Annotated in this window: 115 protein-coding genes, 1 tRNA gene and 3 pseudogenes (1 of these 119 running past the window's edge); 71 read left to right on the top strand and 48 right to left on the bottom strand. The window is 41.3% G+C overall.

Translation table 11 applies throughout. The features are described 5' to 3' along the window. Window positions 1-2,677, bottom strand: partial view of a GAF domain-containing protein gene (locus IQ230_RS04690; protein WP_228054585.1) — the 5' portion only. The gene continues 47 nt to the left of window position 1, outside the view; only the first 2,677 of its 2,724 coding nucleotides appear in the window; the start codon lies at window positions 2,675-2,677; its stop codon lies beyond the left edge, outside the window. A gap of 562 nt (window positions 2,678-3,239) precedes the next feature. Between IQ230_RS04690 and IQ230_RS04685 the strand changes: the two genes are divergently transcribed. From IQ230_RS04685 to IQ230_RS04670, 4 genes are all read left to right on the top strand, one after another. Next, window positions 3,240-4,349, top strand: a complete 1,110-nt coding sequence (locus IQ230_RS04685; protein WP_193930900.1) for an aromatic ring-hydroxylating dioxygenase subunit alpha — start codon at window positions 3,240-3,242, stop codon at window positions 4,347-4,349. Between the two features lie 143 nt (window positions 4,350-4,492). Further along, window positions 4,493-5,773 (top strand): aminotransferase class I/II-fold pyridoxal phosphate-dependent enzyme, encoded by a 1,281-nt coding sequence (locus tag IQ230_RS04680; protein WP_193930899.1) that lies wholly within the window; start codon window positions 4,493-4,495, stop codon window positions 5,771-5,773. A 42-nt stretch (window positions 5,774-5,815) separates the two neighbouring features. Next, window positions 5,816-6,964 carry a hypothetical protein gene (locus IQ230_RS04675; protein ID WP_193930898.1) on the top strand — a complete coding sequence of 383 codons (1,149 nt, stop codon included), beginning with the start codon at window positions 5,816-5,818 and terminating at the stop codon, window positions 6,962-6,964. Next, the gene (locus IQ230_RS04670) at window positions 6,961-7,932 is read left to right on the top strand and encodes an NAD-dependent epimerase/dehydratase family protein (RefSeq protein WP_193930897.1); all 972 of its coding nucleotides are present in this window, start codon (window positions 6,961-6,963) and stop codon (window positions 7,930-7,932) included. Before IQ230_RS04675 ends, IQ230_RS04670 begins: the two co-directional genes overlap by 4 nt. A gap of 48 nt (window positions 7,933-7,980) precedes the next feature. Here the strand turns inward: IQ230_RS04670 and IQ230_RS04665 are convergent, their stop codons facing one another. Next, a complete protein-coding gene (locus IQ230_RS04665; RefSeq protein ID WP_193930896.1) occupies window positions 7,981-8,265 on the bottom strand; it encodes a DUF427 domain-containing protein in 285 nt (94 codons plus the stop codon). Between the two features lie 78 nt (window positions 8,266-8,343). On the opposite strand from IQ230_RS04665, the gene recQ reads away from it, so the two are divergent. Then, entirely contained in the window at window positions 8,344-10,482 is a 2,139-nt protein-coding gene (gene recQ, locus IQ230_RS04660) for a DNA helicase RecQ (RefSeq protein WP_193930895.1), read from the top strand. Between the two features lie 12 nt (window positions 10,483-10,494). Here recQ and IQ230_RS04655 read toward each other — a convergent pair whose 3' ends face one another. Beyond that, entirely contained in the window at window positions 10,495-10,668 is a 174-nt protein-coding gene (locus tag IQ230_RS04655) for a hypothetical protein (protein WP_193930894.1), read from the bottom strand. Window positions 10,669-11,223: 555 nt separating this feature from the next. On the opposite strand from IQ230_RS04655, the gene IQ230_RS04650 reads away from it, so the two are divergent. The 12 genes from IQ230_RS04650 (at window position 11,224) to IQ230_RS04595 (ending at window position 21,280) form a co-directional block, all read left to right on the top strand. Beyond that, complete coding sequence (locus IQ230_RS04650) at window positions 11,224-13,113, top strand: AMP-dependent synthetase/ligase (RefSeq protein ID WP_228054593.1); 1,890 nt, start codon at window positions 11,224-11,226, stop codon at window positions 13,111-13,113. A 38-nt stretch (window positions 13,114-13,151) separates the two neighbouring features. Further along, window positions 13,152-13,601, top strand: a complete 450-nt coding sequence (locus IQ230_RS04645) for a YlqD family protein (RefSeq protein ID WP_099702849.1) — start codon at window positions 13,152-13,154, stop codon at window positions 13,599-13,601. 189 nt (window positions 13,602-13,790) lie between these two features. Then, a complete protein-coding gene (locus IQ230_RS04640) occupies window positions 13,791-15,095 on the top strand; it encodes a dihydrolipoamide acetyltransferase family protein (RefSeq protein WP_193930892.1) in 1,305 nt (434 codons plus the stop codon). 386 nt (window positions 15,096-15,481) lie between these two features. Beyond that, complete coding sequence (locus tag IQ230_RS04635; RefSeq protein ID WP_193930891.1) at window positions 15,482-17,170, top strand: GspE/PulE family protein; 1,689 nt, start codon at window positions 15,482-15,484, stop codon at window positions 17,168-17,170. A gap of 259 nt (window positions 17,171-17,429) precedes the next feature. Then, window positions 17,430-18,434, top strand: a complete 1,005-nt coding sequence (locus IQ230_RS04630; protein WP_193930890.1) for a zinc-dependent alcohol dehydrogenase family protein — start codon at window positions 17,430-17,432, stop codon at window positions 18,432-18,434. A gap of 167 nt (window positions 18,435-18,601) precedes the next feature. Further along, window positions 18,602-18,931, top strand: coding sequence for a DUF6883 domain-containing protein (locus IQ230_RS04625; RefSeq protein ID WP_193930889.1), 330 nt, complete (start codon window positions 18,602-18,604; stop codon window positions 18,929-18,931). A gap of 1 nt (window position 18,932) precedes the next feature. Further along, window positions 18,933-19,181: a DUF4926 domain-containing protein gene (locus IQ230_RS04620; RefSeq protein WP_193930888.1), complete on the top strand. Its 249-nt coding sequence runs from the start codon at window positions 18,933-18,935 to the stop codon at window positions 19,179-19,181. 205 nt (window positions 19,182-19,386) lie between these two features. Beyond that, window positions 19,387-19,815 carry a DUF6713 family protein gene (locus IQ230_RS04615; protein ID WP_193930887.1) on the top strand — a complete coding sequence of 143 codons (429 nt, stop codon included), beginning with the start codon at window positions 19,387-19,389 and terminating at the stop codon, window positions 19,813-19,815. Between the two features lie 36 nt (window positions 19,816-19,851). Then, window positions 19,852-20,016, top strand: coding sequence for a DUF6887 family protein (locus IQ230_RS04610; RefSeq protein WP_228054584.1), 165 nt, complete (start codon window positions 19,852-19,854; stop codon window positions 20,014-20,016). Window positions 20,017-20,174: 158 nt separating this feature from the next. Next, window positions 20,175-20,573 (top strand): cytidine deaminase family protein, encoded by a 399-nt coding sequence (locus IQ230_RS04605; protein WP_228054583.1) that lies wholly within the window; start codon window positions 20,175-20,177, stop codon window positions 20,571-20,573. A gap of 193 nt (window positions 20,574-20,766) precedes the next feature. Beyond that, window positions 20,767-21,039, top strand: coding sequence for a BrnT family toxin (locus IQ230_RS04600; protein ID WP_193930886.1), 273 nt, complete (start codon window positions 20,767-20,769; stop codon window positions 21,037-21,039). Continuing rightward, window positions 21,026-21,280 carry a hypothetical protein gene (locus tag IQ230_RS04595; protein ID WP_193930885.1) on the top strand — a complete coding sequence of 85 codons (255 nt, stop codon included), beginning with the start codon at window positions 21,026-21,028 and terminating at the stop codon, window positions 21,278-21,280. The genes IQ230_RS04600 and IQ230_RS04595 overlap by 14 nt, the downstream gene beginning before the upstream one ends. A 142-nt stretch (window positions 21,281-21,422) precedes the next feature. Here the strand turns inward: IQ230_RS04595 and ilvN are convergent, their stop codons facing one another. After that, window positions 21,423-21,944: an acetolactate synthase small subunit gene (ilvN, locus tag IQ230_RS04590; protein WP_099702841.1), complete on the bottom strand. Its 522-nt coding sequence runs from the start codon at window positions 21,942-21,944 to the stop codon at window positions 21,423-21,425. A 266-nt stretch (window positions 21,945-22,210) separates the two neighbouring features. On the opposite strand from ilvN, the gene IQ230_RS04585 reads away from it, so the two are divergent. Then, the gene (locus IQ230_RS04585) at window positions 22,211-22,972 is read left to right on the top strand and encodes a lycopene cyclase domain-containing protein (RefSeq protein ID WP_193930884.1); all 762 of its coding nucleotides are present in this window, start codon (window positions 22,211-22,213) and stop codon (window positions 22,970-22,972) included. On the opposite strand, the gene IQ230_RS04580 is transcribed toward IQ230_RS04585, so the two are convergent. Further along, window positions 22,969-23,901 (bottom strand): isopenicillin N synthase family dioxygenase, encoded by a 933-nt coding sequence (locus IQ230_RS04580; protein ID WP_193930883.1) that lies wholly within the window; start codon window positions 23,899-23,901, stop codon window positions 22,969-22,971. The genes IQ230_RS04585 and IQ230_RS04580 overlap by 4 nt on opposite strands. 261 nt (window positions 23,902-24,162) lie before the next feature. Continuing rightward, window positions 24,163-24,891, bottom strand: coding sequence for a DUF3891 family protein (locus tag IQ230_RS04575; RefSeq protein ID WP_193930882.1), 729 nt, complete (start codon window positions 24,889-24,891; stop codon window positions 24,163-24,165). Window positions 24,892-25,035: 144 nt separating this feature from the next. Here IQ230_RS04575 and IQ230_RS04570 point away from each other — a divergent pair, with 144 nt between their 5' ends. The 3 genes from IQ230_RS04570 (at window position 25,036) to IQ230_RS04560 (ending at window position 27,266) form a co-directional block, all read left to right on the top strand. Next, complete coding sequence (locus tag IQ230_RS04570) at window positions 25,036-26,043, top strand: CobW family GTP-binding protein (RefSeq protein ID WP_193930881.1); 1,008 nt, start codon at window positions 25,036-25,038, stop codon at window positions 26,041-26,043. 219 nt (window positions 26,044-26,262) lie between these two features. After that, window positions 26,263-26,769: a GNAT family N-acetyltransferase gene (locus tag IQ230_RS04565; RefSeq protein ID WP_193930880.1), complete on the top strand. Its 507-nt coding sequence runs from the start codon at window positions 26,263-26,265 to the stop codon at window positions 26,767-26,769. Beyond that, complete coding sequence (locus IQ230_RS04560; protein ID WP_193930879.1) at window positions 26,766-27,266, top strand: GNAT family N-acetyltransferase; 501 nt, start codon at window positions 26,766-26,768, stop codon at window positions 27,264-27,266. The genes IQ230_RS04565 and IQ230_RS04560 overlap by 4 nt, the downstream gene beginning before the upstream one ends. On the opposite strand, the gene IQ230_RS04555 is transcribed toward IQ230_RS04560, so the two are convergent. Both IQ230_RS04555 and IQ230_RS04550 read right to left on the bottom strand, forming a co-directional pair. Then, window positions 27,254-28,624: an AtzE family amidohydrolase gene (locus IQ230_RS04555; RefSeq protein ID WP_193930878.1), complete on the bottom strand. Its 1,371-nt coding sequence runs from the start codon at window positions 28,622-28,624 to the stop codon at window positions 27,254-27,256. The two genes, IQ230_RS04560 and IQ230_RS04555, sit on opposite strands and share 13 nt — an antisense overlap. Next, on the bottom strand, window positions 28,621-28,803 hold the full coding sequence (locus tag IQ230_RS04550; protein ID WP_193930877.1) for a DUF4089 domain-containing protein: 183 nt from the start codon (window positions 28,801-28,803) through the stop codon (window positions 28,621-28,623). Before IQ230_RS04550 ends, IQ230_RS04555 begins: the two co-directional genes overlap by 4 nt. A 153-nt stretch (window positions 28,804-28,956) precedes the next feature. Here IQ230_RS04550 and IQ230_RS04545 point away from each other — a divergent pair, with 153 nt between their 5' ends. The 4 genes from IQ230_RS04545 (at window position 28,957) to IQ230_RS04530 (ending at window position 32,386) form a co-directional block, all read left to right on the top strand. Then, a complete protein-coding gene (locus tag IQ230_RS04545) occupies window positions 28,957-29,865 on the top strand; it encodes a DMT family transporter (RefSeq protein ID WP_228054582.1) in 909 nt (302 codons plus the stop codon). Further along, the gene (locus IQ230_RS04540) at window positions 29,862-30,350 is read left to right on the top strand and encodes a GNAT family N-acetyltransferase (RefSeq protein ID WP_193930876.1); all 489 of its coding nucleotides are present in this window, start codon (window positions 29,862-29,864) and stop codon (window positions 30,348-30,350) included. The genes IQ230_RS04545 and IQ230_RS04540 overlap by 4 nt, the downstream gene beginning before the upstream one ends. 6 nt (window positions 30,351-30,356) lie before the next feature. Then, window positions 30,357-31,409, top strand: a complete 1,053-nt coding sequence (gene ada / locus IQ230_RS04535; RefSeq protein WP_193930875.1) for a bifunctional DNA-binding transcriptional regulator/O6-methylguanine-DNA methyltransferase Ada — start codon at window positions 30,357-30,359, stop codon at window positions 31,407-31,409. Between the two features lie 95 nt (window positions 31,410-31,504). Next, on the top strand, window positions 31,505-32,386 hold the full coding sequence (locus IQ230_RS04530; protein ID WP_193930874.1) for a DUF5895 domain-containing protein: 882 nt from the start codon (window positions 31,505-31,507) through the stop codon (window positions 32,384-32,386). A gap of 49 nt (window positions 32,387-32,435) precedes the next feature. On the opposite strand, the gene mltA is transcribed toward IQ230_RS04530, so the two are convergent. The 3 genes from mltA to IQ230_RS04515 all read right to left on the bottom strand — a co-directional run bounded on the left by mltA (window position 32,436) and on the right by IQ230_RS04515 (window position 34,860). Further along, window positions 32,436-33,629: a murein transglycosylase A gene (mltA, locus tag IQ230_RS04525; protein WP_193930918.1), complete on the bottom strand. Its 1,194-nt coding sequence runs from the start codon at window positions 33,627-33,629 to the stop codon at window positions 32,436-32,438. 14 nt (window positions 33,630-33,643) lie between these two features. Then, window positions 33,644-33,895, bottom strand: a complete 252-nt coding sequence (locus IQ230_RS04520; RefSeq protein ID WP_193930873.1) for a hypothetical protein — start codon at window positions 33,893-33,895, stop codon at window positions 33,644-33,646. Window positions 33,896-34,089: 194 nt separating this feature from the next. Continuing rightward, window positions 34,090-34,860: a hypothetical protein gene (locus IQ230_RS04515; RefSeq protein ID WP_193930872.1), complete on the bottom strand. Its 771-nt coding sequence runs from the start codon at window positions 34,858-34,860 to the stop codon at window positions 34,090-34,092. A 662-nt stretch (window positions 34,861-35,522) separates the two neighbouring features. Between IQ230_RS04515 and IQ230_RS04510 the strand changes: the two genes are divergently transcribed. The 6 genes from IQ230_RS04510 (at window position 35,523) to IQ230_RS04490 (ending at window position 41,490) form a co-directional block, all read left to right on the top strand. After that, window positions 35,523-36,302, top strand: coding sequence for an ABC transporter permease (locus IQ230_RS04510; RefSeq protein ID WP_193930871.1), 780 nt, complete (start codon window positions 35,523-35,525; stop codon window positions 36,300-36,302). A 244-nt stretch (window positions 36,303-36,546) separates the two neighbouring features. Continuing rightward, the gene (locus tag IQ230_RS04505; protein ID WP_193930870.1) at window positions 36,547-40,554 is read left to right on the top strand and encodes an NACHT domain-containing protein; all 4,008 of its coding nucleotides are present in this window, start codon (window positions 36,547-36,549) and stop codon (window positions 40,552-40,554) included. Window positions 40,555-40,592: 38 nt separating this feature from the next. Further along, entirely contained in the window at window positions 40,593-40,835 is a 243-nt protein-coding gene (locus IQ230_RS04500; protein ID WP_193930869.1) for a hypothetical protein, read from the top strand. After that, on the top strand, window positions 40,835-40,966 hold the full coding sequence (locus IQ230_RS27295) for a PIN domain-containing protein (RefSeq protein WP_265576192.1): 132 nt from the start codon (window positions 40,835-40,837) through the stop codon (window positions 40,964-40,966). The genes IQ230_RS04500 and IQ230_RS27295 overlap by 1 nt, the downstream gene beginning before the upstream one ends. 88 nt (window positions 40,967-41,054) lie before the next feature. Then, a complete protein-coding gene (locus IQ230_RS27290) occupies window positions 41,055-41,246 on the top strand; it encodes a PIN domain-containing protein (protein ID WP_265576191.1) in 192 nt (63 codons plus the stop codon). Between the two features lie 28 nt (window positions 41,247-41,274). Continuing rightward, a complete protein-coding gene (locus tag IQ230_RS04490) occupies window positions 41,275-41,490 on the top strand; it encodes an ACT domain-containing protein (RefSeq protein ID WP_265576190.1) in 216 nt (71 codons plus the stop codon). A gap of 111 nt (window positions 41,491-41,601) precedes the next feature. On the opposite strand, the gene rfbB is transcribed toward IQ230_RS04490, so the two are convergent. From rfbB to IQ230_RS04470, 4 genes are all read right to left on the bottom strand, one after another. Continuing rightward, window positions 41,602-42,699 carry a dTDP-glucose 4,6-dehydratase gene (gene rfbB, locus IQ230_RS04485; protein WP_193930868.1) on the bottom strand — a complete coding sequence of 366 codons (1,098 nt, stop codon included), beginning with the start codon at window positions 42,697-42,699 and terminating at the stop codon, window positions 41,602-41,604. A gap of 45 nt (window positions 42,700-42,744) precedes the next feature. Continuing rightward, entirely contained in the window at window positions 42,745-43,716 is a 972-nt protein-coding gene (gene rfaE1 / locus IQ230_RS04480; RefSeq protein WP_228054580.1) for a D-glycero-beta-D-manno-heptose-7-phosphate kinase, read from the bottom strand. Window positions 43,717-43,921: 205 nt separating this feature from the next. Continuing rightward, a complete protein-coding gene (locus tag IQ230_RS04475; protein ID WP_193930866.1) occupies window positions 43,922-45,460 on the bottom strand; it encodes a hypothetical protein in 1,539 nt (512 codons plus the stop codon). A 282-nt stretch (window positions 45,461-45,742) separates the two neighbouring features. Next, the gene (locus tag IQ230_RS04470) at window positions 45,743-46,474 is read right to left on the bottom strand and encodes a precorrin-2 C(20)-methyltransferase (RefSeq protein WP_193930865.1); all 732 of its coding nucleotides are present in this window, start codon (window positions 46,472-46,474) and stop codon (window positions 45,743-45,745) included. A gap of 84 nt (window positions 46,475-46,558) precedes the next feature. Between IQ230_RS04470 and IQ230_RS04465 the strand changes: the two genes are divergently transcribed. Continuing rightward, window positions 46,559-47,254 carry an esterase/lipase family protein gene (locus tag IQ230_RS04465; RefSeq protein ID WP_193930864.1) on the top strand — a complete coding sequence of 232 codons (696 nt, stop codon included), beginning with the start codon at window positions 46,559-46,561 and terminating at the stop codon, window positions 47,252-47,254. Between the two features lie 103 nt (window positions 47,255-47,357). Beyond that, on the top strand, window positions 47,358-48,026 hold the full coding sequence (locus IQ230_RS04460; RefSeq protein ID WP_193930863.1) for a cytochrome b N-terminal domain-containing protein: 669 nt from the start codon (window positions 47,358-47,360) through the stop codon (window positions 48,024-48,026). Window positions 48,027-48,353: 327 nt separating this feature from the next. Here the strand turns inward: IQ230_RS04460 and IQ230_RS04455 are convergent, their stop codons facing one another. Continuing rightward, on the bottom strand, window positions 48,354-48,578 hold the full coding sequence (locus IQ230_RS04455) for a hypothetical protein (RefSeq protein ID WP_193930862.1): 225 nt from the start codon (window positions 48,576-48,578) through the stop codon (window positions 48,354-48,356). Between the two features lie 277 nt (window positions 48,579-48,855). On the opposite strand from IQ230_RS04455, the gene IQ230_RS04450 reads away from it, so the two are divergent. From IQ230_RS04450 to IQ230_RS04435, 5 genes are all read left to right on the top strand, one after another. After that, entirely contained in the window at window positions 48,856-52,584 is a 3,729-nt protein-coding gene (locus IQ230_RS04450; protein WP_193930861.1) for a two-partner secretion domain-containing protein, read from the top strand. Between the two features lie 377 nt (window positions 52,585-52,961). After that, window positions 52,962-53,237, top strand: coding sequence for a hypothetical protein (locus IQ230_RS04445; RefSeq protein WP_193930860.1), 276 nt, complete (start codon window positions 52,962-52,964; stop codon window positions 53,235-53,237). A 189-nt stretch (window positions 53,238-53,426) separates the two neighbouring features. Further along, window positions 53,427-53,936 (top strand): cysteine peptidase family C39 domain-containing protein, encoded by a 510-nt coding sequence (locus IQ230_RS26400; protein ID WP_228054579.1) that lies wholly within the window; start codon window positions 53,427-53,429, stop codon window positions 53,934-53,936. Further along, window positions 53,827-55,578, top strand: coding sequence for a peptidase domain-containing ABC transporter (locus IQ230_RS04440; RefSeq protein WP_322742280.1), 1,752 nt, complete (start codon window positions 53,827-53,829; stop codon window positions 55,576-55,578). Before IQ230_RS26400 ends, IQ230_RS04440 begins: the two co-directional genes overlap by 110 nt. Before the next feature lie 69 nt (window positions 55,579-55,647). Then, window positions 55,648-56,943: an HlyD family secretion protein gene (locus tag IQ230_RS04435; RefSeq protein WP_193930859.1), complete on the top strand. Its 1,296-nt coding sequence runs from the start codon at window positions 55,648-55,650 to the stop codon at window positions 56,941-56,943. Window positions 56,944-56,962: 19 nt separating this feature from the next. Here the strand turns inward: IQ230_RS04435 and IQ230_RS04430 are convergent, their stop codons facing one another. Continuing rightward, window positions 56,963-58,855: a cation:proton antiporter gene (locus tag IQ230_RS04430; protein ID WP_193930858.1), complete on the bottom strand. Its 1,893-nt coding sequence runs from the start codon at window positions 58,853-58,855 to the stop codon at window positions 56,963-56,965. Between the two features lie 773 nt (window positions 58,856-59,628). Here IQ230_RS04430 and IQ230_RS04425 point away from each other — a divergent pair. After that, window positions 59,629-60,396 (top strand): FRG domain-containing protein, encoded by a 768-nt coding sequence (locus IQ230_RS04425; protein WP_193930857.1) that lies wholly within the window; start codon window positions 59,629-59,631, stop codon window positions 60,394-60,396. 280 nt (window positions 60,397-60,676) lie between these two features. Here IQ230_RS04425 and IQ230_RS26395 read toward each other — a convergent pair whose 3' ends face one another. The 8 genes from IQ230_RS26395 to IQ230_RS04390 form a co-directional block, all read right to left on the bottom strand. After that, on the bottom strand, window positions 60,677-60,871 hold the full coding sequence (locus IQ230_RS26395; protein ID WP_228054578.1) for a hypothetical protein: 195 nt from the start codon (window positions 60,869-60,871) through the stop codon (window positions 60,677-60,679). After that, the gene (locus tag IQ230_RS27285) at window positions 60,849-60,974 is read right to left on the bottom strand and encodes a hypothetical protein (protein WP_265576189.1); all 126 of its coding nucleotides are present in this window, start codon (window positions 60,972-60,974) and stop codon (window positions 60,849-60,851) included. Before IQ230_RS27285 ends, IQ230_RS26395 begins: the two co-directional genes overlap by 23 nt. Window positions 60,975-61,132: 158 nt before the next feature. Further along, window positions 61,133-61,882: an SDR family NAD(P)-dependent oxidoreductase gene (locus IQ230_RS04415; protein ID WP_193930856.1), complete on the bottom strand. Its 750-nt coding sequence runs from the start codon at window positions 61,880-61,882 to the stop codon at window positions 61,133-61,135. A gap of 72 nt (window positions 61,883-61,954) precedes the next feature. Further along, entirely contained in the window at window positions 61,955-62,665 is a 711-nt protein-coding gene (locus IQ230_RS04410) for an SDR family oxidoreductase (RefSeq protein WP_193930855.1), read from the bottom strand. A gap of 49 nt (window positions 62,666-62,714) precedes the next feature. Then, window positions 62,715-63,596: a hypothetical protein gene (locus tag IQ230_RS04405; RefSeq protein ID WP_193930854.1), complete on the bottom strand. Its 882-nt coding sequence runs from the start codon at window positions 63,594-63,596 to the stop codon at window positions 62,715-62,717. Window positions 63,597-63,688: 92 nt separating this feature from the next. Continuing rightward, window positions 63,689-64,633 (bottom strand): SMP-30/gluconolactonase/LRE family protein, encoded by a 945-nt coding sequence (locus tag IQ230_RS04400; protein WP_193930853.1) that lies wholly within the window; start codon window positions 64,631-64,633, stop codon window positions 63,689-63,691. A gap of 36 nt (window positions 64,634-64,669) precedes the next feature. Continuing rightward, window positions 64,670-65,611, bottom strand: coding sequence for an NADP-dependent oxidoreductase (locus IQ230_RS04395; protein ID WP_228054577.1), 942 nt, complete (start codon window positions 65,609-65,611; stop codon window positions 64,670-64,672). 102 nt (window positions 65,612-65,713) lie between these two features. Beyond that, window positions 65,714-66,757 (bottom strand): S1C family serine protease, encoded by a 1,044-nt coding sequence (locus tag IQ230_RS04390; RefSeq protein ID WP_193930852.1) that lies wholly within the window; start codon window positions 66,755-66,757, stop codon window positions 65,714-65,716. A 47-nt stretch (window positions 66,758-66,804) separates the two neighbouring features. Here IQ230_RS04390 and IQ230_RS27280 point away from each other — a divergent pair, with 47 nt between their 5' ends. Together IQ230_RS27280 and IQ230_RS04385 are read left to right on the top strand one after the other, a co-directional pair. Further along, the gene (locus tag IQ230_RS27280; RefSeq protein ID WP_265576188.1) at window positions 66,805-66,939 is read left to right on the top strand and encodes a hypothetical protein; all 135 of its coding nucleotides are present in this window, start codon (window positions 66,805-66,807) and stop codon (window positions 66,937-66,939) included. A 175-nt stretch (window positions 66,940-67,114) separates the two neighbouring features. Beyond that, window positions 67,115-67,483, top strand: a complete 369-nt coding sequence (locus IQ230_RS04385; RefSeq protein ID WP_193930851.1) for a winged helix-turn-helix transcriptional regulator — start codon at window positions 67,115-67,117, stop codon at window positions 67,481-67,483. On the opposite strand, the gene IQ230_RS27275 is transcribed toward IQ230_RS04385, so the two are convergent. The 5 genes and pseudogenes from IQ230_RS27275 to IQ230_RS04375 form a co-directional block, all read right to left on the bottom strand. Next, window positions 67,480-67,608 (bottom strand): hypothetical protein, encoded by a 129-nt coding sequence (locus tag IQ230_RS27275; protein WP_265576187.1) that lies wholly within the window; start codon window positions 67,606-67,608, stop codon window positions 67,480-67,482. The genes IQ230_RS04385 and IQ230_RS27275 overlap by 4 nt on opposite strands. Window positions 67,609-67,613: 5 nt before the next feature. Next, window positions 67,614-67,859 carry a hypothetical protein gene (locus IQ230_RS04380; protein WP_193930850.1) on the bottom strand — a complete coding sequence of 82 codons (246 nt, stop codon included), beginning with the start codon at window positions 67,857-67,859 and terminating at the stop codon, window positions 67,614-67,616. Window positions 67,860-67,988: 129 nt separating this feature from the next. Continuing rightward, on the bottom strand, window positions 67,989-68,123 hold the full coding sequence (locus IQ230_RS27270) for a hypothetical protein (RefSeq protein ID WP_265576186.1): 135 nt from the start codon (window positions 68,121-68,123) through the stop codon (window positions 67,989-67,991). Window positions 68,124-68,173: 50 nt separating this feature from the next. Then, window positions 68,174-68,335, bottom strand: a pseudogene (locus IQ230_RS26390) (ClpX C4-type zinc finger protein); the annotation flags it as partial. A gap of 36 nt (window positions 68,336-68,371) precedes the next feature. Next, window positions 68,372-68,944: pseudogene (locus IQ230_RS04375) on the bottom strand (RNA polymerase sigma factor); the annotation flags it as partial. A 276-nt stretch (window positions 68,945-69,220) separates the two neighbouring features. Between IQ230_RS04375 and IQ230_RS04370 the strand changes: the two are divergent. The 3 genes from IQ230_RS04370 to IQ230_RS04360 all read left to right on the top strand — a co-directional run bounded on the left by IQ230_RS04370 (window position 69,221) and on the right by IQ230_RS04360 (window position 71,638). Next, window positions 69,221-70,138: a helix-turn-helix domain-containing protein gene (locus IQ230_RS04370; RefSeq protein WP_193930848.1), complete on the top strand. Its 918-nt coding sequence runs from the start codon at window positions 69,221-69,223 to the stop codon at window positions 70,136-70,138. A 93-nt stretch (window positions 70,139-70,231) separates the two neighbouring features. After that, the gene (locus tag IQ230_RS04365; protein WP_228054576.1) at window positions 70,232-70,942 is read left to right on the top strand and encodes a dienelactone hydrolase family protein; all 711 of its coding nucleotides are present in this window, start codon (window positions 70,232-70,234) and stop codon (window positions 70,940-70,942) included. Between the two features lie 264 nt (window positions 70,943-71,206). After that, window positions 71,207-71,638, top strand: a complete 432-nt coding sequence (locus IQ230_RS04360; protein ID WP_193930847.1) for a DUF29 domain-containing protein — start codon at window positions 71,207-71,209, stop codon at window positions 71,636-71,638. 37 nt (window positions 71,639-71,675) lie between these two features. Here IQ230_RS04360 and IQ230_RS04355 read toward each other — a convergent pair whose 3' ends face one another. Continuing rightward, complete coding sequence (locus IQ230_RS04355) at window positions 71,676-72,614, bottom strand: AraC family transcriptional regulator (protein WP_193930846.1); 939 nt, start codon at window positions 72,612-72,614, stop codon at window positions 71,676-71,678. A 103-nt stretch (window positions 72,615-72,717) separates the two neighbouring features. Between IQ230_RS04355 and IQ230_RS04350 the strand changes: the two genes are divergently transcribed. Then, window positions 72,718-73,599, top strand: coding sequence for an NmrA family NAD(P)-binding protein (locus tag IQ230_RS04350; RefSeq protein ID WP_193930845.1), 882 nt, complete (start codon window positions 72,718-72,720; stop codon window positions 73,597-73,599). A gap of 213 nt (window positions 73,600-73,812) precedes the next feature. Here the strand turns inward: IQ230_RS04350 and IQ230_RS04345 are convergent, their stop codons facing one another. Next, window positions 73,813-74,127 carry a hypothetical protein gene (locus IQ230_RS04345; RefSeq protein WP_228054575.1) on the bottom strand — a complete coding sequence of 105 codons (315 nt, stop codon included), beginning with the start codon at window positions 74,125-74,127 and terminating at the stop codon, window positions 73,813-73,815. Between the two features lie 94 nt (window positions 74,128-74,221). Between IQ230_RS04345 and IQ230_RS04340 the strand changes: the two genes are divergently transcribed. From IQ230_RS04340 to IQ230_RS27845, 9 genes are all read left to right on the top strand, one after another. After that, window positions 74,222-74,578, top strand: a complete 357-nt coding sequence (locus tag IQ230_RS04340; RefSeq protein ID WP_193930843.1) for a MerR family transcriptional regulator — start codon at window positions 74,222-74,224, stop codon at window positions 74,576-74,578. 545 nt (window positions 74,579-75,123) lie between these two features. Then, complete coding sequence (locus tag IQ230_RS04335; RefSeq protein ID WP_193930842.1) at window positions 75,124-76,035, top strand: alpha/beta fold hydrolase; 912 nt, start codon at window positions 75,124-75,126, stop codon at window positions 76,033-76,035. A gap of 114 nt (window positions 76,036-76,149) precedes the next feature. After that, window positions 76,150-77,823 carry an alpha/beta hydrolase gene (locus IQ230_RS04330; protein ID WP_228054574.1) on the top strand — a complete coding sequence of 558 codons (1,674 nt, stop codon included), beginning with the start codon at window positions 76,150-76,152 and terminating at the stop codon, window positions 77,821-77,823. Window positions 77,824-78,394: 571 nt separating this feature from the next. After that, window positions 78,395-78,868 carry a tetratricopeptide repeat protein gene (locus tag IQ230_RS04325; protein ID WP_193930841.1) on the top strand — a complete coding sequence of 158 codons (474 nt, stop codon included), beginning with the start codon at window positions 78,395-78,397 and terminating at the stop codon, window positions 78,866-78,868. Between the two features lie 19 nt (window positions 78,869-78,887). Beyond that, on the top strand, window positions 78,888-79,943 hold the full coding sequence (locus IQ230_RS04320) for an ABC transporter substrate-binding protein (RefSeq protein ID WP_193930840.1): 1,056 nt from the start codon (window positions 78,888-78,890) through the stop codon (window positions 79,941-79,943). Window positions 79,944-80,028: 85 nt separating this feature from the next. Beyond that, on the top strand, window positions 80,029-80,823 hold the full coding sequence (locus IQ230_RS04315) for an ABC transporter ATP-binding protein (protein ID WP_193930839.1): 795 nt from the start codon (window positions 80,029-80,031) through the stop codon (window positions 80,821-80,823). After that, the gene (locus IQ230_RS04310; RefSeq protein WP_193930838.1) at window positions 80,795-81,631 is read left to right on the top strand and encodes an ABC transporter permease; all 837 of its coding nucleotides are present in this window, start codon (window positions 80,795-80,797) and stop codon (window positions 81,629-81,631) included. Before IQ230_RS04315 ends, IQ230_RS04310 begins: the two co-directional genes overlap by 29 nt. 41 nt (window positions 81,632-81,672) lie before the next feature. Further along, a complete protein-coding gene (locus tag IQ230_RS04305) occupies window positions 81,673-83,028 on the top strand; it encodes an FAD-binding oxidoreductase (RefSeq protein ID WP_193930837.1) in 1,356 nt (451 codons plus the stop codon). 8 nt (window positions 83,029-83,036) lie between these two features. Next, window positions 83,037-83,381, top strand: coding sequence for a Ycf66 family protein (locus IQ230_RS27845; RefSeq protein ID WP_193930836.1), 345 nt, complete (start codon window positions 83,037-83,039; stop codon window positions 83,379-83,381). Window positions 83,382-83,584: 203 nt separating this feature from the next. Here the strand turns inward: IQ230_RS27845 and IQ230_RS04295 are convergent, their stop codons facing one another. Next, complete coding sequence (locus tag IQ230_RS04295; RefSeq protein WP_193930835.1) at window positions 83,585-84,385, bottom strand: class I SAM-dependent methyltransferase; 801 nt, start codon at window positions 84,383-84,385, stop codon at window positions 83,585-83,587. Window positions 84,386-84,508: 123 nt separating this feature from the next. On the opposite strand from IQ230_RS04295, the gene IQ230_RS04290 reads away from it, so the two are divergent. Genes IQ230_RS04290 through IQ230_RS04280 form a run of 3 tightly spaced genes read left to right on the top strand, consistent with a single transcriptional unit; the run spans window position 84,509 to window position 86,398 of the window. Beyond that, a complete protein-coding gene (locus IQ230_RS04290) occupies window positions 84,509-85,030 on the top strand; it encodes a 2'-5' RNA ligase family protein (RefSeq protein WP_193930834.1) in 522 nt (173 codons plus the stop codon). 9 nt (window positions 85,031-85,039) lie between these two features. Beyond that, a complete protein-coding gene (locus tag IQ230_RS04285) occupies window positions 85,040-85,867 on the top strand; it encodes a creatininase family protein (RefSeq protein WP_228054573.1) in 828 nt (275 codons plus the stop codon). Window positions 85,868-85,900: 33 nt separating this feature from the next. After that, window positions 85,901-86,398: a 2TM domain-containing protein gene (locus IQ230_RS04280; protein ID WP_193930833.1), complete on the top strand. Its 498-nt coding sequence runs from the start codon at window positions 85,901-85,903 to the stop codon at window positions 86,396-86,398. A gap of 7 nt (window positions 86,399-86,405) precedes the next feature. Here IQ230_RS04280 and IQ230_RS04275 read toward each other — a convergent pair whose 3' ends face one another. The 3 genes from IQ230_RS04275 to IQ230_RS04265 form a co-directional block, all read right to left on the bottom strand. Beyond that, a complete protein-coding gene (locus IQ230_RS04275) occupies window positions 86,406-86,723 on the bottom strand; it encodes a salt stress protein, Slr1339 family (protein WP_193930832.1) in 318 nt (105 codons plus the stop codon). A 5-nt stretch (window positions 86,724-86,728) separates the two neighbouring features. After that, the gene (locus IQ230_RS04270) at window positions 86,729-87,334 is read right to left on the bottom strand and encodes a vWA domain-containing protein (RefSeq protein ID WP_193930912.1); all 606 of its coding nucleotides are present in this window, start codon (window positions 87,332-87,334) and stop codon (window positions 86,729-86,731) included. A gap of 128 nt (window positions 87,335-87,462) precedes the next feature. Next, entirely contained in the window at window positions 87,463-87,612 is a 150-nt protein-coding gene (locus tag IQ230_RS04265; RefSeq protein ID WP_193930831.1) for a hypothetical protein, read from the bottom strand. A 309-nt stretch (window positions 87,613-87,921) separates the two neighbouring features. On the opposite strand from IQ230_RS04265, the gene glsA reads away from it, so the two are divergent. The 3 genes from glsA to IQ230_RS04250 all read left to right on the top strand — a co-directional run bounded on the left by glsA (window position 87,922) and on the right by IQ230_RS04250 (window position 90,536). Continuing rightward, window positions 87,922-88,929, top strand: coding sequence for a glutaminase A (gene glsA / locus IQ230_RS04260; RefSeq protein ID WP_193930830.1), 1,008 nt, complete (start codon window positions 87,922-87,924; stop codon window positions 88,927-88,929). Between the two features lie 384 nt (window positions 88,930-89,313). Beyond that, window positions 89,314-89,943: a ParA family protein gene (locus tag IQ230_RS04255; protein WP_099700654.1), complete on the top strand. Its 630-nt coding sequence runs from the start codon at window positions 89,314-89,316 to the stop codon at window positions 89,941-89,943. Further along, a complete protein-coding gene (locus IQ230_RS04250; protein WP_193930829.1) occupies window positions 89,943-90,536 on the top strand; it encodes a hypothetical protein in 594 nt (197 codons plus the stop codon). The genes IQ230_RS04255 and IQ230_RS04250 overlap by 1 nt, the downstream gene beginning before the upstream one ends. A gap of 120 nt (window positions 90,537-90,656) precedes the next feature. Here the strand turns inward: IQ230_RS04250 and IQ230_RS04245 are convergent, their stop codons facing one another. The 4 genes from IQ230_RS04245 to IQ230_RS04230 all read right to left on the bottom strand — a co-directional run bounded on the left by IQ230_RS04245 (window position 90,657) and on the right by IQ230_RS04230 (window position 94,685). Next, the gene (locus IQ230_RS04245; RefSeq protein ID WP_193930828.1) at window positions 90,657-91,046 is read right to left on the bottom strand and encodes a DoxX family protein; all 390 of its coding nucleotides are present in this window, start codon (window positions 91,044-91,046) and stop codon (window positions 90,657-90,659) included. Between the two features lie 30 nt (window positions 91,047-91,076). After that, entirely contained in the window at window positions 91,077-92,384 is a 1,308-nt protein-coding gene (locus IQ230_RS04240; RefSeq protein WP_193930827.1) for an NAD(P)/FAD-dependent oxidoreductase, read from the bottom strand. A gap of 217 nt (window positions 92,385-92,601) precedes the next feature. Then, a complete protein-coding gene (locus IQ230_RS04235) occupies window positions 92,602-93,147 on the bottom strand; it encodes a P-loop NTPase family protein (RefSeq protein WP_193930826.1) in 546 nt (181 codons plus the stop codon). A gap of 119 nt (window positions 93,148-93,266) precedes the next feature. Next, the gene (locus tag IQ230_RS04230) at window positions 93,267-94,685 is read right to left on the bottom strand and encodes an amidohydrolase (protein ID WP_193930825.1); all 1,419 of its coding nucleotides are present in this window, start codon (window positions 94,683-94,685) and stop codon (window positions 93,267-93,269) included. A 255-nt stretch (window positions 94,686-94,940) separates the two neighbouring features. Between IQ230_RS04230 and IQ230_RS04225 the strand changes: the two genes are divergently transcribed. The 7 genes from IQ230_RS04225 to IQ230_RS04195 all read left to right on the top strand — a co-directional run bounded on the left by IQ230_RS04225 (window position 94,941) and on the right by IQ230_RS04195 (window position 102,643). After that, the gene (locus tag IQ230_RS04225) at window positions 94,941-95,717 is read left to right on the top strand and encodes a cysteine hydrolase family protein (protein ID WP_193930824.1); all 777 of its coding nucleotides are present in this window, start codon (window positions 94,941-94,943) and stop codon (window positions 95,715-95,717) included. Between the two features lie 3 nt (window positions 95,718-95,720). Continuing rightward, window positions 95,721-96,176 carry a cupin domain-containing protein gene (locus IQ230_RS04220; protein ID WP_193930823.1) on the top strand — a complete coding sequence of 152 codons (456 nt, stop codon included), beginning with the start codon at window positions 95,721-95,723 and terminating at the stop codon, window positions 96,174-96,176. Continuing rightward, the gene (locus tag IQ230_RS04215; RefSeq protein ID WP_193930822.1) at window positions 96,170-97,810 is read left to right on the top strand and encodes a CocE/NonD family hydrolase; all 1,641 of its coding nucleotides are present in this window, start codon (window positions 96,170-96,172) and stop codon (window positions 97,808-97,810) included. The genes IQ230_RS04220 and IQ230_RS04215 overlap by 7 nt, the downstream gene beginning before the upstream one ends. A gap of 251 nt (window positions 97,811-98,061) precedes the next feature. Beyond that, on the top strand, window positions 98,062-98,415 hold the full coding sequence (locus IQ230_RS04210) for a DUF952 domain-containing protein (RefSeq protein ID WP_193930821.1): 354 nt from the start codon (window positions 98,062-98,064) through the stop codon (window positions 98,413-98,415). A 152-nt stretch (window positions 98,416-98,567) separates the two neighbouring features. After that, window positions 98,568-99,245: an HAD family hydrolase gene (locus IQ230_RS04205; protein ID WP_193930820.1), complete on the top strand. Its 678-nt coding sequence runs from the start codon at window positions 98,568-98,570 to the stop codon at window positions 99,243-99,245. 272 nt (window positions 99,246-99,517) lie between these two features. Then, window positions 99,518-100,954 carry a sodium/glutamate symporter gene (locus IQ230_RS04200; protein ID WP_193930819.1) on the top strand — a complete coding sequence of 479 codons (1,437 nt, stop codon included), beginning with the start codon at window positions 99,518-99,520 and terminating at the stop codon, window positions 100,952-100,954. Window positions 100,955-101,101: 147 nt separating this feature from the next. After that, window positions 101,102-102,643, top strand: a complete 1,542-nt coding sequence (locus IQ230_RS04195) for an AbgT family transporter (protein WP_228054571.1) — start codon at window positions 101,102-101,104, stop codon at window positions 102,641-102,643. A gap of 134 nt (window positions 102,644-102,777) precedes the next feature. On the opposite strand, the gene IQ230_RS04190 is transcribed toward IQ230_RS04195, so the two are convergent. After that, complete coding sequence (locus tag IQ230_RS04190; protein WP_193930818.1) at window positions 102,778-104,541, bottom strand: endo-1,4-beta-xylanase; 1,764 nt, start codon at window positions 104,539-104,541, stop codon at window positions 102,778-102,780. Window positions 104,542-104,776: 235 nt separating this feature from the next. Here IQ230_RS04190 and IQ230_RS04185 point away from each other — a divergent pair, with 235 nt between their 5' ends. From IQ230_RS04185 to IQ230_RS04175, 3 genes are all read left to right on the top strand, one after another. Next, window positions 104,777-105,508 (top strand): hypothetical protein, encoded by a 732-nt coding sequence (locus IQ230_RS04185; RefSeq protein WP_193930817.1) that lies wholly within the window; start codon window positions 104,777-104,779, stop codon window positions 105,506-105,508. A gap of 238 nt (window positions 105,509-105,746) precedes the next feature. Then, entirely contained in the window at window positions 105,747-106,757 is a 1,011-nt protein-coding gene (locus IQ230_RS04180; RefSeq protein ID WP_193930816.1) for a YihY/virulence factor BrkB family protein, read from the top strand. 29 nt (window positions 106,758-106,786) lie between these two features. Then, entirely contained in the window at window positions 106,787-107,668 is an 882-nt protein-coding gene (locus tag IQ230_RS04175; RefSeq protein WP_193930815.1) for an ion channel, read from the top strand. Between the two features lie 107 nt (window positions 107,669-107,775). Here the strand turns inward: IQ230_RS04175 and IQ230_RS04170 are convergent, their stop codons facing one another. The 7 genes from IQ230_RS04170 to IQ230_RS04140 form a co-directional block, all read right to left on the bottom strand. Then, window positions 107,776-108,978, bottom strand: a complete 1,203-nt coding sequence (locus tag IQ230_RS04170; RefSeq protein ID WP_228054570.1) for a PucR family transcriptional regulator — start codon at window positions 108,976-108,978, stop codon at window positions 107,776-107,778. 130 nt (window positions 108,979-109,108) lie between these two features. Further along, window positions 109,109-110,665 (bottom strand): metallophosphoesterase, encoded by a 1,557-nt coding sequence (locus tag IQ230_RS04165; RefSeq protein WP_193930814.1) that lies wholly within the window; start codon window positions 110,663-110,665, stop codon window positions 109,109-109,111. A 277-nt stretch (window positions 110,666-110,942) separates the two neighbouring features. Next, on the bottom strand, window positions 110,943-112,562 hold the full coding sequence (locus tag IQ230_RS04160; RefSeq protein ID WP_228054569.1) for a YegS/Rv2252/BmrU family lipid kinase: 1,620 nt from the start codon (window positions 112,560-112,562) through the stop codon (window positions 110,943-110,945). A 401-nt stretch (window positions 112,563-112,963) separates the two neighbouring features. After that, window positions 112,964-113,035 (bottom strand) — tRNA-Asn (locus tag IQ230_RS04155). Between the two features lie 139 nt (window positions 113,036-113,174). Then, window positions 113,175-113,774, bottom strand: a complete 600-nt coding sequence (locus IQ230_RS04150; protein ID WP_193930813.1) for an NYN domain-containing protein — start codon at window positions 113,772-113,774, stop codon at window positions 113,175-113,177. A gap of 158 nt (window positions 113,775-113,932) precedes the next feature. After that, complete coding sequence (locus IQ230_RS04145; RefSeq protein ID WP_193930812.1) at window positions 113,933-114,604, bottom strand: energy-coupling factor ABC transporter ATP-binding protein; 672 nt, start codon at window positions 114,602-114,604, stop codon at window positions 113,933-113,935. Between the two features lie 20 nt (window positions 114,605-114,624). Further along, a complete protein-coding gene (locus tag IQ230_RS04140; RefSeq protein WP_193930811.1) occupies window positions 114,625-114,891 on the bottom strand; it encodes a hypothetical protein in 267 nt (88 codons plus the stop codon). A 325-nt stretch (window positions 114,892-115,216) separates the two neighbouring features. Between IQ230_RS04140 and IQ230_RS04135 the strand changes: the two are divergent. Next, window positions 115,217-115,343 (top strand): annotated as a pseudogene (locus IQ230_RS04135) (photosystem II D2 protein (photosystem q(a) protein)); the annotation flags it as partial.

The following is a 115,343-nucleotide window of genomic DNA, read 5'->3' as shown; positions in this document are numbered from 1 at the left end:
CGGGCTTAGCAAGGTGTTTTTGAAAGCCAGCTGCAAGGATTTGTTGATGGTTCGTTTCACCAGCATACGCAGTAAGTGCGATCGCTGCAATCTCACTACCTTCTGCTTGAGGAAGCGATCGCAGTGTCCGAATTAATGTATAACCATCCATTTCGGGCATTCCAATATCACTTAAGAGAATATCAGTTTGGTTCTGCGTAAATATCTCAATAGCTTCTGTAGCAGAAGCAACAGCGCACACGGTAGCTCCATACTCTTCAAGGACAAATACAATCAAATCACGAGTGTCTTCTTCATCATCAACAACGAGTACCTTAATTCCTTGAAGCGTTGGAATATGTTCATCGCTTGTCTGCTGCTCGCAGCTTGGCGTTGCGACAGAACCCAAAGGAAGTATTACTTTAAAGATTGCCCCTTGTCCTGCCCCTTGACTTTCTGCCTGGACTGTGCCACCGTGTAGCTCTACCAAGTAACGCACGATTGCTAGTCCTAGTCCTAAACCGCCAAAAGATCTTGTTGTTGTGCTATCTGCTTGGCGAAAATAATCAAATACAAAAGGTAAGAACTCAGGATCAATGCCTCTACCAGTATCACTGACGCAAATTCGAGCAAAACTTTGATTTTGATCTCGTAAAGAGTTTTGAATTAAATATTCGGCATCTGACTCAGAATTCAAATCTGAGAACACACCGTCCAACTTAACCTCTACTCGTCCACCTACAGGCGTAAACTTCACAGCATTTGAAAGCAGATTCCAAACAACTTGCTGCAAGCGATTCGCATCTCCCCATACTTGGATCAATTCAAAATCTGTTATTAGCTCAATTGCTTTAGCTTCTGCTGCTAGGCGTACTGTTTCAATCGCAGCTGTAATTACAGTAGCAAGGTCTACAGAAGTGATATTTAAGCTAAGTTTACCACGGAGAATCCGCGATACATCGAGTAAGTCTTCGATCAGTTGTGACTGTAACTTTGCGTTGCGTTCAATGGTTTCCAATGCATAGTGAGTTTTTGTGGCGTCAAAATTATGTGTTAACAGTAGCTTTGACCAACCTAAGATTGGATTAAGTGGCGATCGCAATTCGTGAGAAAGTACCGCAAGAAATTCATCTTTGAGCCGATTTGCCGTTTCCGCTTGGGTACGTGCTTGTTGTTCAGCTGCGTATAACCTAGCATTTTCAACAGCTACCGACGCCATCTGAGCTAACTGCACAATAATTGCTTCATCTTCTTCAGTAAACTCGCCAATATACTTATCAGACAACTGAATTAAGCCAATGTTATGTCCATCGCGTCCAGTTAGTGGTGCTGCTAGCCAACCTCGCATCGGCGGATGTTCCGCCGCGTGTATTCCAAATCCTTGCCAGCGAGGATGTACTTCTAGTTCAGCTTGCGTCATTCGCATGGGACAATTTATATGACAAACACACGCATAAATTCCTGAGCCATCCGGTTTCTGATTATAACTGCGCCATTGTGCGTACTTTTGAGAAAGCGAAACAGTATTAATTGCCTGTGCCCAGTTTTGATTCACAGTCATGCTTGTAACCGACTGATGCGTGCCGATAATGCTACGTGCCTGTTCTGTAATCACTTGTAGCACTTCTTCCACCGAAAGTGCTGAGTTAATTGCAAGTGCTGCCTCAGTTAATCCATGTAACTGTCTGGCATAGTGTCGTTCGCGGTTGAGTAGGTGGGTGCGCTCTAATTCTGCGGTTGCGCGTGTTGCAAAGATAGTCAAAAGCGGTTGTGCTAAATAAATGTTTTCTAGCGGTTTGCAAGCCATAATTCCCAGCAATCCTAGCACTCTGCCAGCAGAATCTAACAGCGGAGTCGCAAAATAGCTGTCAACCTTCATCTGTGCTAGTAAATAATTATCAGGAAACTCTGCTTGAATATTACGTGGATAGCAGCAGGGCTTTTTGAGTTGAATGACGTGTTGGCAAGGTGTATTGAGCAAAGAATACTCAATATTGTCGGTAATTTCATTTTGAGCGTAGATAGCGATCGTCCTGATTGTCTGTTTCTCCTCTTGCTCGACTAATTCACCAACAAATGCATACTCTACTCCTAATGCTTGAGTTAAATGTTTAACTAGTGAAGTAAAAAATGCTTCCCCTGTTGCAGCCGAAACTCCCTCAGTCACTTCTAACAAGGCAGTATCCATTTGAGAGACTTTATGGGCAGCAAAGCGCAACTCTAATTCATCAACAACAATCGCAGCTAGGTCAGCAAGGGTTGCTTGCTGTTGCAGATTAAAATCGTGACGTGGCTTGTTGTCAACTAAACAGATTGTGCCTAAATTAAAGCCATCATTAGTTATAAGCGGAGCACCTGCATAAAAGCGAATTCCTGATTCGCATAAGGCAAAATCTTTGCAAGCAAATCGCGGATCTTCTCTAGTGTCTGGAACTACAAAAACTTCATTAGATAAGACAGCGATACTACAAATCGTATCTTGGCGAGAAATCTGCTGTGAATCAAAGCCATAGGAAGATTTAAACCAAGCACGAAACTCATCTACAAAGGAAACTAAGGCAACAGGTACATTGAACAATCGTGCTGCCAAGGCTGTGATGCGATCAAATGATTCTTCTGGGGGCGTATCAAGGATCTTGTAGCGACGTAGTGCTTCTATGCGCTCTGATTCATTATGCGGTAGGGGAGCAGATGTCAAAATACCTCCAGAAGACGCACCTAAGCAGAAAGTGGCTTACCTAATACAAAACTTGGTTTTTGTACCACTAGACTTTATTACTGTGATGATATTAACTTACTGCTCCAGTGTTCGTAAATACTCAGCCTGACGTGCTTTCAAGCACTTTAGCTATTTCTTGCGTGTCCAGTAAATATGCTTAAAACACCTTGCACAAAACTGACTTTGCAATAAGATGAGTCAAATTGATAGGCATCAGTATCAACCAACTGATCAATTCCTTCACATCACTAAATTTTCATGCACCTTGTGATGTCTCTCGCACTCCTGCTAGGTAAAAACTCAAATTTTTTTATGACCTGGTATAAGTAAGTTGCCACATTTGCTCATTATCTGGAATCAAGACTGCGATCGCGTTTTGTATTTCATTGAAATCTTAACAATCAATCGAATCTTTAGAAGTCACGCCTTATGAATAAGTTGAGTTGTTTTTCCAGCAATGTTGTAAATAATCCAAAACTGATTGACTTTCAGTCAGCGAGAGGCTAAATATTGTCACATACACAGCCAACAGCACTCGTCTATGGAACTGGCGACAACACTCACAAGCCACACTGTGCAAAATGCTGTCCGTGAGGTAGGAATTAACCCGAATCACTGGTATGCGGTAGGTTGGGCAAATCAACTCAAGCCTGGAGAAATTATATCTGTCGTCATCTGGCAGCAGGCGATCGCCATTTACCGCGATATCAACGGTCAACTGCATGCACTAGAAGATTTTTGTCCGCACAAAGGCATTGCTTTACACAAAGGTAAAGTCCACGGCTGTAACCTTGCTTGCGCTTACCACGGCTGGGAATTTGATGGTGAAGGAAGTTGTGTAAAAATTCCTTACTTACCAGAAAAACAAAAGTTACCGCGTGCAATCGTTCGCAGTTATCCCATTCAAGAAAAATATAATTTAATTTGGATTTTTCCTGGGGAACCAAAGCTGGCTGCATCTTGTCAAATTCCCCATATTCCAGAGTTTTCCGAAAATGAGTGGTTAGTAGTCCCAATTTCTGCTCATTTTCAAGCACATTTTTCTATCTGCAACGAAAACACGATGGATGTGTTTCATGGATTTTTGCATCAGGGATTACAAGGCTGGTTCGATCCAGTTTTAATTAGTCTTAAAGAAACTGAAACTTCCGTTCGCGCTGAATACAACGTTTCCTACAAAGGACACATGGCAAAGTTTCTTGGTTTAAGCGATCGCGCCGATACTGTAACTACGTTGCCCATTACAGTAGAGTATCGCTATCCACACTATGCCACTTCACTCCAAGGAGTCTCTTCTTTGTACTTGATGCGCTTACCGATAGATCGCAATGAAAGTCGCTCATTTGCTCTATTCTTTTTCAAAGTCCGCCTCCCACAATGGGTACTAGACCCTGTCAAACCATTACTAATACCTCTACTTCAGCGCTTTGTATTATCTAAGTTTCTGGCGCAAGACATTGAAATGATCGAAAGCGAGCAACGTAACTATCTCGTGAATCCTCAACGCAGATATGTAGAAATTAATCCAGCAATTATTGCTATTCAACGACTAATTATCCGGCAATATGAACAATTTATGCAAAAATCTATACAATCGTCCCTACAACGTCAGGAGAAAGAATCAATTACCAATCTTACTAACGGTTCTTAACAATTTATTCATAAAAACTATTATTTTTTGTCCTATGCTACGGTTTTTTAAACCTGGATAGCGTTAACTACCTAACCAAAGGCAATATTTTCTTAACTCAAACAGGATAAGCTATCTGGGATAAAGGTGAGGGGAGTAGATTAGTGCAAGTTATTAAAGAATACGTTCAGCGGTGGTACGAAAGCGGACTCGATCCCGACGAGTACATTTGTCATCATAAGCAAGGTAATCTTGTTGAGATTTCTGATGCAGACACAGGTGAGAGACAAACAGTTCTTACTTTCTGTACAAATGACGTTTTAGGACTCGTACAATGCGAGGCGGTTAAACAAGCTGCGATTGATGCAATCCTTCAGTATGGCACATCAAATAGTTCTACATCAGTTTTAAGTGGGCGCATCACGTTACATCAACAGTTAGAAGAAGAAATATCTGCATTCAAGCATTTACCGCATACACAGTTATTTCTTAATGCGTGGATGGCAATGCAAGCAATGATGGATGCATTTTGTCACCTCGCAATTCCAGTACCAGGATTTCAAAACACCCGTGAAACGCTAATTCTCACCGATGTGCTGAATCATGGCTGTATTGTTTCTGCCGTTGTCAATGCAGGGACTCGTTCAGGGAAAGTGTTTAGTCACAGCCCGCAAGTGCGCGTCAAAGCTTACCGTCATTGCGATATGGAGGACTTGCGGCGTAAGTTACAGCGCTATGCTCGACCAGGCGATCGCATTCTAGTCGTCTCTGATGCAGTATTCTCAATGGATGGCGATATTGCCCCACTACCTGATATGCTCAACGTGCTCCACCACTATGAAGGGAGTGTCCTATTAATGGATGAAGCTCATGCTAGCGGTGCATTAGGAGCTACAGGACGTGGGATTTATGAGCATTTTGGTATTTTACCCTCGCAGGCAATTGAACGCGGCGTAGTCCCACTAATTATGACGACTTTCTCTAAATTTGCTGCCTCAGCAGGAGCCGCAATTAGCACTCATGTTGCTGAGTTAAAACCACTCCTGAACGTGTCGCCAACGTCAATTGGCACAATTTCACTCTCACCACCCTTAACAGCTGCAGCATTAGAAAGTCTTCGCCAAGTACGCCAACGCCCTGAATTGGTGCAGAAACTGCAAGACAATACGCAATATTTGCGATCGCGTCTTACAGAGCATGATTTTGTGGCGCTCGGTGAAACAAATGTTGTTCCTGTTATCTTACAATCTGAAATCAATCCGAAAATCTTTGCTCGGCAATTGATGCATAACTATGGGCTATGGGTATCTCCAATCTGGTTTATTGCTAAACCCCGTTTGCGAATCACTGTCAATGCTTTGCATTCGCGTGAGGAGATGGATCGCTTAGTTGCAGGTATGGTAGCTACCAGAGATCTATTCTATAAACCAACGCTCAGTGCTTAATATTTTTGGCTGTTGACCTGCTCATTGCTAGGTGAAATCAAAGTGCTTACAAAATCAATAAATTTTCAGGTTCGTGCTGTAACAACTCCAGAAGATAGAGAAACCTTTTTGGATGTGCCAGCAAAGATATATGCCAACAATCGGTATTGGATACCACCAATTCGCAGTAGTATTGCGAAGGAATTTACTTCCGATTATCCTTTCTCTCAGTATGGAAAACTGCAACAGTTTGTTGCCCTATCCCAAGACACAGAAAACCCTCAACCTTTAGGTAGAATTGTCGCCGCAGTCAATCAGCGCTTGATTGAACGCGAAGGTGAAAGTATTGGGTTAATTGGTTATTTTGAATGCGTTCCAGATTTTGAAGTGGCTCAGGCACTACTAACATCAGCAAGTGAGTGGTTGCGGGAGCAAGGTATGACAAGAGTTAGAGGACCTATTGATTTATCGACGCATAACCGTTGCTTCTTTTTAGTCGATGGCTTCGACTCGCCACCTTTAGTGATGATGCCATATAATCCGCCATACTACCCAGAGTTTATTGAACGTGATGGATGGCACAAAGCAAAAGATGCATACGCATATGATTTTCCCTTAGATAAACCTTTGCCTAAAGAGTTTGAAAAAGCGCATCGCGTTGCTTGTAAGTCCGGTGTTAATTTTCGTCCGCTTAGAACCAAGGGAGAAGGTTTTGAGAAAGATGCGATCGCCATCTATCACATATTCACTCGTGCGTTTGCGCATAGCTGGAGTTCTACACCCCGCAGCGAAGCCGAATTCCTGGAAGAAGCCAAAGAGTTACAAAGCATTGTCGATCCTGATGTGTTCCCAATCGCAGAATATAACGGCGAGATGATCGGCTTTTTCATGGGTTTACCTGATTACAACATTCCCTTGAAGCACGTCAACGGTAAATTAAACTGGTTGGGCATTCTTAAGTTCCTGTGGTATCGTCGTCAAATTGATCAAGGGCGAGTGATTACAATTTGCTCGCTGCCAGAGTATCGTTTGAAAATGGTACCTTTGGCTTTAATTTATTTGGGAATGCAAGGAGGAATTCAAAAAGGAAAACCTTATAAACGTGCGGAATTATCTTGGGTGTACGAAGACAACTACCCATCGCGTAAACTGATTGAAGCTGCAGGTGGCAAAATATATAAAACGTATCGTATTTACGAAAAAGCCCTATGAAGGCACTTGTCACAGGAAGCAATGGCTTTACTGGTTCTCACTTAGTTCAAGCTTTAGAACAACGTGGCGCACAAGTTGTGGGTTTAGTACGTAAGTCAAGTAACTTATCCCGTTTAGCCGATTCTAAGTTGCAACTAGTCTACGGTGACATTACTGATCGCACAGCTTTGCAAAGTGCAATGCAAGGTGTTGATACGGTATTTCATACTGCTGCCTATGTTGAACTAGGGTTAGTTGATGACAACAAAATGCAGCGCGTTAATGTTGAAGGAACCCGCGCAGTGATGGAAGTTGCCCAAGCATCAGGGGTACCAAAAATTGTTTATTGCAGTACGATTGGTATTTTTGGCGATACCAAAGGTGAAGCGATTGATGAGACATTTCAACGCCGACAAACTGATTTTTCCTCCGCATACGATCGCACAAAATACGAAGCACAGCAAATAGTCGATAAATTTGCCTCTCAAGGTCTTTCTGTAGTTAGCATTTTACCATCAGGAATTTTTGGTGCAGACGATCCGCATTTTGGTCCAGTGTTGCAGCAATTTCTCAAAGGTCGCTTAAAGCTATGGGCAGGAGGCGATCGCATTACAGGAATTGTTCATGTTGATGACTTAGTTGATGCGATGCTGCTAGCTGCTGAAAAAGGTATTCCAGGAGAACACTATATTATTTCGGCTGGAGAACTTTCTACGCGGGAAATGTTTGAGTTTCTGAGTCAACAAACCGGAATATCTGTTCCTAAAGAAGCACCAAAATCTGTTGTTCAGCTAGCAGGAAATATTCTCGATCCCATCGGGCGTGTATTAAAATGGCAACCACCTTTAAGTCGCGAACGCGTTCACTACATTTACGATCGCTGTGTCCGTGTTGATGCAACCAAAGCCCGTCAACAATTAGGTTGGCAACCGCGTTCAGTTGAAGAAACTTTATCAGAAATTGTGAAAACACTCCAACAATCACAATAGAATGCAGTCTTAATGGGCAGGCAAGATACCTACCCCACAGCTTAGATACTAAGATTCGACTTTAACGCCGCGCCAAAAGGCAATATAGCCTTCGATGTTCTTTGCTTTCTCCTTGGCATCAGGATAATACCACGCAGCATCTTTATTGACTTGTCCATCAACTTCAATGCTGTAGTAACTTGCTAAACCTTTCCAAGGACAACTTGTGTGAGTAGAAGAGTCTTTAAAATATTCTTTGTTGATGCTGTCAGGCGGAAAATAGTGATTGCCTTCAACAACTTCAGTGCGATCGCTTTTGGCTAAAACAGCCCCATTCCAGATTGCTTTCGGCATATGATTCTTTGATTAAGAGATGGATCTAACCATTATTATGCGGCGAAAATACAAATAGCAGCCTTGACTACATTTACTATGCCTCAATTGTCATCTTTAGAAAGTGCGTTAAAACATTATTTCGGCTACGACAGCTTTCGCCCAGGACAACAACATATCGTAGAACAAGCGCTGCAAAATCGAGATTTACTTGTTGTCATGCCTACTGGTGGGGGTAAATCGCTGTGTTTTCAGCTACCAGCACTTTTAAAAAAAGGTTTAACTGTCGTTGTGTCTCCCTTAATTGCTTTGATGCAAGATCAGGTACAAGCACTGCAAGATAACGGTATTGGCGCAACGTTCATCAATAGCAGCTTGAGTGGATATCAAGTGCGATCGCGCGAACAAGCAATTCTCAGTGGTAAAGTGAAACTGCTCTACATCGCACCCGAACGCTTACTCAGTGAAAAGTTTCTCCCACTACTTAATTTAATTCATCACCAAATTGGCATTTCAGCATTTGCAATTGATGAAGCGCATTGTGTTTCTGAATGGGGACACGACTTTCGCCCAGAATATCGACAACTCAAACAACTGCGCCAACGCTTTTCTGGCGTACCTACCATAGCACTTACAGCCACAGCAACAGATCGCGTACGCCAAGATATCATTCAACAGTTGGGTTTAATTCAACCTAGTATTCATCTTGCCAGCTTCAACCGCCAAAATCTGTTCTACGAAGTTCAGCCGAAGCAAAAACAAAGCTATCAGCAATTACTACAACTGATTCGTCAACAATCCGGTTCAGGAATTATCTACTGTTTGAGTCGTCGTCGAGTAGATGAAATTGCCTTCAAACTCAAAAACGATGGTATTCCAGCTTTACCTTATCATGCTGGTTTGAGCGATCGCGATCGCACTGATCATCAAACGAGATTTATTCGCGATGACGTGCAAGTCATGGTTGCAACGATCGCTTTTGGCATGGGTATCAATAAACCTGATGTACGGTTTGTGATTCACTACGACTTACCACGCAACTTAGAAAGCTATTATCAAGAATCAGGACGTGCAGGACGTGATGGAGAATCTGCAAAGTGTACGCTGTTTCTTAACTATGGTGATATTAAGACAATTGAGTATCTCATCTCGCAAAAACCCGATCCTCAAGAACAGCGAATTGCCAAACAACAACTGCGTCAAGTCATTGATTATGCCGAAGGAACAGATTGCCGTCGCACAATTCAACTAGCCTATTTTGGAGAAAGATTTACAGGAGGGTGCAACAACTGCGATAACTGCTGTTACCCCAAACCAACGCAAGATTGGACAATTGAAGCCATGAAGTTTCTTTCTTGTGTTGCGCGGTGCAAAGAAAGATTTGGCATGAGTTACATTATCGATGTCTTGCGCGGAGCCAAAAATCAAAAGATTCTCCAAAACGGACACCAAAATCTTTCTACCTACGGTATTGGCAAAGATCGCAGCGTTGATGATTGGCGAATGTTAGGGCGATCGCTTCTCCATCAAGGTTTGCTTGCACAAACTAGCGATGGCTATTCTGTTTTAAAGCTAAATGCTTTTAGTTGGGAAGTTATGCGACGACAACGTTCTGTGTTTGTTGCAATGACTGCTACTACACCTGCATCCACTACCGAATCTCAAGATACTTCTGCAGTCGCAGAAATAGAGTTGCTATTTCAACGGTTACGCAACTTACGCAAACAGTTAGCAGACGAACAATCTGTTCCTCCTTATGTCATTTTTGCCGATTCTACACTTAAACTCATGGCAACGCAGCAGCCAAAAACATTAACTGAATTTGCTCAGCTTTCTGGCGTGGGTAGTCATAAACTTGCCCGTTATGGTGCTGAGTTTTTAGCCGAAATTCAAGCTTATTGCCAAGAATCGCCAGTACAGAAAGAGGTATCTAATACCTTACCTACAGAAACTGAACGACTGACTTTGCAGTTACATCAACAGGGATTAAGCATTGAAGAAATTGCCCAACAACGCAACTTACGTCGTACGACAATCGTGCGTCATCTTGCTGACTTATTAGAGAAAAATCAACCTGTAGATTTAAATTGCTTGGTTCCCTTGCCTCATCAAGAGAAAATTCGGCAAGCTTTGCAGATTCTTGGAGATAAACCCCTTAGTCAAATTCGCGACTACTTAGGAGGAGAATATCTTTATGATGAGATTCGCCTTGTGCGCAGTGTTTGGCGCAGAGAATAATCTGAAATCCAGTTAAGAAAAGCTATGTACTTTCACTGTTACAGCTTGTGCAGTACAAATCTCCGTTGGAGGTGTTTCGCGATCGCGCTTAGCTTTGGGAGTCTGTGCTGCTGAAAGCAACCTAGGTAAAGCAATGCATACTGCGGTATTCAACACTGTAAGTAATGCACAATCGATAAAATTCATGCCTTGATACCTCGTTGCAAATGTAAAGATTAAGCGTTGCGCACTAACGGTTTTCTTATTTCTTTAGTTTGCAGCAAAAAGTAAACAACAGATGATATCGCTACTTTTGAATTTCTTTTAGTTGATATAAGCTAACCTGAATTTAAGTTTTGTAAATAATTGGACTCTTGGGAAGCTAGTTTTGCGATCGCATTGTGAATTCCAAATCAAAATAACAAGTAGTTAAAACTTCACTTTTATTTATATTTAGCAATAAAAAGTACATAGCAATAGTAATTAGTTGATATATCAATCAGATAAATCATGCTTGTCATTTTCAATTTTTAAGAAGTACTATGTATTTCATTTACTAACGTATTTTGCAATTTATGCAAGGCGATCGCAATTTTTTTCGATTACTTAAGCATCTTGTAATCTCTTTACAATTTGTGTAAATTATGGCGATAGCAGAGTAATTTGTAAAAGTAGCAGATTGATCTGGCGATTGAGGATACGTTAATGAACCGCCCTGCATCGAATATGTCTTACAATTTTACGGAACAAGAACGCTATTGCTTGAAGCGTTTAATAGATTACTCTTCGGTACAATCTTTGCCAGAAATCTGGCAATTAGCACAACAGCGATTTGGCAACACAGTTGCACTGCAAGATCCTCACGCTGTGCCAGAGACTGTTATTACATATACGCAGTTGTATCAACAAATTCAGCAGTTTGCAGCAGCTTTACAAGCTTTACAAGTTGGAGAGGGACAAAACGGCGTACCTCCTCGCATCGCTTTAATTGCTGATAATAGCCCACGTTGGTTTATTGCCGATCAAGGAATTATTGCATCAGGAGCGGCAAACGTTGTCCGGAGTTCTCAAGCCGAGCGGCAGGAATTATTATTTATTTTAGAAAATAGTGGCAGTATCGCCTTAGTTGTCGAAAATCAGCAGACACTACAAAAACTCCGTGCTGATTTAGCTACTCTCCCAATTTCAGTTATCGTTTTACTCTCAGATGAAGCCCCAGAAGCTGATGCATCGTTAAAAGTGCTGAACTTTCCGCAATTTATGTCATTGGGTGAAAATCAACCGTTACAGCCAGTGCAACAAAATCGGGAAACGTTGGCAACACTGATGTACACTTCTGGCACGACAGGTAAACCCAAGGGTGTCATGCTTACACATGGTAACTTGTTGCATCAAGTTGAAACCCTAGGAGCTATTGTGCAGCCACAAGCGGGCGATCGCGTCCTCAGCATTTTACCAACCTGGCACGTCTACGAACGCACTGGCGAATATTTCTTGCTTTCTCAAGGATGCACTCAAATCTATACCAATATCCGTCAAGTTAAAAAAGACATTCGCGAATTCAAGCCAAATTACATGGTTGGCGTACCCCGACTATGGGAATCAATTTATGAAGGAGTCAAAAAACAGTTTCGCGAACAACCAGCTAACAAGCAGCGATTAATTGACTTTTTCCTCAGTAAGAGTCAGCAGTTTGTCGAAGCTCGTAGAATTGTCCATGGGTTAAGCTTAAATTCTTTAAATCCTAGTATGTCAGAACGTCTCAGTGCTTCTGTGCAAGCAACTGCATTGTCTCCAATTCATTCTTTGGGTGAGAAGATAGTTTATCAGAAAGTTCGTGAAGCAACCGGCGGACAACTCAAGCAAGTCATCAGTGGTGGCGGTTCCTTAGCAATGCACCTCGAAAACTTTTTTGAAATTATTGGTGTTGAAGTGCTAGTAGGGTACGGATTGACAGAAACCTCCCCTGTGACAAATGCGCGTCGCCAATGGCGGAACTTACGAGGCGCATCAGGACAACCATTACCAGGGACACAAGTGCGTATTGTCGATCCGGAAACTCGTCAACCTCTACCCCAAGGAGAACGAGGGTTAGTGATGGTGCGGGGACCTCAAATTATGCAAGGTTATTATCAAAATCCCGAAGCCACAGCGAAAGCAATTGATTCCGAAGGCTGGTTTGATACAGGCGATCTCGGTTGGGTAACGCCAGAGGATGATTTAGTGATTACAGGAAGAGCCAAAGATACCATAGTGTTGACGAATGGCGAGAATATTGAACCACAACCGATTGAAGATGCGTGTTTGCGATCGCCTTATATCGATCAAATCATGCTCGTTGGACAAGATCAAAAATCTCTCGGTGCTTTAATTGTTCCTAATCTCGAAGCTTTACAACAATGGGCTGCTAGTCAGAATATCGATACAGAACTTGACTTAAATAGTAAAACAATCCAGAACTTATTCCGCCAAGAACTGAATCGGGAAGTCAAAAATCGCCCAGGTTATCGCCCAGATGACCGAATTGGTTCATTTGAGTTGATTTCGGAACCATTTTCAATGGAAAATGGCATGATGACCCAAAGCTTCAAAATCAAACGTCCGGTTGTGACAGAACATTATCGCGATATCATTAACAAGATGTTTGCCTAATTTTACTTTAAATATATAATCGCGATCGCCAAAATCCTATGGATGCATCCAAACCACAGTTACTCCTAAAACGCGCCGTTAATGTTAAAGCTGTTGTGACTCCCCGCTGGAAAGAAGAAGTACAGCAACAACTGCAAGCCCAAATCAATACTGTAGACACCCAGTTGCAACAGTTGGAAATGCAGGGACAGCGGGCGATCGCAGAAATTCAAAAGCAGAGTTTACAGCCTCCTGGTCCTCAAACACTGCAACAAATTGAAAATATTCAGTTGCAAGTGAATCAGCAAAAAAGCGAACTCCTTGAACAGAAAAATCAAAGCTTGCAAAATCTGCAACAAGTGCAGCTACTCGAACTTGAACAGGAAGTCAACCAATTTCAAATTGAAGGCATTTTTAGCACCACAATCGGCGACAACCTAATTGGCAAATTGCAAGTAGAAATCTTACTCCGTGATGGAGTTGTCCAAGAAATTCGCGGTGATATTTAATGAGGGAGTAGGAGTGAGGGGTGAGCAGTGAGGAAGTGTGGGAGTGTTGTAGAGTTGGCGAGTTGGCGAGATTAAGAGATTTAATTGCTATTTTTCCCTACTACCCTCCTACCCTCCTACCCTCTGACCTCCGACCTCCGACCTCTAATTTAAACTAATCTTTACTTTCTCTTCTCAGGATCTCGCTTCATGATTCACGAAATATTTATGCCCGCGCTTAGCTCGACTATGACTGAAGGGAAAATAGTCTCTTGGGTCAAATCGCCTGGTGACAAAGTGGAAAAAGGCGAAACAGTGGTGATTGTCGAATCTGACAAAGCTGATATGGATGTCGAGTCATTCTATGAGGGTTATGTTGCAACAATTTTAGTAGAATCAGGAGATACTGCTCCTGTAGGTTCGGCGATCGCACTTTTAGCTGAAACCGAAGCCGAAATTGAAACAGTTAAACAACAAGCTCAATCTGGCGCTACGACACCAACTAAAACTGAGGCGACAACTTCTCCAGGACAAGTCGCAGATGTTACCACCACTGTTGCAACTGCTGATGACACTGCTGGATCTTCCCAAAACGGTGCTGAACATCGTGCTGGACGAGTGATGGTATCTCCACGGGCGCGGAAACTCGCTAAGGAACTCAAAGTCGATGTGAGTCACCTGCAAGGTAGTGGTCCTCATGGTCGAATTGTGGCACAAGACATCGAAGCAGCAGCAGGTACACAACCGACATCACCTCAAACTAAGGCTCCTGTAGCACCAACACCAACAGTTAAAAGTGCGCCTGCGCCGACTCCAGCCCCAGCCCCAGTAGCTACCGCTGCATCTGGTCAAGTTGTACCTTTGAATACGCTGCAAAATGCTGTGGTGCGGAACATGGTAGCGAGTTTACAAGTACCTACTTTCCACGTAGGCTATACGATGACTACCAATGAGCTAGACAAGCTGTACAAACAGATCAAGTCTAAGGGCGTCACGATGACTGCACTTTTAGCAAAAGCTGTTGCAGTTACTTTGCAAAAACATCCTCTGGTAAATGCCAGCTACTCAGAGCAAGGTATTCAATATCGTAGTGCGATTAATATTGCTGTTGCTGTTGCTATGGATGATGGAGGATTAATCACGCCAGTACTGCAAAATGCCGATCAAATTGATATCTATTCGTTATCCCGTCATTGGAAATCACTGGTTGATCGCGCTCGTCTAAAACAATTACAACCTGAAGAATACAATAGCGGTACTTTTACGCTGTCTAATTTAGGAATGTTTGGTGTAGATCGCTTTGATGCAATTTTGCCCCCTGGTCAAGGTGCGATTCTCGCAGTTGGTGCTGCACGATCGCAAGTAGTTGCAATCGATGGTATGTTCGGTGTTCGGCAACAGATGCAAGTCAATATAACCTGCGACCACCGGATTATCTACGGTACTCATGCTGCTGCCTTTTTACAAGATTTAGCTAAATTGATTGAGACAAATCCGCAATCTCTCACAATGTAAACTTTATTCAATTGTTACTAAAAGGTTTGGGGTTACTATAGCTCCAAATCTTTTTATTTTAGGGAGTTTTTTCAGGCGATCGCTGTATTCTTACTGCAATAGTGTCAAGTGTAAAACTGCGATTCTTAAAAAGTATTTTTAAAGGCAACTCCCTGTAAATTCACCGAGAATATCTATTAGTTTTCCAAAGCTGGTTATAGGCTATCAGTGAAACTTCGCTTGGACTTTTGAGCAAACAGCGCTAGATTTATTGTGGATTTTCGCTTGATTCATGAAAGTTAGAATATGGGCAAGTAAAATGCCTAATCTAGTTTTTAGTGACTCTATTTGCCTCTTTTAAACTTAGTTTAAACATTTACAAAGTATCTATATTTATACATATAAAAATGCAGACTTTACCTAGTATTACTTCAACTTGGCAAAGATTAAAGAATCAAGAAATTACTTGCGACGAAGCACTGAAACTCTTGGTAGATGAACAAGGAAATATCAACTATGAACTACTAGATAAAGATGTTAGCTATAGGTTCTTACGTCACTTTCCTGATAAAACTTCGTTACCACCAACTATTCCGTTATTGCTATGGCGGGGTTGTTATTATCTTGGTAGTCCAGTCAATATTACTACTGATGCGATCGCGCTAATTACAAAACGTACAGGTAGCGAAATTAAAATTATTCCAATTTCTGACAAAAGCTATCGTACCTGGTTTCATACCCAAAATCTGAATAATAATCGCATCAATGCCTCACCATTAGTTAACCCTCTTACCGGCGAGCAAGAACAGGAAAATATCTCAGAGACGACACAGATTAATTTATCGCGGGCAGCTGACCAAATTGAACGACTCAAAACATTACTTTCGGGTGCGTTACGCAACCGTGCTAGTGACATCCATCTCGAACCAACTGCCGAAGGATTGCGCGTGCGCTACCGCATTGATGGCGTACTGCGTGATATTACAACGCTACCACCAGAACAGAGTCGTCGCGTGATTGTTGCTTTGAAAGTGATGTCTAATATGGATATTTCTGAAAGCCGCCGCCCTCAAGATGGACGGATCGAGGAGAAATATTCGACAGCAAATGCTGCTGATATGGGTATGGATATGCGCGTAAGTACGCTTCCTTGTGTCAACGGCGAAAAGGCTGTAATTCGTTTACTACCGCGTGAAAACCCATTTTCTGATATTGATAACTTAGGCTTTGCTCCAGAAACCTTATCGCTCTACAAAAACTGGTTGCAACAGCCCCAGGGAATGATTATTCTCACTGGTCCCACAGGTTCAGGCAAAACAAGTACGCTGTATACAAGTTTGCAAAGTGTCGCAAAAGAAAACGTCAATGTGGTGACAGTAGAAGATCCGGTAGAGTACGTCTTACCTCGGATTACGCAAACTCAAGTTAATGAAGCTGCAGGAATGACATTTGCGGCTGGTTTACGGGCGATTTTGCGGCAAGACCCAGATATTATCATGGTAGGAGAAATCCGCGACCATGAAACCGCAGAAACTGCAGTCCGTGCAGCACTAACAGGTCACTTGGTATTTACGACACTGCATACTAATGATGCGATCGGTGTCATTCCGCGTTTAAAAGATATTGGACCTGATCCTGCGCTACTTAGTGATGCTTTATTAGGAATTGTGGCACAACGCTTAGTCCGGCGAGTGTGTCCGCATTGTGGTGAACCTTATACTCCAACCGAAGCTGATTTACGTGTTTTGGGCATTGATTTGAGCCAAGCGAATGCAACACAATGGCGCAAGGGTAAAGGCTGTAGTGCTTGTTTTAATTCAGGATACTTAGGACGAGAAGCGATTGTCGAGTTACTAGATATCGATGATGTTGTGCGAGAAATTATCTACGAGGGAACAATTACTCAGCTACGTCATTATCTTCAGGAAACCAGCTTTGCTTCTTTCCGCACGGCTGCGATCGCTAAAGTCACCAGTGGTTTAACTACTATAGAAGAAGTGTTACGAGTCATCCCGCGCACGGCTTTGCACTCTAAGTCCTTAGAGAGGGACTGGACAAAGGTTAAACGCTTAAGTACTGTGGAGACAAGACATTAGACCTCCTGGATGAATCACAGATGCCCTACGACTCCCTTCGGGGCTATCCAAGCAAAGTCCACCTCCGTGGACTTTGTTGATTTAGCTGCGAATTCATTTGCAACTCTCTTCACGCAGGATATCTATTAAATAAGATCAGCACATGTGTTTACCTCTGTGCAACTTCATCAATCATGAACTTTGAATTTAAAGTAGAGTTAACTCAAAACGTGCTAAGGCACCGCTACGCTAACAAAACTCAAAACTCAAAACTCTAAAGATGAAAGCTGTCTTAATGACTGCACCAGGAAATCCAGAGGTTCTGCAACTACAGGAAGTCTCAACTCCTAGCATTGAAAATGACACAGAAATTCTTGTACGCATCCAAGCTGCAGGTATTAACCCCATTGATACAAAATTACGGCGGCGGGGTACATTTTATCCCGATCAAATGCCAGCAATTTTAGGCTGTGATGGTGCGGGAATCGTCGAAGCCGTTGGCTCTCGTGTCCAGCGGTTTCATGTCGGGGATGAAGTTTATTTTTGTCAGGGTGGACTTGGTGGTAAGCAAGGGAACTACGCGCAGTGGGTGGTAGTCGATGAACGTTTTGTCGCCCCTAAACCAAGTTCGCTGTCTTTTGTTGCTGCGGCGGCTGCACCTTTAGTTTTAATTACTGCTTGGGAAGCTTTATGCGATCGCGGACGACTTCAGCCAGGGCAAAAAGTTCTAATTCACGCTGGGGCTGGTGGTGTCGGTCATGTAGCAATTCAATTGGCTAAATTGCATGGTGCTACTGTTTGCACAACTGTAAGTTCGCATGAAAAAGCCGCACTGGTACATCAACTGGGTGCTGATCTTGCAATCAATTATAAAGAACAAGATTTTGTGCAAGCCGCGCTCGATTGGACAGGTGGAGAAGGCGTAGATTTGGCTTTTGATACAGTTGGTGGCGAAACTTTTGCGAAGACTTTCGCAGCGGTGCGCGTGTACGGAGATCTTGTGACAATCCTAGAACCAGATGCTCAAACTAATTGGAAAGTTGCTAGAAATCGCAATCTCCGCATTAGCTATGAATTAATGCTCACTCCTATGCTACAGGGGCTAGTTGAAGCGCAGCAACATCAAGCGGAGATCCTAAATCAGTGTCGGCAATGGTTTGATGAAGGAAAGCTCAAAATTCACCTCAACAAAATTTTTCTGCTAGAACAGGCAGCAACAGCACATCAAGTCCTCGAAGCTGGATCGACAATGGGTAAAATTGTCTTAGTCAGTGGTAGCGAGTGACGATAAGAAGCAGGCAAGGTATCTCATCTACCTAAATTATCAGTATTTCATGGGGTGATTAGTAGCGTAGTAGTTGGCGAACCGTCGGTGAAGCAATACTATGGGTACAACCCTGGCTTTTGTGTTGGCTCGACATCACGACATCAAAACGGTATAGAGATTTTGGTGTGAGAATTCCTGAAGATGCAATCATTCCAGAGGATAAAATAACCCGTTACCTACTTGTCCACAAAACTAGGAGTGACAAGTCAAAATTTTTGGCGCAGGCTGGGTTTACGCAGGATAACCCAAAAGCATTGAGAGAAGCAATTCAGTCACTTGTAGCAACAGGAGAGACTATTGAAGATAGAAGCAATGAGTATGGAACCTTCTATCAAGTTTCAGGGCAATTAACTGGTGTCAACGGTATTACTTTAGCAGTTGTGACAATTTGGCTACAACGACAGATTGATGGAAAGTTTCAGTTCGTGACACTCAAACCTCGCAAGGAGACTTAATATGACATTAGAGCTATATCAAGAAGTCACCTTAACTCGTGACTTACCAGAATATGAGCTAAAAGCGGGAGATATTGCAACGCTAATTGACTTTGTGCCGCATCCGAGTGGTGGCGAAGAGGGTTGTGTACTAGAAGTCTTCAATGCGGTTGGCGAATCTCTGACAGTGATTGTTGTACCAATTTCTACTGTGAGTTCCCTAAGTGCTGATGAAATTTTAACAGTACGCTCTTTAGCAAAAGCAAGTTGAGATTCACCTCGGTGATGAAGTTCGTAGTTGTAGTCAATGACCACGGGTTAACCCTGCGATGGAGCCAACCGAACTGAAGTTATCGGTAAGAACCAAAGCCAATCTACAGTGGCTCAACTTCGCTGTTGGGCTGCATTACCTGCGAGGTAATTGCTAGCTGTAAGTGCTTAACTCTAGATTAGATTCGTTGCTTTTATAAAACAGTATGTTACCCCAAGGTTCAACACCGACCAAAACTATACTTTCTTGGCTTTACCTTGTAAATGCGACCATCCTCATTACGCACCAGATTGACGCTGCATATTGGCATGAGTGGGATCTGTTCGGGATGCCAGGAGGAATTCAACTAAACTTGCTGCTGAACATTCCACTAGTTATGCTCATCCTATTCGGTCAGCAATGTCTAACTCAAGGTCGCGCTGCTGGTTTTGTTTTCTCTTGGTTGCTTGTGGCTGGGGGAATAATTACTGTCAGTATTCACTCATATTTCCTTTTACAAGGTGACGATGCCTTCCGGCTAACCGTTTCACTCGGATTACTTGCCACTACATTTTTTCTTTCAATAGCGCAAGCGATCGCGCTATTCATATTACATGGCACTCTCAATCAAGATACTGCCCAACAACGCTGTTGAAGCTAACTGAATCAAGCCAACTGGAGGGTATGAGCCATGACAAAAGCCGATTTTGACGCAATGAATCTTGACGAGTTACGTCGATACGTGTTGGCTCATCGAGAAGACGTAAATGCCTTTTATGTCTATGTTGATCGCTCAAAAGCTTCAGGGCGCACATCGCCATCAATCCAAGCGATCCAGGTTGGAAGGATGCTTTAGAACAAAAGATTCAGCAAGCAACCTCTGGTGAAGCAGAGTCGAACTAGTCGTGCAAGCAGCTGCACGTTGGGTTACGTACCCAAACGTGGATGGTGTTTGATTGCAACTGCTGATTTCTAGGGTTAGGAGACCTTAAGATTATTCAGTAGGGAAATGCTTTGAGATTTCAGCGATCGGTGATGATGCACCAAGAACTAATCAAGAAAGCCAAAACTGTACTTGGAGAATTTCAACTTGCCAAACAAGGGTTCTCAGCAGGAACTGTAAGTTGCGCATTAATGACAAACGCAGGCACTATTTATACAGGTATATGTTTAGATTTAGCGTGTGGTATTGGGTTTTGCGCTGAACATGCAGCGATCGCCGAGATGCTCAAAGCCCGTGAAACCGTGATTGATTACATTGTGGCAGTGAATTTAAAAAAAATCCTGATGCCATGTGGAAGGTGCAGGGAGTTAATGGTGCAGGTAAGTAAAGAGAATCTAAAGACACGAGTGATAGTTGATGACACAAGCTACAGAGTGCTAAGCGATTTATTGCCTCATCACTGGATGTAGCGCAGTCTAATACTAGCCTGCAAATTCTTTAGATATAAGATTGCTGCTTGTTGCTCACTTTGCTCAAAGAGATCAGAAATATGGATTTATAGCTACTGGACTGGATAAAGTTGGCATTGTTGGGTTATATTTCACAGTTCTGTATCTAACCCATTGGGTCTAGAGCTAACGAAGGCAGTGATACAATAACCCTATGCAGTTTGAGTGGGACAACAGCAAGGCAGCCAGCAATCTATCAAAGCATGGAGTCTCGTTTGAGGAAGCAAAAACTGTTTTTGACGATCCTCTCTACATTGACTTTTACGATCCAGACCATTCTGAAGTTGAGGAGCGTTACCTCATCGTTGGGCTATCAAGTCGAGAGCGATTGTTGATTGTGTCGTATACCGAAAGAAAAAATTCAATTTGTCTCATCAGCGCTAGAGAAGTGACACGAACTGAGCAAGAAGCCTATGAGGAGGGATAAGTCAGAGATGGAAGATGATCTACGAACAGAGTATGACTTGAAAAGCTTACGAGTGAGAAAGTTAGGCCCTGGAAGGAAAGGTTTTGGTGGAGTAACTGTGCGGTTAGAACCTGATGTTGCAGAGATATTTCCTTGTGCTGATGCAGTTAATGAGGCGTTACGATTTTTGATCAGAGTGACGCGAGACAACCAAGTTGCTTCCACAGCACAAGTTAACAATTCAAATGCAGCGGACGATTGAGATTTATTGACGCTAAGTTCAAGGTTACTTACCGTCGCTGATGGGATCTGTTGGAGGGGATGAATCAGCAATTTCATAAGATGAGAAAGTTATTTACCACCGCTCAACCGTGTCACTAGTCAGTTTGATCGCAATATTAATGCTAAACTTTTGCTGCTTCTAAAGATTTAAGTAATTCTGTGTTCACTCCAGATTCACGAGTTAAAGCAATTTTGCCAGTCCGAGCCACTTCGCGCAAACCAAACTTCTGCAACACCTGGACGATCGCCACCATTTTACCAGGATCGCCGACGACTTCTAGTGTGAGTGAGTCTTCAGCAACATCGACAACGCGGGCGCGAAAAATCTGGGCTAACTCGACAATTTCTGAGCGTGTAGAACTTGTGGCGTTGACTTTTAGCAGCATGAGTTCGCGCTCGACACACGGAGTTTCCGTAATATCCTGTACTTTGAGGACATTAATGAGCTTGTAGAGTTGTTTAGTAAGCTGCTCAATTACTCGGTCATCACCTGGGACAACCATTGTAATTCGCGAAATGCCATTTTGCTCGGCAGGACCAACTGCGAGGCTTTCGATATTAAAGCCGCGACGCGCAAATAAACCAGCAATGCGGGTCAAAACTCCCGCTTCATCTTCGACTAAAACAGATAAGGTGTGTTTCATTGTTGCCAAAAAGGCGGTAACTTCCCAAAGAGCGATCGCTTGTCTTTATTAAACTAATGATCTTAGACCATATATTTTATCGAATTTTGAACTTTTTAAACGCAAGGAAATATAGATTTATGTCAGCTTTTATTCATTAATCCTTTTGCTGCGGCAAGCACAAGTGTATTGACAACACCAGAGATAGTGACAGCCCAACTCAATCAATGGTACATACTATTTGATTAGCAAGCGCTGCTTGCATATTACTCAATTACGCCAAAGTTATGAGCTATTTTGTATTTCATTTGTTATTTGTACTTCCTCCGATTCTTTTTCTCGCATGGAAGCAGCCGCAACCACTTGCAGGTGTCGGCGGGCGTAGGGCATGGTTAGGATTACCTTTAATTGCCATTGTCGCCTTTGTTTATACAACACCTTGGGATAACTATTTAGTTTGGCGGAAAGTGTGGAACTATGGCAGTGATCGCGTTTTAGGAACAATCGGCTATGTGCCAATTGAAGAATATTTATTTTTCATTCTGCAATGTATTCTGACAGGACTTTGGCTTTACTGGCTGCTAGCACGTTACAAAGAGCCAATTCAAGAAAATACTTCTTCATTTTTGCGAGTGCTGTTACTTGTAGTTGGAGTATCACTAAGTGTCACTGGATTTTTGATGCTACGATCGCCCTCGACGGTATATTTAGGACTCATTCTTGCATGGTCTGCACCTGTATTAACACTGCAATGGGTCATAGGTGCAGCAACACTTCAAGCAATGCAGCGCATCTGGTTCATTGCTACTGTTGTTCCGACATTGTATTTATGGGTAATTGACCGAATTGCAATTGGTAACGGTATTTGGCAAATTTCTGAAATGTATACGACAGGGCTTGACTTGTTTGGATTGCCAATCGAAGAGGCAACTTTCTTTCTTGTCACTAATTTAATGGTGGTGCAGGGGTTACTATTATTGCTGTTGTTAAAACTGCCAAAAAATCTTGCAGCGATCGCGTCTATTGATTCTCCTCAAGCGCATACCTAATAAGTTGCTTGCAGGCGACTGAGTAAATGTTCTCCAGCAGAAATTGGTGGATAAATTGCTGGATTTTCTAAACTACAACTAGGAAGACAAGCAATCTCCGCATCATAGTTTGGATGACAGAAAAAGGCAACAGAGTAACGCGATCGCATTATTCGTTCATCTACTGGAATCTTGACTCGATGCTTGGTAGAACAGAAAACATGATTTGTCCACCGCTGCATCAAATCTCCTGTATTGACAACAACTGTACCAGGAATGGCTGGTGCCAAAATCCATTCACCATCTTTGGTTTGGACTTCTAATCCTTCGACTTGATCTTGAAATAAAAGTGTAATACTACCATAGTCAGAATGCGCCCCAGCACGAACTTGTCCTGGTTTTAGGAGTTGTGATATCGGTGGATAATGCAGTAGTCGCAATGTATGATTTTGCTGATTGTGCTTTATGACAAAAAAGTCTTCTGGTACTTGTAGGGCGATCGCAAATGCTTGCAAAACTTCCTCTACAACTTTGCTACAAGTATCCCAAAAAGCAAGTACTTCTGTTTGAAAATCTTCTTGGTTAGGAAGCCACTTGTTAACTATCATATTTGGAACAGTATCATGACTACTGACTTCTTTACCGACATTGAATGCCTCTTTGAGATCTCCAGGTTTATCAGGATCGAGGCGTTCTCTTTCAACTCCGACATAACCGCGATTACTAACCTCATCACTCCAAGCTAACTGCTGCTTGACTTCTAAAGGGAGATTGAAAAAAGACTGCGATTGAGCAAATAAAGCTGCAATTTGCTGCGGGGATATCCCTGGATTTTTGAGGTACATAAATCCAATTTCATGACAAGCCTGATAAATCTGTTGTGCTACAGCTTGTCGTGTTGCTGAATCGCCTTCGGTGAATGGCTGAAAATCAATAATTGGAATTTGCATTTTTATAGTTAATCGTGAATTGTTGAGCTATCAACTATCAACAGCCTCTAAGTTACGCTTATTTTCAATCACTTACTGATCATGAGCAGTATCGGATTGTACTCTTAGTACTTCAAGTCAAAGCGATAAGATGCTAAAAAAAATAGCAAGAGAAAGTAATTTACTTATGTTGGTTCCTCTTGCTATCTACTATTTTGATATAAAAATACAGTTAAATTGATACCTTCTGCTCGAAGATATGAGTAAGGCGTAGGAAACTTATTACGACTTGACAAATGTCCACTCGATGATTCGACGCGGCGCAGATTTTAACGCTTTAACCAAGCTAGCATTGTCATCAAACTTGACTTGATCGAGATCGGAGGCTTCTACATTAACTGTAAAACGCTTATCCTCAAAGCACCACGGCATTACTGTCACAAAGCCGTCATCTAGCTGCATGATATCGTAACGCTGTCCATCATGTGCTTTACTGATTTCTAATGCGCGATTATCGGCGGGAAGTTCTCTTTGACAAAGGATCAATGATAAGCGATCGCACCACTGCATAAATGCATACGCATCATCTGCATCTTGTTTAGAGATACCTAATTCTTTACACCAATGCTGTTGGTTTTTTAGCTGCTCATCTAAGAAGCTAGCAGCCTCATCTGATTCTGAACGCTTACCTTCTTGCAAGCGACTCATATGCATTGAATTAAGCAATGCAACCCAACGCCCGCGATACAATGCTCTTTCTAAGTGCTTGCGTAATTCATCATACGATGTTTCCGGATCGAGTGTAAAGTCCATGGGTGCGCCTGCTGGAGTGAGATTCTTTTCTTCCCACTCTTTTTCTAAGTCATCGTGGTGAGAAATTGCTGCGATCGTCTCGTATAGTCTGATAGGAGCGTTTTTTCTTTGCCATTGTCCGCCAATTTGGGCTGCAAGTAACGCATGAGCGCGGTGATAGATAATTTCCCAGCCATGACGGGTAGGATTAACAATCATACATTTCCAATACACACAACAGTTCTCATTTCTAGCATTAACTACCGCATTAAGGACACTAGCCCACAGGCGATATTCTTCTCAAACAACTCTCACCGGTTAAAATGATAATCATTATTAAAACCAGATTACAGGAGGAAGCCTATGACAGGTTTAATGACACAAACAACTGAATCTAACTTAAATGTTCCTAAGCGGGGAATGCCAGTGACAATTATTACTGGTTTTTTAGGAAGTGGTAAAACAACTTTGTTAAATCAAATTTTAACGAATAAAAAGGATTTGAAAGTTGCTGTTTTAGTTAATGAATTTGGTGATATCAATATTGACAGTCAACTTTTGGTGTTACTAGATGAAGACATGGTGGAACTCAGTAATGGTTGTATTTGTTGCACAATTAATGATGGATTAGTTGATGCTGTTTATCGAGTTTTAGAGCGCGAAAATTGCATTGATTATTTAGTGATTGAGACTACAGGCATTGCCGATCCTTTACCAATTATTCTCACATTTGTTGGTACAGAACTGCGCGAGTTAACGAATCTAGATTCAATCCTCACATTAGTAGATGCTGAAGCCTTTACTCCAGAACACTTTAATAGTGAAGCTGCACTCAAGCAAATCTACTATGGTGATATGATTTTGCTTAATAAAGTTGATCTTGTGTCTTCTCAGAAGTTAGAAGAAGTACAAGCTTACATCCGAAACATTAAAGCAGGAGCAAGAATTATTCCAACTCAATATGGGCAAGTACCTTTACCACTAATTCTCGGTATAGGAATGACACCAATTGAGACATTTACTCACGATGCACATCAAGAACATCACCATCATCACCACGACCACGATCATCACTCACATCATCTTGAAAACGATGGTTTTGTTTCATTATCATTCGAGAGCGCTCGTCCTTTCAATGTCCATAAGTTTGAGCAATTTCTAACTCAAAAAATGCCTCAAAATGTCTTCCGTGCCAAAGGTATTTTGTGGTTCAGTGATAGCGATTTACGACATATTTTCCAACTAAGTGGTGCTCGCTACGATTTGAATGCAGAACAATGGTCAAGTTCTCCAAAAAACCAGTTAGTATTTATCGGGCGTCATTTAGATACTGCCGAGGTTCAGCAACAGCTTAATGAATGTTTGGTGTAATTTGTTCTAGAAGGCTAATAAAGAAATGGCACATGAGAAAAGTTGATGCTGTATTGAATCAATCTGTGTGCTTTTTCATATTCTCGCCCCCTAAATCCACGCCACTTGCTACAACGGAGGACACCTCCGCAAAGCAGTGGCTCCCCACTTATGGGGGAATTTTTAATATAATTAAAAGCATAAATACTTATTTTATTTTTAGGGTTGGTATACAAATTAATGAGCCTTAAAATTATTCAAGTGCAAACTGAGGAGGATAAAAAATATATTTATAGATTACTCGAAGAGAATTTAACTGCAACTCATTTACTCGTTCAACGTGAATTTAGTCTCACTTTTGATGTAGATGTTTTGTTACAGCAGGACATTATAAAAATGCCTCAGTTCACTTCACCAACAGGACGACTCCTGTTAGCATATGACGGTAATTTTATCGGGTGTGCTGGATTACGGAAAATTGGTGAGGAGGTAGGCGAAATCAAAAGAATGTACGTTCGTCCAGAGTATCGTATAAAAGGAGTTGGTAGGGCTTTAGTACAAGCTATTATTAGTGAAGCGCAACAGATAGGTTACTCAAAGTTGTGTTTGGATTGCGCACCTTTTGCTAAAGCAGCACAAGCACTTTATCACTCAGTTGGTTTTCAGATTATTCAGCCATATCCTGAAAGTGAAATTCCCGAAGAATACCACTCAAACTGGATATTTATGGAGATAATTATCAAGTGATTCGTTGTGAAAATTTACTAGATGCTTCAGCAATTTATAATGTTCACACTCAAGCTTTTGAACGTGAAAATGAGGCGCAATTAGTTAAGAATATTCGTCATTCAGATCGTTATATTCCGCAGTTATCTCTTGTTGCAGAAGTTAATAATACTGTAGTTGGTCACATTTTATTTAGCTATATTGACCTTGTAGGAGAAGAAACTTTACGGGTACTGAGTTTAGCACCTTTAGCTGTTGTTCCTAAATTTCAAAGACAAGGAATTGGTAGCGCACTTGTGCAAGCAGGTTTAGAAACTGCGGATACTATGGGAGAAGCGTTAGTTATTGTTTTAGGACATCCTCAGTTTTACCTGCGTTTTGGTTTTCAACCATCAGTTAATTATGGCATTGAGTTACCGTTTCCAGTACCAGAAGATGTTTTTATGGTGAAACTGCTGACAAATTATCAGGGATTCAAAGGAAAAGTTGTCTATCCACCTGCTTTTCAAGAAGTATGAGTGGAAATGATGCCTTTTGTTTCTAACACATTTGCCACACGTAAAATCAGTGCTTCATTGTAGGGTGCAGCGATTAATTGTACACCTAAAGGTAATGACCCAGGACGATAAATTGGAACGGATAAAACAGGTAAACCAATAAAAGATAGGGGTTGGGTGAAGAGTCCTAAATGCGGACGGATGAGAATTTCTTTTCCATCTAAAATCATTGTTTTCTGCCCGATTAAAGGTGCAAAACATGGTGTTGTCGGCGCAAGAATAATGTCTACACTTTGGAAAATTTCACGAACACGATCGCGAAACCAACGACGAAACCTTTGCGCTTGAATGTACCAGTGACTTGGAATTAACGCCCCAGCCAAAAAGCGATCGCGAGTTGCAAAATCGAAATCTTGAGGACGCGATCGCAACTTCTCCATATGCAGATTTGCCCCTTCACAGGAGGTAATAATAAACGCAGCGGCACGGGCGCGATGTGCTTCAGGGATTGTAATATAGTTAGTCACATCCAAAGCTTGGGCAACTTGTTGAACTGCTGCGATTGCTTCAGGTTCAGCGCCTTTCGTAAAGTAATCTCCGGCGATCGCAATGCGTAAATTCTCAATACCGCTATTGAGTTGCGATAGACAGAGTTCAGGCAATCGCTGCGTACATACAGGATCGCGATCGTCATATCCTTGCAAAACATCAAACACCGTGGCAATATCGCGCACTGAACGTGCAAACGATCCAACATGATCTAAACTGCTAGAAAATAATGCAACTCCTGCCCGTGATAATCTGCCATACGTAGGTTTTAAGCCGAATATGCCACAAAATGCCGCAGGCACGCGAATTGAACCATTTGTATCTGTACCAAGCGTGAAGGGTATTAAATTCGCCGCTACTGCTGCTGCGGAACCACCAGAGGAACCACCTGCTACTCGATTGAAATCATGAGGATTGTGCGTCGCCCCATAATGTGCGTTTTCAGTGACAAAGCCATAGGCGTACTCATCCATATTTAAAGTACCCACTAAGACTGCACCTGCTTGTTTTAATTTAGCGACAGCAGTAGCATCTTGAGAAGCTGGTGGATTTTCAGCATTAATTTTTGCGCCTGCAAGTGTAGTGATTCCAGCAACGTCGTATAAATTTTTGACAGCGAAGGGAACTCCAGCAAGCGAACCAGGGTTATTTCCTGATGCGATCGCATCATCAATTTGCTGCGCATCCTGCAAAGCCGAGTCATCGGTAATCGCAGTAAAACAGTTTAGTTCTTGGCGTTCTGCAATACGTTTGAGTGCAGTTTGGGCAACTTCGACTGCACTTAGTCTACCTTCTTGGATAGCAGCAGCGATTGAGACAGCATCATTCATGGTTCAAAGGTGGGTGAAGCTTCTATTTCTGGTAGTAGAAATTCATTAACAAGTTGTGCGATCGCTTGTATTTTCTCAAAGTTGGCAATCACACTTTCTCGATATTCAGGATTGATTTCTAAGTCGAGGATCAAAGCTGTGCAATCAACGTACTGTGCAACATCAAATGTTTTTTCCATACTACACAATCCTAATTTACTGATGGTGGCTGCGGGAGAGATATCGTTTCCAGTTAAATTTGGCTTTTAATCATAAGCGAATTTAATCGCAAGTATCGGATAGAGGTTCGCTCAAACAAAAGCTTATGCTGCGATCGCATAGACAAAAAATGAATGACTACAGTGATTAAACCAAATATGAGAGCAAAAGAATGGTTGCTCCTTGTTGTACTTTCTATTTTGTGGGGTAGCTCCTTTTTTTTCATTAAAATAATTCTGCAAGAGTTGCAACCACTATCAATAGTTTTCGCCCGTGTTGGCTTAGCCGCGATCGCATTGACGATTGTTGTTTATATAAAAGGACAACGAATACCAGCATCGCCGCGAATTTGGGGTGCATTTTTAGTGATGGGTGCGCTAAATAACCTTATTCCCTTTACTTTGATTGTTTGGGGACAGACACATATCAACAGCAGTTTAGCAGCTATTCTCAATGCTACAACTCCAGTATTTACAGTAGTGCTAGCACACTTTACCCACGATCAACGCTTGACATTAAACCGCCTATTAGGAGTTCTACTAGGGCTATGTGGCGCGATCGTATTAATTGGTTCAGAAGTGTTGCAGGAGTTAAACCTACACAGTTTAGGGCAATTTGCCATCCTCGGCGCTGCCATTTCCTATAGCTTTGCAGGAATCTATGGACGACGATTTAGAAAATTATCACCTGTCGTTACTGCCGCAGGAATGCTTATGAGCACAACAATCATGATGTTACCATTAGCACTTCTCAGGGATTGGTCTTTTAGACTCAGTATTGTTACTTGGAGTGCTTTGTTAGGATTAGCGCTATTTAGTACTGCGATCGCCTATCTGATTTATTTTTATCTCTTAGCTGCTGTCGGTGCAACGAATCTTTTGCTAGTTACCTTTTTGATTCCTATCAGTGCGCTGCTACTAGGTGTATTTATCTTAAATGAACAACTGACGTGGAATGCGATCGCAGGTATGGCATTAATTTTTGTTGGGATTGTAGCAATTGATGGCAGACTGTTGACAAAAATCAGCAAGCGTAAGTCGTGAACCAATTCAACGTCATTCAAGCTAATTCTACTCATATTGAACTCGTTGCACCCTTGTTTAATAGCTACCGTCAGTTCTATGGACAAACAGCCGACTTAATCCAGGTGCGTAATTTCTTATACGAACGATTAGTGAACGAGGATTCTGTAGTTTTCATCGCTGTTACTCAATATAATCCTTTTGAGTGTTTAGGTTTTACTCAACTGTATCCTTCATTTTCATCAGTCGCGATGCAACGCACTTGGATACTCAACGATCTCTTTGTGCTGTCAAACTTCAGAAATCAAGGTGTAGGTATAGCACTATTAAATGCAGCGAAAGACTTCGCAATACGCACTAAGGTAAAGCGGCTGACGCTTGCAACCGCAATTGACAACTATCCAGCGCAAAAATTGTATGAAAAAGCAGGTTACATAAAAGATAAGGCATTTTATCACTATCAGTTAGATATCTCAATTCCAGGTAGTAATGAGTTTCACTCGTAGCCAATCATGATGAAATCAGCATTAGATTCTTTGGAAGAAATCTGGCAAGTAATTTTAAGTCGAGACTCGCAGTTTGATGGCAAAATTTTCTACGGCGTACACTCGACAAAGATCTATTGTCGTCCTAGCTGCCCTAGTCGTAAACCACACCGCAACCGAGTGACATTCTTCCAATCTGCGCAAGCCGCTGAAGCACAAGGGTTTCGTCCTTGTAAACGATGTCAACCACAAAAAGTACTCGCGCCTACCATTGACAAAATCTTGTCAGCCTGTCGTTATATTGACGCACAAAGCGATCGCATTCCTACACTGACAGAACTAAGTATTCAAGTAGCAATGAGTCCTACTCACTTCCAACGAGTATTTAAGCAAATTATTGGTGTCACTCCCTTTGACTACGCAAACGCCCAGCGGATAGAACGATTGAAACAACATCTCCAGCAAGGTACAGAAATTACTGATGCGCTTTATGAAGTGGGCTATGGTTCAAGTAGTCGCCTTTATGAAAAAGCACCAGAACAACTCGGAATGTCTCCTGCTACGTACAAGCGACACGGAAGAGGTGAAGAAATTCGCTATACAAGCGCGAACTCACCACTAGGTTATCTGACAATTGCTGCTACTCAGCGGGGGATATGTAGCATAAAACTTGGAGAAGATCCTGCAAAATTAGAAAACGAACTTCAAAATGAGTTTCGCCATGCATTGCTGTATCGCGCAGATGATATGCAAGAATGGATTCAGGCTTTGATAGACTATCTTAGTGGTAAATTCCCTTTATCAGAACTTCCCTACGATGTAAAAGCTACTGTATTTCAACTTCAAGTTTGGCAGGCGCTGAAGCAAATTCCTCTTGGTACTACGGTGAGTTACAGTGATATTGCTTGCTCAATTGGGCAGCCAACCGCAGTGCGTGCAGTAGCACGTGCGTGTGCAACCAACCCTGTTGCTCTCATTATTCCGTGTCATCGCGTGTTGCCCAAAGCTGGTGGCTTAGGAGGGTATCGCTGGGGTATATCTCGTAAACAAGCACTTTTGGAAATAGAACAACAGCTTTGAAAAATAACCGTATTTTTGCGGTACTCATTGTTGCTGAACCTGGGAAAACTAAACGACAAGCAACTTCTTGTCAACCTTATTTATAAAATACTGTCATGGTTTCAGCTGTAACACATACTCCCAGTTTTGATTTTGACGATGACAAGTTCAAAGCACCTGTTTCTGAGGTACTACCTTGGTGCCAGATGATTAACCCGCAATGGAGTGAAAATGGAATTAAGCCGTATGGGTTAGCAATTACTCAGGAAAACGCGAATCTTGTAGGATTTACACCCGATGAAAATTGGCAGCAGGTAGAATACACTTTTGGTTCGGGCGAAATCGTCCAGTTAGTTATTACAACTACTCCCCGCATCTTAGTACTACATCGAGGACCTGTTTATATCAAAGACCGCACGACAAACACTACTTTAGGTCGTTTAGTCGATCATTACGATGCCTTTACTAGTGAGAAACTAAAATATAAAACGTTTACACGTTATCTCGTTTTCTTAGTAGGAAAAAATCAAAAACTTCTGCATCATTCTCCTTTACGCTTAACATTGAGTGGTGCTGCTGGGGCAAGTTTTAGTACAGCTTTTCGTACCTCAAAAAATAGTCAGGTTACAAGTGGGTTTACCTTAGACTTAGAGAAAGCTTATGCTGCTTTTCGTCAGCAACCTTTCACAGCTAAAAGCAGACTGTTTCACGCTCATGGTGTTTTTTGCCCAACTATTACCTCTGAAGAAAGAGGAATAGCACCTAATAAAGCTTTGGTGGCTGTAACAGTAGATTACGAGCATCCTACAGCAGAAAATTTAGCAAACTACTTGATTCCGATAAATTCAGAAGAATCTACCATTATCTGTCAAACATTTGAAACTTACCAAGATTTTGTTAAAGAACCAAAGTTAGAAGTTGCTACTATACCCGAAATTGAGGAAACAAGCGATCTTGAGCGCTTTGATGAATATGACTTTGATGCTGCACCGTACTAGGTAAAAGGCAGGGGGACAGGCAAGATGCCCTCCCCCACTTCACTTGAGTTTATTTCAGTAATAAATAATACAGATGTCCGCGATTGCCAGTTACTCCAGCGCGATCGCCTGCAAGTTTACCAGTTCCCATGAAGTAATCTACTCGTCCTGGTCCTTTAATTGCCCCACCTGTATCTTGATCTAGAACATAGCGGCTAACAAGGCGATAATCCATACTGCCTGTAAAATCGTTAGAAAACGGTAGTTGAGTGTGAATCAGTGCTAACGCACCAGGAGGCATGAGTGACTTGTCTGTTGCAATTGAGCGATCGGCAGTGACGGGTACTCCTAAAGAACCAACGGCTGGCGCACCTCCAGTTTCTCGAAAGAATACAAAACCACGATTGCGTGGTAAATAATTGTTAAGTTCTGCTGGGTATTGTGTAAAGTAGTCGATCATGATGGGCAGCGTTAAACCCGCTAAAGGTAACTTGCCGTCTTTGGCTAGTTCTTTACCAATACTGGTGTAGGGGTAGTCTGTCTTGCCTGCAAAACCAATAGAAATCATTTGTCCATCAGCTAATTGCAGTCGGGCTGAACCTTGAATTTGTGCCAAGAATGCTTCTAGGCGATCGCGCAGCCAAACAATCTCTAAGCCCTTAAGTCTACTTTTGTCTCCTAACAAGCCGTCTTTGCCTTCTAGTTCTTGGCGAGTTGGATGGGGTTTGCGCCAAGATTTGAAATTCGTTGGTAGCCGATACAAAGGATAACGAAATTCGGCAGTAGGAACGCGGCTAGCTTGGTAGATCGGTTCATAGTAAGCAGTATAAAGAACATCCCCTTTGCCGTCTCGCCCTGTAGATTGGTAAAATACAAACTCGCGAGATACCGCAGCTTGTAGTTCTGCGGGTGAATTCGATCTCACAACTAATTGACGAAAACGCTCTAAGCTACGCTGTACGCGATCGCGTGTAATTCCTGTTCCGCGATATCGTCGATACGCAGCTGTTGCTGCTGGTGTTTTGATATAACGCAAACTATGATCGATTGATGTTAGTAATGCGTGTTTATCTCCTGGTTGACCGCTTTGACCCCAAATTTGCTCGTCAAATCCTAATGACTCTGCTTGGCAACAATCAGCATTTTGCTTTTGCAGGCTTTGTGTATCATAAATTGCTCGTAATGGTACGCGAGCAACAGCTGGTAATGTCGTCAATATAGCAGCTGCTAAACCTAGGGTCATCAAAGCAGTTTTGTTTCTCATCATTCACTCCGTCACTAAAATCTTTCCACACTAGAGCTAAAAATCGGCTCCACCCGAATCGCTGAAATCCTAGATGGACGAATAACTAGGTACTCTCCCTGAATATTTTTGATAGGTACGCTGATAAAGTCATTTGAAGCGGCTTTAGGCATCAGTTCGCTGCTATACCACTTCTGAAACTCTTGGATTGTGGGAAATCGTACTTCTTCTTTGTGTCCGCCTTCGATTAGGAGATGTACTACATACTCATTGGGAGTTCTAGGCATAATAGATCAAATTCATTTATAAATGCATCGCACTCATTTCTAACTGACTCAACACGAAATTGAGAAGAGGCTAGCTAGAAAACTAGGGGTGAGCGATCAGTGGCTAGTTACCAGTAGCTAGTGACTAGTGAAGAAGTTCATATGTCGTTTTTCTCCTCAGCTTCCCCTACTTTTTTTACACCCAACGACCCAAGTTAAGAAAACAGGTTGAATCGCTGGAGTTGAGTTTCAATGACTTGAGGCAGTATTTTATCAAGTTCTTTGCTGTTTTTGAATTGTAGAAGTTGATAATTTGGCAAATCGAAAGAAGATTGTCCTGATAAATCTGGGCGCTGCATCTGGGCAAGAACAATTTGCTCAGTCCGCTTACTTTGAATGGCATAGCCAATTTCAACACAAACATTGGGACTAGGAATTAGCTGAGCCTTTTCTTTACTTTCAATACTTGTAATTGGTGTACTATCAGCAATAAATAACAAGCTTTTACGAATTTTTCGCATTGCTGTAGTATTTAAACGCACAGAACTATCACTATGACGCTGTGATTCAATTAAAGATAATTCAATACGCGATCGCTTATTTAACGCTGCGATCGCGTGATGTAGTGCTTCTCTTAAAACTTCACTAGAAGCTGCATACTCTGTTTGATGACAAAAGAAAATTGTTGGTTCTAATGAAGCAATAACTGTTTGCTTAGTGAAGTATATCTCATGGCTACTTAAATCAATATTGGCGATTGTATAACCACCACTGCCCTCAATGTAGAATTCAACGTTATCTCCCTGCAAGTATCGCTGAAACCATTCTGTTTGTTTAACTTGTTCGCGATCTTCTAAAAAGTCTGCTCTTAGCGCGGATTTTAATAAGCTATTTTTACTGAGACGCAGATCGTGAGGTCGTTTCTCTAATTCTTCAAGTGGCTCATATTCTTGAATATACCAAGCTTTTAAAGCAATAATCGCCATATTGTGCGGTGTTTATACTATGGTATTGATTTATTAACTTTAAAAATTTTACTCTAAAACAAAACAACACCCAAACTTCTACTAACTAAGGCACTCCCTCTTCTTTCTCTATCTTCCCAGGGTTATATCTAGAACTCAATCCACACATGAAAACACTCTAGATATATTGCCCCCATTTACCAGTTGAGGAAATATTAGTATTCGACTTGGGCGTTGTTTTGTGTTTGACGAGACAGATGAAAGTTTAACAGCGCTTTTACCTCTTAACTAACTTGTGTTTTACCTATGCTGTCGTATCTGCCAGGGAAGCTTTTCAGCTTCAATTACTAAGTTAATTCCTTATTTTCTAATATGCAAGAGTTTGCAATTAAACTTTACTCGATATCAAGTTTTAATATAGCAAGTTAGTAGATTTGTAAAGGGTTTTCAATACACTTACGAATCAAGCTAGAAAGACTGAAAATAAACACCAATTTAGGATTGTTGACTGGTCATTTTGACCTGAGAACTATAGTGGCAATCTAGAAACAGAGTCGTGCTTCCACAATAGGTCTTTAATTCTGGAGAGAACTTGAGGCGAAGAGTAAGATTTGAGCAACTAGAGGATATAACAGTAAAAAGAGATTTTCCCCAAAGATTCATTACACTTAACACTTACGAGTATGAGTTTCGGTCGCATCTTAGTGATAGCAACAAATGTGTTTCGCGAAGTAGTACGCGATCGCATTCTATATATCATCGGCTTGTATGCTCTTCTTTTGGCTGTAGCAATTTGGTTTTTGCCACAACTTGCTGCAACGACAGAAGCCAAAATCTTCCTAGATCTTGGCTTAGCAGCGATGAGTTTGCTGGGCTTGATTGTTGCGATTTTTATTGGCACTGGGCTAATCAATAAAGAAATTGAAAAGCGGACTGTATTAGTTTTAATCTCCAAACCAATAAGCCGAGGGGAATTCATTGCAGGTAAACACTTGGGATTGTCAGCAGTTTTAGGTGTCTTGATTGCGGCGATGACAGCACTTTATCTTGGATTTCTGCAACTAGGGAATATTCCGTATCCGTTGGGTAGTATTATTCTTGCTGTGCTGTTTTTGTGCTTGCAATTGTCGTTAATTACAGCAGTAGCGATCGTATTTGGAGTATTCACAAGTTCTGTACTTGCAACTCTTTTAAGCTTTGGCGTTTATTTAATGGGTAACTTTACCCAAGATTTAGTCACTTTAGGTCGTCTGAGCGAAAGTGCTAACGTTCAACGCATGACTGAGGCTTTGTATTTATTTTTACCTAACCTATCACGCCTAGATTTAAAGAACCTAGCTGTTTATGGTGCTGATGCCTTACCGAATCCACTCGCACTCATAATGAGTGCAGGTTATGGTTTGTTGTATACAGGGTTGTTGTTAGCGATCGCCATTTTAATTTTCTCGCGCCGCCAATTCTAAGTCGTTCTGAGAGAGCTAAACACTTTAAACTTTGATATTTACCTCCCTTACTCCTCATTACTATTGTTAGTCTGCTTAAGCATCAGTTGGGGCTGCAACTTGAATAGTATCTGTTGGAATGCAAAATCCGGTGGAAGCGATCCGGTCAAGCTATCACTTGAGTCACAAGGTAAGGTATAAAGACTTTTGGACTTTTGAATGAAGTTATCCTTGAAAAAGAGTTTTGCCTTCATAGCTATTTAACATGTCGGAGCAGGTATATAGCTGGAAACGTTTCTGGTGCCCTCGGTCAGGCAGTATTAACCTAGCCGATGGTGGCTATCTGTACAATCCAGACGCAGAATGGGGTAAGGCATATAACCCGAATTTAATAACTTTGGAGGCGATCGCCAATGTTCCGTGTCTGGTTTTATTAGGGGAACCAGGTATCGGGAAGTCTCAGGAATTAGAAAACCTAAAAATTCTTACAGAAAAAAAGATTTGCGATCCTAGGCAAGTTTTACCACTTAATCTCCGATCCTGTACAAATCTAAAAGATGATTTATTTAAAGACGAAACCTTTACTGACTGGTTAGAGGATACTTATCATCTCTATCTATTCCTGGATAGTCTTGATGAAGGAATTTTGAGCATTCCGACTCTAGCGGCAGGCTTAATTGATGAGCTTAAGAAACAGAAATATCACAACCACATTAATCGCCTTCACTTACGTTTAGCGTGTCGGACATTCGTATTTCCAGCAATTCTAGAAGAAGGACTGAAAGGTATTTGGCAAAAAGATTACGTTGAAATTTATGAACTAGCTCCACTTCGTCGTGTAGACGTTATAGAAGCTGCGAAAGCTGAGGGATTTTCACCTGATGATTTTCTAAAGGAAATTGGACAAAAGGATGTTGTACCCCTAGCAATAAAACCAATCACTCTGAGATTTCTGCTAAATACTTACCGCCGTCATAATGGTCAATTTCCTTCAAACCAGAAAATTTATGAACTCTATCTTGAGGGATGTCAGCTTCTGTGTCAGGAAGTTAGTGAAAGTCGTCAAGCTTCAAACCGAAAAGGCAATCTTGATGCTGATCAACGTCTAATTGTTGCGGCTCGAATTGCAGCGATCGCAGTCTTTGCTAACCGCTTTGCAGTATGGACTGGGATTAATCAGGGGAACGTACCTACTGAAGATGTCCTTGTTCAAACATTATGTCTTGGTTATGAAAATGCCAATGGAAGAGAATTTGAGATTACTAGGGTAGCGATTGAGGAAGTTTTAGATACTGGGTTGTTCTCGTCCCGTGGACTGCATCGAATGGGATGGGCACATCAAACCTATGCTGAATTTTTGGCTGCCTGGTACTTGGTGCAACACGAAATACCTCTAGCGCAGATAACAAAATTAATCTTTTCATCTGAAGATCCAGATCACAAGCTAATTCCTCAGCTTCATGAAACTGCTGCATGGCTAGCTAGCATAAGAACAGATGTTCTTCAAGAATTCATCAAAACTGATCCAGATGTTCTTTTGCGAAGTGATGTACCGACTGATGCGAATGTCAGGTCATCAATTGTAGATAATTTGTTAACACAGTACGAAGAGGAAAAACTATTTGATTGGGATAGAAATAACTATCGCAACTACGCGAAGCTAAAGCATCCTGGGTTGGCTGATCAATTGCGCCTTTATATCTGTGATTCCAGCAAGCAAATTGATGCGAGAGATCTAGCGATCGACATTGCCGAAGTTTGCGAAGTCTGCGATCTTCAGGCAGAATTAGTAAATCTTGCTCTTGATTCATCACAACCAGTTTATTTGAGAGTAAGCGCAGCCAAGGCTCTTTGCTTAATTGGCGATACAGTCACACTATTGAAACTGAAACCTTTGGGTACTGAGCAACTTCCAGAAGATGAAGACGATCGGCTTAAGGGATATGCACTTCAGGCACTTTGGTCAGAGCATCTGACAGCAGAAGAATTATTTCAAGCTCTGACTCTGCCTAAGAAGAGGAATTTTTTCGGGGAGTATCGGATGTTCCTCAACTATAAGATAGTCCCACAACTTCAGCCACATGATTTGGTAATTGCCCTCAATTGGCTTGAAAAGCAGGGTGCTAGAGGTTTTGGACATCCATTTAAAGAACTTGGAGATGCCATTCTCGTAAAAGCATGGGAAAGTTTTGACTTGCCTAGAGTAGCAGAAAGTTTCACTAAAGTAGCTCTAGTACAGTGGAGAGAGGATCAGACAATCATTACTGATGATAATAAGCTACAAGAGCAATTTGCTTTATCGCTTTTGAACAACAGTAAAAGACGACATACTTTAATTGAGCAAGCAGTTTTAATTATTTTAGAAACAGAAGAAGCTCCAGATCTTCTCTTAAGCGAAAATGTTCTGGTTTCAGAAGATATTTTTTGGATGCTTGAAAGGCTCGAAAGTTCTAATTGTGAGAAGACACAGAAAATTTGGGTACAACTAATTCAACGGAGTTTTAATCGTCAAGATGTAAAGCATATAGATGCAATTCTCATAGCTACTCAAAGCAATAAAATTTTGCAGGAAGTTTTTGCAGCTTACTTTGCACCAATCGAACTCAATTCAACTCAAGCTGACAAACTGAGATCTGATTATCTCAGAATGCAAGAAATGCAGTATCGCAGGCAAAATCCTCCCTTGCTAGAGCCACCGCCTAAAGAAAGAGTGCTAAGACTTTTAGAAAAGTTAGAAGCTGGAGATTTATCTGCTTGGTCGCAGCTTAATATGGAAATGACTCGCAAGCCTGAAAGTAAATACGATGACAATGAGTTTAAATTAGATTTAACTAAACTTCCTGGCTGGCAAGAGGCTGAGGAACCCACTCGAAGAAGAATTATTGAGAGTGCTAAGAAGTATGTTCAATACCAAGACGATATAAATTATGACTGGATAGGAACAAATACTTTTAATCGACCAGCATTAGCAGGTTGTAGAGCTTTTCAATTACTTTTGAAACAAAACTCAGACTTCTTAGAGCATCTCTCGCCTGAAATATGGAAAAAATGGGCACCTGTCATTATTGCTTCTCCAAGCAGTAATCCAAATGAAGACTTCTATTTGGAAACAGTTAAACGTACCTATTTAAACGCTCCACATGAGTCCATTCATACACTGTTAAAACTAATTGATAAAGAAAATCAGGAGCATGACCATATATCTGTGATTGATCGCTTTGATAAGTGTTGGAATGAATGGCTAAAATTAGCCTTACTAGAAAAGGCTAAAGACCCTAAACTTAAGCCCAAATGCCTTGGGGAGATACTCGAAAAGCTTCTCAAGCAAGGATTCACTGAAGCTAGAAATTTTGCAAAGTCCTTAATTTCTTTCGCATTACCATCAGCTGAGAACGAGCGTGAAAAAGTTCTAATTGCTGCTAGAGTGCTGGTTGAGAATTCAGATCCATGTAGTTGGTCATTTATCTGGTTATTGATTCAGCAAGATTCATCATTTGGGCGTGAAGTCCTCGAATTAGCTGCTTGCCATCATTTACATGAGATTCAGCTAAATCTGACTGAAATACAACTAGCTGATTTATACCTTTGGCTGGTTCGTCAATATCCTTACGATGAAGATCCTGACCACAGTAATATTTCAACGGCTAGAGATGATATGGCTAGGCTGAGAGACAATGTTTTGACACAACTAAAAGAACGAGGAACACTTCAGGCATGTACTGAAATTCAACGTCTTATTCCAGAATTACCAAACATCGCTTGGCTTAGAAAAACGTTGATTAATGCCCAAATAAATATGCGCCGTAAAACCTGGCAACCACTTCAACCAGCGCAGATATTTCAACTTGTAAGCAGTCAGAAAAACAATCAAAGTACACACATTCAAACAGAAACTCTGATTATGCAAGGATCGAATAACCCAAATCTCAACTTTGGTGGATCTGTAGGTGCAGTCAATGTCAACAGCACAGTACATGGAGATCAAATCGGTACACAACACAATTATGCTTCAGAGCAAAATTTGAGAGAAGCTTTTGATGAGATTCAGCAAATTTTCAATCGTCTTATTCAAACTTATCCGACTTCAACCGAACCCGAGCAGCAAATTGTTGTGGCAGAAGCAGTGAAGGAGGTGAAGCAAAACCCAACTTTGATGACGCGAGTGAAAGTTGGAGGTCAGGCATTTATTTTTGAAGCACTTCAAAAAGCTTCAGATCAGTGGTGGGTTAGCCCCTTTGTGAAAGCAATCGAAGCCGCAATTAAGGGACAGTAAAAAATTATATCTAATACAACAATCAATGGAGAAAAAATATGCAAATTACGATTGACTTACCCCCAGACCTTGAACAAGACTTGATCCGTCAAGCAGTACAATCGAATGTTCCGCTTCAAACCTTGATTGTACAAGCGTTACGTCGGATGATTCAAACGCCGCCTAATTCCACTTCCCAAGGGTCAGAGGTTATCTTATCCTATGAAGGAATTCCCGATTTTCCTGCTTTCGAGTCCTACCGCGATGAACTTCTTCCGCCTCGTGAACCGGAACTTTTCTGATGCGATATCTACTCGATACGTGCGTCATCAGCGACTTCATCAAGGGTGAAACTGGCACTCAATTTAGGCTCAAGCAAACTCCACCGATTGAGATTGCCGTTTCTGCAATTACAGTTATGGAGTTACGCTAGGTTTGGCACTCAATTCGCAACGTGCCAGAAAGTTGAACCAACAATTGCCAGCTTTTTATTTTCAGTGACAATTCTCCCTTTCAGTACTATGGAAGCTGAACAAGCGGCTCGAATTCGTGCTACTCTCAAATCTCAAGGACAACCGATTGGTGCTTACGATGTCTTGATCGCGGCTACTGCACTTCAACATAACCTGCTTGTGATTACGGCAAACCAACGAGAATTTGATCGAGTTTCTGGTTTACAGAGCGAGAATTGGCGACAGTCCTATCTCAGGTGAAACGAATTTAGCTGTTTTACTAAAGTCAATGAATCCTATTCTGCGTGATGAAGAATACGTTTTTTGCAGTGTGGATCGTCAGGATAATAGTTGTTTGAAACTTGACCCGATTTGTATATTTCATGAAGATGAAGGACTAACACTGATTGTCAGGCACGATCGCACAGATGCTGCTGAGATTTCCTATTTGTCTTTTCGGATGGTGACATTATCTATTCATTCCAGTTTCAATCAGATGCCTTGAAGTCGCGGCTACTTATGCACAGTGTACTTTCGTACAATAGAACAAAATTTTTAGCAGTAAATCCACGGATGTGGACTTTGTTTGTATGGCAGCCAATTTATTCGCCATGATCTAAGAAAGATAAACTTTGTTGTAGTACTCCTGATATTGTTTAGAGAGTAGAGACTTCCACCAACTGCGGTGCATAAGATACCATTTCACTGTATGGCGCAATCCCTCTGTAACTGTGACAGCAGGTGTCCAGCCGAGTTGAGTAGCAATTTTACTAGCATCAATTGCGTAACGGCGATCGTGTCCTGGCCGATCTTGCACAAAAGTAATCAGTTCTTGTGATGGACGTATTGGCAAATCTACTGCTAGTTCGTCCATAAGTTGACATAGCATTTGTACCAAGTCAATATTTTTTACCTCGTTGTTGCCACCAATGTTGTAAGTTTCTCCTGGTAAACCTTGATGAATCACAAGATCCAACGCAGTACAGTGATCGCCTACGTAAAGCCAATCTCGAATATTCTGTCCATCACCATAAACAGGTAGTTGCTTACCAAGTAAGCAATTGATACACATCAAAGGAATTAATTTCTCTGGAAACTGATAAGGACCGTAGTTATTTGAGCAATTTGTAATAATTGTTGGTAATTTATAGGTGTGATAATAGGCACGTACTAAGTGGTCGCTGCCAGCTTTAGAGGCAGAATAAGGACTATTTGGAGCATAAGGTGTACTTTCTGTAAAGGGCTGATCGTCAGTGTTGAGACTGCCATAAACTTCATCTGTAGAAACGTGCAGAAAACGAAAGTGCTCTGGTTGTTCCTTCGCTCGCCAGTGTTGTAAAAATGCCTCTAGTAGGGTAAAAGTCCCGATGACGTTTGTTTGAACAAAAGCAGCAGGTCCTAAAATTGAGCGATCTACATGAGATTCAGCCGCAAAATGAGCAATAGTATCAATCGCTTCGGTTTGTAAGATCTGATCTACAAGAGAGCGATCGCAAATATCCCCTTGAATAAACTGAAAATTTTCTTTTCCTTCCCAATGAGCTAAATTGCTGCGATTTCCTGCATAAGTCAATGCATCTAAAACAATGACTCGATCCTCAGGATAATTTGTACACCAATGATGCACAAAATTTGCGCCAATAAATCCTGCTCCCCCAGTTACTAATAATGTTCGCCTTGGAACTGAAAAGTTTAGCTGATCTACACTACTCACAAAATATTCTTTCCTTGTGTTGTGTTCTCTTGAACCAAATCAGTATCACTCCTCTAGCAGCGCTTGTAAAGCAGTTTTCATCTCTAATGCAGTTGTTGTTGTTGTGCCAAATTGTCTTACGACAATACTTGCTGCCAAGTTTCCTAATATAGCTGCTTCCCAAAACGAAGCGCCAGAGGCTAAACCAAGAGTGAGTGCTGCTACTACAGTATCTCCCGCACCAGTGACATCAAATACCTCTGTACGGTTAAAAGCAGGAATATGCGTCACCACACCATCCCGCCTAAACAAACTCATACCTTGCTCTCCTCGCGTAATTAAAACATGCGTTGCTTGGGTTAGTGCTAAGAGATCTTTTCCAGCTTGGGCTAGCGTTGTAGCATCATCAATTTGATATCCAACTGCTAATTCTGCTTCTGGTAAGTTTGGTGTAAATATAGTTGCTTTTTGATACTGGGCGAGTTGGGTTTGAGAATCGACGATTGTACGCGGATGTGCCAAAGCTGCATTAATCACAGGCTGAGTCAGAACACCATCTCCATAATCCGAACAAACGACAGCATCAACACTATCAATTTGCGAATAAATATATGCTGCTAACTGTTGTTGTAAATCAGTGTCAGGTAGCTGTTCTGATTTGCGATCTACTCGGACAATTTGCTGCGTTACAGATTGCCGCGAATGTCCAGAAATTCGAGTTTTTGTGACAGTAGGGCGATGGGGATCAAAGAAAACACCTTGAGTATCGATCCCAGCTACAACTAGAAGTTCATGCAGCGATCGCCCTTGCTCGTCTTTACCTAAAAGTCCGACAGCTTTTACGTGTGCCCCCAACTTCGCTAAATTATAAACTGCGTTTGCCCCACCTCCTGGCACTTGTTTTGTCGATTCATGTCGCAAAATTAGTACTGGCGCTTCCCGCGAAATGCGCTCTACTTGTCCAGTAAGAAACTCATCTAAGGTTAAATCTCCTACAACTAGAACCCGCGTTCGGCTAAAGCAATCGATCAAAAACATTAAGCGCTCAGCACACGCTTGTAGCTGAACCTTAAAAGCATCAACCATAGTGAAAGCAATTGTCAGACATAATAAATCTGAGTTTCATTGTCTCGCAGACACAAAACCGATGGCGACTGATTTCTCGCCAATGTGCGATCGCCACTTCTATCTATGTTAAAAGCACAACCATCACTGATTGCTTTTCTTTACTATTTAGCAGCTACTACGCATCAGATTGTTCTGGTTGTGATTCGGGTTGTTGCGGATCTGAGTTTTCTGGTGGTTGAGCACAATTAGCGGTATCGTACTGATACTGCAAATGAAACTGTTGATTAACAGCACTTGCACTCTTAGGAAACTCGTATTCTTGAATGTATTCTTTTGCTGCTTGTTCAACACCTGCAGCCCCTTGTCGCGAGAGAAAGTCGGGTCCAGAAACAATTCTTCCCTCAGGATTGACAACAACTCCTAAAACTGCGACTCCTTCTAATCCTCGTTGACAAGATTTGATGGTTTTGTATATGGGGGCTTTTGTGACAACATTCGAGTGGTTCTGTTGTACAGTATTTTGGCGTTCAGCCCAGGCTTGCAATTGCGCATCTCTATTGGTAGTTGCTGATTGGTTGGAACCGGAGGAACCAGCATTGGTGTTTTGCTCATTACGTAGTGTGGCGACAAGTTGTTGTCGTCTTGCCTGTTCTGCTGTGCTGTCTGACTGGGCTGCCGTATCATTGTTGCGAGCATTTTGCTCATTACGTAGTGCGGCGACAAGTTGTTGTTGTCTTGTTTGTTCTGCAGTATGAGGTTCTGCTAGTTGTGGTGCTGGGTTAACAGGAGTTGCTGTAGCACGCTCTTCTCTAATTCTCTGCTGCAGTGCTAATAGTTCCTGCTTACCACGCTCTGGTAACTGTTGTGCTCTAGAACCTGATTCTACCGGTTCTGCTGGAGCAGCAGCAACTTGTTGTTGTGGTGCACTTTGAGGTTGTGGTTGTTGCGGCTGAATCAAGTTTGGAGGTGTCGGAATTGTTTGTGCCACTTGGCTTTGTGGTGCCTCTCCAGGAGAAAACTCCTCAGATGGATTCAAACGCATTGCAGGTAGTCCAGTATTAGTGGGTTGTTGCCACTGCGGTACTGGTGGTAATAATTCTCCTGAATTGTATGGGCGTTGGCTTTGATTTGGTGCAGCAGCTACGGGCGGTTGCAAATTACCCAGCGGAGGCGGCGGCGGGAGTGTATTAAGAATAGGTGGTGGTGGTGGTGCATTGAGTGTTGAACCTATCGCAAATTGCCTATTACTGCTCGATCTTGGTACTCCACGGGTTGTCGTTGGTTTACTTCGTTGCGGTGATACAGGAAGAATAAACGTTTGATTTGGGCGTATTGCAGCCTGCAAAGAATTGTTACTCGGTGGTGGTAGACCGATTGATGGTGGTAGCGCGATGGGGTCAGGTAGTGGGGGTAATGCACCTACTGGAAATGGTGGTGGTGGCGGTAATGGTGGTAAAACACTCTGTTGTGCTGCAAATGGTGGTAATGCAGCAGGTACTGATGAAGCCCCTGGCAAACGACCTTGTTCTTCTGGAGTCAACTCCACAAGTCCCACGGTGCGCTGCTGAATATTTGCTGCTAGTTGCGAATCATAAGGTAAAAATGGCAAAACGATTAACAGCAATCCGTGGATACCAAAGGATGCTACGGTAGCTAAGCCATTCGTCGAGCGGAAGCTTTCGGGTAGAATTCTCATCAGGGAGGCGTAGGACATGGCAGGTAAGGTACACTCGTCTCCGTATTTACAAGCGAATGACTGTGAGTAACGCGATACTCATCATGAAGTAACACGCTATTGCAGTCGAAAGTATATCTATAGATCTTGATATTAACCTTTCTACTCTTAACACTAGAACAGCAAAGTTACCAGTGTTTGATCGAGAAAATAGGTATTCAGTATTGATTGTGTACGGGCAAACGTTTATTTGCCAAGTTTGATATAGCAAGGTAGTTTTTAATTTTATTTAACGTTTTGAGTTATTGGCGAACTTGACAGCTATTGTTTCACGACGTTGGGCGATCGCCCAAGTTGCACAATCAACAAAGAAAAATACGATAACTTTAAATTTGGGTGCGATCGCAAATTGGTATAAATTTTTTGCTGTGGCAATGTTGCGCGTTCTATAATCCAGCTATTTTCTAGAAAATCGTGCTGCTGTAGTACTTTCCATACTTCCTCATAAACAGAACTGACTTTCATCAAGACAACAACGTCTGCCCAGTCGAGTACTGCTTCTAATTCTTTCACAGTATAAAGCGCTGGTAAGACAGCTAGTCGCTCTTGCCGCAGTGTTAATGGCAATCCTAACGCTGCTGTTGCTGCCATTGGCGAACAGACTCCAGGGATAACTTTAACGATTGCCGTAGGCTGTAATTCTTGTAGTGTTTGCGCTAAGTATGTAAACGTACTGTAGAAACTGACATCACCTTCACACGCAAAAGCAACATCTTTGCCTTGAGAAAGATATTGCCAAACTCGTTGTGCAGCAGTTTGCCAAGCTGCTGTTAGTACCGTCATCTCTTGTACATAAGGAAAAGTTAGTGCTAGTTGTACTTGTTGAGGTTGTAGCCACTGTGTCACAGTTTGCTGCGCATAACCAGGTTTACCTTCAACTCCTGCAGGAAAAGCGACAACAGGCACTTGTTGCAAGCACCGCCAACCTTTCAAGGTAATTAATTCCGGATCGCCTGGACCTACACTAATGCCGTAAAGAGTGCCGATTGTCATGGAGGGGTCACAGATCAAAGAATTGATATGAGTATACTGAAATTTATTCCCTAGCCCCTAATCCCTCGCTCCTCACCCCTCCTCATGCTGCCGACTGTTATTTTGCCTGGATATCTTGAAGGTGCGATCGCTTACCGCGAACTCGAACAAGCTTTACAACAAGAGGGTTTTCCTACTGTCACTGTACCTCTACGGCGTCGCGATTGGTTAGTAACTTTGGGCGGAAGACCAGTTACACCAATATTGCAGCAGCTTGACCGCACGGTTAAACAAGTCTTACAGCAATATAATGCTTCCTGTGTCAATTTGATTGGACACTCGGCTGGTGGGTGGATTTCTCGAATTTACTTAGGAGACAAGCCTTATATTGGTCGTGCGCAAGTTGAGGTGACAACGCCTTGGCAGGCTCACCAGTATGTTGCTACGTTAATTACACTAGGAACTCCTCACACTAGTCTAGAACGCTGGACGCGCTGGAGCCTTGATTTTGTCAATCATAACTATCCTGGTGCTTTTTACCCACATGTTCGTTACGTCTGTGTTGCAGGGAAAACAATCTTTGGACAGCGACGTCGTGGCAGTTGGTTAGCTTACAGCAGTTATCAGTTAACCTGCGGTCAAGGAAACTGTTGGGGAGATGGCATTACACCTATCGTAGCAGCTCACCTTGCTGGGGCAGACAACTTAGTGATTGAAGGCGTGAATCACTCACCGCGATCGCCTGGGTTATGGTACGGTTCGCCTTCCGTATTGCCATCTTGGATTACTTACTTAGCATAAGTACAACGAATCAAAATCTGCTTTACAAAAGAACACCTTTATTAAAAATCGCGTTAAGATCTTAACAAAAGTATAAATTTGTAAACGCAGGGAAAAGTTAGTTATGAAAAATATCTCGTACGAATTCGTCCTGCGGCGACTTTCGACAGTTCTATCAGTAGCAATTATTTCGTTGAGCGTTATGGCAGCAGTAACAGGAATTTTGCTGTCTTTCTACTATGAACCAGTCGCAGGTAGAGCATATCAATCATTAAACTGGATTAATACTGAGATTGCTAATGGAGCGCTGATTCATAGTATTCACGACCTTGCTGGTAATGCCCTAATTGTCACAGCACTCATTCAAATCGTTGTAATGTTTCTTGGTAGACAGTTTCGTTCTAGTTGGCTGACTGCGTGGATCAGTGGCATTCTATTGACTTTATCTGCAATTGGCTTAAGTTGGACTGCAATGCTTCTTGACTGGAGTCAAATAGGTTACTGGCGTTTTCGCATTGAGTTAAGCACTATTGAAGCAATTCCATTGATTGGTGGTAGCTTACGCAATATTCTTACAGGTGGTGGAGCTGTTAATACAACGACTGTGGCACACCTGTACACTATACACAGCTATCTCCTATCTGTAGGGGCGATCGTACTTGCTATCATTCACTTGTGGGGTTTACTACAGCAAGAAAAAGAAATGAAAGGCGCTACGGTTGAAACACCAACAGCCGCAGTAAAACTTGAGCGATCGCAACAAGAAAGGAACTTCTCGCAAACACTTTCGTAGAGATCGTCAAACCTCTTGCACGAATAATGTAGATGCACGCCAAAAGTAGGTCATAGGATGTCCTCCTCTGACCTATACAAAACTTTAGAATCGAGACGCGGCAGAATAATTTCAGAAGAGACTTACCCATAGTAGAGTATACCCTACCATTGAAAATATGAGGGTATTGCAATCGCTTTTACAAAAAAGTACTCATCAATATTATGAGTGTTTCAATATTAGATTATAAGATTCGCGCTCATATTGTTGATTTTCAAACCACAAACACCACTCATTAATTGATGAGTGGTTTTCAGCATAGCTAAATATTCAAATTAAGCTGTTGTTCTAACTTATTCCAAAAATACCCTTAATAAAGTCAACCCTCGATGAATCATTGCAATTGTTATCAAGAATGTCAAGAAAGCGAGGATAGTTTGGATTGGGATAAGTATAAATAGGGGTAGGAATGCCTATTATAAGATCATCGAAAATAGAATCAGATCCACCATTGACATAGCTAGCATCTTCGTCAGTAAGCTCAGTCAGAAAAGATAAGTTTTCGATCTTCATAATTAACTCCTAAGTATCATGCGATGAGAGTTAGTAGAGTGATTGATATTCAATTTATTTAGTCGCTCTATAATTCCAAGGATAAATTTAGATAAATAAAAAGTAATAGCTTTTTGTACAAACTTATTTGTTGAGTTTGGCAAGCAAGATTGCAGAAAAGTGCAAAGTAGTAATGCTCTCGAAATCTAAAAAATTTTGCTTGATCGCTTAGAAAATCCGACACTCTGCTGTATTAATAAAAAATCCACGCTCAAGGTTTGCAGAGGAAGTCACTGTAATGACAAAAGCTTGGCTGACTGGGTTCTGGCAGTTTGGAGTAGTCACTCTCATAACAGGTGGCGCGATAACTTCGTTAAGCTTCGCTAACGCATCATCAAAAACATACGTTCTCGCGCAAATTCAGCCCGATTCTACCTTGGGTAGTGAATCATCTGTAGTTAATTCAGTTGATGCAAATAGCGATCGCATTGATGGTGGAGCCATTCGCAGCACAAATCTGTTTCATAGTTTTCAAGAATTTAATGTCAGTGAAGGAAAAGCAGTTAACTTCGCTAATCCTCAAGGAATCGAGAATATTTTCAGCCGAGTTACGGGTAATAATATTTCTGAAATTAGGGGAATATTAGGTGTTTTAGGTAATGCTAATCTATTTTTACTTAATCCCAACGGTATTATTTTTGGTGAAAATGCCAGTTTAGATGTTAATGGTTCATTTGTCGCAACTACTGCAAATGCGCTGCAGTTTGGCACTCAAGGAATTTTTAGTGCAACAAATCTAGAAACTCCATCGCTGTTAACAGTTAATCCATCAGCATTATTATTTAACCAGATCAATCAAAACGCAGCGATCGTTAATAACTCTCAAGCGCCAGCAGGACAAGATCCAGGGGGTCTTAATGTCTTTGGGTTGCGCGTTCCTGATGGGAAGAGTTTGTTGTTTGTTGGCGGCGATGTCAGCATGGATGGAGGATGGGCGATCGCTTCTGGCGGACACATTGAGTTAGGAGGATTGACAGAAGCTGGAAGTGTGGTAATTCAGGCTGATGGAAGTAATTTCAGTTTGAGTTTTCCTGAAGGCGTACAACGAGGAGACATATCCCTCGCTAACAACGCTGTAGTTGGTGTTATTGCTGATGGTGGCGGTAGTATTGCAGCTCATGCTCGAAATGTAGAGATTTTAGCAAGTAGTGAATTTTTTGCAGGGATCGGGGAAGGTTTAGGAACAGCTAACTCTCAAGCAGGAGACATTGTAATTGATGCTACAGAGCAAATCAAGCTTGCAGGAACAGGTAGCCTCATTTTCAACTCCGTTCAATCTCAAGCAGTAGGTAATGCAGGCAATATCACTATTAAAACTGGTTCACTTTCTGTAAGTGATGGCGGTCAAATAGATTCTTTGACTCGCGGACAAGGAAACGCGGGAAATATCACGATTCAAGCAAGGGATGCAGTCACTTTTGATAGTGTCGATAGTAATGGATTTCCTAGTGCTTCTTTTAGTGATGTACAACCTGGAGCTGTTGGTAATGGTGGTGATATCAACATTATTGCTGGATCTTTGTCTCTAACTAATGGTGGGCAATTAGGAGTGAGTGTTCGTGCAGCTTCTGATTCACTGGCAGGTGGTCGAGGTGAAGGTGGTAGTGTGAATGTCAATGTGCGCGATGCACTAACAATCTCTGGTACAAATAGCGGAATATTTGGCGATATTGGTAGTGGTGCTGTAGGAATTGGTCGAGATATCAACATTCAAGCTGGAAACTTGGTTATTAAAGATGGCGGGTTAATAAAATCTAGCACTTTCGGTCAAGGTGATTCAGGCAATATTGCGATTACAGCCGATAAGACAATTTCGCTAGATGGTAGTTCATATATTGTCAATAATGTCCAAAGTAGTGAAGCAGTTGGCAACGCTGGCAAAATTGACATTACTACTAGTTCCCTCTTTGTAACGAATGGCAGTCAAATCAATTCCTTTACTCGCGGACAAGGAAATGCGGGAAATATAACCATTCGAGCAACAGACACAGTTACTTTTGATGGTGTAGACAGTGATGGATTTTCTAGTGGTTTGTTCACTGATGTATATGCTGGTGCTGTAGGACGTGGTGGAGATATCAAAGTTGACGCCGGAAATATTTTTATCAGAGATGATGGAAAAGTAAATACCAGCACCTTTGGTGAAGGAAATGCTGGCAAAATTGAAATTGAAGCTGATAATACTGTTTCTTTGTCAAGAGGCTACATTTCCAATGATGTTGGAGTTGGGGGAGTTGGTGATAGTAACGGTATTAGTATCAAAACAGGTTCGTTGTTCCTCACTGATTTAGCGCAGATTTTCTCAGATGTCGATGGACGGGGAGATGCTGGAGGAATATTTATTGAAGCACAAGATATTGTCTCTCTAGTAGGTATAGGAGATGTCAATCTCGGTATAGTTGACTTTATTAATACTACCGATGGCTCGATAATTACCAGCAGTGTTAATTTTGGAGGAGAAGGTAAAGGTGGAGACATAACGATAAATACTGGTGCTTTGCGTTTGGACAGTTCCCAAATAAATACAAGCACGGCAGGAACAGGTGATTCAGGTGATATCATCATCAATGCGCGTGATTCTGTCGAATTACTGCAAGGCTCGGATATGTTCGCTGAAGTAACCTGCGCTTGTGAAGAACAAGGAGGAGGCGTAGGTGGAATTGGAGATGGAGGAGATATCAAAATTACGACGGGTTCACTGCTACTAGATATTGGTGCAAATTTGCGTGCTGATACTGAAGCACGTGGTAATGGAGGCGACATAATTATTAATGCGCGGGAGAGTGTCACCTTTAGGAGCGATATCAGTACACTCAGTGGCGGTGCTTTGACTCAAGTAGAACCCGAAGCAGTGGGAAGAGGCGGTAATATTCAGATTACGACAGAGACGCTATCTCTCTCTGGCTATCAAGAAATCAACACCAGAACTCAAGGACAAGGAAATGCTGGAAAAATCGATATCAATGCTAACTCGATTGTCTTAACTGGTGCTGATGTTGGTATTTTTAGTGGTGCCACTCAAGAAGACAGGCGACCAGGAACATCAGGTAATGGTGGAGATATAAATATTACTGCAGGTTCTCTATCTATCTATGATGGAGCAAGGATATCAGCCAACACGGAAATCATCGGAACTGCGGGAGACATTACCATCAATGCTAACCAAATCACCCTTAATGATGGAAGTTCTATCAGTTCGGAATCTGGAGCAGGTGATGAACTTATTACTAGCAATGATGAACTAGGAGAAGCCGAAAATATTAGTATTACTGTTCGCGAACTAGAAGCTAATAACGGCGACATTTCTACTAGTTCTAGTCAATCTTCAGGTGGTGCGATCGCTATCAACGCTAGAAACATCCGCTTACGCGGTGACAGTGATATCCGAACCAATGTTGCTAGTGGTGCAGGTAGTGGTGGTGATATTACTTTAGCTGCTGATTCAATTATTGCTTTTGATGACAGCGATATCTTTGCTTTTGCTCAAGACGGACAAGGCGGAAACATTACTCTCAACACTCCTGCTTACTTTGGGAATAGTTTTACTACTAATTCTTTTAACATCAATCCCGATATCCTAGATAACAACGATCGCGCCGATATTAACGCCACTGGTGCAGTATCTGGAGTCGTCACAATACCAGATGTGAGCTTTCTGCAAAATAGCCTGACAGAATTACCTGAAAATATAATTGATACAAATGCTTTGGTTGCCAATAGTTGTATTGCTCGCAGTAGCGATCGCGGCGGAACATTTACCATCACAGGTAGGGGTAATTTACCCAGTCGTCCTGGAGATGCTGCTGTGTCACCTTATCCCACAGGAAATGTGCGCGGTGTAGAAAGCGATTCCACTTCTACACGTCGTCCTTGGAAAATAGGTGATCCGATTGTCGAACCACAAGCTGCTTATCGTCTTGCAAATGGGCAAATCATCTTAAGTCGTGAATGTGACAAATGGTTATAGATCAGAGGTTGGCGAATAAATTCGCTGCTCGACAAACAAGGTTTACTTCCCTGGACTTACTACTAAAACTCTGATAGAGAGTGTGCGAAGGCACACTTTGCTTGGGTAGCCCGAACTTTAGTCAAGGGCATCTGTAATTCGTGCGGAAAATTCAATTTTTTCTTCTCCTAATCCTTCAATGTAATTTTCTGCAATGGCAGTTACATGATTGTGCAATTTTTGTTTCCTAGCTTAACATTTAACTTCGCACAAAGGTTAATACACCAGTTCGCTGCTTCCTTTATTGTATAAATCAAAGCAACAGTTACTCAAAAAAAAACAAATCAAGTAATAGTTATGAGTAACTAAAATCAAACTCAATCCAGGAGAAATTAGACATGAAAACTATCGACAATCAAACACTTTTCACTGAACTTACAACTGAGGAAGCTGCTAACATTAACGGCGGTAATTTAGGTGGTTATGATTGGCAGAGCAATTGGTATGCACCTATAGTTGCAACCTTAGATCCATCAATAATTGCAGCTCACCAATATGACTATATATCTTACTATAACTATCTCAACACAGCTTTTCTACAAGGTGGTTCTATGTACGATGGGCTAAACGCAATTCAATCTTTAGTTAATTGGGCAGGCAGCCCAATCGTTTAAAAGGTATCAAGTATATCTTGGATTGTGCATGAGCGGATTAAATCAAAGGTTGATTGAATTTAAAGGTATTTGATAAACCTTACCCTACCAATACATTAGTTATATCTTTTGAACTTTGAGAAGCACCTATAGCTTTGTAGGTGCTTTTTTTCTAAATACTTTAACATTAAAAAAGCTAACTTCTGACATATGAAATATGCCTACGTTTCTCAACACAGTGAGGAAGATTGCGGAGCAGCTTGTCTTGCTTCAATTGCTAAACACTACGGTCGTAATTTTACCTTAAGTCGCATTCGTGAAGTTGTAGGTACTGGACAACAAGGAACAACTTTATTAGGAATAAAACGAGGTGCAGAAACGCTTGGTTTTAATGCACGTCCAGTCAAAACTTCAGCAGAAATATTAAACCAAATCAATGAAGCACCGTTACCAGCAATTATTCATTGGAAAGGAAATCACTGGGTTGTTTTACATGGCAAGAAAGGTAAAAAATGCGTTATTGCAGATCCAGCAGTAGGCTTGCGTTATCTCTCTAAACAAGAGTTAGCAGTAGGATGGACAGATTGGTTGATGCTGTTACTAGAACCAGATCCCATTCGCGTTTGTCGCCCAAGAAGACGATCGCGTAGGTGGATTTGGACGTTTTTTTCAGCGTGTCTGGGCTTATCGCGGAATCTTAGCACAAGCTTTACTAATTAATCTCGTTTTAGGGCTACTGTCTTTAGCTTCTCCATTTTTACTACAAATTCTTACTGATGATGTACTCGTTCGAGGCGATACAGATTTGCTGACAACGGTTGCGATCGCTGTAGTTGTGATGAATGTAGTTTCCAGTAGTCTTTCGTTTGTGCAATCTAACTTAATTGCTCACTTTGCACAACGCTTAGAATTAGGATTAGTTCTAGAATTTGGGCAGCAAATTTTACGATTACCGCTGAGTTATTACGAAGCACGTCGTAGTGGAGAAATTGTTAGCAGACTTCGCGATATCACCCAAATTAATCAGTTAGTTTCTCAAGTTGTTGTCAGTTTACCTAGTAAATTTTTTATTGCTCTCATCTCTTTAGGATTGATGATTTTCTATAGTTGGAAATTGACTTTGGTAGCTGTATGTGCTGCCTTAGCCATGACACTGTCTACAGTAATTTTTCAACCAACCTTGCAACAAAAAACCCGTAACCTTTTAGTAGTAGAAGCAGAAACTCAAGGTGTTTTAGTCGAAACCTTTAAAGGCGCACTTACGGTAAAAAGTACCACATCCGCACCACAATTTTGGGAAGAACTACAAAGTCGGTTTAGCCGCCTTGCTAACCTTACTTTTCGGACAACTCAAATTAGTATTATTAATCATACTTCTTCTAGTTTAGTTTCTGCTATCAGTGGTGTTGTTTTACTGTGGTTTGGTGGCAATTTAGTCATTAATCCTGCAGAAAATCTCAGTATTGGTAAGTTATTAGCTTTTAACTCAATGAACGGTAACTTTCTTACCTTAATTAGTACACTTATTAATTTTGTTGATGAATTCACAAGAGTAAAAACGGCAACACAACGACTTACCGAAGTAATAGATACAACTCCAGAAGATCGGGGTGATGAAAAAAAATCGCTTGATAACATTTCTCCAAATGCTGATATTACCTGTACAAAAGTGAATTTTCACTATCCTGGTAGAGTTGATTTAATTAAAGACTTTTCTTTGACAATTCCTGGTGGTAAAGCTATTGCCATTATTGGTAAATCTGGCTGTGGTAAAAGTACTTTAGCTAAGTTAATTGCTGGTTTATATCCGTTGCAATCTGGTAATATTCGGATTGGCATTTATAATTTAGAAGATCTTTCCCTCGATTGTCTCCGCCAGCAAGTTGTTCTCGTTCCTCAAGAAGCCCACTTTTGGAATCGCTCTATTATTGAAAACTTCCACTTAGGCGCACCACACGCTACATTTGAACAAATTGTGCGAGCTTGTCAAATTGCTGAAGCTGACGAATTTATCAGTAAACTCCCTGACAAATATCAAACAATATTAGGAGAATTTGGTGCTAATATTTCTGGCGGACAACGCCAACGATTAGCGATAGCAAGAGCGATTGTTACAGATCCACCAGTACTTATTTTAGATGAATCTACTGCTGGACTTGACCCTGTAAGTGAAGCACAAGTTTTAGATCGATTGTTACGTTATCGTCGCGGTAAAACTACTATTTTAATTAGCCATCGTCCTAAAGTCATTAATCGAGCTGATTGGATTGTATTGCTAGATCAGGGAGAGTTAAAACTGCAAGGAACTGTAGAAGAATTACACTCCAAAGTTGGAGAACATATAGATTTTTTAATTCCTTGAAAGGATATGACTATAGCGCTCTTGTATAAGTAGAATAACTAACGATCAACTCATATTAACTAATTAATTATGCTTTATAATCCAGAAAGAAAAAGCTTCCACTCAGTTAACAGTGATGAATTTCTTCCTCCTATTAGTCGTTGGACATCTTTAGCAGGAATATTTCTAGTTGGAAGTGTGGCTGCGGCGATCGCCCTTTCTTCATTTATTAAATATAATGTCAAGGTAAAAGCTGCTGCAACTGTGCGTCCTATAGGAGAAGTTCGTTTAGTTCACGCAGAAATGGAGGGAACAGTTAAAAGTCTTCTTGTTAGAGAGAATCAATTAGTTAAACAAGGAGATGCGATTGCTTATCTCGATCAAGAGCAACTGCAGATTCAAAAAAAGCAGTTGCTTAATAACATTCAGCAGCGTAAACTACAACAAACTCAAATTGCTGCTCAAATTAGTGCCTTAGATACTCAAATTTTAGCTGAATCTGAATCAATTAATCGAGCGATCGCAGCTGCTCAAGCAGATTTAGAACGCCAACAACAAGAACGCCAACAACAATTATTGACAACTCAAGCAGACTTGCAAGTAGCCAAAGTAGCTTTAGAATTATCTAAGGATGAAATGGCTAGATATCAACAACTCGTTCAAGCAGGAGTGATCTCACAACTGCAATTTAAAGAAAAAGAATCAGATGTTAAATCTGCATCAGCTAGATTAGAAAAAGTAAAAGCAGTAGTTAATCCAAGTTTAGCAACAGTAACAATCGCGCAGGAAAGAGTTGCTCAAGAAAACGCTAGAGGTGAAGCAAATATTGCTGCTTTAAAAAAAGAAAAGCAAACTCTCATTCAGCAGGAAATTGAAATTAAAAATCAAATTAGTCAAGCTCAAACAGAAATCAAACAAATTGAAATTCAACTGCAAAAAAGTACTCTTGTTGCTACCAGTGATGGCATTATTCTCAAACTCAATTTACGTAACCCTGGTCAAGTCGTGCGTGCGAGTGAACCTATTGCTGAGATTGCTCCAGTGAATGCACCATTAGTGATTAAAGCAATGATCGCAACTCAGGATATTGAAAAAGTAGCAGTTGGTCAAAAAGTTCAATTACGTGTTGATGCCTGTCCATACCCTGATTATGGTACTCTTTCAGGTATTGTCAGTAGTATTTCTCCTGATGCGATCGCACCTCAAAACAATAGCGCTGCTCCTTACTTTGATGTGACAATTCAACCACAAAGTGTTTCACTAGGAAGTGGTAATAGGCAGTGCTGCATTCAATCAGGAATGGATGCTACAGATGATATTATCTCTAAAGAAGAAACAGCTTGGCAATTTGTGCTGAGAAAAGCAAGATTAATCGTAGATTTATAAGTTGTTATTACAACTTCTGCTAAAGCGGTGGAATCGGGACTTCTTCAACTTTAGAAAGCTTTTCTACATTCAAACGCGTTGCATTGCGATCGCCCGACAAGCGTTTTAAGAGATTTGGTCTGGGATCGTGCAAGATATAAATAATGCGATCGCTTGGTTGCCAGTCTTCTGTTGTCGCTGGTGCAATTAAAAACCGATCTTCTCGCTCCAGAAACAAAGGTACGATCTCTTCAGCACGCATTAAGGCTTGTAGATGGGCTTGTTGAAAGGAAAACTCTTGTTCAGTTAATGTTGTTGTGCCTAACTTAACTCGTCCGTCTTTGAGATATTCATTCCAGGTTTTCAGTGGTAAGTCGGAAACAAAAGCTTGCTGCACCTTCGGTTTGCCAGTAGCATTATTAGCCTCAGGGTTCCGTGGAAAAACTGCTAAAACTCTTGGAGGATTAAATTCTTCAGCAGCCCGCTGTGCCAAAACAAAATTGACCTCGCCATTGTTCGTCATTGCCAGAAAAGTTCCCATTGAGGCAAGTTCTGCTTCTTCTAACACGCCCCTATCTAAAGCACTACGGACTATCACGCGAATATTTTCAGCTTCAGCTTGTTCTGCAGCTGCAGGGTCAGTATCAATCATGACAACAGGCTCACCGCGTTCTTTAAATAAACGAGCAATTAAAACACTTAAAGGATTGCAACCGACAATCACTGCTCCTGTTGCTTCTGTTGAAGTAATCTGTAACCAACTGGCAACCCAAGCTGCAGTTAGCCCTTGACAAACAACGGTTAATATGATCGTTAAGAAAACGAGTGCTTTGATTGAATCTCCACCGTTAATTCCTCGTTCTGTTAAGAAAATTGAAAACAAAGAAGCAACTGATGCTGAAACAATTCCTCGTGGTGCTATCCAACATAAAAACAGCTTTTGCCGCCAGTTGAGGTCACTCTTCCAAGTACATATCCCTACATTTAGTGGACGAATCACAAACATGAGTACCAAAACTGTCAATAAGCTGCCCCAGCCTAACGCCAAGATACTAGCTAGCGATAAATCTGCTGAGAGTAGGATAAACAGCACTGACACGCCTAGAATGGTGAGCTGTCCTTTAAATCGCCGTAATAACCTTTCTTCTGGTACAGATGAGGCTCGGAGCACAATTCCTGCTACTACTGTTGCCATCAATCCTGATTCACTACGAACGAGTTGAGCTAAGGTAAATAATCCCCAAACTCCAGCTAAAACGACGAGATTTTTTAGTTCGTCTGACAGAAAATTGCCACGTTTAAACATTAAGCCGAATAGCCAGCCACCGATCGCACCAATACCTCCACCAATGCCTAAACGTAGAATCAAGCCACTAATAGCGCGAACTGGGTCAGTTTCACCATTCAGAATGGTGTCGAGAATCACGACGGCAAGAATTGCGCCTACAGGGTCAATTAAAACTCCCTCTCCCTCTAACAGCGTGGCAACTTGACGTTCGACTTTGACAAGTTTGAGTAGAGGACTGATAACAGTGGGTCCAGTCACAACGACCAAGGAAGCATAGAGAAAGGCGATCGTCCACGGAAACTCACTCAACCAATGAGCCGCCATTCCCGCCCCCACAAGCGTAATTGCGGTTCCTAGCGTTACAAGATTACGTAAACTCCCAGAAACTTTGCCTAATTCTCGCAGTTCTAAGTTAAAGCCACCCTCAAACAAGATGACTGCTGTTGAGAGGGCAACAATAACTTCTAAACCAGGACCTAACGAATGAGGATGAAGTAATCCAATTCCATCAGCGCCTAGCAAAATGCCAAATAGCAATAAAAACACGATGCTCGGTACTTTGAGGTATTCTGCCACTACCTGAGCGCCGATGCCTGCGACTACGGCAATAACCATTTGCAAGGTAAGTTCAAACGATGCTTCCATGTTGAAGATTTGGCAAAATTCCTGTCAAAATCTTTTGTCAAGGATAGTCGATATTTGTACTGCTATGTGTAGCACTACACGATCTATCTGTTGTCAAAGCGAAATTTGTTAAAGTTAATCGTATTGTAGAATACAAATTATCCAAGACTATCAAGTGGATAGCACAAGAATATATTTGTTACTCAATTAAAGATAAAGATCCTCGCAACTATTCAAACTACCTTCTACAGCCAGAGTTGTAGAAGTTACTCTAGTCTAATAATTAAAATTTGCTTAGTATTTTTATCTGGCAAGCGATCGCTTAAACCAAAATAATTTCTGCTATAGTAAGTGTCTACGTTGTAAAGTTCTGCCTAGTTCAGTATTACTTATTTATTGCCCTTGATTTACGTAAAATCACACAAGCAGTCTTTAGAAAAGCTTATTGTTACTTTCAAGTAGTGACAAAGTGTTGGGTTGAAGTCAATAACTATACTACAGCGTGTCAATAGCAATCGAAAGTAGTAAAAATTGAGTATCCAAAAGATATTGCGATCAGATGTCAGTTCTTTTTTGGCAAATTGGAGAAAGCCACAATTGTGGAAATAATGACATGACAAAGCTTTAAGATTATTGAAAGTGCCTGACAATGACAAAATATCAAAAGCTTACGCTTCAGCAAAGATTCTCAATTTTACTCGCGGCTTAGTTCACGTTTACAAGCATTTATTCAAACAAGCTTATGATGTCGCAAGAATATATCAATCTTTAAAACATTAGGCGTCCAGTTACCAATGCAGGAAATTATTGTTAACTCAGTTCCGGAATTTGTGGAATGTCTTGGTGACGTCAACCGTGGCAAACGTGCACTCTATCGCGGACAAAGAAGAGACTTGCACCTATTACCTAAAATAGCTCGTTTGTCAACTACGTTGCCTGTTTTGGAAGCTAAACAGGCAATGCTGAACAATTTTAAACTGCTAAGTGTTCCCTATCTTAAGGAAAAACCAGCTAATGATTGGGAATGGTTAGCAATTATGCAGCATCATGGATTAGCAACTCGACTACTTGACTGGAGTGTCATTCCGCTAGCTGCGCTTTGGTTTACAGTTTGCAAACCACCTGCTGAAAATCAACATGGTGTGATTTGGCTATTCCAGCCAAATCCTGAAGATTATATATCTACTTTCAAACATGAAGTTCCATTCCAAATTAATAAAATTGTCTTGCTTCAACCGAGACTTATTACAGAGAGAATTAAAGCACAGTGGGGCTGGTTTACAGCGCACTATTTTGATGTAGACACAGGAAAGTTTGCAGCGTTAGATACAGAAGCAGCGTATATTTCTCGATTAACAAAGTTAATCATCCCACCAGACAAATTCGCACTTTTTCGTTTTCAATTAGATCGCTTAGGTGTTAATTCAGCGCAACTATTTCCTGATTTGGAAGGACTCTGCGCGCATCTTGAATGGCTTTATACAAATCTTGCTGATGAAGTACACGGAAGTGAAAAATATGATTTACAAAAAGTGTTTATGCCGCTTCCTAAAATGAATTAACTTAATCAAAAAGAGCGATCGCTTCCTCAAATAATCACATATTAGAGCAAAACGGTAAGTTCTCTCCTAAAAGTAGCCGCGCTAAACTAGGTAAAGCTTCACCATAGGTAGGATGAATATGGTGTTTCTGCTAAACCAGGAATATTGGGAACTAGCGAGGATGTCCCTGTATTGATAATGACGAGTGGGGCTTGGGTTGGGTAGTGATATCTTGGCTTGTAACGATGCGATCGCCGCTAAACGATGCCTCTGCACAAACTACCTTGACCCCAGCATCGTGTCATCGCTTATTAGTTCCTTGATTGAAGCTATGACGGATATTGCGTACTCGTTCCATCACAGCAGAAAAATCAACACTAACTTGAGGGTGAATGCCTAATTTATCAGCTTTATGGGCACGACCGGCGGCATGGGCTGCGGCTAAAAATGCCTTAGAAGGAGTGCAACCATAATTAATGCAGCTTCCCCAACGCATCGCGCTCAAATAAAATAACCTTACGCCCTTCCTTTGCCACATCAGCAGCGAGAGGAACTCCACCTTGTCCGCTACCAATCACGATCTCATCTGCGGTTTCCATCAGTTTTCCCCAGAGTAATGAGTATTAGCTTGTAGGTTGGTAATCAGTAATTGGTAGCAATTAGCATTTGGCGATTAGCTGTTAGCTTGTGTTTAAGTATTAAATGCTCACTGCGAGAGTGCTAAATGCTTTCTCATTACCGTTTTACATAAGTAGCTCTACAATACCTGATCTGTTGGCATGATCAGAATTTCATTCACGTTCACCCGTGCAGGCTGTGTCACTGCATAAAGAATAGCATTGGCAACATCTTCACTTTCTAGAGGTGTTAGTGATTGATACATTCCTTCGACTTGCTGCTTAGATTCTTGATCGGTGATATGGTTTGTTAATTCGGTAGCAACTGCACCAGGTTCAATGACAGTTACGCGAATTTTATTTTGGTACACTTCCTTACGTAGCGCATCACTAAAAGCAACCACACCAAACTTGACCGCATTGTAAACTGCAAAATTGGCAAAAGTCAGCCGACCTGCTACTGAAGCAATATTAATAATATGTCCGCTACCTTGCTCTTTCATAATTGGTAAAGCTGCGTGCGTTGCGTACATTAATCCGAGAAGATCGATATCGACCATTCGCCGCCAGTCTGAGGTATCTGCACCATCAACTAGTCCTGTAAGCATGACACCTGCGTTATTAATCAAGATGTCTACACTACCAAAATTAGCATTGGCTTTTTGCAGCATCTCGGTTGTTTGGGCTTGGTCGGTGATATCAGTTTGAATTGCGATCGCTTCTTTTCCACTATCTTTAACTTGACTGACTAATTTCTCTAAGCGGTCGAGACGACGTGCGGCTAAAACGACTTTCGCACCCTCAGCAGCTAATGCTAATGCAGACGCTTCACCAATACCAGAAGACGCACCTGTAATTAACGCAACTTTTCCATCTAATTTATTTGCCATTACTCTTTCCTTTAAAAATTTCAAGTAACTCTGTTGTCAGTTGATTAGACCTAAGTTGCGGATTTGAGATGCTCAAACGAGTAAACTACCACCGTCAACATCAATTACAGTTCCTGTTGTGTAACCATTTTCTAGCAAGTATAAAACTGTAGCTGCAATGTCTTCTGGTTGACCAATACGTTTTACTGGCAGTTTATCAGCTGTACTCTGCAAAAATGCTTCGCGCTGCTGTTGTGGCATTCCGGCATATACGGGAGTATCAACTAAGCCAGGAGAAACCACATTAACTCGCACAGGTGCAAGTTCTAGCGCTAAAGCACGACCGAAAGCTTCTACAGCAGCATTGATTGCAGCTAAGACAGTATAACCAGGAGATGGTCGGCGGCTGAGTATACCAGAAAACAATACAATTGAGCCGCAATCGGCGATTTGAGCATATTTGGTTAGAAGATATGATCCCCAAAATTTACTCGCCATCGATTTTTGTGCATCTGCGGTATCAAGTTCGCGCAATAGTCCGGTTTTGACTGAACTACCAGGAATGACGAGATGGTCTATCACCCCAACATCAGTGCAAAATTGTTTAATTGCATTTTCCTGAAGAAGATCCAAACTGCGGATTTCTACTTCATCGCCTATTTCCTGTTGGGCTTGTTGCAATTTTTCTAGAGAACGTCCCGCGATCAAAACTTTTGCTTGTGCTGTTAGTGTGGCTTTGGCTGTTGCTAAACCAATCCCAGAACTTCCACCGATGATGACGACTTTTTTATTCGCTAGTGACATTTTGTGTTGAGATGAAGGTTGAATTCTTAAACAGTGCAACAGTGATTAGTTATGCAGGTGTAAGCCATGCAGCAATATTGCGCACATAAGTTTTTATATCTTCCAAGGCGCGTGGTTCTGTTTTCATTCCTTCCCCTGGTGGTTCTTCAACAAAGCTGGGACAGCCCATATTTACATCCCAGTTGTAATCACAAAAGTGGTGAAAAGTTGACTCGGTGATAGCGCGTCCAAGTCTACCATTATCGTCCTGGATAGGCTCAAATACTACCGCAAGGTTGAAAGTGCGACCTGTGACTTTACTTCTACCTGTAGCAATGACTCTGGCATTTTCTGCATCAGAAGCGAGTCCAACACCGCCTTCGTGAGGATGTGCGGGGAAAAACTCAACAACCCCAGATGGTGAGTTGGGGTTGTGTAGCAGTTCGTGAATTGGTTCAATTGGTGTAATTTTTTGATAATCGCCGTTGCTACCAGAATGATAGTTTGGCCATGAAATATATGTGGTGTAAGGATCGTCGTTACAGCGTCGCGATTCATCGGGGTCTTGATTTTGGGTATGAAAATAGTTCGCTGCGCCAACCCCGTCGAGATTGCAAATCGATGAACCTAAATCTTGATGATCTCGTGCGATTAAAAGCCCTTTACCTTGTCTGCGAAATTTTGCGATCGCCTGACATTCTTTTTTAGTAAGTCCACCCCCGATATCAACTGCAAACAACCACAGTTCATCAAAATCGGAGTTATCGATATTACTCAGAATCGGATCGTCAGAATTTGATTCGCGGTTACGTGCAGTGACTTCATAAAGTGGATTTCCAGTTTCATCTGTTAATGATGCCAGGTAGTCGCGCAATAACGAAAAGCGATCAATTGTCCAGTCATCCTCACTAGGAGGAATCGTTGTCTGCATTAAAATGCGAATTAGTGTCATAAGCCATTACTGAAAGTTATTACAGAATGTAAGTCTTCTAGGTTAAGGAAAAGCGATCGCTTCGGGCGCTGGGCTATGCGCAATTGCATACTTTACTTTTTGCTTGAGGTTACACCAGCAACATTGAGTGGAATTTGGTAAAGACTCGTATAAGTTGTGATGTACAGTGTTTTGTAATCTCTACCTCCCCAAGCAATATTTGTCGTACCTTCGGGGACAGAAATCTTATCTAGTAGTTTACCTTGCGGTGAAAAAATCCAAATACCTTCGGGTCCTGTCGAATAAACATTTCCTTGCGAGTCTACTTTCATTCCATCAGCTAATCGTTCTTTTCCTGGAACGTTTAAATCTGCAAATATGCGACCATTAGTTAGAGTACCGTCTGCTTTGACATCAAATACGCGAATATTCCCTTCTTGAGAATCATTGATATACAAACGTTTCTCATCGGGTGAGAAAGCAAGTCCGTTTGGTAGCGGTATATCCTTGACAAGAAGCATTAATTGACCATCTTCTGTCAAACGATAAACACCGGAAAAACCGAGTTCTTCAGCTTGTTCTTTTACTGCATAAGGTTTCCGAATCCCAAAGGGCGGATCGGTAAAATAAATACTGTTATCGGATTTGACAACAATATCATTAGGACTATTTAGCTTTCTCTGTGTGTAGTGAGTTGCTAAAGTAACAACTTTGCCATCTTCTTCGGTACGTGTCACACTGCGATCGTGTTGTGCAGTGACGAGTCTACCCTCACGGTCTAAAGTATTACCGTTGGGATATCCCGCAGGTCTGCGAAAAACTTCTACTTTGCCATTAGAAGACAGTTTGTAAATTGTATTTGCTGGGGTATCACTAAATAATAGAAAACCATCTGGATGCCAAAGTGGTCCTTCAAGAAACTTATAGCCACCAACAATTTTTTCTACTTGAGCATTATCACTCTTAATTGCACGTAATTCATTTTCGTTACTGCCACTAGGTTTTGTGCTGAATAAGAGTAACAAACTACAGACAATGAGCAAAGATTGAAATTTCATAAGATCTCTGGTAATTGACAGTTTAACCAAGAGATGTCACCCGATGACTTGTAGGACGATCTTGCCACGCATATGACCACTCTGACTTAATTCGTGTGCTTGCCGTGTTTCTGATAGTGGGAGAACAGTGTCAACAATGGGTTTGAGTATCCCAGCATCAACTAACGCAGCAATTTCCGCGAGTTGTGCTTTATTCGGCTGAACTGCGACAAAAGCTGCACGAACCTTGTGTTGAGTGGCAGTTGACTGGGAAGGTGGTGATACAATTGATACCAATATACCACCAGATTTAAGAACTTTCCAGGAGTGTTCCTGAACTTCATCCCCGATTGTGTCGAAAACCACATCAACATCATAAACCACATCCTCAAAGTGAACTTGGTTGTAATCAATTGCTTCATCAACTCCAAGTTCTTTTAAAAAACTGTGATTTCGGGCTGATGCCGTACCAATCACACGCGCACCTTTATTTTTTGCTAACTGTACTGCAAAACTGCCGACACCTCCTGCTGCGGCATGAATTAACACAGTTTGTCCTGCGGATAATTTTGCTGCATCAAATAATGCTTGATATGCAGTTAATGCGGCAACTGGTACGGATGCTGCGGCAATGTAATCGAGGGATTTTGGCTGATGGGCAACTTCATGAGCAGGAATTGCTATATACTCAGCATAAGCACCATTTCGCCTCAAGCTGGTGTAAGCATAAACATCATCCTCTGTTTGAAAATTATTTACATTCGAGCCAACTTTGGCAACAACCCCAGAAACATCCCAACCTAAAATAAGTGGCATTTTATGGTTGAGTCCTTGCTGCATATAGCCTTCACGAATTTTCCAATCAACCGGATTGACACCAACTGCGTGAACTTGCACCAGGATCTCGTCGTCGGTAATATCAGGTCGTGGTGTATCTTCGTATTTTAGAACCTCTGACCCACCATACGAATGAATCCGTACAGCTTTCATTGTTGCCATTATGTTCTCCTAGAGTAATTGAAAGTACGCTTTTTAGGTTAGGTAATAGGAAAGCAATAGCATTTGCGCTGCTTTACTCAATTACCAATTGCCAGTTAGCAATTACCCACCTGGTGACTCCTCAGGAACAATATCCACAACTAGTTTTTGAGAACGGCGAAGAATTGTCAGTTGCGATCGCACTCCAACTTGATCGTGAGTTAATAGTTTATGCAAGTCATCGATATTTGCAATTGGTTGCTGATTTATTCCTACAATCACATCACCTTCTTGTAACCCTGCTTTTTGTGCAGGACTATTCTCTTCAGTTGAAATTACCAACACGCCACTTTCGAGCGATAATTCATGAAATAGTACTACGCGACGGGGTAGCGGTACATTTTGCCCACCGATACCAATGTAACCGCGCCGGACTTTACCATCGCGTATCAATGAGCCGATGATCATCTTGGCAGTATTAATCGGTACAGCAAAGCAAATACCTTGCGCAGACATAATGACGGCTGTATTCACACCAATCACTTCACCGTGAGATGTCACGAGTGGTCCGCCAGAGTTACCAGGGTTCAAAGCGGCATCAGTTTGAATGATATTATCTATCAAGCGACCAGAACGCGAACGAAACGAACGCCCTAAAGCACTGACAACACCTGTTGTGACTGTAGTTTGGAAGCCATAGGGATTACCAATTGCGATCGCCAATTGTCCTGCACGTAACGACTGCGAATCTCCTAATTTGGCAGCTACAAGATTAGGTGCATCAATTCTAATGACTGCTAAATCGGTATCAGGGTCATCACCAATTAATTCTGCAATAAAATTGCGACCATCTGAGAGTGTCACCTCAATTTTGGTTGCCTCGTGGACAACATGGCTATTCGTGAGAATATAACCATCCTGCGTAAAAACGAAGCCCGAACCGTTACCACGGACTTCTTGCATGAAGGTTTGGTTATTCCTGCGCCGCGATTGCAATTGTCGATGCACATCAATATTGACAACTGCGGGGCTAACTTTTTCAACTACACTAATGACAGCTTGCGAATAGGCGTCAAGTAACTGTTCATCTGCTGTAGGATTTGTTGTTGGCGAGGTTTGCATCCCCTCATTCTCGAAATCGTTGGCTACCAGTTGCAGATTTTTCATAGCGGCTGCTCCTGTACATTATAGGGGTGAGGGGCGAGGAGCGAGGAGTGAGGGATAAAATTCCCTATTTCTCAATTCCTCAACTACGTAAGTATATGGTTCACAATAAACGTAACATCAAGGTTGGTAATTGGCGAAGCCGCCGCACGCTGCTTGTGGTGTCCCAAGCAGAACGGCGGTAATGGGTAATTGGTTGAAAAGACTATTTGCGCTTGAGTTGCCGATTACCGATGACCCGTTACCGACTCTGAACCGATATCACACTTAATTTGTATTTACCTACTTAGTAGTTTTATGATTGTGTCAATTACTCACTCTTTTTGACAAGAAGGCACTGAAAAGTGCTATACATACTTTATGGTGCGCAATCAAGAAAATAGCGTTTGTGATGCTAATTGTCCCTCACGGCAAGTTTTAGATCTCATTGCTGACAAGTGGACTGCAATTATTATTTACCGCCTTGCTAAGGGAACGAAGCGATACAGCGAGTTACAAAGAGAAATCGGTGGAATTTCGCAAAAAATGCTGACGCAGACATTACGCAACTTAGAACGCGATGGGATTGTCAGTCGCAAAGTCTATCCTGTTGTCCCACCAATGGTGGAATATTCTTTAACTGCTTTAGGGACAACGCTAACTGAACCCTTGTCTACGCTGTGTCGTTGGGCAGAGAATTACCTTCCTGAAGTCGAAGCAGCACGAAGTCGATATGATGGCGATCGCTAAAATTTAATTGTGATAGTCAGTATTAGATAATCCTCCTGTGCCATGACATGAGCGATCGCCATTAAATTCTCTGTTGAGCCGTCAAAGCACAAGGAAAATCTTTCTGATGTTTGTTTCCTACTCAAAGTTTCTATTCCGTTCGCTGCACCGCACTGTTGGGTTGCTGGCGCTGGGCAATCTGAATTAACATTCTCAGTGCCTCATTCACTGCCATGTCATTAGGGAAAGCTTGAGCAACATCGGGATCTAAAAGTACTAAATTTGTTCCTGCAAGATATCGCTCCACATACTTGCCCTTAACACCTCCCTGCATTTGAGCAAAGTCATACTCAGGGCGTAATTCGTCTTCCATTTCGTTCTCAACTTCCTTGTTCATAAAATCTCCTCTCCTGTCTGGTCGCTTTTCGGGCACTGATATATAAACACTATGCTTTTCAAAGTTTAGTGCCGCTTTGTTTAGGTTCCATTCAAATTCCATATACGATATTTCATGCTTTTGATGCTGTCAAAATTGAGTTAGATGATCTGCAAACAAGCCGCATGAAGTCGATATGATGGCGATCGCTAGTGTTTCATGATGAAAGATTTGAGGATGGGCGATCGCTTCGTCAAGCCTCCTATCGAATTTTTGTGAATTCACTCACTCAACTTACCTGAATCTATTAATTGCTCAACTTGCTCCTGCGTTAATGGAGACGGAGGAATTTGCCTGCTGATAATTTGATTACAGATATCTACACACGCATCGCAGATAAATACGCCTGGACCTGCAATGAGTATCTCAACTTGTTCCTGGCTCTTGTGACAAAATGAACAGCAAAATTCGGTTTTGGTTTGACTAGAAGTGTTGATAGTCACTGTTTGAATTTCCTGGGGTGAATTGAGTTGAATTTGATCTTGAAGCAGTGATAACTGGTTTCTCAGCTGATGACGAGATTTGTGTAAACGCCCTTTGACTGCACTGACTGAAATATTTAAGCGATTGGCTACTTCTTGTAAGCTAAATTGCTCGTGATAAAACAGTAAAATTGCTGAGCGATTTTTGGGAGATAGAGTATTGATTGCATCTAACAACGCAGTGTGGAGTTCTTCTTGTTCTGCTAATAGCTGAGGATCGGGTGAACTCCTAACCGTAGATAGCGGTTCATCCACAAAATTTCCTATTATTGCCTCAAGGGAAAAACAGATTACCTGACGACGACGCAAATTGTTTCGGCAAATATTGAGTACAATGCCATATAGCCAACTTTTAAAGCGTGTTGGGTCATTAAGTTTCTCTAGTGAAAGATAGGCTTGCAACATTGCATCTTGTACAAGTTCTTGAGCCAAATCTCTATTACCGATCGCTCGCATAGCAAGGCGCTGTAACATTGGTTGATAACGTAACATCAGCTGACCAAATGCTGCTTTATTTCCCTGCCGCGACAGAAAAACTAGCTCCGGATCGCTTGGTTCGGACACACCTGCCTCGCTGAACAACTCTACTAAATTAATAGTGGTAAGGTGGATAGAAAAGGTTACTCTTGTCAAAAAGAGATTAAATCAGAATTGCAAACAAGTTGCTGCCAGCACAACAAAAGCCTACTTGTAGATGTCGAGATCAAGTTAGCGTAACTTTGCTCAGGGATGATATTTTGGATTTGGTGGGTACGATCGCGTTTTTCTCAGCACTTCTAGGCAATCGCATTTTTACTATCGCAAAGTCAAAATAGAACTTCCTATTAATTTGATCGCAAGATGGAATTGCCACAACCCGTCAGCATTATTGACTATCACCAAGTCAATGCGGCAAATGCACTATTACCCCAACCATCGATTCTCTCTAGCAGCGGTTGGAGTGATATTCACTTAGAGCTTTATCAGCAGCCAAAATTTGAGATTGCTGAGCATCAACACACGATGCACGTTATTGCTTGTGGACTTTCCTACCCATACGTAGAACAAAATATTTCCGGCTCATCAGGAGAGCGATGGTTAGATGGAAAGTTGAGCAAAGAGACACGAAATAGTGGAGACATTGCGATTATCCCTGCCAATATTCCCCACCGCTGTAATTGGAACACCTCAGTTCAGTTTATGGTTTTAGCCATTGAGCCTATACTGCTCAAAAACATCGGTCAAGATTGGGTAAACCCCGACGGGATTGAATTGATACCGCAGTTTATGAGTAAGCCAGACGCACTGATACACAGTATCTTTTTAACTTTAAAAGACGAATTAGAATCTGACAGAATTGGCGGACAGTTGCTAGTTGATAGTTTGAAAACAGTGTTGGCAATTCACCTATTACGAAATTATTGCGCGGCATCCCCCAGGCTTTCTAGCTACTCAGATGGATTATCGTCAGCCAAGCTAGCTCTCATAATAGACTATATCAACGAACATCTACATCAAGATTTAACACTTACAGAAATTGCGGCGATCGCTCAAATCAGTCCCTATCACTTTTTGCGGTTGTTCAAGCAAAGTATGGGCATAACACCCCACCAATACATCTTGCATAGCCGAATCAATAAAGCAAAATATCTATTGCAACACAGTAAATTGAGTATTGCAGAGATTGCTGTTAAGGTGGGCTTTTGCGATCAAAGTCATCTGACTCGATATTTTAAGCGTATGCTTGGCATGACACCGAAACAATTTTTGCAAGCTTGAACGCAAGAATATTCCAAAACTCCGCAACATTTTTCTAGAGACTTGACTTGCTAGCTTTTTAAGCTATCAGCAGTAGGTTCTTCTGAATAAATAATGATGCAAATTGAACAATCAGAAGTAGCGATCCTTAGGCCTGATGGACAGATGTCCGCCTTCTTGTGTACACCTGTTGAACCTGAGCGCATGCCCGCCGTTCTTCTCTTAATGGAAGCTTTCGGCTTAACACAGCATATTCGAGATGTAGCAATCCGCATTGCAAAAGAAGGATATGTCGTTCTTGTACCGGACTTATACTATCGCAAACCCAACAGCAAGTTTAATTACGATGAGGTAGAGCAGGCTATGGCGATGATGTGGCAACTCGACTTCGGTAAGCCGATGGAAGAAGATCTTCAAGCAGCATTAGGTTACTTAAGATCGCTAAGGAACGTGAATCCAAATAAGGTTGGTGTCACTGGTTTTTGTTTAGGTGGTGGGTTGACTTTTTTGACTGCTTGTAAGTTTTCGGCTGAAATTGCAGCAGCAGCGCCCTTCTACGGTATGGTTTTAGACGAGTGGATCGAGGCAGTAAAAAATATTACAGTACCTGTTTATTTGTTCTTTGGAGGTATTGATCCTTTTATTCCGTGCGATCGCATTTATCAGATCGAGTCGCGGTTTCAAGAACTTGGTAAAGAATACACGTTGAAAGTTTATCCTGATGCCGAGCATGGATTCTTCTGCCACGAACGTTCTTCTTACAATCAATTAGCAGCTGAAGATTCTTGGAACGAACTTAAGCATTTCTTTCGCAAACATCTGTAGGAGACAATTTAATAGAAGTGACTAGCAGCAGGTGATGGGTTATTTCGCTAGATTCTAGGTTATCGGGGCTTACGCCAAATTTTAGTTTAGCGTAGTAGGAAGTTTTAGGAGATTGCAATTGCGGGCGATCGCTTGATGCTGTTATTTCCTGATTTTTCAGGGTTTTGTAATGGAATAATCAATTGTTGGAGCCGCTCATGTAATCATTAATTAAGTCAAATAATCCCTAACAAGCTGTATTTCTAAATATGTAGAGAGCAAGTCATGAAGGCGACTTATGCAACAGACTTCAATTTGTGGATCGATCAAACAGCACAATTATTGCGAGAGCAACGTTGGCAGGAACTTGATCTAGAGCATTTAATTGAGGAGATTGAAGATTTGGGCAAAAGTGAACGGCGAGGAATTGCCAGTCAACTCACCCGTCTTTTACTACACTTGCTCAAGTGGCAATATCAGCCACAGCGACGCTCAGATAGTTTGCTTGATTCGATCGTTGATGCTCGTACTCAAATTGAATTAGCATTGGAAGATAGTCCTAGTTTAAAAGATTGTCCCGCACAGGTACTGGAAGCAAGTTATCAACGTGCGCGTCGTCAAGCAGCGAAACAAACAGGAATGCACCTATCAACGTTTCCAGAAGAATGCCCATATAGTTTGGAGTTAGTCTTAGATGAAAACTGGCTGCCGCTATAGGACAGGCAAGATGCCACATCTTAATATTGAATTAAACCTATTTAGTATAGTCTGAACAATGCGATCGCCTATACTTACCTGGAGATTGACCTATTGAGCGTTTGAATGCTGTACTAAATGCCGCTTCTGACTCATAACCAACGTATTCGGCAATTTTTGCTAGGTTGTCATGGCTATTTCGCAGAAATTGTATAGCTTTGCGCATCCGTACTTGGGTTAGGTATTGCAACGGTGGTTCTCCTACTAAAGTTTTAAATTGTTCAGCAAAAGCAGAACGCGACAGACAAACTTGTTCGGCTAATGTTGTAACTGTCCAAGATTTTTCAGGAGAGTGATGAATAATTGCGATCGCTTTACTAATATTCGGGTTTTTTAAAGCACGCAACCAGCAGCCATCACAGTCAGACAAATTAGTAATAAAAGCGCGTACTGCTTGAATAAATAAAATGTCGCAAAGCCGAGTTATTACAGTGTGCGATCCAGGACGAGTTGAGGTGCTTTCACAAGCTAAAAATTCTAGTGTTGCCTCTAACCATTCGACAGCGCGTCCTGCCTCACCTTTAATTAAAATCACTGGTGACAAGGCAGAAATGAGTGGATTATTCTCCCAATCTTCAAAGTAAAAGTAACCGCACACAATCGTTGTTGCTTTTCCACCGCCACCAAAGTAAAACACATTTTGATTATCAGAGGGACGACGTGCTAATACCTCTTCTAGTGCGATCGCCGGACTATTCAAGTTGTAGCACAAGCTATGTCCATGTCCTTGCGGCAAAACTACCAAATCTCCTGCATTGAGAGCTATCGGCTCTTGTAAACTATCGATATTGAGCCAGCAGTTTCCTTGAGTAACGATGTGAAAAGCTGCATGCTGCTGACGGTTGACTTGGATACCCCAAGGCGCTGATAACTCAGCGCGACCGAGGAAGCAACTGTGCAAAGGCATTGTTTGTAGAATTTCTGTAAGCGCATCCATATTGTGGACGATTAAACAAAAATATTGGACTTTTTATTATTGTCTATCCAAGTTAAGCAAGTTACAAATAGTCGTAGCTTAAATTTGATTCGAGTAAAAAGCTATGGCGATCGCAATTGTGACTCCTACAGGAAACGTCGGTCAGCAAATTACACAACTTCTTACAGCAGAAGCCGATCTCCTCATTTTGTTAGCTAGACATCCAGAGAAACTAAGTGATGCAATACGACAGCAAGCAAAAGTCTTTCAAGGTTCACTTACCGACACAGCTTTCGTTGTCGAAGCGACTCAAGCCGCAGAAGCCTTATTTTGGGTTTCACCAATCAACTTTAACGTAGCGGACACTAAAGTTTGGTATGCAGATCTCACTCGTGCTGTCACTACGGCTGTGCAAACTCATCATATTCCTTATGTCGTTAATCTTTCAAGTGTGGGAGCGCACCTTCCTACAGGTTTAGGACCAATTTCTCAACTGCATTCGATAGAGCAAAATCTCAATCAAGTCGCGACAAATATTATTCACCTGCGTCCTAACTTTTTTATGGAAAACTATTATTACCAACTAGAAGCATTACAAAACGCCAGTGTGTTCTTTCCCTTCTCCAGCAAACAACGAATGCCAATGGTTGCAACTCGTGATATCGCTGCGGTAGCTGCAAATCTTCTACTCAATCGCACTTGGCAGGGACATTCTACTTTAGGACTAAACGGTGTCGATATTAGCTTTGAGGAAGCAGCAGCAATCCTGAGTCAAGTACTAGGACAGTCTATTAAACACGTCCAAATTACCTTTGAGCAATTTCATGACGCAATGCTCAAGCAAGGCGCTAGTTTAGATGTTGCTACCCAATATACTCAAATGTGGAAAGGTCTAACTGCTCCTGATTTTACTCCAGTACCACCCACTTTAGATACACCAACCACTTTTGCTGAATTTACGAACGCTTCACTTAAACCACTGCTTAAGAGATCGAAAAGTGAATGAATTTGTTGTTAGCTAGCGTTCTTTGAGGTTGTCAGTGTGTTTGAAAGCACTCAGCAGGTTCATCTATCGTGAGAGTTCGAGATAGGCTGTGGTGTTTCAAGCAACTCAGGGAGGAATTCTCCAATGGAGATACGCCAAAGGTAGCAGCAGTGGTGAGGGCGATCGCTTACAGGTGTAACCTTGCACAAGAGCTATTAAAGGTTATCCATATTGCTAAGTTTCAAGCAACCATCGACTCAAAATATAGATGAATAGGATACAAACAATCAATCCTAGGGTTGAAGCTACATTGAAAGCCCCGTCGAGAAGTGTTGCTGTTATCGATAGTGAGAAAACTCCTGCTGTATATGAATAGCCGATTAGCATTCCTAAAGCTGCCATTTTGGCTCTAGGTATAAGGGCTGCTGCGATCAGAATAATTCCAAGCACAATGTCAGCAGGTCTAAATAGGTCTATATTTTGAGTTAACCCCAAAATAATAAACATAATGGTAATTGCCCCAACTAAAATCGCAAAAATACGAGACATGAGTAATTTTTTATATTTCATGCTTTCTCACTCCTTAGACTTTCTCCAGTACCAGTAAGCTAAACTATGGAGTAACTCTAAGGTCAAGAGAGCTATGCTGATTCACGAAGTAGCTAACCATTTCGGTATCACAACGGATACAGTGAGATATTATGAGAAGCAAGGATTGCTGACTGAAAAGCATGTCTGTCGGAGAACAAACGGCTATCGCGAGTATACTGAAGCATCTCTGGCACGCATCCGCCTAATCCGTCTTGGACAAATTGCTAACTTCAGTCTCGCAGAAATACGCTCTGGTATTGAATTATGGGAATCAGGACTCACTAAAGAAAAGAAAGCTGAAATTTGGCATAGCCAGCTAGAGCGCCTTGATAAACAGTTCGAGCTATTGCAAGAATCTCGGAGTTTTATTTTAAATAAGATTAAACAGTTACAGTTACAGAATAATTAATACTTTGTTTCAGCTAACACTGCGTCGAAGCGGAAGGACGAACGCTCTTTGTATTTTCATTATCTGTTTCCACTTGAGTTCACTGTTGCACAATATTACTTGTAACCATTGACAAAAATCTTATTGCAGTGTGGCGAAAGCAGGCTTGATTTTACATAATCATGGCTTTAGTCAAATGACATCTGTATTTTTTGACAAGTATTGCTATGGTTAATTCTGCTTGTGTTTGTTGTCAGTGGTTTATTAGCTGGATTAATTTTTGAAAGAGGATTTTTAGCCCGCTTGCGAAAACTAGCTATCAGAACTCAGTGACAAGTCAATGAAATCATCATTAGAAGATTGCACTATCTTTATAGCAAGAAGAAATTGAAATTCCTTATCCGATTAGAACGGTTTATACGTCGGACAAAGATAATACAGTGAAGCGATCGCTCTAAACACTAAAATTAATTTTAAAATTGACAACTCCTTAGCCAGAGTGCTTTTTCCCTACAAAAATGTTATGTAATAAAAAGGTAATCTTTTACAAATTTTAATAAAGACCTGTGACTACCCAGCAAATACCATACACCAGCAGCCTTGAAAAGTACATTTGGAACTGGAAAGGATACAGCATTCAGTACACTGTTAAAGGAGAAGGACGCCCTTTAGTCTTAGTTCATGGATTTGGTGCTTGTATCGGACACTGGCGGAAAAATATACCTGTATTAGCCGATGCGGGTTATCGAGTGTTTGCCTTAGACTTACTCGGTTTTGGTGGTTCGAGTAAACCGCCGCTGAATTATACCTTGGATGTATGGGAACTCCTGCTGAAGGATTTTTGGGAAGAACATATCCAAGAACCAGCAATATTTATTGGTAACTCAATTGGAGCGCTACTGAGTTTAATGGTAGTCGCAAATCATCCAGAAATTGCCGCAGGTGGAGTTTTGATTAACAGTGCAGGTGGTTTGAGTCATCGTCCTAATGAACTTAATCCACCATTGCGAATCTTTATGGCGGGGTTTAATCGTCTTGTGCGTTCGAGAATTACAGGAAGAACTATTTTTAACCGAATTCGCCAAAAATCACAAATTCGGCGTACGTTGCTGCAAGTATATCGTAATCGCGAAGCTGTAACAGATGAACTAGTAGATATGCTGTATGAGCCAGCGTGCGATCCTGACGCACAGCAAGTTTTCGCTTCAATTATCACTGCACCTCCAGGTCCAAGTCCAGCCGAGTTATTGCCAGTGAAACAACCTCTATTAGTAGTATGGGGTGCAGACGATCCTTGGACACCGATTAGTGGTGCAAAACTCTATGAACAGATGCGCGATCGCGGCGAACCTGTTGAAGTTGTTCCTATTCCTAACGCAGGTCATTGTCCGCACGATGAAGTCCCCGATCGAGTTAATTCTGCGATCGTTCAGTGGTTAGATAAATTACCACTTCGCGAAATGATGAGTCTTGAGTGAACAAAATTCAAAGTTGCTAACTTATAAGTAATAACTGCGTGTGGGTGAGCAGAAGAAAAGGTACTTGTAGTTCTCGTTTGGTGAATCAACATAAATCTTCTGGAATGGGTAGCTTTGATATCTAAACCTGGCAGACAAAACTCCTATGCGTACAAGCGCTTGTTGTGGCGAATTGGGTTAGTCGCAGCTTCCTTGGGGTGTTGTTTTATCCCTACTGTAGGAATAATGCGTCAAGCCTTGACAGCAGAACGAATTTATGCGTCTTATTCAGTTGTTGAGCGCTCGATTTCGGTAGCGGCGCTGGAAAAGTATGCGCGAGAAGGTATTCTGGATGAAGAACTTGCAGTTTATGCTCAATACATCAGTCCACAACAGTTAGAACAATTACGACGGGTTCTGCTGACGCAAATTGATTTAACTCCGGTAGCAGTTGCACAGTTTCTCTACACACCGCAGGGAATCATTTTATTAAAACGCTTGGGACAAATTGTCCAAACTGAAGCGCGTCAGCCAGGCTTTTATGCAATTCGCTCTGCGTTGATTTTAGCCGCAGCGACTCCTGAGGGTCTAACTCCACTCAATGTATTACGTCAGTTTCCGACACGCAGTATTCGCATTGATTTAGCACGTAGTTTACGCATTGCGGAACAGTTAGAAAGATTAGTGAATCAAACTGGACAAGCGATCGCTCTTGTGCAACAGGATGCAGTCAATGCTGCGAATACGCAACCACCAATTGATTTTGGGGTACCTGATTTGCGCGAACGAGGTCCATTTAGTTGGAATCAGCAAACACTTACGTTATTCGATCCAAGACGCGATCGCCAATTTTTAGCAGATATCTATCTTCCGCTGAATTTAGAAAAACCAGCACCAGTTATTGTCATTTCTCACGGCTTAGGATCGGATCGGACAAGTTTTATTTATTTAGCAACTCAACTAGCATCCTACGGCTTTGCGGTTGCGGTTCCCGAACATCCTGGAAGCAATGCAGAACAGTTGCGATCGCTTTTATCGGGAGTAGCTGCGGAAGTAGCACAACCAAATGAATTTATTAACCGTCCACTAGATGTCAGGTATCTACTCAATGAGTTAGAACGTTTGCGCATATCTGACCCGAGATTTAGAAACATTAATATCCAACAAGTTGGAGTTATTGGTCAATCTTTTGGTGGTTATACCGCATTAGCCCTCGCAGGCGCACAATTAAACTTTAAACAACTGCAACAAGACTGTAATACATTGCAAGATTCTACTTTGTGGAATGTCTCATTATTACTGCAATGTCGCGCGTTGGAGTTGCCAGCGACTGACTATGCCTTACGCGATCCACGCATAAAAGCAGCGATCGCAGTCAACCCAATTACTAGTAGTGTTTTTGGCGAAGCTAGTATTAGGCAAATTGCTGTACCTGTGATGATTGTCAGCGGTAGTGCTGACACTATTGCCCCCACGTTAGCTGAACAAATTCGTCCATTTAGTTGGCTGACGACTCCAGATAAGTATCTAGCTGTAATTGTAGGTGCTACGCACTTCTCAACAATTGGTGAAGCTGCGCCTGGTTCAGAACCTATAACTGTACCACCACAAGTGATTGGTCCTACTCCAGAAGTTGCACGGTCGTATATAAGTGCTTTGAGCGTACCATTTTTTCAGACATACATTAATAATTCACCGCAATATCGCTCTTACCTCAGTTCGGCATATACTCAAGCAGTGAGTGAAACTTCATTACCATTGAGTTTAGTGCGATCGTCAAGTAATGAGCTAGAGCAATTTCTTCGCTAATATTGCTGCGGCTAGACGTCAAAAACAATAATGGCTATTAACCTGATAATTAGTTGTCACGCGATCGCGCAATTCTATTGATATGAATAATATATTAGTAGCTATTCTTGTCTTGGTGCTGCTTATCACTCTATTTTCGCCATTTTCTGCCTTGGCTTTATTAATGATTTTTCTTTTAGTTTCAGCTTTTGTGGGCATTATCTGGACTATGTTAAGAACGCTTATTTTTGGTGAGTCTAGTAAAAGAAGTTGATGTATTTTTTTTGAACAACTTAATAAACCTGACTAAGTATAGAAGTTACAGAGAATAGTTATAGAGAGTACCTACGTTACGTTATCCTTTTCCTAAAAAATGGTATATTGAAATACAACAAGGATATATTTATTTGCTTAAGTTTTATATGGTTAGTTATAAAATTACAAGCAAGATCGAGTTAGTTTTCTTAAGATTCATTGCAACGGTAAGAAGAAATAAATTAACTTGGTTTTAAGATAACTGTGGTTGCTAATACAGCTACAGAATGGATTAGTATAGCATACTTAGACAACTCAATAAGTTAAATCAGAAATCATGGATGAAGCATCTATTATTAATCCACTGCTGGAAGCTTTGAAAAGTCCTGATGAGAAGATACGAAATTGGGCAACTCAAGAGTTATGGAAGCATTGGTTTGGACAAAAAGGCGTTTATGGATTGCAGCTATTACAGCAAAGTCAAGCGTTAGTTGAAGCAGGTAAAATAGAACAAGCCGAAGCGCTATTGACAGAAGTGATTGAAGCTCAACCTGATTTTGCTGAAGCGTGGAACCGACGTGCTGTTTTGTATTACATGAATGGTCAATACCAAAGAGCGTTAACAGATTGTGAAAGGGTAGTTAAGCTTAGTCCGATTCATTTCGGTGCGCTTCATGGTATGGGCTTATGTTATGTCGCTTTGGGAAATTATAGTGCTGCGATTCAAGCTTTGCGTCGTGCTTTAGAAATTCAGCCGTACGCAGTAGAAAATCAAAGGTTAATTCTAGAATGTAGTGCACAGTTAAGCTAACAAAGGAGATGATTTATTAATGAATCATGCTATTCATAGTGTAAATCGTCGTAGATTTATTCAATATGGTTCATTGTTTATTGGTAGTGGTGTAGTTGCAGCTTGTACGAATAATCAGCCACAAGCTAATACTTCTCAATCAACAAATAATCTCGATCAAGTCACTTTTGGGACAAACTGGTTAGCACAGGCAGAACACGGAGGATTTTATCAAGCGATCGCTACAGGCATCTACAAAGAACACGGCTTAGATGTCACAATTCAAATGGGTGGACCGCAAGTACCAACTGGTACTCAGTTATTAATGGGAAATGCGGTAGATTTTTTTATGGGGTACGGCGTCGATGCAGTTAATGCCGTTGCTGAAGGAATACCTAAAATTACTGTGGCAGCAATTTTCCAAAAAGATCCCCAGTGTTTGCTCGCTCATCCTAACACAGGCGTTGAATCAATAGAAGATCTTAGAGGCAGACCAATTTATATATCTTCTTCTGCTAATGTGACATACTGGCCTTTATTAGCAGCAAAATTTGGTTTTACAGACGATCAAAAGCGCCCTTATAACTTTAATCCTGGTCCATTTCTTGCAGATAAACAATCAGCACAACAAGGATATATTACATCTGAACCGTTTGCGATAGAAAGACAAGGTGGATTTACACCTATTATATTTTTATTAGCAGATTATGGCTACATACCTTATTCAACAACAATTGAGACAAAACGTGAATTAGTAGAAAATAATCCGGATTTAGTCCAAAGATTTGTTGATGCATCAATTAAAGGTTGGTATAGCTATTTAGAAAACCCAGCACCTGGAAATGAATTGATCAAACAAGCAAATCCAGAAATGACGGACGAGCAAATTGCCTACGGAATTGAAAAGCTTCAAGAGTACGGCATTATTGCTTCCGGTGAAGTTGAACAACTCGGAATTGGTGCCATGACCGAGGAACGATGGCAATCTTTTTATGAAAGTATGACACAGGCAGGAATTTTTCAACCTAACACCGATTACAAACAAGCATTCACCTTGCAATTTGTTAATAGAGGTGCGCAGGCATATCGTAACTAGACATAAAAACATTTTTGTATTCCTGCTTACGGTAGAGTTACGCTAGATAGAATATGTTTGGTAATTATTCATCAGTCTATAGCAAATGATTCCCGCAATTGAGCTGAATCATGTCAGTAAGGTTTATAGTAACGGTACTGTGGCTTTGCACAACATGAACCTGGCAATTCAGGATGCAGAATTTGTGAGTTTAGTCGGTCCTTCCGGTTGTGGTAAAAGTACAGTATTGCGGATTATTGCCGGATTAGGACAAATGAATTCTGGCAGTATTGATTGGGGTGTCTGCGATCGCAAACTGGCTTTTGTTTTTCAAGAAGCAGCATTAATGCCGTGGGCAACTGTTCAAGACAATGTGCATTTGCCGCTAAAATTAGCTGGGACATCTAAAAAGTATGCAGACGTCTTAGTACAACAAGCGATTCAACGTGTAGGTTTGAGTGGGTTTGAACGCAGCTATCCTCGCGAGTTGTCTGGTGGCATGAAAATGCGAGTATCGATCGCCCGCGCCTTGGTAACAAAACCAAACGTATTGTTAATGGATGAACCTTTTGGGGCACTAGATGAAATTACCCGCAGCAAGCTGAATCGTGATGTCCTTGATTTGTGGAGTCAGCACCGTTGGACAGTAGTTTTTGTGACGCACAATATCTATGAAGCAGTCTATCTTTCCAATCGTGTCATTGTTATGGCAGCGCGTCCAGGGCGTGTAGTTGCAGATATTGCAATTGATGCACCGTATCCCCGCAATGAAGAATTTCGCACATCCTTGCTGTATAACGAATACTGCCGTGAAGTCTCGCAATGTTTGATGGCAACAATGAACGAACAACCATTACTCCATATAGTAGGCAATGACTATTCTCCGTCGCCGCAAATCTAGTCAAGTGAGTAATGACACCACTCAGCGTGTATCTATTGACATTGTTGCACCAATCATTGTAGGAATTCTAGTCTTGGTGGCGTGGGAAGTTTTTGTACGCATGACAAACTTACCACCGTATTTGCTTCCTGGACCTCTATTAGTATTGCAAACATTAATCACAGATTGGAATGAACTGTTTGCTTCGTTGTTAGTTACATTTCAAATTACTGTCGTTGCTTTTGTTGCAGCAGCAGTTTCAGGATTGCTGATTTCAATTTTGTTTACGCAGAGTAAGTGGATTGAAAAAAGCTTATTTCCCTATGCGGTGATTTTACAAACAACTCCAATAGTAGCGATCGCACCTTTAATTATTATTTGGCTAAAAAACAACACATTTGCGGCGTTGGTTGTTTGTGCTTGGATTGTGGCGTTTTTCCCGATTGTTTCTAACACAACACTGGGGTTGAATAGTGTCGATCGTAATTTAGTGAATTTGTTTCAACTGTATAAAGCTTCGCGGTGGCAAACATTGGTGCATTTACGTTTGCCGAGTGCCATGCCGTATTTTTTAGGTGGATTGCGTATTAGTGGCGGTTTGGCGTTGATTGGTGCGGTTGTGGCGGAGTTTGTCGCGGGAACAGGTGGGGCGCGATCGGGGATTGCTTATCGAATTTTGATATCGAGTTACAATTTGCAGATTCCACGTATGTTTGCGGCGTTGTTGTTAACGACGGGATTGGGGGTAGTTATTTTTGTGGGATTGACGGTGTTGTCTGACTGGATATTGGGGAAATGGCATGAAAGTGCGGTCAAGCATGAGAATTAGGAAGGAAACGAACCACAGAGGATGCAAAGAGGTAATTAGAGATGACAACTACGCCAATTAAATCTGTTGATTGGGAGGTTTTTGTCGCTGCGTTAGTGGGGGTTGAGGTGATTGTAGATGCGGCGCAGGTGGCGAAGTTATCGCAGGATTATCATACTTTTAGTCCGATTTTGCAACGTCAGTTGGCAGGGAAGGTTGGTGATATTGTTGTGCGCCCTGCTACGGAGGCAGAAGTTTTGCAGGTGGCGGCGGTGTGTGCCAAGTATCGTGTTCCTGTAACAGTACGAGGTGCGGGTACAGGAAATTATGGGCAATGCGTACCATTGCATGGTGGTGTGATTTTGGATATGTCGCGGATGCAAAGAATTCCGTGGATTGAGGCTGGTATAGCACGCTTAGAAGCTGGGGTAAAGTTGGCGACTTTGGATAAAAAGGCGCGGGTAAGTGGTTGGGAAATTCGCATGGCACCTTCTACATATCGCACTGCAACCATTGGAGGATTTATTGCAGGTGGTAGTGGAGGAATTGGTTCAATTACATATGGACAATTGCGCGATCGCGGTAATCTTTTGGCATTGAAAGTTGTGACAATAGAAGATGAACCTCGTGTCATTGAGTTACGAGGTGATGATGTGCAAAAGGTCAATCATGCTTGGGGTGTGAATGGTATTATCATTGAATTAGAAATTCCACTTGCACCTGCTTATCCTTGGGTTGAAATAATTGTCACGTTTGATGATTTCATGACAGCCGCCCGTTTTGGGCAAGCGTTGGGCAATGCGGATGGTATGGTTAAGAAATTAATTACAGTTTTTGCATCGCCAATTCCCAGTTACTTTACAGCATTGCGTCAATACATTCCTGATAAGACTCATGCAGCTTTTTTAATAGTGGCAGAATCTTGTTTGGAATTACTGCCAGGATTGATTCAAGAGTATAACGGGAAGCTAACTTATCAAAAGTCTGCGCAGGATGTTGGTAAAGGCGTGAATTTAGGGGAATTTACTTGGAATCACACAACTCTACACACCCGTAGTGTTGATCCGTCAATTACTTATTTACAAAGTTTGTTTCCTACCGATAAATCACTACAAACCGTCGAGCATATGTTTCATCATTTTGGTGATGAAGTGATGATGCATTTAGAATTTATTCGAGTGAATGGTACAGTCATTCCTGCAGCGTTGCAACTTGTACGCTATACAACAGAAGAACGTTTGAATGAGATTATGCGCTATCACGAAGCTAACGGCGTATTTATTGCCAATCCTCATACATACATAATTGAAGATGGCGGACGTAAACAAATGGACCCCGAACAGCTAAAGTTTAAACAAATGGTCGATCCTTATGGATTGATGAATCCTGGTAAGATCAGGGCGTTGATGACTCAATAAGTCAGATTATGGTTACGTTGAGTTCTATTCCGCTAGCAGCAGTTATAGGAATTGCATATATTCTGTTCGGTTTTCTTTATGTTCCCATATTAATAGCTCAACTTATTACTGTTATTCGTAACTCGCAAACCACCGTAATAGAAATTGCTTTTCGCTTAACTCAGTTTTTTGTAGCTCCTGTTATTCTATTACTTTCAGGAGGGATTTTAATTTTTCAAGGATGGAGACTAGATCCTATGCTTGTATTTCAACAAATTTTGCTTTTATACTTAATGGCATTTCTAGTTGTTAGAGATATACAAAGGCTCCAGACTAAATCTAAAGTTAGAACAATTAGATTGAAGACTAAATAGCTGTCTATAGCGTTGCTATTTGATGTGCAAACAGTTTTTCAAAGCTGTCAAGAGATAATTATTAATAGCCTTTAACTATTGATAGCCTTAGCGCGAAATTTCTAAAACCGAGTTGCTCCTTTGAGTTTTAAGGTAGAACTGACATGATTACTGCAATTGAACTACCGATAGAGAAAATTGCTGATTGCGATCGCACCTTTACTCTAACCTGAAATCCTATAAGCCCAAATCTCAAACTTGGCTGGAGAAGAAAGGATCTTTTGTAGCGAACCATAATGCTGTATACAAAATGCTTCAAACTCATTCATTACCTCAGGAAAAATCTCTTCTGAGGCTAGCCAGCATAAGCCGTATGCTCGTGATTTAAAGTAGCCTAATAACTCCTCAACTGTATTAGTAACTTCCCATTCTTTAGCAATAAAATACTTTGACATATAACCTTTAGTGTTAAGATATCCCTCTATATCTACTTTTTCAATCGCTGTATTTACACTTTTTAAGTCTTGCTTTGGATTTTCATACTTAGATAAAATTGATAGATAGTAACCTTCAAACTCTCTGGGAGCAGGTGGAGTAATCCATTGACAATTGAGATAGAATCCTTCCGGTTTAAGCACGCGCGTAATATCATCTAAAAATGCTTTCCAGTTAGCAACAGTATGAATCATGTGAACAGTTAACACAACATCAAAACTGTTATCGGGAAAAAGTAACTGTGAAGCATCAGCGTGAATCAAATTCAAATTAGTAGGGATTTCATTGAGTTTTTGCCGAAATTGAGCAAGCATTGCTTCAGAACTATCAATTCCTGTCACTGAGTAGCCTCGTTTAACCAGAGGAAGAACGTTTAAACCTGTACCTACACCAGGTTCTAGAAACGAGGTTTCAAAAGTTGCACCAGTGAGATTAATGATAAAATCTACAACTTCTTCTGCTACTGATGGTGTCAACCAACGTGTTTGATCGTAGATTTGTGCAATATTGTCGTAATATGTACGTTTCATAGCTTTATAAGTATGGAACCATATTAATAAATTACGTATTCAGATTAGGTAATATTTTGAATGTTGCTAATTACCAGCTTTTGATTTACGTTGAGTTTCACCCATATTACTGATAAAAAATAAATGTCACCATCACCACTTATTTTGACACTCAAACTCGATCGCATAACTTTTGATTTTTTCAATGAATTGCGTCAACAGCACTTTCCACCGGAAAGAAACTTTCTTCCCGCACATATTACTCTTTTTCATGCACTCCCAGGCGAAGAAGAACTATCAATTCAGCAAACTTTACAAAACATCTGTGCGCATACTCCAGTCTTACCACTACTGTTTCCCAAACCACGCATTCTTGGTAAAGGTGTTGCGATTGAAGTGAACTGTTCTGAGTTGATTCAACTACGACAACAGCTAGCAACAACTTGGCATATGTGGTTAAGTAAGCAGGATCAACAGCGATATCAACCGCATATTACAATTCAAAATAAAGTGACATCAGATGAAGCGCGTCAGCTTTATCACGAGTTTGTCAGTGATTGGAATTCTCTTAACGGATATGGAGAAGGATTGCTACTCTGGTATTACAAGGGAGGATCTTGGGAGTTGGCAGGTGAGTTTAACTTTGAAAGCAGTGCGATCGCATAAATTGTAGAGATGATGCATAGTTTCATTCCACCACAACGATTTTTCCCTTATCTGACTTGGACTGACATTCAAGCAATGCCCAATAAAGAGAATACCGTCTTAATTCAACCTGTTGGTGCAATTGAACAACATGGTCCACACTTACCATTAATTGTCGATGCTGCAATTGGTGTTGCAGTTTTGGGAAAAGCATTAGAAAAACTTGATGCAAGTATCCCAGCATATGCTTTAGCACCTTTATATTATGGTAAATCGAACGAACACTGGCATTTTCCAGGAACGATCGCTCTCAGTGCCCAAACGCTCATATCAACATTAATTGAAATTGCTGAAAGTGTCTATCGTGCAGGATTTCGCAAACTTGTATTAATGAACTCTCACGGCGGACAACCACAGGTTGTGGAAATTGTCGCCCGCGATTTGCACGTTAAGTATGAAGATTTTTTGGTTTTTCCGCTGTTTACCTGGCGCGTTCCGCATACTGTTAACGAATTACTTTCACCTAAAGAACAACAGCTAGGAATCCATGCAGGAGATGCTGAGACAAGTTTAATGTTGTCGATTTTACCTGAACAGGTAAAAATGCAAGCCGCGATCGCAGAATATCCACCATTACTAGAAGATAGTTTACTCTCAATGGAAGGCAAGTTACCTTTCGCTTGGACAACCCGCGATTTGAGTTGTAGTGGTGTGTTAGGAGATCCCACAGTTGCAACCAAGGAAAAAGGCGATCGCATTCTAGAATCTGTTTCTGATGGTTGGGTAAAAGCGATCGCAGACATCTACAAGTTTCGTCAGCCGCAAGCTTGGCATAATAGAAACAGTACCCTCGATTAGGGTTTATTATCCCAAACTATAAAAATATCAAAAATGAAAACATCAGATAGCAAAATTACTCGCTTATATCATCAGGAAGATATTCAACAAATTTTGCAAATTGCGATTTCTTGTCAAGCGCATGAAGGCGAATTTACGCGCGAACAGTTATTAGAAATTGCATCTGAATTGGAAATTACACCAGAATGTCTCCAAGCTGCTGAAAAAGAATGGCTATTGCAACAAGCTGATGTGCAAAAGCGACAAGCTTTCGATATGCATCGTCGTCGTAATTTACAAAAAAGCTTTGGGAATTATGCCATTGTCAACTCTTTTTTCTTGATGCTGAACTTCATCAGTGCAGGTGAGCTTTCTTGGTCATTATACATCGCTTTGTTTTGGGGTTTAGGGCTTGGGCTAAGTGCTTGGAATACATTCCAAACCAAAGGTGAAGAATACGAGAATGCTTATCGGAGGTGGTATCGCAAGCGCCAGCTAAAACAATCTGTGAATTCTTTAGTTGATCGCTGTCTGAAAGCTTGGCAAACATAAGACAGATTTAAGAGTTACCGCATAGCGATCGCAAGTAATCAACTGCGGCTGCAACCTTGGAAGGATACTTAGCAGCAAATTCCTCAAACCACAATCCTTCACTCGACATGGGATCTAAGGTTTTTAACCATGCGATCGCCCGTCTATTTTTCTCTTTAGCTTTCTGCTGTTCTAGTTCGCGTTCTTTTTGTGTATAATCAGCTTTGACTTCGCTTAAAAGTAGCTCGATATCTGAAGCAAATTTAGTAGCTTTGTTTGCTGGAGGCGGTATTTTCTGCTGGGGCTTAGCATCAATTTTAGCGAGTAGCTTATCGATTTCGTCCATTGTCATTAATCGTGAATTGCATTGAGTAAGACTTCTGATAAACTCATATCCTCTAAATCATCAAGTGTCACTGTGTCGCAAATATCAAACTTTGCCCCAACTCCTTGTAGTTGATCGTCAATTGCTTTGAGAAATTTCGTTGCTTGCGGATCTGAACCTACTTGAATAAACGAAATTGCTAACTCTTCATCGCGTTCCATTTGTTGAGTTGCGTTGATGATGACTTCAAATACAGCACGGCGATCGTCGGGTTCGCCATCAGTAACAACTAAAATCGTTTCACCTTGAGGTTTAGTTTTGCCAGCAGCTTTGCGTTGAAAGTAGTTTTTTATGGCATCTTGTAAGACAATAGCTAAATTAGTTGTTCCTACAGGATCGTTTTCTTGAAAGACTTGGGCAACTTTACTTGAAGTTACATCATCGTAGCGTTTAAACCTGCCAGAAAAGACGTAAACTGTAATGCCATCAGGATCTAACTGTTCGCATTTTCGCGCTAGGGCTAAAGTAGATTCCTGGGCAATTTCCCATCTACTTTTACCACCTGTTTGATCTGGTGTGGACATACTACCACTTTTATCAACGATCAAGGTGTAGTCACGGTCTTGCACGATCTTGATGCCTCCAAGTTAGAATTTGGTCTAGTCTAACCTCGATGCGATCGCACGTCAGCTACTAAAGCCGTTTTTTAGAAAAATTTTGCAGTAGTTTAAAATACTCTTTGTTTCAGAGTTTTAAGGATCTAGTCAGGAAACTGAGATTTGTGCGATCGCATTACCTCCACACTACAAGGATGGATTCTTAGTAGTGACCCAACCTCATTAGATAATAGACCTCCTGCGTGAATGCGCTTGCGAATAAATTCGCTAGCTAAATAAACAAAGTCCACCACCGTGGACTTACCTATAAAAATCTTGTTTTAGTGTACGAAGGTACACTTTGCTTGGATAGCCCTGACTTTAGTCGGAGGGCATCTGTGATTCATGCAGGAGGTCTAATAATCTGTACAATCGCTATACTTCTGGTGCAGCAACGCTATTTGTAGATACTAATATTACGCAAACGATTAGCTAGCAAGTTTCTCAAAATCTGAATTTATCGTTAGTCCACGCCGGTGGACTTTTTTATTTAGCTGTGACTTCAATCACTAAGCTCATATTGTGTTAGCAATCAAAGAGAAGTATTTGATTAATTTAACTTTATGTCAGACGAGCTAGAATGCGATCGCTCTTCCTCTTACTCACACTCTTTTCAACAATACCTTGAAGACCTGTACCTCAAATACAAACATCTGCGTGAGGGTGCACTCGCCAGTTACATCCCAGAACTAGCCAAAGTAGATCCTGATTTGTTCAGCATTTGTGTTATCACCGTTGATGGTCAAGTTTATCAAGTCGGAGACTACAATCAGCTATTTACAATTCAATCAATTTCTAAAGTCTTTGTCTATGGTATGGCGCTAGAAGAACACGGACGCGATTATGTTTTAACTAAAGTCGGTGTGGAACCTACCGGAGAAGCATTTAATTCGATTATTCTCGATGAACGCTCGAAACGACCATATAACCCAATGGTGAATGCTGGTGCGATCGCAACAACCAGTCTAATTAAAGGTTCAGGACCAACAGAACGCCTCAATCGCATGCTGGATATGTTTCAGCGCTACATCGGTCATGAAATCTTTGTCGACATCTCAGTTTTTATGTCGGAACGTACCACCGGACACCGTAACCGAGGAATGGCACACTTGATGCTTAATTTTGGCATGATTGACGAACGTATCGATGAAGCACTCGATCTTTATTTTCAGCAGTGTTCATTTATGGTAAATTGCCACGACTTAGCACTCATGGCCGCAACAATTGCAAATAATGGTGTGAATCCGATAACTGGAGAACGGGCAGTTGATGCACAATATGTCAGAGATATGTTGAGTGTGATGTATACCTGTGGGATGTACAATTTTGCTGGTGAATGGGTGTATAAAGTTGGTCTACCAGCAAAAAGTGGCGTCAGTGGAGGAATTATTGTTATCGTACCTAACCAGATTGGCATTGCTGTATTTTCGCCGTTGTTAGATACTAACGGTAACAGTATTCGAGCAATCAAGGTTTGCGAAGATATTTCTCAAGAGTTTGGCTTACATTTGTTTGATTCTTCGCGGGGCTGTACTAAATTTCTTGAAATTATTGCGCAGGGCGTGAAGTAAGACTATCGCCCTCTTCAAACTGTTTGCATTATTTTAGTTGACTAACTATCAGAAGACACTGCAACTTTTCCACAAAGAATACTAACTTTTTATGACATAAATATTGACAAAATGCAGTTAATTCTCCCGTAAAATTTACCAAATTCATTAGAAATAGCCAGTCATGAAGAGGTAGCAGATTTGATCTTGGTGAAGACTGCAACGACCTGTAAACTAAAAAATTGATGTATTGTGGAACTATAAGAAAGCTATGTTAGTAAAAATAGGGAAATAATTAAAAACTATGACTTTGATAAAGGATTAATAATGCTGCTGATATCCAAAAATACTAGATGCACGTAGCCTTAAGTAAAATTTTATTCAAACCCCTATTTTATTAATGTCATGCCCGCGAAGATCATCGTTGTATCAAATGGAAAAGGTGGAGTAGGAAAAACAACAACAGCAATGGGGTTATCTGCTATTTTTTCCGAGCGATACGAAGTTTTAACTGTAGATGCAGATAGTCAAGGGAGTTGTTCTTGGTGGGCGACACGCGGTAAGATGCCCTTTGATGTTGCTCAAGAAACAGACCCTACGCTACTGAAGCGTTTGCGAAAAGTTGAAGGGTATGATTTTGTCATAGTAGACACAGCGCCAGCACTACGCTCGGAAGCATTAAAAGCAGTCATTGCGATCGCGGATTATATGGTCTTGCCAACACCTTGCGCTCCGATGGATTTATCTGCATTGATTGAAGTCGTGAAAGCATCGGTAAAGCCTGCAGAAATTCCTCATCGCGTGTTGTTAACTAAAGTTGATGTTAGAAGTACAGGAGAGGCTTTAGAAGCACAAAATACACTTACAAAATTAGGTATTCCGGTTTGTAAAACATTTATCCGAATTTACAAAGCGCATGAAAGAGCCGCCCTTGAAGGAGTACCAATTACTCAGTTAAAAGGAAAAAACGCTCGCGAAGCAGCAGCAGATTACCGCCGAGTAGCAGAAGAAATACAGCGCGATTGGAGGCAATAATGGTTAGAAAACGAATTGCAGATTTGTTAAACGAAGAGGGAGAAAAGTTGACAACTGAGCAAAGTTCATCTGAGCCAGATGCTACAAATAATGAGGAGTTAAGCAACGAGGAAAAAACAGAAGTGGTAAAACCAACAAGAACAACTGCAAGAGCGCGAAATACAAGTCGAACTCGACAAACCAGTCAAACTGCATCAGACTCAGAAGGTATTGTTACTGAATTACGGGCAGCTTTAAAGCAAGCACAAGAGAAAGAACACTCTCTAGAGCATCGTATTGCCGAACTACTGGTAGAAATAGAGGACGAAAAAGCATTAGTCAAACAACTTCGTCAAGATGTCGCGAATTTTGATGCGGTTAATGATGAGCTAGAGCAAGCCAAGACTACGATTCTACAACTTGCAGAAGCTAACTCAAAGTTGATTGAGCAAATGAATTCTTTGAAACCAGAACCTGCACCGCTACAGAAGAAAGAACCAACATCACAGCAGAAATACAAATCAGCACGACAGACAGTTGTATTTCCTCAACAAGATCAAGTAGATTCGGAAGGACAGTCTGTTGATTTCGCACGCAATACTTGGTTGCTGTAGCTTGCTGACTTAGTCACAGCTTAAGTAGAGCTATTAGCTGTTAGCTGTTAGCTCTTAGCTAATTACCCACTTTTATATTTTTGTTTGTGGGACTGTGGTTGGAGCTAATTTGGTGTTGAACTAAGCTAGATCTTTACGTCCATCCACACTAATAGGACCAGAACCAAAGTAAACTACCATTAATAATCCGCCGATCAATCCTAAATTTTTGAGAAATTGAGTGATTTGCATATCTTCAGCAAAATTAGTGTGAAAAAGCAGCGTGGTAGGAACTAGAAAAACAATGAGGGCGATCGCACCCCAACGTGCCTTGTAACCTAGAATTACCGATAACGCTCCCAGTAATTCTAAAATAATCGAACCTACCAACAAAATTCCGGTTAGCCCTGCAGGAATTCCAGCGCTAGCCATAAATCCTTGCGTACCAGCAAAGTCAAAAATTTTATTGAAACCAGAACGTAAAAAGATAACAGAAAGAAAGATACGAGCGGCAAGAGGAATATAGTTCATTATAAATTACCTATAGTAGTGCCAGAGTGCTTAACGATCTTGATTATGCCAATCTGTAGAAGATTTTGGCGGATTTTCTTCAAATATTAGCCGACGACTGAGAGGAAAAATCAGACGAATCGAGCGATCGCCAAAGAAATAATCGCGTAGCCAATCCAACAGAACAATCAAACGATTTCGTCCACCAGGAAGATAATATAAGTGAATCCCTAACCATAATAACCATGCAGGAAAACCTGTAAAAGTAAATTTACTAGTTTGGGCAACACCCGCATTGCGTTTAATAATCGCCGCTCTACCTTTATCTACATAGCGAAATGGTTTTGGGTTCTTACCTTTAATTTGACGCACAATATTTTGTGCGGCTGCGGTACCTTGTTGTAAAGCCACAGGAGCGACTAACGGTAGTGGTTCTCCGTCTTGCTCAATATAAGCTGAATCGCCGACGACATATACTTGGGGATAGTCTGGTAGCTGTAACGTTGGTAAAACCGCAACTTGTCCTTTAGCTGCTGGAAATAGTTCTGCTGTCGGCGTGGGTGAAGTGGCTTGTACGCCTGCTGTCCAAATAATCGTTTTCGAGAAAATTATCGTACCATCTTCAAGATAAACTGCATTTGACGTAACTTTACTGACCTTGGTTTGAAGATAGACTTTTACTCCAGATCGTTGTAACTGCTTGTAAGTGTAGTCTGATAAACGTAGTGGGAGATCCGCGAGCAGGCGATCGCTTGATTGCAGTAAAATAACCTGCACTTGCTCCATCTCTAGCGTAGGAAAATCTTTGATTAATCGACCGTGAATCAGTTCTACTAAAGCTCCTGCTAATTCTACGCCCGTTGGTCCACCACCGACAATAGCAAACGTTAGAAGTAGCTGTCGCAATTCTGGATCGGGTTCGCGCACAGCTTGTTCAAAACAAGACAGCAGATGATTGCGCAAATACACGGCTTCTGGCAGCGTTTTCATTGGTAAAGCGTATTTATCAGCCCCTGGTACTCCTAAAAACTGAGATTCGCTACCAGTAGATAAAACCAAAAAATCGTACGGAATTGTTAAACCATCAGTAACAACAACCCGATTAGCAAAATCAATTTGTGTGACTTCTGCCATTAAAAAATTAGCAAAAGGTAATCGCTGGAGAATACCACGCACAGGATAAGCAATTTGTTCGGGTTGAAGTTCTGCGACTGCTACCTGATACAGCAGAGGAATAAATGTATGGTAGTTGTTGCGGTCAATGAGTAACACATTGATTTGGGCACGCGCTAGCGATTGGGTTGCTTTCAACCCACCAAAACCAGAACCAACAACGACAACACGAGGGCGTCTCGGCACTATGAATAGCTCTCGTCTAGACAATCTACTGGTTTATAGTGCCACATCTATAAACTAAAGACCATAGATTATGAGGTTCTGACCTCTGAAGCAGCTTCGCAAGTACTTAGGACGTACTCGATCGAAGGATCGCGATCTCATCCGTCAGGTGCTAATGTGACTATATCTCAAAGGCGAGTAGCGTCGTACAAAATCCTTACCTCTATTAGCGCAACTGTTAGGTTGATGCACGATCTTTAAAGTTAGTTTTATTGCCAATTGATTCAAAAAACTGCGCGATCTGTTCAGTTGAGCGAATGTGATAAACACTTTTGCTGCTTTGAACCTGCTGGATATACTCGCGATATTTTGGGGTCAAATATTTGTGACATAACCAAAGCACGCGGTAACTACGAAGTGAACTTTTCAATACGGGACTCTTTTGAGGCCAACCTTCTGGTGGTTTAAAGAAACCTACGATCAGGCGTTTAGTCACCCACCAAAAATGCACATATAGTGGTAAATCGACAAAAATCAGACTATCCGCCTCCTTTAGTCGTAGCCAGAGGGTTTCCATGCAACCAAACCCGTCAACAATCCATCGGTCAGTCGCCAAAATTTTCTCATGGATGTGCTGATATTCTTCCTCGGAAACCTCTGTGTCTCCTGATGGATATTGAATCTTGTCCAAGACGTAAAGTGGCAAACCCGTCATTTCTGATAATCTCTTGCTGAGAGTTGATTTACCACCTCCAGCGTTGCCAAATACTGCTACTTTTTTCATAGCAACTCTGTAACCTAGCAATCATGGGTTTTTGTATGTATAACCAGCACTTACACAGGATAGTCAATATAGGCTAGTGCTAAGTGTAAAGTATGAGCCATCAAGACGAAGCGAGAAGGTTATGAATACTCTTTAGCTAATCCTAAGCCCATAACTTCGCGGTAGTGTGCTTCAATTTCACCTACAGTTTTCGATTGACGATTGAAATCCCACCGACTCCGTTCAAATAAATTTTGTCGCAATTCATCGACATTGATTGTTGCGACTTCGCCATCAGCAACCATTTGCTTGCCATTTACCCAAACGCTGTTAACAGCTTGGGTGGGGCGACCGAGGATAAGTAAACCGATGGGATCAGTACGTGGTAGCAGCGATAAGCTGGTGAGGTCATACAATACTAAGTCCGCTTTTTTCCCTTCAGTTAAAGAACCCAATTCCTCAGTCATATTTAATCCTTTAGCACCACCGAATGCAGCCATTTCTACAGCTTGACGTGGAGTAATCCAGTGCCGGTAGTCGAAGTCAGTGATATTATGCAGCATCGAGCCAATTTTAATTGCTTCAAGGAGATCTTGCGAGTCATTACTTGCAGAACCATCACAACCAAAACTGACATTAACTCCTGCTTGCCGGTATTTCAAAATTGGCGCAATTCCACTCCCTAAACGCAAGTTACTCAAAGGATTGTGAACGACGGTAGATTGCGTTGCCGCCAAGATTGCGATATCTGCATCACTTAACCAGACGCAATGCGCTAACGAGGTGCGATCGCTCAAGTACCCAATGCGCTTTAGATGTTCTACTGCACTACAACCATACTTTTGTTGTGCTAGCTGCTTTTGTGCTTTTGTCTCCAACAAATGAGCGTGACGACAAAGATTATGGCGATCGCTTAATTCAATACATCCAGCAAACAGTGCATCCGAACACAGTTGAATTCCTGTCGGTGCAACTAAAATATGCACGCCCGCCTCAGGACGATGAAACTGCCTTACAGCTTCTTGCATCAATTCCAGCGTTGCTTCAGTCGAACGAAAATAGGGTGTATCCTCGCGCTGCAATTCCCCATTAGGAATTCCACTTGCTAAAGCCTCATCTTGAATTAACGGTCCAATAAATGCCCTAATTCCAATTTCTTGGTAAGCTTTAACCGCAGCAGCAATCGTGTCAATTTCTTTTCCAGGAATCAGGACTAAGTGATCGACAACACTCGTTCCACCCGATAGCATTGTTTCTACTGCGGTTCCCAGTGCACTTAAGTAAACTTGTTCAGGATCGAGAGGTGCGAAATCATAAAGTTCTGCAATCCACAATTCTAATGGTACAGGCGGAATCAAACCTCGCTGCCACATTTCCGAAGAATGGGTGTGAGCATTTACGAAACCAGGTAGTAGTAATTTATTGTTACCATCAACAACTATACCGACAACATCTAAATCAGGCGCAATTTTGGCAATGCGATCGCTCTCTATTTGTACATCTACGGTGTCATAATCGCCATCAACAGGAACTAAAACATTTTTAATCGTAAAACTCACAGAATTAACCTTGATCAAATATTTATATATTGCTTAACACTTAATTTTAAAGTATTTTGTTAAATAAATTCTTCTCAAACTCTCCTCTAAATTTATCTCTTCCTTTGCATTCTTTGTGTCCTACCCTGCGGGAAGGCTACGCCAATGTGGTTCAATCAAAATATCATTTTCTCCATCTATATAACCGTAAAAATTAATACTTAAACTTAACTCAAATTAACTTAAGACAATAGAAAAAAACGAAAGTTTAAATTTATGAATCAACCTTTAAGAACCTTAGGAATTCCGCCAAATGCTTGGGCAGTAAATGAAGCAATCGCCGATATTACCCGTCCGCCATCAGCACCCAAAATTATCACTCTTAAAACCGAAACCAAAATCCTAAACATCGACTTAGCTAAGACTGCGATTTTAGTTATTGATATGCAGAATGACTTTTGTCATCCTGACGGTTGGCTAGCACACATTGGTGTCGATGTTACTCCTGCCCGAAAGCCCATCGATCCGATTAACACACTCCTTCCAGTATTGCGTCACAGCGGTGTACCAGTGCTTTGGATAAATTGGGGAAATCGTCCTGACTTACTCAATATCAGTGCAAGTGTGCGACACGTCTACAATCCCACAGGTGATGGTATTGGGCTAGGCGATCCTTTACCGAGTAATAGCGCTAGAGTATTAATGGCAGGAAGTTGGTCGGCGGCTGTTGTAGACGAACTCAAACAGTTACCACAAGACATTCGTGTTGATAAATATCGGATGAGTGGGTTTTGGGATACACCGCTTGATAGCATCCTGCGTAACTTGGGCAAAACTACACTGCTATTTGCAGGAGTAAACGCCGATCAATGTGTTTTAGTAACCTTGCAAGATGCCAATTTTTTAGGATATGACTGTGTATTAGTAAAAGACTGTACCGCAACAACTTCTCCAGAATACTGCTGGCAAGCAACAATTTATAACGTAAAGCAGTGTTTTGGTTTTGTTACTGATTCTGAAGCAATCCTTAATGCGCTAGCAACTAGCAATTAGCATATGGACACAACTCGCTGTATGATCCCCGTTGCCAAGTCGCCTCAAGACTATCAAGCTTTTAAGATTAGTCCTGGTGACACGAATAAATTAGCAATTGTCTTTGATACTGCTACTGCAAATATCTCGCTAACAATTTGTGTAGAGATTTTTGACGTTGGCGGCAAAACGCCACCAAATCGCCATCAAATGGCAGTCGAAATGTTTTTCATTTTATCCGGAGAAGGATGTGCTATTTGTGATGGCAAAACGGTATCAATTCAAGCAGGAGATAGCTTGTTAGTTCCTCCTACAGGGACACACATGATTGAAAATACAGGTTCGACTCGGCTGTATGCATTATGTATCATGGTACCGAATGAAGACTTTGCAGAGTTAATTCGCAGTGGTACGCCAGTAGAATTAGATGAGGAGGATTTAGCTGTTTTGCGTCGCTTACCTGCACCAGTATTATGTTAACGGTGCATCCCAAAGAAAGTGCATCAATGCTAACTCGTGATGGAGTGCGGTTAGATGCAGATATTTATCGCCCTGATGCTGAAGGGGAATTTCCAGTATTATTGATGCGACAGCCGTATGGGAGGGCGATCGCATCTACAGTAGTTTACGCACATCCTAGCTGGTATGCTGCTCATGGCTATATTGTGGTGATTCAAGACGTACGGGGAAGGGGTACATCACAAGGCGAATTCAAGTTATTTGTTAACGAAATTGAAGACGGTGAAGACGCCGTAAACTGGGCAGCCGATTTACCTGGTAGCAATGGCAAAGTAGGAATGTATGGCTTTTCCTACCAGGGAATGACGCAGTTATACGCCGCAGTAGCAAAACCCCCAGCGTTAAAAACGATTTGTCCAGCGATGATTGCTTATGATTTGTATAGCGACTGGGTGTATGAGGGTGGCGCGTTTTGTTTGCAGACGAATCTGGGTTGGGCGATTCAATTAGCAGCGGAAACTGCACGATTACAAGGCGATGCTGCTGCCCATCATACGCTTTATGCAGCGGCTCAGAATATACCACTATACGATCCTGTTCCCAGCCTCAATGAATGCTTGCGCAAACTTGCACCGAATGCCTTTTACCATGAGTGGCTGGAACATTCGCAACCTGATAGCTACTGGGAAGAAATTTCACCCAAGAAGTACTTGCAAAACGTCGATTTACCAATGTTCCATATCGGCGGCTGGTTTGATACTTATATGCGCGGTACACTCCACCTGTACAAAGATTTTGCTGCTCGTAGTGCGTATCGTCAACAGTTACTTGTAGGACCTTGGGCACACTTGCCTTGGAGTCGCAAGGTAGGCGATGTTGATTTTGGCATCGAAGCTTTGAATCCTGTCGATCGCTTGCAAGTAAAGTGGTTCGATCAGTTCCTTAAAGGAATTGACCGAGGATTGTCGCAAGAACCGCCAGTGTGTTTATTTGAAATGGGCAGTAACCAATGGCGTAAGTTTAACGACTGGCACAAAGAACACCATAAGTTGTATTATTTGTCAAGTAGTGGACTAGCAAGTGTCCGCGAAGATGAAGGCAAGCTAACCACGATTTATGCACAATTGTGTCCGTCCGATGTTATAGTTCACGACCCCTGGCGACCAGTTCCATCACTTGGAGGTCATGCTGCATTACCCGCAGGCTCATTTGAGCGATCGCATATAGATCGGCGCTCTGATGTTTTAACTTATACAACAGCACCATTAGAATCTGATCTGCATTTTGCGGGTGATGTTGCAGTAGAAGTATGGTGTGATGCTGATACTCCCCACCATGACTTATGTGCAGTACTTTCTGAAGTTTGTACTGATGGTAAAGTCTATAACTTAACGCAAGGTTATTTACACGTAAACGATATGCGATCGCCTTTACGAGTCGTCTTACAACCAACGTGCGTCAGAATCGCTAAAGGTAATGCCCTGCGCCTAAGTTTGAGTGCAGCGTGTTTTCCAGCGTATCCCATTAATCCTGGGACAGGTTCACCTATGGCTAGTACGCGCTTGATGGATTCACAGATTGTTACTTTAACACTTCATTGTGGAGGCGATCGCCCTTCGCAAGTTTTGTTACCCGTTGTTGCACCATCTCAGTAACTTTTGAATCATCAAGAGTTGTGAATTGAAGAATGTTCTTCACTCAACCCTCAACGGTGAGTCATTATAATGCTTTTAAACTCAACGCTCATAGTTTCTCTTTCTAGGAAGATAGTAACCAATTTTTAACTAATGTCTTAATAAACTGACAACAGTCAATGGAGATCCTATATTAGTTAGATTTGTATTAGATTGAAGTATTTGGTAGCAAATCTTATAAGCAGGTTATCGAGATCGACACTTAACTTACCATGAACCTTATTTTACATATCACGCAACGCAACCAATGGGAAAATGCACAACAATCCCAAATCTATTGTGGTGACACGCTAGAGTCGGAAGGGTTTATTCACTGTTCTACTCCACAGCAAGTTGTCGAAGTAGCAAATTCACTCTTTAAGCATCAACAAGGATTAGTGTTACTATGTATTGATTCTGATAAAGTTTCAGCAGAAATCCGCTATGAAGGAAGTCAAGAAGATAAATTATTTCCTCATATTTACGGTACTTTAAACCTTAATGCTGTAATTCAAGTACTTAATTTTCAGCCTAAGGAAGACGGTACTTTTGCCTTTCCACAAGAAATTGTTAGTTTAATGTCTTAATAAGACTCACTTCATCTCTTATCCTTTGTGTCCTAGCCTAGCGCCTACGGCTAACGGCAACCCCTACAGGGAATGTGTCCCACCCTGTGAGAAGGCTAAGCCTATTTGGTTCGTTATAAAAAAAGTTACTCTAATACAAACAAAGTTGCTATATGCAATTAGTAATTTTTGATGTTGATGGCACACTTACCAATACAAACAAAGTTGATGCTGATTGCTTTGTTCGTGCCTTTTATGAAGAATTTAACATACTTCACATAAATCAAAATTGGCAAGACTATACACATAGTACAGATACCGGAATCACTCAGCAAATCTTTCAAAAGCCGCTAGGACGTCTTCCATCCAAAGAGGAAGTATTTAGACTGAAAAGACGTTTTATTGATTTGTTGAATCAAGCAACACAAAATTCTGATTTGTTTAATCCAGTACCAGGTGCAACAAGTGTAATAAGCAAGTTACAACAGCTTGAATATCATATTGCTATTGCAACTGGAGGATGGCAAGATTCTGCAAAATTTAAACTACAAAAAGCTGGTATAGATTTTAATAATCTTCCTCTCTTTTCATCAGATGATAGTCTTTCTAGAGAAGATATCATAAAAATAGCTATATTGAGATCGAAAAAACATTATAAAATTGACACTTTTCAAAAAACTATATTTATTGGAGATGGAACTTGGGATGTTAAAGCAGCAATTAATCTAAAGCTTCCCTTTATTGGTGTTGGTAAAGCTTTAGCAAGTAAAGGAGTTCAATATATTATTAATAACTTTAGTAATAATAAAGAACTTCAAAACCTTTTAATAGACGCAAAACCTCCTACTTAGTTTTTGGTAACTAATTTGTAAAATATACCTGCAGAGCATTAATATCAATCAAACTATCAAGAAAATTTATATTAACACAATTTAAACTATTTTTTTAGCTATTAAATAATAGTTGCTCACTTTGTATCTGGAAATACAACACATTTATCTTAACAAGGTTAAAAACTTTTCAATTACTTGCATTAGTGACACCTTTAGAGTGTAAACTTGCTGCAAACGCCTAACTTATACAACAAGCAAACGCCTATATTGCGTTTGTAGGGATGGGTGCTATGTTTCAACTTATTGATGTTTTCTTTGCTTTTATTACAATTGCGCTATTAGTCTTAGTCGGTAGATTTGTACGACAGCGGATCAAATTCTTGCGAGATCTCTATCTACCAAGTTCTATTGTTTCAGGAGTTATTGCCTTACTTTTAGGTCCACAAGTTTTAGGGGCGATCGCAGCTACAGTTGCAGGATCAGAAGTTCCACTTGCCCAAGGCTTATTTCCAGAAACTATCCGTAACGTGTGGTCGCAATCTCCCAGTGTTTTTATCAATGTTGTTTTTGCAACGCTTTTTATTGGAGAGTCAATTCCAAGTCCAAGAGATATTTGGCGCAAAGCCTCGCCGCAGGTTGCTTTTGGACAAACACTGGCTTGGGGACAGTACGTAGTAGGGCTTCTACTCGCCATTTTAGTACTAACTCCCGTTTTTGGTATGAGTCCGATCGCTGCATCGTTAATTGAAGTTGGCTTTGAAGGCGGACACGGAACCGCAGCCGGAATGGCAGAAACTTTCAATAACTTGGGTTTTACAGTTGGACCTGATTTAGCATTAGGCTTAGCTACTGTGGGAATTGTTTCTGGTATTGTTGCTGGTACGATGCTTGCAGACTGGGCGAGAAAAACAGGACGAATTCAAGTCGTGCGTAGTGAAGATCCTGAAGCGGGAAGCTTTGATTCTCACAATCGCCCGAATGAAGATCAAACAATTCGAGTTGCCCGTGCCCGATTAATGCGCGACTTGCTTATTGATCCCCTATCATTAAACTTAAGCTTTGTAGGGCTAGCGATCGCAATCGGTTGGCTAATTTTACAAGCACTGATTTTTATTGAATCAATTACCTGGGGACGCGCAGGAGTTGAATTATTTTCTTACGTACCTTTGTTTCCAATTGCACTCATTGGCGGACTCATAGTGCAGCTACTCTTAGAACGTACAGGACGCGGTTATCTCATTAGTCGTCCATTAATTGAGCGCATTGGCGGAGTTGCATTAGATGTCACAATTGTAACTGCACTCGCTTCAATTTCATTAGCCGTCTTAGGTAGCAACATTGGTCCATTCCTAATTTTATCGGTAGCTGGTATTGCGTGGAATGTCTTAGCATTTATCTACCTTGGACCGCGTATTCTCCCTACATTTTGGTTTGAACGTGGTATTGGAGATTTAGGACAATCAATGGGCGTTACTGCAACAGGCTTAGTTTTGCTGCGGATGGTTGATCCCGACAATCGTTCTGGTGCTTTTGAAAGTTTTGCGTACAAGCAACTATTATTTGAACCAATCGTCGGTGGAGGCTTATTTACTGCAGCTGCACCACTGTTAATCGCCCAGTTTGGTCCTGTTCCGGTGCTACTGCTGACAACTGGTATCTTAGCGTTTTGGCTTGTTTTTGGTATGTATAACTTCAAGCGGATCGCGAAAAGTAGTCAAGTTGTTTAGAAAGTTTTGAGTTTTGAATTATGAGTTAACCCTATTACTCCTCAAAATCTAACATTCATAACTCTGCTTTTTAGGACGATAGTGACTAACTACCAACTACTAATTAGTAACCCGAATAATCATAGTTAATACATAAGGTAGGAGTAAATGACACAAACAACTCCTCCAGAACAATCTAGTCCTCCTCAAAAACCAGGTTGGATCAGTAAGTCTCTGGCATTTATTGAAGCCGTAGGAAATAAACTTCCCGATCCGCTAACGCTATTTTTTATCTTTTGTCTCGCTGTTATTGTCATTAGTGCGATCGCTGCTGCACTCAATGTCAGTGTTGTTAATCCAGGAAACAATGAAACGATCGCTGCTGTATCACTTTTGACACCTGATGGTATCCGTCGTATTGTCACCGAAGCAGTTACCAACTTTACTGAATTTCCACCCTTGGGAACTGTAATTGTTGCGATGTTAGGTGTGGGAGTTGCGGAAGCAACAGGTTTACTTGCAGCTTTACTTCGTCAGTTAGTACTTGTTGCACCTGCAAGGTTAATTTCTCCAACAGTTATTTTTGCTGGAGTGATGTCTAACATCGCATCAGATGCGGGTTATGTCGTTTTAGTTCCTTTAGGGGCGATTGTCTTTTTAGCGTTTAAACGTCATCCCCTAGCAGGCATGGCAGCGGCGTTTGCAGGTGTTTCGGGTGGTTTTAGTGCTAACTTATTGCTGAGCCCTTTAGACCCTCTCCTTGCCGGATTATCGCAAAGTGCAGCACAACTAATTAATCCTAACTACGAAGTCAATGCTACAGCGAACTACTATTTTCTTGCAGTTTCTACATTTGTTGTCACCCTCGTTGGCTGGTATATTACTGACAAAATTGTAGAACCACGCCTTGGTCGCTATCAGGGAGAAGAAGCAGTATTAGAAGAACTAACTGCAAGAGAACGCAAAGGATTGCGTTGGGCAGGTTATGCGTTATTGGCTTTTGTTGTTTTTGTTTTAGCATTGTTGTTGCCACCACAAGGAATTTTGCGCGATCCTGAAACCTCTGCGATTATTCCTTCACCGTTTATTGATGGAATTGTGTTTTTGATTGCGATCGCTTTTTTACTTCCTGCGATCGCTTATGGTAAAGCTGCGGGTACGATTCGCAATGATAAAGATGTTGCCCAATCAATGGGCAGTGCAATGAGTTCTTTGGGATACTATATTGCGCTTGCGTTCATTGCTGCTCAATTTATTGCATATTTCAACTGGAGTAATTTGGGAATCATTACTGCAGTCAGTGGTGCTAATTTTCTCAGGGCTACAGGAATTACTGGTCCACCAATTTTACTACTATTTATTTTACTCACAGTTGTTCTTGATTTATTCGTTGGTTCTGCTTCAGCAAAATGGGCTGTCATGGCACCTGTGTTTGTGCCAATGTTAATGTTAATTGGTTACTCTCCTGAATTGACGCAAGCGATTTACAGAATTGGAGATTCAACAACAAATATTATTACGCCACTGATGCCTTACTTTCCTATCGTTGTTGCTTTTGGGCAAAAATATGATAAAAACCTAGGCATTGGTACATTGATTTCGTTGATGCTACCGTATTCGTTAAGTTTTTTAATTTGTTGGACAGTATTGTTCTTTGTTTGGTTGTTTTTAGGACTTCCCTTAGGCCCTGGTGCGCCAATGCAGATTTAGTCGTTGAGGTGAGTCAAGGCGATCGCCCGACTGAAGCTACTGATATCTTGTTGGGCTACTAAAAATCTTGTCTTGGTTTACCAAGGTACACTTTGCTTGAATAACCCCCAATTCAGTCGAAGAATATCTGTGATTCAAACTCGTACTAAATAAGGAGAATTAATTGGCTGTGCTTGACCTGCATCAACTAAAGCTTGATAGACAAACGCTGCAACTTCAGCGCGAGTGGCATTACGATTTGGGTTTAGTTGTCTTGCTGTCGGGTAGTTAACAACCATCCGCCTTTGAGTAGCTGCTGCAACTTTATTAGTTGCATAGTTAGGAATTTGTGCTGCATCTTGGTAAAAAGACAGTACATTAGTATTGTTACTGCTGAGATTTAAGCCACTTGCTAACGCTACAACAACTTGAACTCTGGGAATTTGTTGACTAGGCTGAAAAATTCTGCCAGGATAACCAACAAGAAAGCCTCTTCTCACAGCAGTTTGAATCGCACTGTAACCCCAAAAACTTTGAGAAATATCGACAAATTCTATACTAGGATTGTTTTGCGATGCTTTGGGAAAAGCTTTCGTGACAATTGCCGCGAACTCAGCACGAGTGACAGGTGCATTAGGCTTAAACGTACCGTCTGGAAATCCACTAATGATGTTTTTGTCAGCTAATGCTTGAATGTAACCTTGCGCCCAGTGCCCTTGAATATCAGGGAACCTTGTTGGAATTGGTAATCCTGGTTGAGATGAACGGGAAGGCGCTTGTGCGATCGCACTTGCTAAAGATTGCCATGCTGGTTTAGGTCGAAGTTGCTCATCAAAAGGCAACGGTCGCAATCCTCCACCGTCTCCACGGGGTTTTCTGTTGGCTAGCCACGTATAGCGATCGCTTAATCCCCATGTCATGACTGCGATTACTGCTGGTTCATCAAGCACGGCGGACAGAAAATCTGCATAGATCTTCGCAACTGCGCGATCGCGAACAGCAGCATCTCTGGGTAACTGCTGATCGTTCACATCAAGTTCTGTAATCATGATTTGTAAGCCTAAATCCGCAACATTGCGCAGAAACCTACGTATTTGCGTAAATTTGACACCATCAGGATGACCAAACAAGTGACTTTGAATTCCTAAAGCTTGGACTGGAGTTCCTCTAGACTTTAAACGTTCTAATAACCGCAGTACAGCAGTACGCTTGGCTTCGGCTTGCGGAGTGTCATGCTCGATTGCAAAATCGTTATACACAAGCAAAGCTTGTGGATCAGCTTCAGCTGCAGCACGAAATGCAAGATCAATATACTCTGGACCTAAAAACCTTAACCAAGGAGTGTTACGTAATTGATCTGCACGTTGCACTTGTAGATCAATTGCTTCATTTACTACATCCCAAGAGTGCATTTGTCCAGCATAATGCCCAGCAACGCGAGAGATATGTTCTCTAAGATATTTTTCAGCGTTTTGTTTATTCACTGTACTGGCAAACCAATTGGGTAAAGCCTTATGCCATACCAAAGTGTGCCCGCGAAATAACATTCCATGCGAACGAGCGAATCGAGCCATCCAATCTGCCCGCGTAAAATTAAATCTACCAGGGCTAGGGCGTAGTTCTTGCCATTTCAGTTCGTTAGTGGGCACTAACATACCACACTGTTGGGCAAATAAGTTAGCGTATGCCTTGTTTGAGGACAACTGCTGATAAGTTGCGGCTGCACCAAAAATTAATCCTTTCGTTCTAGCTGAGGAGTGTAAAGCAACTTCTGCAGCTAAAGCAATACTGGAAGAATCTGCTAGTGCGGGTACAAGTTTATTGAAGTGTCGTAGTTGAGATGCAGTTGTGAAGGCTCCCATGCCGGTCAATGCACCTAAACCCATTAAGAAATGCCTTCTTTTTAGTAGCGTATGCATAAAAATAACAATATATTAAAGAGTGATATCACTCAAGTTTGCTAGTGGTTAATAAAATCCCTAATACTTCGACTGAGTAATATTGCGATAGTTTCCTGACCAGAGCTATATATTTATAATCTGTCATCTTGAGTAATATTTTGTAAGTTAGTTGTAGATGAACAAATTTAACTTTGAAATTACACTTAATGGTTCTGCATTCTAGTTATATGTAGGAATACTCTAGAAAATACATATGATCCTGACAGCACTGCTTGCAGTCGGACTTGCTTTTGTACATATCTTTGCCGGAAGGTTACGCTTTCTTGATACTATACCTCGCAGCCGCTGGTTATCGATGGCTGGAGGTGTTTCTGTCGCTTATGTGTTTGTGCATTTGTTACCTGAACTCAGTGAAAGACAACGTGCATTTGAGCAAAATAATAACGGTATATTTGTTTACTTAGAAAATCATGTTTATTTATTTGCGCTGACTGGTTTAGCTGTTTTTTATGGCTTAGAGCGAGCCGCAAATATATCACGTCGTAGTAGTCGCAAAGCGGGAAAGAAAGATAGGACTAGTTTGCGTATTTTTTGGCTTCATATTCTCTCTTTTTCCAGTTACAACGCACTCATTGGTTATTTGTTAGTGCATCGGCAAGAACCAGGAGCCACAAATGTATTATTATTCGCTTTTGCTATGGCACTACATTTTATTGTTAACGATTACGGTTTACGAGAAAACCACAAGCGTGACTATGACAAACTAGGACGTTGGATACTGGCGATCGCTATTGTTTTTGGGTTCTTAATCGGGCAAGCTACAGAAATTCAAGATATGGCAATAGGAGGACTCTTTGCTTTTGTAGCAGGTGGAGTTATTCTTAATGTGCTCAAAGAAGAATTACCAGAAGAGCGGAAAAGCCGCTTTTGGGCATTTGCGCTCGGTGCTGCTGGGTATGCACTTGTACTACTTATTGCAGATTGACAAAAAATCTATCTTTTGCACTACGATACCAAAAGCTGTTGTCATCCAACGAACTTAGAGTATGAAATTCTTTAGCAAGGTAATGGCTAATACTTACTATCTACTGCGTCTGCTTGTATCCTGCAACAGGAATCACTCACAATTTGAGAAACTGTCTACTACCAGCACATATCATTAAAACTTTTCTAGCTCAAGCCAACTATTAAATCAAGCTATATCCCGTGCTCAGGAGATATCTGTGAACGTCAAAGTCATTATAAGTTTGTTGAAAGAGACAATTGCCGAATGGAATAAAGATAAAGTTGCTCGCATTGCGGCAGCATTAGCTTATTACACAATGTTTTCCTTAGCACCATTGCTAATTATTGTTATTGCGATCGCTGGTTCTGTTTTTGGAGAAGACGCTGCTAAAAATGAAATTGTCGCCCAAATCCAAGGTTTGGTTGGTAGAGACGGTGCTGAGTTTATCCAAACAGCAATTGAAAACGCTAGTCAACCTGCTGAAGGAACTTTTGCTTCAGTCATTAGTGTTGTTGTTTTGCTTTTCGGTGCTACAGGTTTATTTGCTGAATTGCAAGATGCACTTAATACAGTTTGGGAAGTTAAACCTAAACCTGAGCAAGGTTTACTCAATGTCGTTCGCAACCGTTTTTTATCGTTTGCCATGATCTTAGGGATTGGCTTTTTATTGCTAGTTTCCCTCATACTCAGTGCAGGTTTAGCAGGAGTTGTTAACTTTTTTGGTAACTGGTTCCCCTTTCTTAGCTCATTTTTGCAGTTGTTTTCATTTGTTTTTGGTTTTATTGTTACGACATTTTTATTTGCTGCAATTTACAAAATTCTGCCAGATGTAAAAATTACTTGGAGTGATGTTTGGATTGGTGCAATTATCACATCGTTTTTATTCTCGATTGGTCGATTTTTACTCGGTCAATATTTAGGTAATAGTAGTTTTGGTTCAGTTTATGGTGCGGCTGGTTCACTTGTTGTTGTCCTGGCATGGGTTTTTTATGCTGCGCAAATTTTACTTTTGGGTGCAGAGTTTACTCAAGTTTATGCCAGAAGATTTGGTTCGGGAATCACGCCTGCTGAAAATGCTGTACCTTTAACTCCTGAAGCTCGCGCAGAACAAGGCATGCAACCTAACGAGCCACCTGAAACTGAGCGTCCTCGGCGCAAGCGTTCAAACTTTTTGAGTCGTATTTTTGGTGGTGGAAGTAGGCGATCGCCACGTCGGAGAAACCGATAAATACATCAGATAACTAGGAGCGGCTCACGATGCAGAAACGTCGTTCATCTCGGGTAGTCCAGATCGTCAAAAAAGATGGGCGGTTAAATATTGTCGGAGTGGGTAAATGGTACTCTTTCTGGCGCGATCCGTATCATTTATTACTTACTGTTCCTTGGACTGGTTTTTTGGCGATCGTTGCTTTAGGCTACATACTGGGCAATGCTTTCTTTGCTTTGGCATATTTGGTAGAAGAAAATAGCATTGCTAATGCAAGACCTGGTAACTTTTTTGATGCCTTCTTTTTTAGTATCCAAACTATGGCATCAATTGGTTATGGAGCAATGTACCCTCAAACACTTTATGCCAACATCTTAGTTACGATTGAATCGCTTTTGGGTTTAATTGGGTTAGCCATGGGAACTGGACTAGCCTTTGCTCGCCTGTCACAACCTACTGCGAGGGTAATTTTTAGCCGCGTTGCAGTGATTACTTCCTATAACGGAGTACCTACTCTAATGTTTCGCACAGCTAACAAGCGCGGCAATCAAATTTTAGAAGCAGAACTGCGCGTACGTCTGGCAAAAGATGAAGTCAACGCGGAAGGACATTTTATGCGGCGAGTCTATGACTTACAACTAATACGCAGCCAGAATCCCAGTTTTGCTCTTTCTTGGACAGCTATGCACCCAATTGATAAATTTAGTCCTTTACATGGCTCTACACTTGAAACGCTTGTACAAGAGGAGTCTTCAATCATTATTACACTTATGGGCATTGATGAAACTGTTTCCCAAACAATCTATGCTCGTTATATTTATGTTGCTGGTGACATATTATGGAATATGAGATTCGTGGATATTATATTGCGTTCTTCAAATGGCGATCGCTATCTTGATTATTCCCGCTTTCACGATGTCATACCATCCTAAAGCTATATCCTTTCCGGCTGAATCACCTGACTATTCATTGAGTTGCTAGTGACTAGTCACTCATCAAAGCATCACTTTAAATAGTAAGTAATTAACTAAATTTGATATTATCTTTTTGCAGCAAATGTTGAGTTGAGCGATCGCAATAACAACGCTAGACGAATTTGCACAGCATCATCAAAGCGCCGTGGATCGAGTCCTATCAGGGATGTAATTTTTTCCAACCGATAGGTGAGAGTATTGCGATGAATTAACAACTGACTAGCAGTTGCTTTAGAGCTAAGATTTGTTGCAAAAAAGGTATCCAAAGTCGCTAGTAATTCTGGTTCGCGATCGAGGGGGCTCAAGAGGTGTGTTGCTAGTTCAATTTTCGTTTTTTCATCAGAAACACCAACTAAAGCAGCAATTCCAAGTTGGGCTAGACAGTGAACTTGATTCTTTCCATGAAAGCGACAGCCTAGAGATAGTGCTGCCCGTGCATCCTGATAAGAATGAGCCAATCCCTGAATTCCTGGATGATATCGCCCAATTCCAATGCTAATTTCTGTACCTGTATCTGCTCTTAAACAAGCTAAAAGTGCGATCGCTGCGCGATTGAGTGCAGTAAGATTTGCCCAAGAATAACTAGACTGTTCTAGCACATCTCCACTTTTCGCCCAATTTGCAAGATTTTTTGTATTACTTGCTTTTAATACGGCTATTTCCCCATCACCAATGTACGCACAAATTGTATCCTTCGGCAAGAGAAAGAATCGGACAATACTACTAATTACCAGCTGCGCCCGACGTCGAATTTTGACTTCAACGGTTTCTTCTGATTGTTGAGGATGATTGCCTAAAATGTATTCCGAAGCATCTATTAAAATGACAGCACGAGGTGGTGATAAGTCTAATCCTAAAAGTTTGCTATAGCGAACAACAGTCGTCTCATCAATCAAACCATGCAGTAAATCGTAGATAAACTTATCTTTTAGTTGATGCTGAGTTGGGAGGTTATCAATTATGGCTGTTTGATTGATAACCATTTCTATTAATACCTGCGCCAAACGCGGAGAGATAACATCGCCATTGCAAGGTTCACCAACAATGACTTCACCTGCTTGCATATCGACCGATAAAGGGACTCGCAGGTAATGGTTGGTTGCAGTATTGTCCAGGTCATTGCTGGAAAGCCCAACTAACTCTAAATTACTACTAGCAATGACGATTCCTTGCTCATTAGTGACACAAACTTGAGCAGATAGCAATTCAGCCACTTTTTGCGTGACAACTTTTGCCGTTCTGAAGTACTCTGTTGCTTTAGTTAACAAAGCGGTAGTATCAATGTACTATTGTTTCTAGCTTTATATAAATCAACAGTGAATCATCTACTTCATCTTTCGTAAGATAGAACTTGTCGGTTAGTGTAACGCAGATATTTAACAGACGACACAGTAAATACTAAATCCTAAATGGCTCAATGTCTTGTTCCAACCAGTCACGCTGATATCGTTCGGCAACAAAAGGCTTAACGACAAACTTGGCAGGGTTTCCTGCTTTGACATCAATCCGTAAAAATGAATAGGGTCGTCGTTTGTGCGAACCGTGACCGCTACGACCAATGTAAAGATGCGATCGCGCAACTTCACGCTCAATACTCCCAAAAGTCTCTTTTAATTCTGTTCCTTCTTTACGCTGTCGCCGCAAGCTATAACCACTTCCACCACAGACAATCCAATTAATATAAGAATCTGCATGTCCGGTATCACCTGTGGAAAGGTGCTCTAAACAATGTGCATGACCTGTTAATACTAAATCGACAAGCGGACGCTGCGGTAGCCCGCCCAGTTCTTTTGCAACTTCATCAAGAACCCAACGCAGATTACGACGTACTGCTAAAGTTTGTGCCTGATACCACTTTGATGCTTCAGTGACGTAGGGTGGATGATGCAAGTAAATGACTCTGCCCCGAACTTCTGGCGTGTTCCATGATTCAATCAGTCTTTGTCGTAGCCATGTTAATTGCTCAAAGTCAGTTACAGTAGATTCGTCTGCTGCTAATTGCTTATCAATATCAAGTTTGATTTCTTCTGTTTGCTCTAACTTTGCTTCTAAATCATCAAGTCTTTCAGCATCTTCTGGTAAATTATGATTGAGCTTCGCTGCTTCCTCCATAATTTGCAACTTTTCTTGTTCTAATTCATAAATACGAGCTTCCAAAGTACGTCGATATGCTTTACCTTCTCCTGTTGTTGGTAACGGCGCAGGAGCGTTAAAGGTGTTTGAGTCCAGCGCAAAAAAATCAATGCCACCACTGCGGAAAGTGTAATATCGATAAGGCAGTCGCGTAAAATGTCCTGGTTCGTAGAGCAAGCAGCGACCGGTACTTGTTGTTGCAGTGTAGTGTTTGTCTAGATGGCGCTGCAATTCTTTATCAGAATCTATTGCTTTTAAGTAGTCTATAAATGCTTTGGCATAAGCTTTACCTTGATAAGAACCATGCCAACCAATATCTAAGTCCAATCGCAGTTTTAAAAGGCGACGTATAGGTAATGTGGCACCTCCCATCAGACCATAAATTAACGGCAAGTCATAGTAATCGTGATTGCCCAACACAGGTAGTATTGGTGTTTTGAAGATCATCTCATCATAGGCTACTTTTTTTGGTTTTTCGCCACCGACAATAAACTCTTTATAAGGCTCAATAAAGTTTTTTGGGTAGTATTCACTAGAGCCAACTAAATATACGACGTCACCTGTATGTAAAATAAATCGGCTGCGATCGCAATGCTCCAACATGCGTTCAGCGATCTGACGTTGCGGATTGTGTTTTCGGTGTTTTCCTGAACCGCTATCGCCAACAACCAAAAATGAAAATTCTGGGTTATCTTCCTCTGAGGCGAAAACAAACCGAGTTTGGTCAATTTGTCTTTCAAAAATGAGTGGGTCTTGCCACCGTACCCGTTGCTTCATTTTCTCGATTTTGACGGATATCGGCGGATCGGACACAAATTCCATAATATATAGTATCTCTCTATTGTACTTCGTTGATTTGGTTTTTTATCTTATTGTGCTGACAGTAGAACTATAACTGCTCAGTGTAGTTACAGGAATAATTATGATTAACTTAATGTTTCTAAACTGTTGATTGTTGCGCTGATTGCTAAAGTTACTATCATCAAAGCCCATATAATGTACGTGGCTCAACAAATTTCTTGAACCAAGCATAGGTTACTTCAGACAACAATCTGCTGTCTCTATCAATCTGCATATTCTCAATGCAGCTCAATTACTTTCAATTTGCTACAGGTGGTTTTTTAAACTTGATTTGTAGATTAGGTAGTCCGTCTAACTTCTCCTCTGCGAGTTCTTCAGGAACAGTGGGAACTATAATTGTTAAACCGCCAGGAACACATTCAACTTCAATCGGCGTACTACCCATCAATTCACCGTCTACAACCACTCTTTGAGGTGGATTAGTGGAGATTTTAATGCTTCTTGCTCGTAGGAAACCAGTATCAGGTCTATCAGCTACTTCACCACTATAAGCTGACTGTAAGAGGTTATAAGCAGCAGCGATCGCACTAATCGTATTTGTTGGTGCAACGATAGTAACATCTAGTAAACCATCATCAACTAATAATTCTGCTGGTCCTTGGGCAAGCACAGAAGTTGGTGGCGCAGCATTGGCTACGGTGACGGCTGCAGCATTCAGGGTAATTACTTTGTCTTCAGTTTCGATACGTGTCTCAAAAGATTCTAGATTACGTAATTCATGAATACCAGCTAAAACATACGCTAGCATACCAAATCGATTCTTCACATCACGGTCTGCTCGTTTTACGGTTTCTGCCTCAAATCCAATTCCAGCTAGCAAAACCATAGGTCTACCGTTACAATATGCAGCATCAACAGTACGTGTTTTACCATCCAATATAGTTTGACAAGCTGCCGGAATTGTAGCTGGAATGCCTAAAGCGGTTGCAAAAGCATTTGCTGTACCGCGAGAAATCACACCTAAAGGAATTCCTGTTCCGACAACGGCTTCTGCAGCAGCCGAAAGTGTCCCATCTCCACCAGATGCAATAATAATTTGCGCTCCTTGTTCTACTGCTTCTTTAGCTATTTCGTCAGCATCTTTGTCAGGAGTTGTCATCCGAATATCAAGGTCAAATTCTGGCTCTAGCAGACTTGTGATTGTTGCTAAGTCTTGTTCTGAGTTAGATTGACCTGCCACAGGATTAAAGATTAAACAAGCGCAACGAGTAGGTTTGTTTTTATGGGTTGCTTGAGTGCTAGAGGTAGATGAAGAAACCACTAATTGCTCAACGCTTTTGTTTTTTGTAACAAGTTGATCGATTACTTCTTTTTCTTGCCGTGTTTGATGTTCAGCAATCAATCTATCTTGATACTCTTTAATAACTCGATGATGGCGATCGCTTAATTCATATAAGTCTGCAGCCTGTGTATAGTTGTAATTAGCTTGTCTTGCATCAGCTTGCTTAATCCGAGGAACTTGACTTTCTGATAAGAGTACTGCCGAGTCAATAGCTGATGTCACATTAAGATATGCTTCTCGCAGGTTTTCTTCATATTCCTGATCTATTTCTACTTGTTCGTTATAGGCAGGAAGACTTTCTACTTGTTTGCGATCTACACCTAAAACAAAAACTTTTTGAGCCTCATAGTCAATTTGAGAACATCCCACAGGAAGCATAACCTGTTTATTAAATACCCATAAACCAAAATCAACAACAAAGTAGCGAAAGTATCCCTTCTCATCTACTAAGATGTCTTTGATATAGCCAACTTTTTCTCCAGATTTTTCCGTATAAACATTAAACCCTATAAAATCTTTACTATCAAAGAATTCGATATAGTTTGGAGCAAAATCCTTAATCTTTTTAAGAGACATACATTTAACTCCTAGATAGTTTCTACTAAAATTAAATTTTGCAAGAGCTACTGCACTCCTGTTGCAACTCTTTACTTGTTATGTGCCGATAACTAAATTTATATATTTTTGACTTATTTGGCACGAGTATAGAATCGAGCTTTGGATAGATCTAAAATATTTACTGTATTCTCAAATTTAGAGCAACTTTCTGCAGAACAAAGTAAAAAAGCGAGTCACACAACAACCAATACTTTAATATACGGTTGAATTGAATCACATTTTATATATCGAATCGAAAAACCAATCTCTTTGTTTACCAGTTAACTTGAATAACTGGCGCAGACTTAACAGCTTATTTGTACTCACCAAGAACAATATAAGTCAAACGCTGTGGTCTTGCATCTCGATATTGTTTTAAACTCCCCAGGTAGGATTCGAACCTACGACCAATCGGTTAACAGCCGACCGCTCTACCACTGAGCTACTGAGGATTGCGAATTCCTATATTAATAGTAAACGATCGCATTTGGCAAGTGTTTTGGCAAAAAAAATTATTCAGGCTCTTTTTTATAACCTGAGGCTCTCTTCTACACGTTGATGCAGCGTTCTTGCTAGCTGATACAGCCATATCTATTTCTTTGTTCCCATTCTCATCTCTGATAAGCGCTGTCTAGCTTTAGCATCTATAGAATTTGCTAAAAAACGGCTAGACGGTTGTTGCCGAGACTTATTTTTTTGTCGAACTCGGTGCGCTGTGGTTTGTACCTCAAACTTAAGTTGTGCAGCAGACAACCATTCTGCACCATAACCTACAACTGTTAATTGATGTGCCCTATCTGAAGTAGCAACGATTATTCGCGAAGTTTGGGAATAAACTGGTAGTTTGCTGTTTTTTGTTGTCTTGATAGGTAAGGTTCCTCGAAGATAAGGTCGAAAAGCAGCGCATACCTTTTCTATGTAAGTATCAGCGGTTTCTCCAAAACTGGTGTAGTACGCTGATAGACTTTCTGTAATGACTTCATAGTTGCTACAAGTGTTTTGATAGTGAGCATCAAAAACAACTTGAGTCACGATACCTTGATACGCACTGTAATTTGTGAGGTCTTCAATGAGTTGCCAGCGCGACGCTTCTAAACCTTCAGTGTCTCGAATCTTTTTTAGGCAAGACCAAGCACCGATTATATTATAGCCATCAACTAGGAGGACAGCTTGTGGTATGGAACGGGGCATGATGAACAGCAAATATTGCTAAAGTTAACATTATTTATTCACATCTTAATAGTAATCGAGGTATATCCTATAACATTTCGGTAGATACACTAGTCATACAAAACAACCAAGCTTTTACATAGATGGTTGTTTCACTCTTTTTTTCAGGAAAAATTACACTATGAGGCTAAGCCTACTTGCATTAAACGTTGTTGAAGCCGTTTAGGATCTCCACGATCTACTAAAAAGCCTTTTTCTAAAAGAAAAGCACCATCACAATAATTGAGTTCGTCTAAGCGATGTGTTACCCACAATGCAGTTAAATTACGACTTTTAACTAAGCGTTTTACTTGTGCAACCAAGTCTAATTGGCTATCAGGATCGAGTAAAGCTGTAGGTTCGTCTAATAGTAGTACTTCACTTTGTCGTGCGATCGCACCTGCGATCGCGACTCGTTGCTTTTGTCCGCCACTTAGAGCATATATTGGTCTTCGTTGTAACTCTAATAAATTTACTGCTGATAGAGCTTCTGCAACACGATGACGTACTTGGCTAGGAGATAATTTTTCCTCTACCAATCCAAAAGCAACATCAGCGCCAACAGTTGGCATGACCAATTGGTGGTCAGGGTTTTGAAATACAAAACCCACTGGCGGCATAACATTAATCTCACCAGATTGAGGAGTTAATAAACCTGCTAGTAATCTTAATAGGGTTGATTTTCCACTACCATTAGTCCCTAGCAGCATCCAAAACTCACCCTGAGGGACTTCTAAGCTACAGGACTTTAAAACATCCTCACCATTAGCCCAACCAAAACACAAATCGCGCGCCTGAATAGCATCAGCCATATGACCACCAACTGTTAGGTTTACTCTGCTAATGCAAAAAAGCCAGGCGGTCTACCGCCAGCCGCTGTCCCTGTTTTTTGAGACATTTGGACACTAGAAATATCACTAGCTCGTACAGCTACTTTTTTCTCAGTTTGGCTCTCGCAGGTCAATTCTACGACTTCAGTACTACCAGACTGCATTGCTTGCAAAAGCTTCTGATAAACAGCTTCTGCGTCTTCTGCAACCTTGCGTTGCACAGAAAGTGGAAAGGGCGTGTTTTTGAGTGTCAAATCAATGTTAAACATTGTAACTATTTGTGTACTTAGCAACTGTAAATCTCATTCTCATTTTAACTACCTAAAGAGTCACAATAGGCAATGTTTACTTACGTCAATTGATAGATGCCAAATAATTTTGTCTGTGATTTACCTCATTTAGCTTAAATAAAGATTAAATTCTGTCAAGGATATTGTCACAAAACGGCATTTAATAGTAAAACTATGATTAGAATAAGTAAAGAATCGTAAACTAAGTTGACAAATCAACTCATATCCTGCTCTGGGTAGTTGTAAAATTACCAGAAAAGGCAGACGATTCTAGCATGAAATTATAAGATCTGGAGTTTTTGCTATGACAATAGCAGTAGGACAGCCAGCGAGTCGAGGATGGTTTGACGTCGTAGACGACTGGCTAAAAAGAGATCGCTTCGTATTCATCGGGTGGTCAGGAATATTGCTATTTCCCTGTGCATACATGG

Source organism: Gloeocapsopsis crepidinum LEGE 06123, assembly GCF_015207655.1.
GTDB classification, from domain to species: Bacteria; Cyanobacteriota; Cyanobacteriia; order Cyanobacteriales; family Chroococcidiopsidaceae; genus Gloeocapsopsis; species Gloeocapsopsis crepidinum.
This window is presented reverse-complemented; position numbering and strand designations above follow the sequence as displayed.

Excerpts from the sequence above, each read along its gene's own strand:
- IQ230_RS04325 (WP_193930841.1), top strand. The coding sequence starts at position 78,395 with ATGGATGAAGCATCTATTATTAATCCACTGCTGGAAGCTTTGAAAAGT.
- IQ230_RS04645 (WP_099702849.1), top strand. The coding sequence starts at position 13,152 with ATGGATGCATCCAAACCACAGTTACTCCTAAAACGCGCCGTTAATGTT.
- glsA (WP_193930830.1), top strand. The coding sequence starts at position 87,922 with ATGTCAGACGAGCTAGAATGCGATCGCTCTTCCTCTTACTCACACTCT.
- IQ230_RS04455 (WP_193930862.1), bottom strand. The coding sequence starts at position 48,578 with ATGAAGATCGAAAACTTATCTTTTCTGACTGAGCTTACTGACGAAGAT.
- ada (WP_193930875.1), top strand. The coding sequence starts at position 30,357 with ATGATGAAATCAGCATTAGATTCTTTGGAAGAAATCTGGCAAGTAATT.
- IQ230_RS04545 (WP_228054582.1), top strand. The coding sequence starts at position 28,957 with ATGACTACAGTGATTAAACCAAATATGAGAGCAAAAGAATGGTTGCTC.
- rfaE1 (WP_228054580.1), bottom strand. The coding sequence starts at position 43,716 with ATGTTTTTGATCGATTGCTTTAGCCGAACGCGGGTTCTAGTTGTAGGA.
- IQ230_RS04220 (WP_193930823.1), top strand. The coding sequence starts at position 95,721 with ATGGACACAACTCGCTGTATGATCCCCGTTGCCAAGTCGCCTCAAGAC.
- IQ230_RS04175 (WP_193930815.1), top strand. The coding sequence starts at position 106,787 with ATGCAGAAACGTCGTTCATCTCGGGTAGTCCAGATCGTCAAAAAAGAT.
- IQ230_RS04200 (WP_193930819.1), top strand. The coding sequence starts at position 99,518 with ATGTTTCAACTTATTGATGTTTTCTTTGCTTTTATTACAATTGCGCTA.
- IQ230_RS04415 (WP_193930856.1), bottom strand. The coding sequence starts at position 61,882 with ATGGCAAATAAATTAGATGGAAAAGTTGCGTTAATTACAGGTGCGTCT.
- IQ230_RS04600 (WP_193930886.1), top strand. The coding sequence starts at position 20,767 with ATGCAGTTTGAGTGGGACAACAGCAAGGCAGCCAGCAATCTATCAAAG.
- IQ230_RS04665 (WP_193930896.1), bottom strand. The coding sequence starts at position 8,265 with ATGCCGAAAGCAATCTGGAATGGGGCTGTTTTAGCCAAAAGCGATCGC.
- IQ230_RS04395 (WP_228054577.1), bottom strand. The coding sequence starts at position 65,611 with ATGGCAACAATGAAAGCTGTACGGATTCATTCGTATGGTGGGTCAGAG.
- IQ230_RS04575 (WP_193930882.1), bottom strand. The coding sequence starts at position 24,891 with ATGATTGTTAATCCTACCCGTCATGGCTGGGAAATTATCTATCACCGC.
- IQ230_RS26395 (WP_228054578.1), bottom strand. The coding sequence starts at position 60,871 with ATGCGTTGGGGAAGCTGCATTAATTATGGTTGCACTCCTTCTAAGGCA.
- IQ230_RS04210 (WP_193930821.1), top strand. The coding sequence starts at position 98,062 with ATGAACCTTATTTTACATATCACGCAACGCAACCAATGGGAAAATGCA.
- IQ230_RS04370 (WP_193930848.1), top strand. The coding sequence starts at position 69,221 with ATGGAATTGCCACAACCCGTCAGCATTATTGACTATCACCAAGTCAAT.
- IQ230_RS04285 (WP_228054573.1), top strand. The coding sequence starts at position 85,040 with ATGATGCATAGTTTCATTCCACCACAACGATTTTTCCCTTATCTGACT.
- IQ230_RS04280 (WP_193930833.1), top strand. The coding sequence starts at position 85,901 with ATGAAAACATCAGATAGCAAAATTACTCGCTTATATCATCAGGAAGAT.
- IQ230_RS04425 (WP_193930857.1), top strand. The coding sequence starts at position 59,629 with ATGCAGGAAATTATTGTTAACTCAGTTCCGGAATTTGTGGAATGTCTT.
- IQ230_RS04615 (WP_193930887.1), top strand. The coding sequence starts at position 19,387 with ATGTTACCCCAAGGTTCAACACCGACCAAAACTATACTTTCTTGGCTT.
- IQ230_RS04470 (WP_193930865.1), bottom strand. The coding sequence starts at position 46,474 with ATGACAATCGGCACTCTTTACGGCATTAGTGTAGGTCCAGGCGATCCG.
- IQ230_RS04150 (WP_193930813.1), bottom strand. The coding sequence starts at position 113,774 with ATGCCCCGTTCCATACCACAAGCTGTCCTCCTAGTTGATGGCTATAAT.
- IQ230_RS04490 (WP_265576190.1), top strand. The coding sequence starts at position 41,275 with ATGAATCCTATTCTGCGTGATGAAGAATACGTTTTTTGCAGTGTGGAT.
- IQ230_RS04385 (WP_193930851.1), top strand. The coding sequence starts at position 67,115 with ATGGTGCGCAATCAAGAAAATAGCGTTTGTGATGCTAATTGTCCCTCA.
- IQ230_RS04655 (WP_193930894.1), bottom strand. The coding sequence starts at position 10,668 with ATGAATTTTATCGATTGTGCATTACTTACAGTGTTGAATACCGCAGTA.
- IQ230_RS04215 (WP_193930822.1), top strand. The coding sequence starts at position 96,170 with ATGTTAACGGTGCATCCCAAAGAAAGTGCATCAATGCTAACTCGTGAT.
- IQ230_RS04315 (WP_193930839.1), top strand. The coding sequence starts at position 80,029 with ATGATTCCCGCAATTGAGCTGAATCATGTCAGTAAGGTTTATAGTAAC.
- IQ230_RS04145 (WP_193930812.1), bottom strand. The coding sequence starts at position 114,604 with ATGGCTGATGCTATTCAGGCGCGCGATTTGTGTTTTGGTTGGGCTAAT.
- IQ230_RS04340 (WP_193930843.1), top strand. The coding sequence starts at position 74,222 with ATGCTGATTCACGAAGTAGCTAACCATTTCGGTATCACAACGGATACA.
- IQ230_RS04365 (WP_228054576.1), top strand. The coding sequence starts at position 70,232 with ATGATGCAAATTGAACAATCAGAAGTAGCGATCCTTAGGCCTGATGGA.
- IQ230_RS04380 (WP_193930850.1), bottom strand. The coding sequence starts at position 67,859 with ATGAACAAGGAAGTTGAGAACGAAATGGAAGACGAATTACGCCCTGAG.
- IQ230_RS04235 (WP_193930826.1), bottom strand. The coding sequence starts at position 93,147 with ATGAAAAAAGTAGCAGTATTTGGCAACGCTGGAGGTGGTAAATCAACT.
- IQ230_RS04205 (WP_193930820.1), top strand. The coding sequence starts at position 98,568 with ATGCAATTAGTAATTTTTGATGTTGATGGCACACTTACCAATACAAAC.
- IQ230_RS04430 (WP_193930858.1), bottom strand. The coding sequence starts at position 58,855 with ATGGAAGCATCGTTTGAACTTACCTTGCAAATGGTTATTGCCGTAGTC.
- IQ230_RS04225 (WP_193930824.1), top strand. The coding sequence starts at position 94,941 with ATGAATCAACCTTTAAGAACCTTAGGAATTCCGCCAAATGCTTGGGCA.
- IQ230_RS04390 (WP_193930852.1), bottom strand. The coding sequence starts at position 66,757 with ATGAAAAATCTGCAACTGGTAGCCAACGATTTCGAGAATGAGGGGATG.
- IQ230_RS27290 (WP_265576191.1), top strand. The coding sequence starts at position 41,055 with ATGGAAGCTGAACAAGCGGCTCGAATTCGTGCTACTCTCAAATCTCAA.
- IQ230_RS04460 (WP_193930863.1), top strand. The coding sequence starts at position 47,358 with ATGAAAAATATCTCGTACGAATTCGTCCTGCGGCGACTTTCGACAGTT.
- IQ230_RS04515 (WP_193930872.1), bottom strand. The coding sequence starts at position 34,860 with ATGGCGATTATTGCTTTAAAAGCTTGGTATATTCAAGAATATGAGCCA.
- IQ230_RS04320 (WP_193930840.1), top strand. The coding sequence starts at position 78,888 with ATGAATCATGCTATTCATAGTGTAAATCGTCGTAGATTTATTCAATAT.
- IQ230_RS04310 (WP_193930838.1), top strand. The coding sequence starts at position 80,795 with ATGACTATTCTCCGTCGCCGCAAATCTAGTCAAGTGAGTAATGACACC.
- IQ230_RS04190 (WP_193930818.1), bottom strand. The coding sequence starts at position 104,541 with ATGCATACGCTACTAAAAAGAAGGCATTTCTTAATGGGTTTAGGTGCA.
- IQ230_RS04465 (WP_193930864.1), top strand. The coding sequence starts at position 46,559 with ATGCTGCCGACTGTTATTTTGCCTGGATATCTTGAAGGTGCGATCGCT.
- IQ230_RS04165 (WP_193930814.1), bottom strand. The coding sequence starts at position 110,665 with ATGGAATTTGTGTCCGATCCGCCGATATCCGTCAAAATCGAGAAAATG.
- IQ230_RS04520 (WP_193930873.1), bottom strand. The coding sequence starts at position 33,895 with ATGCCTAGAACTCCCAATGAGTATGTAGTACATCTCCTAATCGAAGGC.
- IQ230_RS04355 (WP_193930846.1), bottom strand. The coding sequence starts at position 72,614 with ATGGATGCGCTTACAGAAATTCTACAAACAATGCCTTTGCACAGTTGC.
- IQ230_RS27845 (WP_193930836.1), top strand. The coding sequence starts at position 83,037 with ATGGTTACGTTGAGTTCTATTCCGCTAGCAGCAGTTATAGGAATTGCA.
- IQ230_RS04250 (WP_193930829.1), top strand. The coding sequence starts at position 89,943 with ATGGTTAGAAAACGAATTGCAGATTTGTTAAACGAAGAGGGAGAAAAG.
- IQ230_RS04195 (WP_228054571.1), top strand. The coding sequence starts at position 101,102 with ATGACACAAACAACTCCTCCAGAACAATCTAGTCCTCCTCAAAAACCA.
- IQ230_RS26400 (WP_228054579.1), top strand. The coding sequence starts at position 53,427 with ATGAAATATGCCTACGTTTCTCAACACAGTGAGGAAGATTGCGGAGCA.
- IQ230_RS27285 (WP_265576189.1), bottom strand. The coding sequence starts at position 60,974 with ATGGAAACCGCAGATGAGATCGTGATTGGTAGCGGACAAGGTGGAGTT.
- IQ230_RS04360 (WP_193930847.1), top strand. The coding sequence starts at position 71,207 with ATGAAGGCGACTTATGCAACAGACTTCAATTTGTGGATCGATCAAACA.
- IQ230_RS04410 (WP_193930855.1), bottom strand. The coding sequence starts at position 62,665 with ATGTCACTAGCGAATAAAAAAGTCGTCATCATCGGTGGAAGTTCTGGG.
- IQ230_RS04580 (WP_193930883.1), bottom strand. The coding sequence starts at position 23,901 with ATGCAAATTCCAATTATTGATTTTCAGCCATTCACCGAAGGCGATTCA.
- IQ230_RS04500 (WP_193930869.1), top strand. The coding sequence starts at position 40,593 with ATGCAAATTACGATTGACTTACCCCCAGACCTTGAACAAGACTTGATC.
- IQ230_RS04565 (WP_193930880.1), top strand. The coding sequence starts at position 26,263 with ATGAGCCTTAAAATTATTCAAGTGCAAACTGAGGAGGATAAAAAATAT.
- IQ230_RS04640 (WP_193930892.1), top strand. The coding sequence starts at position 13,791 with ATGATTCACGAAATATTTATGCCCGCGCTTAGCTCGACTATGACTGAA.
- IQ230_RS04595 (WP_193930885.1), top strand. The coding sequence starts at position 21,026 with ATGAGGAGGGATAAGTCAGAGATGGAAGATGATCTACGAACAGAGTAT.
- IQ230_RS04670 (WP_193930897.1), top strand. The coding sequence starts at position 6,961 with ATGAAGGCACTTGTCACAGGAAGCAATGGCTTTACTGGTTCTCACTTA.
- IQ230_RS27295 (WP_265576192.1), top strand. The coding sequence starts at position 40,835 with ATGCGATATCTACTCGATACGTGCGTCATCAGCGACTTCATCAAGGGT.
- IQ230_RS04635 (WP_193930891.1), top strand. The coding sequence starts at position 15,482 with ATGCAGACTTTACCTAGTATTACTTCAACTTGGCAAAGATTAAAGAAT.
- IQ230_RS04630 (WP_193930890.1), top strand. The coding sequence starts at position 17,430 with ATGAAAGCTGTCTTAATGACTGCACCAGGAAATCCAGAGGTTCTGCAA.
- IQ230_RS04475 (WP_193930866.1), bottom strand. The coding sequence starts at position 45,460 with ATGTCCTACGCCTCCCTGATGAGAATTCTACCCGAAAGCTTCCGCTCG.
- IQ230_RS04295 (WP_193930835.1), bottom strand. The coding sequence starts at position 84,385 with ATGAAACGTACATATTACGACAATATTGCACAAATCTACGATCAAACA.
- IQ230_RS04510 (WP_193930871.1), top strand. The coding sequence starts at position 35,523 with ATGAGTTTCGGTCGCATCTTAGTGATAGCAACAAATGTGTTTCGCGAA.
- IQ230_RS04610 (WP_228054584.1), top strand. The coding sequence starts at position 19,852 with ATGACAAAAGCCGATTTTGACGCAATGAATCTTGACGAGTTACGTCGA.
- IQ230_RS04570 (WP_193930881.1), top strand. The coding sequence starts at position 25,036 with ATGACAGGTTTAATGACACAAACAACTGAATCTAACTTAAATGTTCCT.
- IQ230_RS04345 (WP_228054575.1), bottom strand. The coding sequence starts at position 74,127 with ATGTCTCGTATTTTTGCGATTTTAGTTGGGGCAATTACCATTATGTTT.
- IQ230_RS04450 (WP_193930861.1), top strand. The coding sequence starts at position 48,856 with ATGACAAAAGCTTGGCTGACTGGGTTCTGGCAGTTTGGAGTAGTCACT.
- ilvN (WP_099702841.1), bottom strand. The coding sequence starts at position 21,944 with ATGAAACACACCTTATCTGTTTTAGTCGAAGATGAAGCGGGAGTTTTG.
- IQ230_RS04620 (WP_193930888.1), top strand. The coding sequence starts at position 18,933 with ATGACATTAGAGCTATATCAAGAAGTCACCTTAACTCGTGACTTACCA.
- IQ230_RS04555 (WP_193930878.1), bottom strand. The coding sequence starts at position 28,624 with ATGAATGATGCTGTCTCAATCGCTGCTGCTATCCAAGAAGGTAGACTA.
- IQ230_RS04350 (WP_193930845.1), top strand. The coding sequence starts at position 72,718 with ATGGCGATCGCAATTGTGACTCCTACAGGAAACGTCGGTCAGCAAATT.
- IQ230_RS04685 (WP_193930900.1), top strand. The coding sequence starts at position 3,240 with ATGGAACTGGCGACAACACTCACAAGCCACACTGTGCAAAATGCTGTC.
- IQ230_RS04275 (WP_193930832.1), bottom strand. The coding sequence starts at position 86,723 with ATGGACGAAATCGATAAGCTACTCGCTAAAATTGATGCTAAGCCCCAG.
- IQ230_RS04400 (WP_193930853.1), bottom strand. The coding sequence starts at position 64,633 with ATGAAATTTCAATCTTTGCTCATTGTCTGTAGTTTGTTACTCTTATTC.
- IQ230_RS04585 (WP_193930884.1), top strand. The coding sequence starts at position 22,211 with ATGAGCTATTTTGTATTTCATTTGTTATTTGTACTTCCTCCGATTCTT.
- IQ230_RS04305 (WP_193930837.1), top strand. The coding sequence starts at position 81,673 with ATGACAACTACGCCAATTAAATCTGTTGATTGGGAGGTTTTTGTCGCT.
- IQ230_RS04530 (WP_193930874.1), top strand. The coding sequence starts at position 31,505 with ATGGTTTCAGCTGTAACACATACTCCCAGTTTTGATTTTGACGATGAC.
- recQ (WP_193930895.1), top strand. The coding sequence starts at position 8,344 with ATGCCTCAATTGTCATCTTTAGAAAGTGCGTTAAAACATTATTTCGGC.
- mltA (WP_193930918.1), bottom strand. The coding sequence starts at position 33,629 with ATGAGAAACAAAACTGCTTTGATGACCCTAGGTTTAGCAGCTGCTATA.
- IQ230_RS04435 (WP_193930859.1), top strand. The coding sequence starts at position 55,648 with ATGCTTTATAATCCAGAAAGAAAAAGCTTCCACTCAGTTAACAGTGAT.
- IQ230_RS04245 (WP_193930828.1), bottom strand. The coding sequence starts at position 91,046 with ATGAACTATATTCCTCTTGCCGCTCGTATCTTTCTTTCTGTTATCTTT.
- IQ230_RS04405 (WP_193930854.1), bottom strand. The coding sequence starts at position 63,596 with ATGACACTAATTCGCATTTTAATGCAGACAACGATTCCTCCTAGTGAG.
- IQ230_RS04445 (WP_193930860.1), top strand. The coding sequence starts at position 52,962 with ATGAAAACTATCGACAATCAAACACTTTTCACTGAACTTACAACTGAG.
- IQ230_RS04255 (WP_099700654.1), top strand. The coding sequence starts at position 89,314 with ATGCCCGCGAAGATCATCGTTGTATCAAATGGAAAAGGTGGAGTAGGA.
- IQ230_RS04140 (WP_193930811.1), bottom strand. The coding sequence starts at position 114,891 with ATGTTTAACATTGATTTGACACTCAAAAACACGCCCTTTCCACTTTCT.
- IQ230_RS04185 (WP_193930817.1), top strand. The coding sequence starts at position 104,777 with ATGATCCTGACAGCACTGCTTGCAGTCGGACTTGCTTTTGTACATATC.
- IQ230_RS04505 (WP_193930870.1), top strand. The coding sequence starts at position 36,547 with ATGTCGGAGCAGGTATATAGCTGGAAACGTTTCTGGTGCCCTCGGTCA.
- IQ230_RS04550 (WP_193930877.1), bottom strand. The coding sequence starts at position 28,803 with ATGGAAAAAACATTTGATGTTGCACAGTACGTTGATTGCACAGCTTTG.
- IQ230_RS04160 (WP_228054569.1), bottom strand. The coding sequence starts at position 112,562 with ATGTCTCTTAAAAAGATTAAGGATTTTGCTCCAAACTATATCGAATTC.
- IQ230_RS04290 (WP_193930834.1), top strand. The coding sequence starts at position 84,509 with ATGTCACCATCACCACTTATTTTGACACTCAAACTCGATCGCATAACT.